Source organism: Curtobacterium sp. MCLR17_043, from assembly GCF_003224215.1.
In the GTDB taxonomy this organism is placed as follows: Bacteria; Actinomycetota; Actinomycetes; order Actinomycetales; family Microbacteriaceae; genus Curtobacterium; species Curtobacterium flaccumfaciens.
The window spans coordinates 1-111,984 of the sequence record NZ_QKLH01000004.1 but is presented as its reverse complement, the minus strand read 5'-3'; the positions used below and the strand labels follow the sequence as shown (position 1 = coordinate 111,984).

The window sequence follows — 111,984 nt, the reverse complement described above, 5'->3', positions numbered from 1 at the left end:
CGGCCTTCGCGGTGGTGGCGCTGGTCGGGACGCTCGTGGCATCGCGGTTGCCGTCGAAGACTGCTCCACAGCAGGACGCGTAGGCGGCCGTCGGTCAACGGCCCGCTTCGGCCTCGAGCGCTTCCCTGAGCCGTCGGAGCGCCGTCGGTCCGATTCCGTGCAGCCGTGCGAGTTGATCGACACCGACACGGCGGACGTCGGCGAGCGTGTGCACTCCGGCGGCCTGGAGCGCCCTCGTCGCCGGTGCTCCGATGCGCGGGAGATCGGTTCCGTCCATGTGCCAACGGTACGTGTCGGCGGTAGCGTGGCAAACGGGCGACCACGCAGGTCGGGACCGACGAGGGGGCACCATGAGGATCCTGAGCACCGTGGCACGAGGACTGGGCTGGTTGCTCACGACGGTCGCGAAGACGCTGGGCGGGATGTGGGGCGCGAAGCCGTTCACCGATTCGCACGCGGCGCAGGTCCCGCCACGTCGCGAGGACTACCGCCCCTAGGCAGCGAGACCGGGGTTCCTCGCCGTCATCGTAGGATCGTCGGGCCGCATCCAGCGGAACGACGGGGGAGCATCTGATGGAACAGCACACCGAACCGCGCACGCGACCGCGGGTCGTCACGGTCGCCGTGGCCCTCTGGTGGGCGTCCGTCATCATCAGCCTCGTGGCCGCTGCGCCCGGCATGGTCGTGTCCATGCGCGAAGCCGGCGGCGCGATCATCGGGGCGTCGCTCGGGCTCGTCCTCGTCCTCGCCTGGTCGGCACTGTTCGTGTGGCTGGCGACGCGGATGGGACGAGGCTCCGGCAACGCGCGTCTCTGGCTCGCCATCATCGCCGGGCTGGCTGCCTGCAGCGCAGTGTTCGCCATCGCCACCGACGGCGTGGACTGGAGCCTCGTCGACGCCGTCTGCGTCGTCGTCGCCGCGGTGCTCAGCTACCTGCCCAGTGCCCGTCCGTTCTTCCCGCGGGACGAACGACGCCCGCGATCAGCGGGACCCCGCACCATCGGGTGGGACCCGACGACGGGTGAGCGCATCTTCGAGACGCCTCCGTCGGGCGACCGCGCGCACTGACGCGAACCCCGAGGAACAGCCGGAGAACGTGCGTTCCCCATTGTGGGGGTACCGCGGACCGACGCCGGATGGTTCCATTCAGAGGTCGGCATCCTCCGGGTGCCGATGAGCCACGGACCGTCTTGCGTCGCAGTGAAGGTGGTCGCCGCTGGTTACGGTGACCACGAGGTGCCGTCGAGTCGATTCGGGTTCGACACGGCGGCGCCTCCCACACACCGGGGGACCGTCCGACCAGGAAGCAGCACCATGCGATCGCTCGTCTACACCAGCACCCAGACCCGTCCGATCACGGATTCCGAACTCGCCCAGATCCTGGCGGTCGGTCGCGAGAAGAACACCCGGCTCGGCGTCACCGGCATGCTCGCGCACCGCGACGACAACTGCATCGGGATCATCGAGGGCGAGGACGACGTCGTCCGCGAGCGCTTCGACCAGGTCCAGGCCGACCCGCGACACACGAACGTTCGGGTGCTGCTCGACGAGCCGATCGCCCAGCGCTCGTTCCCGGACTGGTCGATGGCGTTCCAGTCCCTCGACCCGCTGATGCACGACGTGCCGGGGTTCAGCGACCTGTTCAGCCCGGGTCGCCCGACTGATCCTGCGTTCGGGGCCTCCCGGGCTCGCGCACTCCTGGACTGGTTCCGGAAGCACCCGCTGGCACCACTGACGAACCAGAACGCCGCCGACGAGGAAGTCCCGCGCACCCGGGCGATCAACGGTGCGATCGCGGTCATCCACGACGGGGGACTGTCACGCTTCTCGCTCGAGGGCGTCGCGGCCCGGTCGGGGATGCGACCGGCCGAGATCCTCGAGCTCTTCCCCTCCGAACACGCACTGTTGGCCGCCGCGGTGATGCGGTGGACCCGCGCGGTGTCGGCACCGCTGCTGCCGCTCGCCGGTGAAAAGGGCACGGTGGCGTTCCTGCACGCGCTGCTCTCCGCGCACGCCGAGGACCCGTCCCTCATGCGCCTGATCGCCGCGACGCTCGCCATCTCGACCGACCCGTCGACGGACGGCGCCGACTACTACCGGTCCGCGTACCTGCAGTTCCGCGAGACCGTCCGCACCGCGCTGCAGGAAGACGTCCGCGCCGGCCGCGAACCGGCGACGATGGACCCGATCCGCGGGGCGCAGCAGCTGCTCGCCCTCTACGACGGCATCCGCCTGCAGGCGCTCCTGACCCCGGACACCGACGTCGTCGACGCGTTCGACCGTGCCGCCGCACGGATGCGCCGCGGCTGGTCCGAGCAGTACGAGGAGACCACCGTGTGGGACATCTCCGCGCCGGCCGTGGACTGACGCTTCAGCGAACCAACCGGACTGTCCGCGGGATGGGTCCGAACGCCGACTCGGCACCGTCGGGCGTGAAGCCGTTCCGCCGGTAGAAGGCGTGCGCCCGCGGGTTGTCCGCTGCCACCCACAGCGACGCCGGACGATCGGCGAGCACGGTGTCGAGGAGTGCCTGACCGGCGCCGGTTCCTTGCGCACGGGCCAGGACGTAGAGCGTCGTCAGCTCCTCGGGGCGGACGGCATCCGGCTCGGGGGTCGTCTGCGCCGCGGCGAAGCCCACGACCCCGGAACTGTCGAGGGCGACCCGGACGGCTCCTCGGGCGTCAGAGCTCGCGAGCGTCGACCGCCACATGTCGACCCGGCGACCCGCGTCGAACCACGGGCTCGTGTCCGGGTCGTCGACGAACCGGCCGTAGGTCTCTCGCCACGACACCGTGTGCACGTGGGCGATCGCATCCGCATCAGCGAGCGTCGCCGGCCGGATCAGCGTCGAGACATCAGCATCGTTCCCCACTCGGTCAGGGTAGCGACCGGCGTCCGGTGCTCAGAGCTGGAGGTCAAGGTCGAAGAACCCCGCACCGCCGAGGAACAGCGGCACGATGATCCCGAACAACGTCAGCGTCGCCCCGATCAGGATCGCCGCGAACGCGATGCCGTCACCCCGCTCACCGGTCAGTCGCACGTCGCGTCGAGCGATGAACCCGACGACGACACCGCCGATCGGTGCCACGAATGCAAGAACGATCGCCACCACCGCGAGCAGGCTCAGGGGCGGTACCGGCACGGCTGCCGACGCGGGGGATCCGGCGGTGCTCGGCGCGGACTGGTCAGGAGCGAGGTCGGTCACGTCGGCCAGTCTAGGGTCGGCGTGGACCGCTCCGCGCACCCCTGATCGAGGCGCAGCCGTCGCGTGGACGCGCCGGAACGGGCCTGACCCCGGGTGGCGAGCGGACGCTTCGGGCTCCGCCACGGACGGACGGGAGGCCCGGTGCCAGCTGGCACCGGGCCTCCCGTCCGTCCGTGGGGTCGCGTCTCAGACGCGCACGGCGCGTTCGTCGGGGACGCAGTGCGTCATCATCAGGCCCTCGACGTCGCGGGAGCCGTTGTGACCGAGGTTCGCCAGGCGGGCGAGTTCGTCGTCGCTGAGCGTCTGGGACTGCAGCGGGGGCAGGTCCTTGACCTCGTCGAGGGTGATGCCGAGTCCCTCGCCCACGAGACGACCCAGGTCGTCCTCGACCATGTAGCAGTGCCAGAGCATGCGCTCCTGCACCGGACGGGCCGCCTGCGAGATGAGGTCGACGAAGTTCGCGACCAGGTCGTCGCGCTCCCAGTCCTGCAGGAGCAGGTACCGCTGGCCGGCCTGGGTGTAGTCGTTCGTCCGGGGGATGCGCTTGCGGGTGAGACGCCCGACGATCTCCGGCCCCTGGTCGTCGTGGGTCGGGTACTCCGCCTCGCGCAGGCCGCCGGTGATCGACGGCTCGTAGTTGACGTGCGGGTTCTCGCCGCCGTGGTCCTGGTGGTACGCCATCTGTCCGTCGCGCTGGTTGGTCGCGACGGCGCCGTTCTTCGGGGCGTTCACCGGCAGCTGCAGGTAGTTCGGGCCGACGCGGTAGCGCTGCGTGTCCGAGTACGAGAACGTGCGGCCGACGAGCATCTTGTCGTCGGAGAAGTCCAGGCCGTCGACGAGCACGCCGGTGCCGAAGGACAGCTGCTCGTTCTCGGCGAAGTGGTTCGTGACGTTGCGGTTCAGGACCATCTTGCCGACGGGCTTCGGCGGGAACTCGTTCTCCGGCCACACCTTCGTGTCGTCGAGCGGGTCGAAGTCGAGCTCCGGGTGCTCGTGGTCGTCCATGAGCTGCACACGGAGCTCCCACTCGGGGTACTCACCACGCTCGATCGCCTCGTACAGGTCCTTCGACGCGTGCCCGAGGTCGCCGGCCTGCACCGCGGCGGCGTCGGCCTCGGTCATCGAGGACACGCCCACCGACGGGATCCAGTGGTACTTGACGAGCTTGGTGTCACCGTCCGCGTTCACCCACTTGTAGGTGTTCACGCCGAAACCCTGCTGGGTGCGGTAGTTCGCGGGGATGCCGCGCGGGCTGAACAGGTTGACGAGCATGTGCATCGACTCGGGGGTCTGCGACATGAAGTCGAAGATGCGCGCCGGCTCCTGGCGGAAGGTCACGGGGTCGGGCTTGAGGGAGTGGATCACGTCGGGGAACTTGATGGCGTCGCGGATGAAGAAGACGCCGAGGTTGTTGCCGACGAGGTCCCAGTTGCCGTCCTCGGTGTAGAACTTCACGGCGAAGCCGCGCGGGTCGCGGGCAGCTTCCGAGGAGTCACGGCCGCCGATCACGGTGGAGAACCGGATCGCCAGGTCGGTGCGCTTGCCGGGCTCCTGGAACAGCTTCGCGCGGGTGTACTGCGCGATGGGTTCGTCACCCCACGTGCCGGTGGCCTCGAAGTACCCGAAGGCGACGGCACCGCGCGCGTGCACGACCCGCTCCGGGATCCGTTCGCGGTCGAAGTGGCTGATCTTCTCGAGGAACTGGTAGTTCTCGAGCGTCGCCGGGCCACGGGCCCCGACGGTGCGCTGGTTCTGGTTGTCGTAGACGGGGTGGCCCTGGCGGTTCGTCAGGATGCGGCGGTCGTCGCCCTCGGCGGGCGGTTGGCTGGAGACGTCGGTCATGTCTCGTCCTCTCTGCGGTCGCGGTCGGCTCGGGTTCCCGACCGAGTGTGGACCGGGGCGCGGGCACGCCCTCTCAGCGGCGTCGAGGACGCGGACGAGGACCGGTCGCCGGTGCGGCCGCCGCTGACGACCCGTCAGTACTTCGCCGCTGACGGCCCGTCAGTAGGTCGCCGCTGACGGCCCGTCAGTACGAGGTGCGACCGGTGGCTGCTGCGCCGAGCACCGCGGCCGCACCGTGCGCGAGCAGGGTCCCGTCGGTGACGACGGCGACGCGGTCGAACCCGAGCGCGCGGAGCCGTTCGGCGCGGGCCAGGTCACCGGCGAAGGCGCCGGTGTGCTTGCCCGCGCGGCGGGCTGCGGCGACGATCGCGGGGAGGGGGTCCGTGGCGCTGTCGGCGTCGAGCAGCTCGCGCAGATCCACGCCGAGCCCGATCGACAGGTCGAAGGGGCCGACGAACACCGCCGAGACGCTCGGGACCGCCAGGATATGCTCGGCGGCACCGAGGCCCGCGGGTGTCTCGAGCATGACCCACACCTCGGGGTCGGCAGCTGCGGCGGATGGTGCCGCACCGCCCCAGAGTCCCGCCATCGGCCCCCAGCTCCGTCGGCCCCGCGGTGGGTAGTGCGCGGCGCGCACGGCGTGCTCGGCCTGCTCGACGGTCTCGATCATCGGGACGATCACGATGTCGGCACCGAGGTCGAGCGCACGGCCGATCGCGGCGTCCGAGCCCTCGGCGACACGAATCGCGACGGGGACCTGCGGTGCGACCGCGGCGAGTGCCGGCATCGTCGCCAGGAGCGTGGCGTCGTCGAAGGCGCCGTGCTGGGCGTCGAGGCCGAGCCAGGCGAACCCGTTCTGGGCGATCTGTGCGGTGGTCCGGGGTTCGCCGAGCGTGCACCACACGCCGTCGGCGCGGCCGTCTCCGAGTGCTGGCACCGTGGTCCTCCGTCGTTCGTCGGCGCCATCGCTCGATCGCGGCCGTGCCGGTCAGGCTACCGGGGCGCGAGCGGGCGCTCGGCACGCGATGGTGCTTGACTCAGGGCGTCGGGCGACGAAGCCGGGGAGGCTCGCATGTGTCGGTGGCTGGGGTACGTGGGACATCCGATCGAGCCGCGCGAGCTCATCTACGACACCGAGCGTTCGCTCATCGAGCAGAGTCGTTTCCACTCACCGGAGACCCCGGCTCCGAACGGTGACGGAACGGGTCTGGGGTGGTACGGACGGCGCGACCGGCCGACCCTCTTCCGGAGTGCCGCGCCCGCGTGGGGGGACGAGAACCTCCGCGAACTCGCGTCCGAGGTGTCGAGCGGGCTGTTCCTGGCGCACGTCCGGGCGGCGACCGGCACCCCGATCCAGGAGACGAACAGTCACCCGTTCCGGTACGGCAACCGCCTGTTCGTGCACAACGGCTTCATCAGGGACTTCGCCGTGGTTCGTCGGCAGCTGCTCGCCGCGGTCCGTGACGACCTGTTCCCGTGCATCCTCGGATCCACCGACTCCGAACTCATGTTCCATCTCGCACTGACCTTCGGCCTCGAGGAGGACCCGGTCGGTGGGCTGGAACGCATGGCGGGGCTCGTGGAGTCGGTCGCGAGTGCGGCCGGGATCGACGGCGCCCTGCAGATGACGATCGGGCTCACCGACGGTGAGACGTTGACGGCCGTCCGCTACGCGAGCGCGGGGACCGCGAACTCGCTCTTCATCAGTTCGGACGTCGGATCGGTCCGGCAGCTGTACCCGGAGGTGGGGCGGTTGGCGCACATGCCCGAGAACGCTCGGGTGGTCGTCTCCGAGCCGTTGGTGGCGCTCCCGGGACTCTGGCGTGAGGTGCCGGCCGGCACGGCGGTCACGATCGGCACCGATCCCGTCGAGGTGCCGTTCCGTCCCGTTCCACCCGGTTGAGAACCGCGTCGCTCACCGTGCGCGTTCTTCCGACGTGTTCTTCTTCCGGGAGTTCAGCAGCGGTGCCAGGAACCGTGCGCGCGGGTCGGCGTCCACGAGGACGCTCTTGACCACGAGCGTGCACGGGACGGCGAGGACCGAACCGATCGGACCGAGGACCCATGCCCAGAACACCAGGGACACCACCGTCGCGGACATGCTGATGCCGACGACGTCACCGACGACCTTCGCCGGGACGATCGTGGTGACGACGGAGTTCAGCACGACGTAGACGATCACGATCACGATCGCCAGCTCGGGTCCGCTGTCGAGGAGCGCGATCAACGCCGGCGGCACCAGGCCGATGACGAACCCGACGTAGGGGATGAAGTTGCACGCGGCCGCCAGCACGCCCCACAGGACGGGGTACGGGACCCGGAGCGCAGCGAGCAGGATCGCATCGAGTGCTCCGACAACCACGGCCAGTGCGGCGGTGATCGCGAAGTACCGTCGGGTGAGCCGCGCCGAATCCGTCAGGGCAGCCGCGATCGCCGGCCGCGCCCGTCGAAGGCCCGCGAGCCGCTGGTCGACCTGGGTCGCTTCGATCGACAGGAACAGGAGCAGTCCGAGGAAGAAGACGACCGTCGCGCCCATGCTGACCAGTGACGGGGCGACCGAGGCGGACCACCGCAGCAGGCGGTCCGGTGTGACGACGTCGGTGAGACTGTGGGACTGTGCGTCGGTCAGACCGGCTTCGGTCAGCACCCTGTGCGCTCGGAGGACCAGGGTCTCGAGGTCGGAGCGGTAGGCGCGGACGACCGTGGTGAGCCGCACGGCCGCGAAGGCGACGACGGCGACGAGCACCACGATCATCCCGAGCCCCGTGACGAAGGCGGCCGCGATCCCGACCGCCGCGGGGGCACCGCGTGCACCGAGCCGACGAGACAGCGGACGGGTCAGGACGACGATCACCAGGGCGAGCAGGCACGGCGCGACCAGCCACGAGAGCACCTTGACCCCGGCGACGCCCAGGACGGCGCCGGCGACGACGACGGCGAACGACGTCGTCACGGTCCGGCGTTCCCCGTGGTCGGTCATCGCCGTCGGTGCGGGGTGTCCTCGCCGCCGACGGCGATCGTCTCGTAGCGGGGCGGGAGCCAGACGAGGATCCCCTCGAAGAGCTGGGCCGCGGAGAACAGCACGAGGAACACCGCGCTCGAGGCCGTCGCGGCACCCACACCGATGACCGGGTAGGAGACCAGAGCGACGGCGATGCACACGCACAGGACCGCGGCGATGAGCGTCAGCCCCCTCGCGACCGAGAACGTGGACCCGGTGAGGATGACGGCGGCCTCGAGCACCCAGGCGATCGCGATCAGCGTGACCCAGGCGCTGAGCTGGCCGGGTGGGTGCACGACGGCGACGACACCGGCGACGAGGACGAGTGTGCCGAGCACACCGTGGATGACGCGACGGACGAGGGCCATCCCGTCTCCCACCTGCGCCCGGCCGATGCGGAGCAGGCCTGACAGCACCATGTACGAGCCGAGCAGGTGCACCTCGGCGTCGAGGGCAGCGGGTGGGCGGGTGAGGATCAGGATCGCGATGATGAACCCGGCGATCCCGGTGATCACGAGCACCGTGCCCTGCCGCGCCCGTCGCGGGGCCGGGCCGGGCCGCGCTCGGGCTCCGGCGCCGACGCGTTCCTCGCCCGTCCTCGACATCTCCGTGCCTCCCGACCGTCCGGAGCGGCGTCGCTCCTTGACGGGGTTCGTACACCGCTTCGCCTGGTCGGGTTCGCTCCCATGCGTGCGCATCGAAGGTGGACGACTCCTCAGGTTCGGGTGTATGCCTGTCCGCAACACGGACTTCGGGCGCGGTCTCGCACCGCCAGCACCACCAGCACCAGTCGGGACCTCCAGGGAAGGTCGAGCGGGCATGAGTGTCGACAGAGCGGTCGACGAGGGGGCCGGGTCCTCGGGGGCAGTCGGCAGCAGGCTCCGTGTGGCGCTCGGGGTCGTCGGGGTCGTCGGGGTCCTCACCGGGCTGGCTGCGCTGGTCCTGCCGCACGCGACGCTCTTCGCGGTCGCGTGGGTGTTCGGGACCTACCTGGTGGTGTCCGGGGCCGCGATGGTGTTCCGCGCCGCGACGACGCCATCGAGGGTGTGGTGGCGACGGCTCGGGCTGGTCGTTCTCGGGCTGCTCGTGGTCGCCGGGGGCATCGTCGCGATCGTCCTCCCACCGATCGGCGTGCGCTGGGTGGCGTTGCTCATCGGGTTCGCCTGGATCCTCGAAGGCATCGCGATGGTGTACTCGCCAGCGCAGGGGCACCGGGCCCTGACCGCGGTGCTCGCCGTCCTGAGCGTGCTGAGCGGGATCCTCGTGATCAACCTGCCCTTCCTGGGCGTCCTGCTGACCGTCGCAGCTGTGGGCAGCGTGCTCATCGTCTTCGGGGTCGTCCAGCTCACCGTGGCGTTCAACTGGGGCCGTTCCGCCTCCGCCACACCCGAAGCGACCGTCGCAGCCGACCGGTAGCCGGACGTCCGACTCCGAGCGACCCACGAGAGAGGGAAGCAGATGGCAGTGCAGGAGCAACAGGCGCCCGTGACGAGCGAGGACCGCACGCTGTCGGTGGTGGCACTCGCCGCCATGGTGGTCGGGTCGATGGTCGGGGCGGGCGTGTTCTCGCTCCCGCGCAACTTCGCGACCGGAGCCGGCGTCATCGCGACCGTCATCGCGTGGGTGGTGGCCGGCGTCGGGATGCTGATGCTCGTGTTCGTGTTCCAGGCGCTCTCGACGCACCGGCCGGACCTCGACGCCGGCATCTTCGCCTACGCGAAAGCGGGGTTCGGCAACTACCTGGGCTTCTTCTCCGCCTTCGGGTACTGGGCGAGCGCCTGCGTGGGCAACGTCACCTACTGGGTCCTGATCGGCTCGACCATCGGCTCCGTGCTGCGCGCCTTCGGCGAGGGGGACACGCTGCTGTCCGTGGCGGTCACCTCGGCCATGCTCTGGGCGTTCCACCTGTTCGTCCTGCGCGGGACGAAGAACGCCGCGGCGCTGAACACGATCGTGACCGTCGCGAAGCTCGTCCCGATCGTGCTGTTCCTGGTCGTCGGTGCGATCGTCGGTACCCACTGGGACACCTTCCGGCTGAACCTCTGGGGCGGTGCCGAACCGAGCGCGGGTGAGCTGTTCAGCCAGGTCCGTTCGACGATGCTCATCACGGTGTTCGTCTTCCTCGGCGTCGAGGGAGCCACCGTCTACTCCCGGTACGCACGTCGACGCGAGGACATCGGGCGGGCGACGCTCAGCGGGTTCCTCGGGGTCCTCGCCGTCTTCGCGCTCGTCACGCTGGTCTCGTTCGCCGCTCTGCCCGCCGCCGAGCTGCGGGGGTTGCGGCAGCCGTCGATGGCAGGCGTGTTCGGCGAGATCGTGGGTCCGTGGGGTGCTGTGCTGATCAACGTCGGACTCGTCGTCTCGGTCCTCGGCGCGTACCTGGCGTGGACCCTGATGTCGAGCGAGGTGCTGTTCCAGGCCGCACGGCAGGAGGACGCACCCCGGTTCCTGACGCGTGTAAACCGTCACGGCACGCCGTGGATGGCGCTGCTGTTCACCAGTGGCCTCATCCAGGTCTTCCTGGTGATCACGATGTTCTCCGACGATGCGCTGACGTCCATGCTCGAGCTCTGCAGCTCGCTGTCGCTGATCCCGTACTTCCTCTCCGCCCTGTACGCCGTGCAGTTCGGGATCCCACGCTGGTCGCGGCGCGCGCACGGCGGGGTCGAACCTGCCGGAGCGGTGGGCGGTCTCACCCGGAGACAGCTCGTCGCGGCCGTCGTCGCGGTCGTCTACACGGTGTTCCTCGTCGTCGCGGCCGGCCCCCAGTACCTGCTCCTGTCGTTCTTGATCTACGCACCCGCGACGATCCTCTACGTCATCGCACGTCGGGAGCGCGCACTCCGCGTGTTCACGACCGCCGAACGGGTCCTCTGCGTCCTGTCGGTGGTCGGTGCGGTCGCGGCGATCATCGGGCTCAGCACCGGCTCCATCACACTCTGAGAAGGGAACCCCCATGACCACGGAGACCACCACCACCGGCGACGAGACGTCCGCCGCCCCCGCGTTCGGCGCGTTCTCCGAGGTGGGCAGGCTGCGGAGGGTCCTGGTGTGCGAGCCGGGACTGGCACACGCGCGACTGACCCCGAGCAACAACGACGCACTGCTCTTCGACGACGTCCTGTGGGTGGAGAACGCGCAGGAGGACCACCGTTCGTTCGTCCGCGACCTCGAGGGCCAGGGCGTCGAGGTGCTGGAACTCCACCGTGTCCTCGAGGAGACCCTCGGCGTCCCGGGGGCCCGGGACTGGCTCCTCGAGCGCAAGATCACCCCCAACGAGGTCGGTCCGCTCCTCGTCGACGCGACGATGCAGCACCTCGGCGGGTACACCGACAGGGGCCTGGCCGAGGTGCTCATCGGTGGGCTGAACGTCGAGGACCTGACACCGGACGGTCGTCCGGACTACCTCCGCCTGCACGGGAACGCCTCGGCCGCGGACTACCTCATGCCGCCGCTGCCGAACATGCTCTACACCCGCGACACCACCTGCTGGATCAACGGGGTGGTGACGCTCAACCCCCTGTACTGGCCCGCTCGACACGACGAGACGCTGCTGATGAAGGCGATCTACTCCTTCCACCCGGCCTTCGCGCCGGCGCTCGACCACGTGGTGTGGGGCGACCCCGAGCGGGACTGGGGGCTTGCGACCTTCGAGGGTGGCGACGTCCTGCCGGTCGGCAACGGTGTCGTGCTGATCGGCATGAGCGAACGGACGTCACGACAGGCGATCACGCAGGTCGCCGCCGCGCTGTTCGACCGGGGCGAGGCGGAACGGGTGATCGTCGCCGGGATGCCCAAGCTCCGGGCGGCCATGCACCTCGACACCGTCCTCACCTTCGCGGACGTCGACGTCGTGACCGTCTACCGGCAGATCGTCGACCACATCAAACCGTTCACCCTGCTGCCCGGCCGCACGGGATCGGTGCACGTCGTCGAGGAGACGGAACCGTTCCTCGACGTGGTCGCTGCCGCGATGCACATCGACGGCCTCCGCGTCGTGGACACCGGCGGTGACGAGTACGCCGCGGAACGACAGCAGTGGGACAGCGCGAACAACGTCGTCGCACTCGAACCGGGTGTGGTCTACGCCTACGACCGGAACACGCTGACCAACGACCTGCTCTCCCGGGCCGGCGTCGAGGTCCGCACGATCCGGGGGGCCGAGCTCGGACGCGGACGAGGCGGTGGTCACTGCATGACGTGTCCGCTCCTGCGCGACCCGTTGCCCGCGTGAGCGCTCCACGGTCCGGACCCGAACCCGGCCGGGCCCGTTCCTGGCTCTTCTTCGGAGCGAGTGTCGTCGCCGTGCTCGCCGTCGGCACCCTCGCCGGGTGGATCGGGTCGCGGAACGAGGCGAGGACGGACGAAGCGGGGGCCGGCCGCACGACCACCGCGGCGGTCTGCAATGCCGCCGACGTCGCTCGACGGGTGCTGCCGAGCGTCGTGACCATCGAGGTCAGCTCGCCGAGCGGCGAGGGCTCGGGCAGCGGTGAGGTCATCGACCCGTCCGGGATCGTGTTGACCAACGACCACGTCATCGCGGAGGGAAGCGGTGGACGCATCACGGTGCGACTCGACGACGGGACGGAACTCCCGGCCGAGATCGTCGGTCGTGATCCGCGGACCGACCTGGCGGTCCTGCGCACCGAACCGGACCGCCGGCTGCCGGCGCTCGACTGGGGCGACTCGAACCGACTCGTCGTCGGCGAACCCGTGGTCGCACTCGGCGCTCCGCTGGGGCTGTCGGGATCGGTCACCACGGGTGTCGTCAGCGCCCTCGGGCGCAGTGTCCCGGTGCCGACGGCGGACGGCACCGGCACCACGGTGTTGACCGGTGCGATCCAGACGGACGCGTCGATCAACCCCGGCAACCGGAGGTGCACTCGTGGACTGTGACGGGCGTCTCGTCGGCATCAACACGGCGATCGCGACCGTGCCGACCACGAACGGCGAGGGCAGCGGCAGCATCGGGATCGGCTTCGCCGTCCCGGCGGCCGTGGCCAGGCAGATCACCGAGGCGCTCCGCACGGACGGCGAGGTCGCCCACCCGACCCTCGGGATGCAGACCGTGCCCGTGGTCGTCCGACAGCAGACCGGCGCCGTCGGTCCGGGTCTGCAGGTCACCGAGGTCACGGCGCGCGGAGCCGCCGACCGTGCGGGTATCGCCGTCGGGGACGTGATCACCGCCATCGAGGGCGTCGACGTCCTCCATCCGGAGACGGTCACCTTCCTGGAGGCGACCAACGCGAGCAGCGACCGGTTCGCCGTCACGTTCGTCCGGGACGGCCGAGAGGACGCCACGACCTTGACCCTCCTTGCCGCGACGACGTCGTGAAGGACGCGGTGCAGCACACGGCGCAGGACGCCCACCGAGCACATCGAGAACGAAGGACAGAACCTGATGGCAGAACGAGAACGCAACCGGATCGTCGTCGGCTACGACGGCTCCGACGCCTCCGTCGGAGCACTGGACGCCGCGATGACGATGGCGGACCGGCTCGGGGCATCGGTGGACGTCGTGACCACGTGGCGGTGGCCGACGAGCTGGAGTGCGCCGCCGGCCGGGTCCAGCTGGTCGCCGTTGCACGATGCCGAGGAGATCCGTGCGCACGCGGAGGAGCAGATCGGGCAGGAACGGCTGGACGCCGGGACGGTCACGACCCGCAGCGTCGAAGGTGGGGCCGCCCAGGTCCTGGTCGAGTCGGCGGCGGGCGCGGCCCTCCTCGTGGTCGGCAGTCGGGGTCGGGGAGGGTTCCGCGGGCTGCTCCTCGGTTCGGTGAGCACGGCCTGCATGCAGCACGCCCCCTGCCCGGTCATGATCCACCGGAACCCGACGCGGCCCGTCACCGGGTCGGGGACCGTCGTGGTCGGGGTCGACGGGTCGGAGGAGTCGTGGGAGGCGCTCCGGTTCGCGCTGACCGTGGCCAGACGCCTCGGTTCCCCCGTCCGCACCGTCACGAGCTGGGAGTGGCCGACGGCGCTGAACCGTGACGAACCCCCGTTCGACCACTGGTCACCCGACGGCGACGCGAAGGCCAAGGCGGCGAGGGCGCTCGACGTCGCGGCGGACCTGGTGGGCGATGACGTCCAGGTCACCAGCGAGACGGTCGAGGGCCCCGCGGCGGAGGTCCTCATCGAAACCGGTCGGGACGCAGCGTTCCTCGTGCTCGGCAACCGCGGGCTCGGAGGGTTCCGCGGGCTGCTCATCGGCTCGGTCAGCCAGGAGTGTGCGCAGCACGCCACCTGCCCCGTCGTCGTCCACCGAACGTGAGTCCGGACGATGCACACCGCAGTCCGCTGGGAGCAACAGGGACCGAAGTCGTGGGTGGCGCGCGACCACGGGACCAGCCTGGGGCTCGTGCTGCACGTCCGTGAACGGTTCCTGGCGTTCGACCAGGACGACCGTCCGCTCGGGAGCGCAGCGTCCCTGGCGGCGGCCCAGCAACTCGTCGCCGGTGCCGTCCGCTCGAGTGCCCCGGCTCGACGGGACACCGTCGCGGTGGTGCTGTCGGTGCTCGCGGCGCTGACCGTCGGGGGAGCAGCCGTCGTGCTCGCCGCCCGCGCCCTGATCTGAACGGTTCCGTGCAGGGTCACTCCGAGCCCACCGGACGGTGTACCCACTGCCGGAGCGCGGCCGTGACCGTGACGGGGTCCTCCCACTGCGCGAGGTGGCCGACGTCGTCGAGCACGACGACCTCGGGGTGCCCCGGCAGCGCCGTCTGCAGGTCGTACGCCTGGTGCAGGGGGATCCAGGGGTCCTGCCGCCCCCACCCGATCCGGGTCCGGCACCGCACGGAGCCCAACAGCTCGGCCACGGCCCGGGTGTCGTCGGGGGTCAGCGCGGCGATCTGGAGTGAGAACGCGACCTGCCCTTCGGGGCCGGCCCACGGCCGCGCCAGGGTCTCGAGGTCCGCCGGCGAGAAGCCCCGCGACGAGGCACCGTCGATGTACTGCCGCACCAGGGCGGCGTGCAGGTCGCCGGGGAGTCGGTCGAAGCCGTCACGGTGCTCCGCCACCAGCCGGAAGAGCGGAGACCCCCAGGGGTCGAGCACGACGGCGTCCCAGAGGAACAGGCTCGCGTACTCGGCACCGTGCAGCAGGTGCGCCCGGAGCGCCACGGCGCCGCCCACGTCGTGTGCGACCAGGTGGGGTCGATCGAGCCCCCACCGGTCGAGGAGCGCGCCGAGACGGATGGCCTGCGCTCGGAGTGTGGTGTCCACGGTCGGCCCGCGGTCCGAGTCGCCGTACCCGGGCATGTCCCAGAGGAAGACCCGGTGGTCCTGCGCGAGCGCCCGGCCGACCTCGGCCCAGACCGCCGACGACCAGGGCGTGCCGTGAGACAGGACGACGTCGCCGCGTGCCGGTCCTGCCGGCTCGAGGACCCTCGTGGCGATGGTCGTGCCGTCCACGACGACGGGGACCGGAGCGGGGAGGGGGACGGGGAGGGGCACTCGACGTGGCAGCATGGTCGCACGCTAGGACCTCAGGTCGACCTGAGGTCAAGAGGAACGGACGGGGCAGTGCTGATCGGTGCAGCAGCTCGGCGGATCGGCGTCGAGGCCCACGTGCTGCGGCACTGGCACGACACGGGGGTCGTCGTCCCCGATCGAGCGCCGTCGGGTCACCGGGAGTACTCCGAGGAACACGTCCGTCGCCTGCAGGTCGTCCGGGCCTGCCAGGGCGTCGGCATGAGCCTGGCGGAGATCCGGCTGGTGCTCCGACGGAGTGCACCCGACCGGTCCGGAGTGATCACCGAGCGTCTCCGTCAGATCCGGGCGCAGCGTGACCAGCTGGCCGACGCCGAGCGGTTCCTCGAGCACGTGATCGACTGCACCCACGACCTGCTGACACGGTGCCCGTCGTGTTCCGCCTACGCCTCCTCGGGCACGCGGCTCCGGTCGGGGCCCTCCGCACCGGTACCGTTGCGTCCGTGAACGACGACCCCGATGCCGCCATCGCCCAGCACGTCCACGACGCCTGGGACGGTTCCCTGCGCCTGGTGCACATCACGATCTCGGACGAGGACGGTGATGCCTACCCCGGGCAGGACGTCGACCGGTGGGTGATCGACGTCCGTGTCCCGATCACCGACGACGACGAGACCGAGGCGGTCTCCGTCGCCGAGGTCACCGCCTTCACGAGCCGTGCACCGGAGTCGCTCGAGGCACTGGTGCTCGGCTACCAGGTCTCCGACGTCGCCGGGTCCTTCGCGTCCGCCGTCGCCGCGCAGGACGCGACGGGGGAGACGTTCTTCTCGCTGCAGACCCACGCCGCCGAGATGCTCGGCAAGCCCGACCTGCTCGCCGTCGACCGGCTCACGGTCCGTCCCGCGTACCGGGGGCTGCCCGGACTGGTGCCGGCGATCGTCGACGCCGTCCGCCACGGACCGGCCGGCCGCACCGCATCGTGGGTGCTCACGGACCCGTCGGTGTGGGACGTGCCGTTCGGTGAGGACGACCGGTCCGCCGGCGCGTTCGTGGAGTGGGCCGACACCGCGGTGCTCACCTCGATGAACGCCGCGCCGGACGACCTGGAACACCTGTCGCTCGTGCCGCCGGCCGGTGGCATCGTGATGGGGTCCCGGGCGGACGAGGTGCACCTCGGCGACGCGATCGACCACGCGATGACGCAACCCGCGATCGCGGTGCCCTTCGACCTGCCGCCGAAGCTCCCCGCCAGCATCTGGGCCGCCGCGCCCGAGGACGTCCACGGCGTGCACCCGGACGAGACCACCGGGTCGATCACGGTCGAGACGCACGACGAACAGCTCGAGGTTGTCGGTTCGCCCGGCACCGCACCGCAGCTCGTGGGGATCTCGGCCTCGGCCGACGCCGCGACCCAGGAGTGGCTCCGCACCGTGCACCAGCGTTGGTGGCAGTACGAGCCGGACCTGCACGCCCGCATCCACGACGTCGTCGACGAGTACCTGTCCACCGGACACATCGAGTCGGCGTCGGACGAGCTCGCTGGGCACCTGCACGCACCCGACCTGCCGCCGTACCGGACGGAGTGGCCGGGCACCGGTACCGTCCTGCTCGAGGAGCTCGGCGAGGACACCGAACCCATCGTCTTCGACGCCGTGCTCGAGGACGGCACCCGGCACGAGCACATCGGCGTGGTCGTCGTGCACGAGTCCGGACACGTCCGCGCGTTCCTGCACGACGAGTGGGAGCCAGGGTTCCCGGCCGCCGAGGCCGCGGTCGCGCACCTCATCAGCCTGGGTGCCGGAGAGTTCTTCGCGGACGCCCTGCACGACGAGCTGTCAGCGGGTGTCGAGCACGCGATCCTGACGGGTGACGTCCGCGGTCACTGACCGGGCCGCCCTGGGTCGGCTCAGACCGGGCGGTAGATCGCGATCGGCGGGGTGTCGTCGTCGCCGGCGTCGTGGGCGTCGCCCGTCGCGAGCCAGGTGCGGCCCTCGTGCTCGATCGTGGTCGGCAGGTCGCCGTGCACCAGGATCCGGATCGCGGGGGCGTCGCCGTCGACCAGGTCGACGCCGTGGGCCTCGGTCCCGCCGGGATTGTCGTGCACGTAGCTCATGGTCCGATCGAACTCCGTCGACCTGACGGACGGCCCGCGCCGCGCCGGACACGCCCGGAACCTTCACCGGAACCGGTGATGCCGCCCTTCTTCGGGTAGAGTCATCTCCGCACGGCCAGGACGGCGTGTGAATGCGGATGTGGCGCAGTGGTAGCGCATCACCTTGCCAAGGTGAGGGTCGCGAGTTCGAATCTCGTCATCCGCTCAGAACAGGAAGACCGGAACCCCCGTCGCTCGGAAGAGCGGCGGGGGTTCCGTCGTTGGGGGGCGTCGCGGCACCGAAGGCGTGGGGGCCCGGCGGGCGCAGGCTTCGGGTTCCCGCGCCCACCGGGCGCGGAGGCGACCCTGCCCCCACTGGTACGCGCCGGGTGGGTGGCCCGGCGCAGTTCCGAGGATGTATCCGGAGCCGTCCCCCGTTCGGGTGGGAACCGGATCAAGGGTTGCGGGAACCCGCAAGGAACCCGCAAGAAACTCGCACGACCCGCCGCTCAAGCCTTGTGCTACTCGGTGCCGTCCGGTATGCACGCCGACATCGTGCGGGCGCCGGGCAACCCCACCCACCGCCGGGCTCCGGACTCGACGACCGTGACGAGCACCGTGTCACACCCGCGGCAGCGCGCCACCGACCCCATCGCGGTGCGGTAGACGGTGGTCTGCCCGAGCACCCCGAGCGACCCGCACCCGGCGCAGCGCAGGGCGACCACGGTCGGCTCGGGCCCCAGACTGTCGGCCAACGTCCCCGCCAGCGCGTTGCCGTCCACGACGACCATCAGTTGCCCCCGAACCGTTCGGCGCGCACGTCGCTGGTGTCGTGTCCGAGCTCGGTGAGCCAGCGCAGCACCTGCTCGACGAACGGCGTCGACCCGCACACGTAGACCAGGGCGCCCGCGTCCGGCGGGAACACCGCGGCAGCGAGCGCGTCCCGCGTCAGCCGACCGGCCGGCACGGACGAGCCTGGAGGCGCGGTGCGGCTGTACACGTGGGTCACCTCGAGCGGTGCCCGGCTCGCGAGCGCCTGGTCGAGTTCCGCACGGAAGAACACGTCGTCCGGTGTGCGGACGGCCGCGAGGAGCCGGAAGGGCGTCGGGTCGTCCGCCTCGGCGTGCGCGGTCACCATCGCGACGAGCGGCACGATGCCGGAGCCGCCGGCGATGAGCTGCACCGGACGGGCGGACTCGCCCGGCCGCCAGACGAACCAGCCGCCCAGGGGGCCGTGGACCTCGAGCGCGTCGCCGACCTCGACGGCGTCGACGAGGAACGGCGAGACCTCGCCGCCGTCCACCCGGTCGACCGCGAGCACGACGTCGGTCGCGGGGCCGGCTGACGCGATCGAGTACGAGCGCTGTGCCTGGTAGCCGTCCTCGGCGGTCAGCCGCAGGTCCAGGTGCTGCCCGGGGTCGTTGCCCGGCCAGGTCGGGACGTCCAGGACGATCCGCCGCGCGTTCGTCGTCTCGCGGCCGACGGACGCGACGGTGGCGGCGTGCCAGGCCGGCCGCCTGCGGGTGGCGGGACGAGCGACGGGGGTGATCCGTGCCTCCAGGCCGGTGTCGGGGAGCGTCACCAGTACCGCTCTTCCTTCCACGGGTCGCCGTGCAGGTTGTAGCCCGCGTTCTCCCAGAAGCCGGGCTCGTCGTCGGACTGCATGACGATGCCGCGCACCCACTTGGCGCTCTTCCAGAAGTACAGGTGGGGGACCAGCAGGCGGGCGGGCCCACCGTGCTCGGGCGTCAGGGGCTCGCCGTCGGCCTCGAACGCGATCCAGGACTTGCCGTCGAGCAGCTCGTCGAGCGGGACGTTGGTCGTGTAGCCGCCGTAGCTGTGCACCATGCAGTAGTCGAGTTCGGTCTCGACGTCCTCGAACAGGCGGTCGAGCGGGACACCCCGCCACGGCATGTCGAGCTTGCTCCAGTGCGTGACGCAGTGGATGTCGACGGTGACGTCCTCGACGCCGAGTGCGTGCACCTCGTCCCAGGTCCACTGGTGCAGGCCGGACTCGGTGCGGATCGAGAAGGCCCAGTCGGTCGGCTCGATGTCGGGCGTCGCCCCGGCGGACAGGACGGGCCAGTCGCGGACCAGGGTCTGACCGGGCGGGATGCGGGTGTCGTCGCGGTCGTCGCGGCGACCGCCGAACCCGCGGGTGAACGTGGCCATGGTCCTCCTCGGGGACGTCGGTGCGTTCCCGATCATGCCGTGTGCCGGGCGGTGCCGTGTAACGGGTTGGTAAACGTTCCACCCGTGTACTGAACGGTCGTGCGCGGCGGCGGATCCGCGCAGGCTCGCCGATCGGGCCGGACGCGGTGGTGATCCGCGCGTCAGGAGCGGGCTTGGGGGATCGGCCCGGGACCTCTATCGTTCACCGGAACGATTACAGGAGGGGTCACCCCGAATGCAGCCCATCGTCCCCGAACCCCGCAGTGCCCACGGTCCGAGCCGTCGGGCGCTCATCACCGGCGCCGCCGGTCTGGCCGGCCTCGGCCTGCTCACGCTCGCCGGATGCAGCTCCGGTGCGACCGCCGGCACCCCCACGATCCCCGAGGCCGCGGCCACCGGCGTCGCCCGTCGCGGCGGACGCCTGCGCATCGCGCGGCCCGCCGCGTCCGCCGCCGAGACCCTCGACTCCGCGAGCTCGCTGTCGGCCTACGAGTACCTCGGAGCGCTGTACAACCGGCTCGTCAAGCTCGACCAGCAGGGCACCCCGGTCCCGGACCTGGCCGAGGAGTGGTCCGCGAACGCCGACGGCACCGAGTGGACGTTCGCGCTCCGCCGGGGCGTGACCTTCCACGACGGGTCCCGGTTCACCGCCGACGACGCCATCGCGAGCATCCGGCACATCCTCGACGAGAAGACCGGCAGCCCGCAGGCCGGGGTGCTCGGCGAGGTCATGGACGCCGACTCGATGCGCGCCGTCGACCCGTACACGCTGCGCTTCTCGCTGACCAAGCCCAACGCCGAGTTCCCGTCGCTGCTCACCGCCTACCAGTGCTACATCGTGCCGGTCGACGCCATCGCCGACATCGGCCGCACCGGGATCGGGACGGGGCCGTTCCGGCTGTCGTCGTTCACCCCCGCCGGTGCCGGCAGCGTCGAGGCGTTCCCGGACCACTTCGCCGGCCGCCCGGCGCTCGACGGCATCGACTTCTACTCGATCCAGGACACCACCGCACGGGTGAACGCCCTGCTCGCCGGGCAGATCGACCTCATCTCGCAGACCAACCTGGACTTCGCCACCGCCCGGGTGGTCTCGGCGTCCGACCGCGCCACCGTCGCCCGGTCGAAGAACGCCCAGTGGTACACGATCCCGATGCTGGCCACGAGCGACGAGTTCAGCGACCCGCGGGTGCGCCAGGCGATGAAGCTCGCCTACGACCCCCGGAAGATCGTCGACACCGCACTGCAGGGCACCGGTTCGGCGGGTTGGGACAACCCCGTGCCGCCGCAGCTCGCCGCGTTCGTCGACGACCACCGCGAGTACGACCCGGACAAGGCCCGGGCGCTGCTCAAGCAGGCCGGGCGCGAGGACTTCCGCGCCGCGATCTACACGTCGAGCTACGAGTCGGTGTTCACCCCGATGGCTGTCGCCTACCGTGACGCCGTCGCCGACGCGGGCATCCGTCTGACCGTCCGCAACGCGAGTTCGGACTCGTACTACACGCAGATCTGGATGCAGAAGCCGCTCATGGTGAGCTACTGGTTCACGGGGCGGCCGATCGACCAGCTGCTCAACCAGATCTTCCGCTCGGGGTCGTCGTACAACGAGAGCGCCTGGTCGAACGAGACCTTCGACGGGCTGCTCGACGACGCCCGCGCCGAGATGGACGACGCCAAGCGGCTCAGCCTGTACCAGGACGCCCAGCGGCTCGTCGTCGAGGACGGTGCCGACATGACGCCGATGTTCGGCGACCGGCTCGTGGGGTTGTCCCGCGACGTCGTGAACTACTCGGAGTACGGCTTCGAGTTCGACTACCTGCGGATCGGACTGCGCCGATGACGACCACGAACACACCGTCGGACGTCCTCGTCCCCGTCCTCCGCCGCGTCGGCATCGCCGTGCTGACCGTGGTGCTCGCCTCGCTCTTCGTGTTCCTCGCGGTGCAGGCGCTCCCCGGTGACGTCGCCCAGCAACTGCTCGGGCAGAACGCCACCCCCGACGCCGTCAAGCAACTGCGCGAGACCCTCGGCCTCGACCAGAACGTCTGGCTCCGCTACCTGCAGTGGCTCGGCGGCGCCGTGCACGGCGACTTCGGCACCTCGCTCGTCAGCGGCGAACCGGTCGCCCCGACGCTGTTCACGGCCTTCCGGAACAGCATGCTCATCGCCGTGCCCGCGATGCTCGTCGGCGTCACGGTGTCCCTGACGCTCGGTGTCGTCGCCGGTGTCCGCCGCGGCCGTCCGAGCGACAAGGTGATCTCGATCGTCAGCCTGGTCGTGATGAGCGTGCCGGAGTTCATGGTCGCCACCGTGCTGGTGCTGCTGTTCGCGATCGGCCTGCCGGTGTTCCCCGCCGTCGTGCTGCGGGGGAGCGACGCCACCGTGGCCGAGCTGCTGCCCACCATCTGGCTGCCGATCATCGTGCTGACCCTCGCGATGGCCGCCTACATCGTGCGGACGGCCCGCTCGTCGACCATCGACGTGATGGCGTCGGAGTTCGTCACGACGGCCGAGCTCAAGGGCCTGACGATGCGCCGGGTGGTGTGGAAGCACGCGGTCCCGAGCGCCCTGCTGCCGACGCTCAACGTCGTCGCGCTCAACGTCGCGTGGCTGCTCGGCGGTGTCGTGGTGGTCGAGAACGTCTTCAACTACCCGGGGATGGGCAAGCTCATGCTCGAGTCGGTGTTCAACCGCGACCTGCCCACCATCGAGGCGATCGCCCTGCTGAGCGCCCTGATCTACGTCGTGTGCAACCTGGCCGCCGACCTCGTCGCGCTCGCACTCGACCCGAAGCTGCGGACCCGCCAGCGACGACCGCGCACCCGCAGCACCCGCAGCACCAGGAAGGCCGCAGCATGACCGCCACCGCACCCCGCCGCCGCGTCGGACGCGACGTGCTCGCCGGCGCGCTCGCGCCCCTGCGCGGGTCGACGGCGCTGAGCCTCGGCCTCGGCCTCATCGCCCTGCACGTCGTCCTCGCCCTGCTCGCACCGGTCATCGCCGGGCACGACCCGGTCGCCACGAACGCCGGCGACGTGCTCGCCGGTCCGACGTGGACCCACTGGCTCGGCACCGACCAGTACGGGCGTGACGTCCTCTCCCGCACCCTGAACGGCGGCCGGTACGCGCTGTCCGTGACCTTCCTGGCCACCACGATCGCCGTCGCGGTCGGCACCGTGCTCGGCTGCGTCACGGCCTACGCCGACAACTGGTTCGACGAGGTCGTCATGCGCGTCGTCGACGCCCTGCTCAGCGTGCCGTCGATCCTCGCGCTCCTGGTCGTCGTGACCGTCTTCGACGCCGGCCTCTGGGTCATCGTCCTCGCCGTCACGGTCGTCTACGCCCCCGCGGTGACCCGGGTCGTCCGCGGTGCCGCCCGCACCGTGATCACCCAGGACTACGTCACCGCGGCCCGCGCCCGGGGCGAGCGGCCGCTGTCGATCGTGTTCCGCGAGATCCTGCCGAACGTGCTCGACGTCGTGCTCGTCGAGTACGCGATGCGGGCCTCGTGGATCGTGCTGCTCGTCGCGTCGCTGTCCTTCCTGGGCTTCGGCGCGAACCCACCGACCCCGGACTGGGGCCTGATGGTGCAGGAGAACCGCACCGCGCTCACCGTGGTGCCGCTCGGCACCCTCGCCCCGATCGTGGCCCTCGCCACGCTGGTGATCGGACTGAACCTCGCGGCCGACGGCCTGAGCAAGTCGCTCGGCGTCGACCGCGCCAAGCAGGGAGTCAGCGCATGACCCGCACCGACACCGGCACGACGTCCGCCGCGACGGCGACCGTGCCCGACGCGATCGTCCGCGTGGACGACCTGTCCATCTCGTACGCCGCCGGCAAGCGGCGCGTCCCCGTCGTCCGGGGCGTCTCGTTCGCGATCGAGGCCGGTCGCACCCTCGGCCTGGTCGGCGAGTCCGGCAGCGGCAAGTCCACCGTCGCGCGGACGCTCCTCGCACACCTGCGCGCCGGGTCGGCGATCGACGGCGGGACGGTCCGCGTCGACGGCGCCGACGTGTTCGCCCTGTCGCCGGCCGGCCGCCGGGCGCTCCGCGGCGGCACCGCCTCGGTCGTCGCCCAGAACGCCGGACAGGCGCTCACCCCGTCGATGCGCGTCGGCGAGCAGATCCGCGAGGCCCTCCGCGCCCACGGCGAGCCCGACGGCCCCGAACGCGTCGCCGAGCTGGTCCGGCTGGTCCGGCTGCCGGACCCCGACGCGATCGTCCGCCGGTACCCGCACCAGTTGTCCGGCGGGCAGCAGCAGCGCATCGCCATCGCGATGGCCGTCGCCGCCCGGCCGCGCGTGCTCGTCCTCGACGAACCGACCACCGCCCTCGACGTCGTCACGCAGGCCGCGGTCCTCGACCTGGTCGCCGACCTGGGTCGGCAGCTCGGCATGGCCGTCCTGCTCGTCAGCCACGACCTCGGGGTGGTGTCCGCCATGGCGGACGAGATCGCCGTGATGCGCGACGGCGAGGTCGTCGAGCACGCCGCCACCGCGGCGCTCTTCGCCGCGCCGCAGCACGAGTACACGCGCGCCCTGCTGGCCGCGGTGCCGGACGGGCGGCGGCCTGGGCCCACGTCGCCGGTTCCGGATCGACGCGCCAGCGGCGAGTCGGCCGTGCCGATGGGGAGAGGGACGGATCGCGACGCCCTGGACGCGACCGCCCCCGGGACGGTCGGCTCCACGGCCACCGGCACCGTGCCTCCCGAGCGCGCAGTCCGCCCCGTGGTGACCGCGGACGACCTGGTGATCCGCTACGGCCGCGGCCTGCCGGCCGCCGTCGACGGCGTCTCGTTCACGATCGCCGCGCACGAGACGCTCGCCGTCGTCGGCGAGTCCGGCAGCGGCAAGTCGACGCTCGCGACGGCGCTGGCCGGCCTGGTACCGGCCGAGTCGGGGACGTTCACGTACGACGACGGCACGACCCGCGGCGACCTGCGCGAGCCGATCGCCGGTCGCGCGCCCGCCCTGCGGCGTGCCGTGCAGCTCGTGTTCCAGAACGCGGACACGTCGCTCAACCCGCGGCGCACCGTGGGCGCAGCCGTCGCGCGGCCGCTCCGGCTGTTCAGCGGCTCGTCCTCGCGCGAGCGCGTGGCCGCCCTGCTCACCCAGGTCGGACTCGGGCCGGAGTTCGCCGACCGCCTACCCGCGCAGCTGTCCGGTGGGCAGCGACAGCGCGTCGGGATCGCGCGCGCACTGGCGGCCGAGCCGTCGCTCGTGATCGCCGACGAGATCACCACCGCGCTCGACGTGCAGGTGCAGGCGGGGATCCTCGCGCTGCTGGCCGACCTGCAGCGCGAACGAGGGCTCGCCTGCCTGTTCATCAGCCACGACCTCGCCGTGGTGCGGGGCGTGGCGGACCGGGTCGCGGTGATGACCGGCGGCCGGATCGTCGAGATCGGACCGACCGAGCGGGTGTTCACCGGCCCGAACCACCCGTACACGTCGACGCTGCTCGCGGCGACGCTCGAACCCGGCAGCACGACCCTGCCCGACGTCGGTGACGGGGTACCGCGCTGGCGGCACGCCGACGGCTGGACCGACCACGGCGACGGACACCGCACCCGCAACTGGGAGGACGCATGACCACCGACGACGGCACCGCCGCCGCCACCTTCACCGCCATCGGCGACCCCGGCTCGCTGCCAGCGGGCGTGACGGTCCGCGACGAGTGGATCCCGATGCCCGACGGCGTGCGGCTGCACGCCCGCATCTGGGCACCGTCGGAGTCGCCGACGCAGCCGGGTGCGACCAGCGGTCCGACGCCGGTGCTGCTCGAGTACCTGCCGTACCGGCTCGACGACTGGACCGCACCGCGCGACTCGGAGCGGCACCCCTGGTACGCCCAGCACGGGTACGCCTCGGTGCGGGTCGACATCCGCGGCACCGGGTCGTCCGACGGGTTCTTCGACGACGAGTACAGCGAGCAGGAACTGCTCGACGGCGAGGCCGTGATCGCGTGGCTCGCCGAGCAGCCGTGGTCGACCGGCGCCGTCGGCATGTTCGGCATCTCGTGGGGCGGCTTCAACGCGCTGCAGCTCGCGGCCCGGGCACCCGCCGCCCTCAAGGCCATCGTGACGGTCTGCTCGACGGACGACCGGTACGACAACGACGTGCACTACGTCGGCGGCGCCGTGCTCGGCATCGACATGGCGGCCTGGGGCGCGACGATGTTCGCCTTCAACTCGCGGCCGCCCCGGCCCGAGGTCGTCGGTGCCGGGTGGATCGACCGGTGGCGGGAACGCCTCGAGGCGAACCGACCGATGACGCCGGTGTGGCTCGCGCACCAGGAGCGTGACGACTACTGGCGGCACGGCAGCGCGGCCGAGGACTACGACGGCATCCGCGCCGCGGTGCTCGCGGTCGGTGGCTGGGCGGACCCGTACCGGGACGCCGTGCTCCGGCTCGTCGACCACGTCAGCGCCCCCGTGAAGGGCATCGTCGGCCCGTGGTCGCACCAGTACCCGGACCGTGGGCTCGCGCCGGGGCCGTCGATCGGGTTCCTGCAGGAGACCCTGCGGTGGTGGGACCGCTGGCTGCGCGGGGTCGACACCGGCGTCGAGGACGACCCCGCACTGCGGGCCTGGATCAACGAGGGCGAAGCCCCCGCGCCCTACTACGCCGGACGCCGCGGTCGCTGGATCGGTGCCGAGGCGTGGCCCTCCGCCGCGACCCACGAGCGTGTCCTGCCCCTCGCCGCCCTGCGCGGCGGTGACCTCGGGCCGGTCGTCGTGCGGTCGCCGCAGCACACCGGGGTGGACGCCGGTCGGTTCTTCCCGTTCGGCAACGCCACCGACCTGCCGACGGACCAGCGCGCCGAGGACGGCCGGTCGGTCACCTTCGACCTGCCCGTCGGCAAGGCGTTCGACCTGCTCGGCAACGTGCTCGTGCGGCTGTCCGTCACGAGCGACCAGCCCCGGGCCACCCTGACCGTGCGGCTCTGCGACGTCGCGCCGGACGGCTCGTCGACGCTCGTCACGCGCGGGGTGCTGAACGCCGCGAAGCGCGACGGCATGGACCGCGACGACGTGCTCGTGCCCGGGACGCCCGCAGACCTGCCCGTGCGCCTGGTCTCGACCGGACACCGGTTCGCCGCCGGACACCGGCTGCGCATCGCGGTCTCGTCGTCGTACTGGCCGTGGGTGTGGCCGCACGGCGTCGAAGCCACCGTGACGATCGACCCGACCGCCTCGAGCGTCACCCTGCCCACCTGGACCCGGTCGACCGACGACGGGGTGGTCTTCGCCGAGCCCGAACGGTCCGAGCCCCTCGTGATCGAGCGCGTCGCGCCGGCCGACCCGCTGCCGCAGCGCACGGTCACACACGACGTCGAGACCGGGGAGTGGACGCTCGACGTCGACCCCGGGTACGGCGGCGGGCGCGTCTACCCGGACGGCCTCGTGTTCACCGAGGACGCCCGCGAGACGTACCGGATCCGCTCCGACGACCCGACCAGCGCACGGGCGAGTTCCCGCTGGGCGATCGGGCTGACGAAGCCGGAGTGGGCCGCGCGCCTCGAGACGACGTCCGAGGTCACCGCCGACGCCGACACCTTCCACGTCGTCAACACCGTGCGCGCCTGGGCACGCGACGGCGGACCCGACGAACCCGAGGTGCTCGTCACCGAGCGGACCTTCGTCGACGACGTCCCACGGACCTCGGCGTGACCGCGGCGGCACGCGTCCGGCAGCGGCCGGAGGTCCGGCGCGCGATGATCGTCGAGGCCGCCCGCGCGGTGATCGTCCGGAACGGCGTCGGCGCCACCGGACTGCGCGACATCGCGGCCGAGGCCGGCGTCTCCGTCGGCACCGTGACGTACCACTTCGGCAGCGTCGCGGAGATCCTCAACGAGGTCGTGGTGCTCGAGACGGAGCGGTTCTACGGCGCCATCGTCGCGGCGGTCGACGCCGAACCCGACGTGCTGGTGGGGTTGCGGATGCTCGTCGCCCCGCTGTTCGGCGACACCGAGCAGGTCCGGCAGCACTGGCGGATCTGGTCCGACTACTGGACCGCGGTGGTCCGGCGGCCCGAGGTCGCCGCCGAGTACGCCGAACGCATCCGCGTCTGGGAGGCCTGCCTGGTGCGGGTCATCCGGCGCGGGGTGGACGCCGGGGTGTTCGGTGGCACACGCCAGGGCAGCGACGGCGGCGACCCCGTCGACGCCGAAACCGTCGCGCTGCAGCTCGCCGCGTACAGCGACGGCGTCGCGACCCAGATCGCCCAGGGCGTCCCGGGGCTGACGAACACGGTCGCCCTGTCGTGGATGTGGCGGTTCCTGTCGCACGAACTCGGTGTGCCCGCTGTGGACATCGCCGGAATGGGTCGTTCCCCCTTGTGATGAGGTAAGGCTTCCCTTACCGTTGCCACATGGCACGGACCCGGCGACAGCCCAGCGAACGCATCCTCATCGTGGGCAGTGCCGAGGACCTCGTCGAGATCCACCGCCAGCTCGAGGAACTCCCCGAGAACGCGTACGGGCAGGTGTTCGTCGAGGTCGCCCTCGACGAGCAGATCCGCATCCTGCCGGCCCCGCCGCGCGTCACCGTGACCTGGCTGGTCCGGAGCGCCCGCAGCTCGGCCGTCGCTCCGCTGGTCTTCGCGGACCACGGCGAAGCGCTGGCACACGCCCTGACCGGGTGGGCCGCCGAGTGGTGCGTGACGGGCTGCGAGCCCCGCACCTCGGTGTGGATCGGGTGCGCGGACAGCCCGTGGATCGAGCGCGCTCGGTCCATGGTGCAGCTCGAACTCACCGACGCCGGCCAGCAGGTCCAGGTCGAGTACGGCGGGTAAGGGCAGCCTGCTCTTCCTTGCAATGTGCAAAAGACGGGGGCATGGTTGTGCCATGACCACGCAGAGCAGCACCACCACCCCGAGCACCACGTCCCCGTTCTCGACCACGCCGGAGCTCGCAGCCGGGGTCGCCCAGTTCCTCGCCCCCGTCGTCATCGACCTCGAGGCGCTCGTCGTCAACGGCAAGCAGGCCCACTGGCACGTCCGTGGCCGCAACTTCGTCGGCGTGCACGAGCTCCTCGACGAGATCGTCGAGCACGCGCAGGACTACGCGGACAAGGCTGCGGAGCGCATCGTAGCCCTCGGCCTGCCGGTCGACTCGCGCATCGCGACCGTCGCCGCGAACACCACCCTGCCGCCGCTGTCGCAGGGCTTCCAGAACTCCGACGTCACCATCACCGAGGTGATCGCCCAGATCGACGCCGCGCTGCTGCAGGTCCGCCGTGCGGTCGACGGCCTCGACGAGGTCGACCTCAACAGCCAGGACGTCGCGATCGAGATCGAGCGCGCGCTGACCAAGGACCGCTGGTTCCTGCAGGCGCACCTCGCCGCCTGAGTCGCGACCACACCTCTGACGGGAGGCCCGGTGCCAGCTGGCACCGGGCCTCCCGTCCGTCTACGGTCACGTCCCGGGCCCGCACCTCACGCGGACGGCGTGACCAGCCCGCTCTCGTAGGCCAGCACCACGGCGTGCACCCGGTCCCGCAGCTGCAGCTTCGCCAGGACGCGGCCGACGTGGGTCTTCACGGTCTGCTCGGCGATGAACAGCTCCGCCGCGATCTCGCCGTTCGACCGACCCCGCGCCATCAGCAGGAACACGTCCCGCTCCCGTTCGGTCAGCACGTCGAGCACCTCGGTCCGCGGGGCCGCCGACTGCGGACCGGCGACGAAGGCCTCGACGAGGTGCCGGGTCACCCGCGGTGCGAGCAGGGAGTCGCCGGCCGCGACGGTCCGCACGGCCTGCACGAGCTCCTCGGCGCTCGCGTCCTTGAGCAGGAACCCGCTCGCCCCGGCACGGAGCGCGTCGAACACGTAGTCGTCGATGTCGAAGGTCGTGAGCATCACCACGCGGACGGGCGACTCCGCGGGCGCCGTGGTGATCCGCCGGGTCGCCTCGATCCCGTCGAGCTCCGGCATCCGGACGTCCATCAGGATCACGTCCGGCCGGAGCCGGATCGCCATCACGACCGCCTCGGCACCGTTCGCGGCCTCGCCGACGACCTCGACGTCGTCCTGGGCCTGGAGGATCGCCCGCAGTCCGACACGGAACATCTGCTGGTCGTCGACCACCATCACCCGCGTCATCGCGTTCCCCCGTCGGCCGTTGGCTGCGACGTGGTCGCGGTGGGCCGGGTGGGCAGACTGACGGCGACGCGGAAGCCGCCGTCCGGGTCCGGTCCGTGGTCGATGGTGCCGCGGAGCGCGGCGACCCGCTCGCGCATGCCCGCCAGACCGAAGCCGCCGTCGTCCGGCGGCGCACCGGGCACGATGCCGACCGGTGGCGCCGTGTTGGCGACCTCGACCGTGAGGGCCGAGCCGTGCCTCCCGACCGTCACGACGGTGGTCGCACCGGGCGCGTGCCGGGCGACGTTGCCGAGCGCCTCCTGCACGACCCGGTACACGGTGAGCTGTGCGAGCCGGTCGACGTCGTCGAGGTCCGGGTCGAGCCCCTCGTCGAGTCGGAGCTCGACGCGGATGCCGGCCGCGCGGGTGGCCTGCACGAGCGCGTGCAGGTCGGCGAGCCGCGGCTGCGGTGCGCGCTCGGCGTCGGCGTCGCCACGCAGCGTGCCGAGCAGCTGCCGCATCTCCCGCAGGGCCGTGCGCGAGGTCTCGGCGATCGCGGCGAACTCGGTGCGGGCCTCCGGCGGCAGGTCCGCGACGCGGTACGGGGCGGACTCGGCCTGCATGTGCACGACGGACATGCTGTGGGCGACGACGTCGTGGAGCTCACGGGCGATCCGTGAGCGCTCCTCGACCGTCCGACGTCGTGCCTGCTCGAGCTCGGTGTCCCGGCGGGCGGCGGCGAGCTCCTCACGCACGCTCCGGCGCTGCCCGATCACGACCGCAGCGGCGGCCAGGACGAGGGTGTCGCCGGCGCTCACCACGAAGCTCGTCGCCCAGACGTCGACCTGCCCCCACCGGTCGGGCGTCACGCCGATGAGCAGCAGGGTGAGCAGCGTCGCCGCGACCCAGACCACCGCGGTGAGCCGCCAGGTGGTGCGGACGCCCAGCACGACGAGCAGCACGCTCAGGCCGATGATGCTCGTGACGGAGACCGGCCAGGGCCCGACGGTACCGGGTGCCGTCAGGACCCCGAGGCCGGCGAGGGCGACGAGGTGCGCGACCGACGCCGTGCGGGGGAAGAGCGGTGCGAGGCCGATGCTCGCCGACAGCACGGCGGTCACGAGCAACGCGAGCGGCACGGGGACGCCGTAGAACACCGCGGTCACGGGTGCGGCGACGGCGAACAGGGACACCACGACGACGACGAAGCCGATCTGCACGGCAGGCCGGACCCAGGCGGGTCGGGGCTTCGGGACGACGGTCACGGGCGGGCGGTCTCTCCGGTTCGGGCGAGGCAGGGTTCGGGGGCGATGGCGATGGCGATGGCGGTGGCGGGTGTGGCTGTGGTGGCTGTGGCTGCGGCTGCGGCGCGGGCTTCGCGGGATTCGCGCTTGCGGCTGATGGTACCGAGCACCCGGTCGACCGCGATCCCGAGCCCGGCGGCGACCACCATCGACACCAGGGCGGCGACGATCGGTTCGTGCAGCACGCTCGACGCGGCCAGGGCGATCCCGATCGACACCGCCGACCACGCCAGCCCCGCGATCGCGCTGATCGCGAGGAACCGGCGGTAGGACAGCCGGGTCGCGCCGGCGGTCATGTTGACCGCGACCCGGCCGACCGGGATGAAGCGACCGGTCAGGATGAGGCTGGCGGAGCGGCGCTGCATCTGCCGCTCCGCGAACGCGAAGGCCGCCGCGATCCGTGGTCGCTTCGACCGGGCCAGGCGAGCGAACCCGATCCGGCGCCCGATCCAGTACGCGATCGAGTCGCCGGCGATCGCTCCGAGGGCGGCGGCGACGAGCACCACGGCGAGGACGGGCTGTCCGGACGTCGCGGCGATCGCGGCGACCGCGACCAGGGCGGACTCGCTCGGCACCGGCGGGAAGAAGCCGTCCACCAGGCACAGGACGAAGAGGACGACGTAGACGAGCGGGCTCGCGGCCAGCTCGACGACGAGCGGGGTGATCTGGTCGAACACGGGGTGCTCCCTCCCGCCGACGGAACTCGCCGACGAGGACGACGCTACGGAGCCGACGCGCCGCGGCCATCCCGCGGCGGTCTCGACCACCCCCTACCGCGGTATGACGTTCCCGTCCGCGAAGACCACGTCGGGTGCGTCCACACGGCGGTCGACGACGGTGGTCGGGGCCTCCAGGTGCACGGCACCCGAGGGCATGATGCCCGCACCGCCGAACCGTTCCATCACCCGCCACTGCGCGACGACGTCCTCGCCGGCGTGCTCGGGCGGCAGGGTGTCCCAGAACCGGAAGCCCCCGACCTCCTCGAGCGCACGACGGTCGTACAGCGCGCAGGCACCGACCCACGCGACGCGGTAGGGCACCCACTCGCCGGGGTGCAGGTCGAGGCCGGCGGCGACGTGCGTCGGGTTCGCGGCGTTGTGCAGCGACCAACGGTCGAAGCCGGGGGTGCCGCGGCGCACCACCTCGGGCACGACGGGGCCGTCCCACCGTTCGAACACCGAGGTCTCGTGGGGGCGTCGGTCCTGCAGGTACGACAGGCCCTGCACGGCGCTGCCGACGAACCCGCAGCCCAGGGTGCGCAGCGCGTCGAGCATCCGCGCGATCGACCCCGGCTCGAGCCAGACGTCGTCGTCGAGGAACAGCACCGCGGCGGCCTCGGCGTGGTCGAGCAGGAACTGCCGGTGCTCTGCCAGGCCACGCCGTTCCGGGTGGGTGAGGAGCGTGACGGGCCGGCCCTGCGCCTCCAGGACGCGGAGCATCGCGGCGACCGCCGGCGCGCTGGCGGCGTCTCCGTCCGCGGACTGGTCGCTCAGCACGACGCGCAGGTCGACCTCGGTCTGGGCGGCGAGGCCCGCGAGCGTCGTGGCGAGCTCGGCCGGCCTGCCGACGGTCGGGATGAGCACGTCGACGTCGACCGTGCTCGTGTCCGCTGGATCGGGGGCCTTCGCCCAGGACCCGGACCAGCGGGCGGTCACGGTGCCGGGTCCGGTTCGGGCCGCGCAGCGGCTTCGCGGATCCGGCGCACGACGGCGCTGGTGGAGTGCTCGGGCACGTAGTCGACCATGACGACCTCGCCGCCGTAGCCGCGCACGACCTCGGTCTCGGTCAGCATCTCGGGGGAGTAGTCCCCGCCCTTGACGTAGACCTCGGGGCGCAGCCGTTCGATGAGCGGGATGGGGGTGTCCGTCGCGAACACCGTCACCAGGTCGACGCAGGCCAGCGCGGCGAGCACGCCGGCGCGGTCCTCGGCCGGGTTGATCGGCCGCTCCGGGCCCTTCAGCCGGCGCACCGAGTCGTCGTCGTTCAGCGCGACGACGAGCAGGTCGCCCAGGTCACGGGCCTGGCGCAGGTACGTGGTGTGCCCACGGTGCACGACGTCGAAGCAGCCGTTCGTGAAGACCACGCGTCGGCCGGCCTGCCGTGCGGCCTCAACCGCGGTGGCGAGCTCGTCGTGGTCGACGACGGTCGCCGCCGGCGCGGTCACCGAGTCGAGCAGGGCCGCGGCGGTGCAGACGGACGTGCCGGCCTCGCGGACCACGACGTCGGCTGCGGCCTGCGCGACGGCGACGGCGTCGCGCAGGGGTGCCTGCACGGCGAGGGCGACGGTCGCGGCGGCGCAGAAGGTGTCACCGGCGCCGGAGGCCTGCTGCTCCGAGGCGGGCGTCGCACGCGTGCGGAACCCCTGGTCGGAGCCGGGCTCGAGGAGCACCGTGCCGTCGCGGTCGAGCGTGACCACCGCGGCACGGGCACCGCTGCGGGCGAGCACGTCGGCGCGGGCCGCGACGACGGTGCCGACGCGGTCGGCACCGGTGCCGAGCTCCGTGCCGAGCAGTGCGGCGGTCTCACCGGCGTTCGGCGTGACGAGGTCGGGGTGCAGCGCGGCCCAGCGGGTCAGGTCGTGCGCGTCGACCACGACGGCGCCGGGGCGGTCACGGTCGAGCATCGGCACGACGTCCTCGGCGCGGACGCCCAGGCCGTAGTCGCACACGACGGCGGCATCGGCGCACCTGATGGCACGGGCCACCGAGCGGGCGAGGCGTTCGCCGTGCTCGGCGGTCGGGGTCGCGGCCAGCTCGTCGACCCGGACCACGACGCGGTCACCGCCGACCACGCGCGACTTGGTCGTGGTGCGGGCGCCGGGGATCTCGACCAGGAACGACGTGTCGACGCCGGCCGCCTCGAGCCGCTGGCGCAGGACGTCACCGGCCTCGTCGTCACCGATGAGCCCCACCATGCGGACCCGGGCGCCGAGGGCGCGGGCGTTCACGGCCGTGTTCGCCGCGCCGCCCGGCACCGCGATGGTCTCGGTGACGCGGACGACGGGGGCCGGGGCCTCGCGGGAGACCCGCTCGGCCTCGCCGACGGTCCAGCGGTCGAGGATGCAGTCACCGATGACGACGACGAGGGGTTCGCGGTCGTCGATCGTGGCGACGAGGTCACGGACCAGGCGGACGTCGGCGGTCATCGGGTGCCTCCCACGGTGTCGGCGCTGCCGGCGGTGGCGCCTGCTGCGGCTGCGGGGCCGGTGGCGGTGCTGCTGGTGGCTGCGGTGCTGCCGGCTGCTGCGGTCGACGGCTCGGCGGTGCGGCGCGGCGGTGCGGCCTCGAGGTGCACCACGGTCGTGGTCGTCATCTCGTCGAGCAGGTGCGGGCCGTACCCGAACCCGGCGCCCGAGGCACCGCGGGGCTGGGCGCTGCCGCCCGGAGCGCCACCGAACACGGCGTTCACCTTGACGGTGCCGACAGGCAGTTCGGCCGCGGCACGGAGCGCGTGCGCGGTGTCGTTCGTGAGCACCGTGGCCGCGAGGCCGTAGCGGTCGGCCGCGGCGAGCCGGAGTCCCTCCGCGAAGTCCGACACGATGCGCACCGGGGCGATCGGGCCGAAGGTCTCCTCGGTCAGCACGAGCATGTCGTCCGTGCAGTCGGTCAGGACGGTCGCCGGGTAGAAGGATCCGAGCCCGCCGGGCGTGACGCCACCGGTCCGGACCGAGGCGCCGCGGGCGATCGCGTCGTCGACGTGGTGCTGCACGAGCTCGCGCAGCCGGTCGTCCACGAGCGGCCCGAACTCGGCGGCGGGTGCGGCCGTGCGGCGCTCCGCCTCGGCGACGAGCGCGGCGACGAAGGGCTCGGCGACGTCCTCGTGCACGTACACCCGCTCGACGCTGGTGCAGATCTGGCCGGTGTTCGCGAAGGCGCCGAGTGCGACCTGTGCGGCTGCCCACTCCGGGTCGACGTCGGCGTCGACGACGACCGGGTCGTTCCCACCGTTCTCGCGGATGACGTGGGCGCGGGTGGTCGCGGCCACCTCGCTCAGGCGGTCACCGGTCGCGGTCGACCCGACGTGCGCGTAGACGTCGATGCCCTCCTGCGCCAGGAGCTGCTCGCCGGTGGTCGCGTCGCCGTCGACACCGATGAGCACGCCGTCCGGCAGGACCTCGGCGAGCAGCGCGTTGAGGCGGGCGAAGGTCGCCGGGCAGCGTTCGCTGCCCTTGTGCACCACGGTGTTGCCCGTGACGATGGCTGCGCCGAGGATCCCGCACGCCACGGCCACCGGGTCGTTCCACGGCGTCAGGGCGAGCACCACACCGCGCGGGTGCGGCACCGACCAGTCGGCGGCACCGAACTGCCCGCGCAGGGCCTCACCGCGGTGCACCGGCCCGAGCTCGGCGTACTGCACGAGCGTGCCGATCCCGGCCTCGACCCCACCGAGTGCGTCGCCGGGCACCTTGCCGGTCTCGCGGGTGTTCAGGTCCGCCAGCTCCTGCGCGTGGGCACGGAGGTGCTCGGCCGCGGCGTGCAGCAGGGCACCGCGCTCGGCCGGCGCGGTCCGGGCCCAGGCACCGGCAGCGGCACGGGAGCGAGCGACGGCGTTGCGGACGTCGTCCTCGGTCGAGCGTCGCACGGTGGACGCGATCGATCCGTTCACGGGGTCGGTCACCACGAGGTCGTCGGCGGCGGGGGGTGCGATCGTCATGGGGTCCTTCCGGAGGCGGGCGGGGCCTCACACGGTGCTCGTGCTCCGCTGTGTGCGGTCACGGCATCGCGCTTCTCGTCCATCCGGGCGCGCTGCTGGGCGTCCGGACGGGTCCGACCGGTAGACGTGGAGCTGTGCAACAGATCGGTGTGGGCGGAGAACGGTTCGACGGTGTCAGCGAGATCGCGGTGCTCCGCGGCGGGGGACTGGGCGACCTGATGTTCGCCCTGCCGGCGGTCGAGGCCCTGGCCGCCGCGTACCCCGGGGCCCGGATCACGCTGCTCGGGGCGCCGTCCGCGCGGCCGGTGCTCGAGGGCCGGAGCGAGGCCGTGCACGCCTTCGAGGAGCTCCCCGTCGTGCCCGGGGTCCGGGACTCCGGCGAGGGCGCACCGACCGAGCAGGACTTCTTCGAGCGGCTGCACGGGCGCTTCGACCTCGCGGTGCAGCTGCACGGCGGCGGCCGGAACTCGAACCCGTTCCTGCTCCGGCTCGGTGCCCGTCACACCGTGGGCACCGCCACCGAGGACGCCGAGGTCCTGGAGCGCTGGGTCCGATACGTCTACTACCAGCACGAGGTCGTCCGGGCGCTCGAGGTGGCCTCGCTCGCCGGCGCCGAACCGGTCACCCTCGACCCCCGGCTGCACGTCCCCGAGGCCACGCGGGCCGGGGTCCGGCAGCGCCTCGGGGTCCGGGGACGACTCGTCGCGATCCACCCCGGGGCCACCGACCCGCGTCGCCGCTGGAGCCCCTCGCGCTTCGCCGAGGTCGCCCGTGCCCGGCTCGCCGCCGGGGACGACGTGGTGCTCGTGGGTGACGACTCGGACGTGCCGGCGTCGTCCGCCATCGTCGCGTCGCTGTCGCCCGAGCTCCGGGAGCGCGTGCACGACCGCACCGGGTCACTGCCGCTGCGCGAACTCCCCGACGTCCTCGCCGCCGCCGACGTCATGGTCGGCGACGACTCCGGCCCCCGGCACCTCGCCGTCGCCGTGGGCACCCCGACCGTCGGGGTGTTCTGGTTCGGCAACGTGATCAACGCCGGGCCGTTCGACCGTGGTCGGCACCGCGTGCACCTGTCCTTCGTGACGCAGTGCCCGGTGTGCGGCACTGACGTCACCCAGGTCGGGTGGACCGCCGAGCGGTGCGAGCACGACCCGTCCTACGTGGACCAGGTCGAGCCGGAGGCCGTGCTCACCGACGTCGAGGACCTGCTCCGCACGACCTGACGAGCCTCGCACCGTGCGAGCTCCGGTCTCGTGCCCACGCCGTCACCCCGTGCGCGGTTGCCCGCTGCGTGCGGCGCTGCAAGCGCGCACCCAGCCGCCAACGCTGCACCAGGCAACGCGCCGCGCACCGTGCACGGAACGCGACCGGACGCCGGACGGGAGGCCCGCTGCCAGCCCGCAACGCGCCTCCCGGCCGCACCGTGCGCACGCCGTCACCCCGTGCGCGGTTGCCCGCTGCGTGCGGCGCTGCAAGCGCCAACCCAGCCGTCAACGCTGCACCAGGCGACGCACCGCGCACCGTGCAGGGAACGCGACCAGACGCCGGACGGGAGGCCCGCTGCCAGCCCGCAACGCGCCTCCCGGCCGCACCGTGCGCGCGCCGTCACCCCGTGCGCGGTTGCCCGCTGCGTGCGGCGCTGCAAGCGCACACCCAGCCGTCAACGCTGCACCAGGCGACGCACCGCGCACCGTGCACGGGAACGCGACCGGACGCCGGACGGGAGGCCCGCTGCCAGCCCGCAACGCGCCTCCCGGCCGCACCGTGCGCACGCTGTCGCCCCGTGCGCGGTGCACCGCTGCGTGCGGCGCTGGAAGCGCGCACCCAGCCGTCAACGCTGCACCAGGCGACGCACCGCGCACCGTGCACGGAACGCGACCGGACGCCGGACGGGAGGCCCGCTGCCAGCCCGCAACGCGCCTCCCGGCCGCACCGTGCGCACGCTGTCGCCCCGTGCGCGGTGCACCGCTGCGTGCGGCGCTGGAAGCGCGCACCCAGCCGTCAACGCTGCACCAGGCGACGCACCGCGCACCGTGCACGGAACGCGACCGGACGCCGGACGGGAGGCCCGCTGCCAGCCCGCAACGCGCCTCCCGGCCGCACCGTGCGCACGCTGTCGCCCCGTGCGCGGTTGCCCGCTGCGTGCGGCGCTGCAAGCGCGCACCCAGCCGTCAACGCTGCACCAGGCGACGCACCGCGCACCGTGCACGGGACCCACCACACGCGGACACACGGGAGGCGCGGTGCCAGCCGGCACCGCGCCTCCCGTGCGTCAGCGGCGAGCGGCTACGGCCAGCTCGGCTCCGTCGCCGGCATGATCGACAGCTCGCGGATCTCGCAGCCGGCCGGCTGCGACAGCGCGAAGATGATCGAGTTCGCGACGTACTCCGGCTCGATGAGCTGCGCGTCCGGGCCCGGCTTGTACTGCTCGGTCCGGTCGGCGAAGAAGTTCGTGCGCATCCCGGCGGGGATGATGTTGGTCACGCCGATGCGACCGGCGGTCTCGGCGGCCAGTGCCTGCGAGAACCCGCGGACACCGAACTTCGACGCCGAGTACGCGGTGCCGTCGCCGACGCCGCGCAGGGCGAGCGATGACGAGATCGTGACGACGCGGCCGTGCGTGGCCTCGAGGGCGGGCAGGGCGGCGCGCACGGTCGAGGCGGTGCCGATCAGGTTGACGCCGACGATCTGCTCCCACTTGCCGGACGAGATCGCGTCGATCGGGGCGGGGGTGTCGATGCCCGCGGCGGTGACGACGGCGTCGAGGCCACCGTGCCGCTCGGCGGCGTCACGGACCGCCTGCTCGACGGCGTCGGTGTCCGAGACGTCCACGGCGACGGCGTCGACGCCCTCGGGGACGGCGTCGATCCGCAGGTCGAGGACGATCGGGGTGCCGCCGGCCTCGGTGACGGCGGCGACGACGGCGGCGCCGAGTCCGGAGGCGCCGCCGGTGACGAGGACGCGGCCGATGGGGGTGGTGGGGACGGGCATGGATGTCCTTTGCGTAGTGGAGCGGGAAGTGGTCGAGCGGGTGTGGGACGGCGAGCCGACGCTCAGCCGACGCGTTCGATCGCGGCGGCGAGCCGGGTGGTCGAGCGGCCCGGGTGGAACGGCACGGTGACGACGCGGCCACCCCACTCGGCGAGGGTCGCCGTCTCGGGCAGTTCGCTCGCGGTGTAGTCGCCGCCCTTCGCCCAGACGTCCGGGCGGAAGCGGCGCAGGGCCTCGTCGGGGGTGGACTCGTCGAACACCACGACGGCGTCGACGCAGTCGAGTGCCAGGAGCAGCTCGACCCGGTCGTCCTGGGTCATGATCGGCCGGTCCGGGCCCTTCAGAGCGCGGACCGACGAGTCCGAGTTGAGGCACACGACCAGGCAGTCGCCGAGCGCACGGGCGGCCGACAGGGTGCGGGCGTGCCCGGCGTGCAGCAGGTCGAAGCAGCCTCCGGTCGCGACGACGGTGCCGCCGGCGCTCCGGACGTCGTGCACCAGGCGCATGGCGTCCCGGTCGGCCCCGGGCACGGCGAGCGGCGCGGGACCGTCGTCGGCGAAGAGCGCGGTGACGCCACCGGCGGCCAGGTACTCGGACGCGGCGACCACCCCGGCGGAGACGGCGTCGGGGACGTCCGCCCCGGACGCCAGCGCGACGGCGACGCCCGCGGCGAGCCGGTCGCCGGCACCGCAGGGGTCCCCGGCGCTGACGGACGGAGCCGGCACGAAGCGGCTGTCGCCCTGGGCGTCGGCGAGCAGCGCACCGCGGTCACCCATCGTCACCGCGACGGCACCGGCCTGCCACTGCTCGACGAGCCGGGCGGCGGCGACGGTCGCGAAGGGCACACCGTGTCCCTCGACGTCGGTGAAGCGTCGTGCCTCGGCCGCGTTCGGGGTGGCGACGGTGGTGCCGGGGACGGGGGCGGCGCCCTTAGGGTGCGGGTCCCAGACCACCGGCAGGTGCTCGGCCGCACGGGTGAGGGCGTCACGGAGTGCCGGGGCAGCGGCGACCCCGCGGCCGTAGTCGGCGACGACGATCGCGTCGACGCCGTCGAGGGCTGCGGTCATCGCGTCGGTGGCCTCGGGCACGGGCGGGGTCGCGCAGCCCTCGTCGATCCGGACGAGGGCGTGGTCGACGACGCGCACGCGGGTCTTCACGGGGGTGGGGACTCCGGATGGTCCGGCGACGATCGTGACGTCGGGGAGCAGGTCGCGGATCTCCTGGGCACGGCCGTCGTCGCTCAGGACGGTGACCAGGGTGACGTCGTGGCCGTCGCGGGCGAGCATGGTCGCGACGAGCCCGGCACCACCGGCACGGCGGTCGTCGGTGGCGACGTCCACCACGGGGACGGGGGCGTCGGGGCTCAGGCGCTCGCTCGTGCCGGACACGTCGACGTCGAGCAGGGTGTCCCCGACGACGGCGATGCGGAAGCGCGGTCCGGCGGCCCGGCCACCGGCGGCACCGGAACGCGGTGCGACTGCAGCGAGCCCGCTCATCGACGGCCCCCGCGACGCAGCGTCGGCTCCATGGCCTTGCAGAGCGCGTGCACCAGGACGAGCTGCGCCTCCTGCACGTTGGCGGACGGCCCCTCGATGCAGATCGCGTCGTCGACCAGGTCGGCGAGCGGGTTCGGTCCGGAGCCGGTCAGCGCGAGGGAGCGGGCGCCCACGGCACGTGCGGCCTCGGCGGCCCGCAGCAGGTTCGGGCTCTTGCCGCTCGTCGACAGCAGCACGAGGACGTCGCCGGCCCGGGCGTGCGCCGACACCTGCCGCGCGAACACCTGGTCGTAGCCGTAGTCGTTCCCGATGGCGGTCACGGCAGAGGTCTCGGCGTGCAGCGAGATGGCCGAGTACGCCGGTCGGTCGCCCTCGAAGCGGCCGGTGAGCTCGGACGTCAGGTGCTGCGCCTCGGCAGCCGAGCCGCCGTTGCCCGCGGCGAGCAGCCGACGCCCGGCGACGAGCCGCCCGGCGATGTCGTCCGCCCACTCGGCGATGTGGTCCCGGTGGTCGACGAGGGAGGCGATCACGGGGACCGACGCGGCGACGTGGTCGACGACGACGCGGGCGCTGTCGGTGACGGCGCGGTCCTCGATCCCGGTCTGCTGGTCGATGGTCATCGTGCGGTCCTCTCCGTCGACTGCGCGGCTCGGGTGACCCGGCCGGCGTGGGTGGTGCGCGAGCGGCCGGCGGCGGGCCCGGTTGTGCTGGCGGACGAGGTCGCGCCGGCGAGCAGGCGTTCGTAGACGCGTTCGCTGTCGGCCGCGACCTTCTGCCACGTGTAGCGGGACTCGGCGCGCTGTCGACCGGCTCGGCCGTACGCCTCGCGGCGCTCCGGGTCGTCGAGCAGTGCGCCGACGGCCTCGGCGACCGCGGTCTCGTCGCGCGGCGGCACGTGCAGGCCGGTGGCGTCCTCGACGACGGTGTCGATGAGCCCGCCGACGCTCGACGCGACCACCGGGCGGCCGCAGGCCATCGCCTCGAGCGGCACGATGCCGAACGGCTCGTACCAGGGGGCGCAGACGACGACGTCGGCGCTGCGGTAGACGGCGGGCATGTCGTGCTGCCCGAGCTGCCCGCGGAACGTCACATGGTCGCGCACGCCGAGCGACCGGGCGAGTGCGTCGAGGCGCTGGTACTCGGGGTCGTCCACCAGGTCGGCTCCGGCGACACCGGCACCGCCCACGACGACGAGCTCGACGTCACGGCCCTGTTCGACCAGTGCTGCGAGCGAGGCGATGGTCGTGCCGACGCCCTTCCGCTGCACGAGTCGTGAGGCGGTGAGCACCCGGAGCGGACGGTCGCGCTGCTCGACGGGGCCGTCCGGACGGAAGAGCGACACGTCGACGCCGCACGGCACCACGGAGATGCGGTGCAGCGGGACGCCGAGGGCCTTGAGCTCGAACGCCTCGTCCGAGCAGGTCGCGACGACCTGGTCGACGCTCCGGCCGACGGCGGGTTCGACCCACTCGCGCTCGGCCGGGCTGGTGTCCGCGGCACCCTGGTGCCGGCGCTTCACGACACCCAGGGCGTGGAAGGTCTGCACCACCGGGATCCGCACCCCACCGGTCCGGGCCTGCACCTGCGTCACCGCGTCGAGGGCGGCGTGGCCCGACATCCAGAAGTGCGCGTGCACCACGTCGGGACGGTCGAGGAACCACTCGGCGGCGAGCACCGACGCGAACGTCCCCATGAACGGGAACAGTTCGTCCTTCGGCACGGCACGCGCGGGGCCGGCGTCGACGTGCACGACGTCCACACCGGGGCGCAGGGGCACGCGGACGGGCTGCGACGCGTCGTCGCGCCGCGTGTAGACGGTCACGTGGTGGCCGCGGTCGGCCAGTGCACCGGACAGTTCGGCGACGTGGACGTTCTGCCCACCGGCGTCGACCCCGCCGAGCACGGCGAGCGGACTCGCGTGCTCGGACACCATGGCGATCTTCATCGCAGGCTCCCTTCGAGCGCGGCTCCCGCCGCACGGTTCCGTCGCGCACCGCGCGCGACGGCGTCGTCGAGCAGGTCGTCCCAGTCGGCCAGGAACCGACCGAGCGCGTGCCGTGCGAGCACGGCCTCACGCGCCACGAGCCCCCGTCGGCGCGACTCGTCCGGGTCCTCCAGCAGCAGCCTGGAGGCCCGCACCAGCTCCTCGACGTCGGTCGCGATCGCCCCGGCCTCACCCGGGACCGTGCGGGCCGCGTCCGTCGTCGCGAGCACCAGGACCGGCATGGCCATGTGCATCGACTCGATGAGCGACAGGCCGAGCGAGGTCCAGCGGTTCGGGTGCACGTAGGCCCGCCGTTGGGCCAGCGCCGCGTGCATGGGGTCGGCCTTGACATCGCCCTGCGCGACCACGCGGTCGCCGAAGCCGAGCTCCGGCAGGCGTTCGGTACCGATGCCCCAGACGTCGACCGGGGCGACCTCGGCGAAGCGGGGGAGCAGGTCGGTGCCGACGACACGGTTGCGCCGGACGGGTTCGTTGATGACGACGCCGAGGCGCTCGAGCGCACCGGTGTACAGCGGGCCGGGGTCGACGACGCCGTGCTCGACGACGGTGGTCCGGGTGGTGCCGCAGTCCCACATCAGGGCGTTCCAGTGCGTCACGTGCGCGATCGTCAGGTCGTCGCGGTCGCGCATCGGGTGCAGGCTGTTCGGCACGTCGACCCGGGGCGCGTTGTGCTCCACGAAGACGATCGGGACGTCACGGTCGCCGAGCAGACGTCGGGCTTCCTCGAGCTCCTCGGTGCGCTGCAGGACGACCACGTCGACCTCGGCCTCGGCGACGTCGGCCGGGTCGATCTCGATCGCGGAGTCCGGCCAGGCGCGCCCGCCGCGACCGAGTCCCCAGGCGTCGCGCGCCGGGGTGGTCGGGATGAGGTACTCGTGCTGGCCGCGGACGAAGGCGTCCATCCAGCCGCCGTGCACGTGCCACACGAGGATCCGCATGCAGGGCCTTCCGGTCGGTGTCGATGGGGTCGCTCCCCACCGCTGCCGGAGCAGCAGGAGAAGGAGCAGGAGAAGCAGTGGCGCACGCTACGCAGCGCCTTCTGGGCCGCCCCGCAGACTTCTCCGATCAGTCCGCGAAACGCGGTCGAGGAGCCGCTCGTGGGCCTCCAGGACGTCCGCGATGCGCACTCCGGACAGGCACGGGTGGCCGGGGACCGGGCACTCGCGAGCGCGGCTGAGCCGGCACGGTGCGTCCTGGTCGCCGAGCAGTTCGACGAGCGGGGCGTACGGCGCCCACTTCACGGCGGGGACGACCGGCGAGAACAGACTCACGATGGGCGCCCCGACGGCCGCGGCGAGGTGGGCCGGACCGGTGTTCCCGACGACGACGACCTCGGCGCCGGCGAGGACGGCCGCGAGTTCGGCGGGGCTGGTGCGGCCGCCGAGGTCGATGCCGGTGTCACCCGCCACGGCGGCGGTCAGCGCGCGTTCGCCGGGGGAGCCGGTGACGACGACGGGGACGCCGCGCTCGGCGTAGGCGGCGACGAGCGCACGGTGGTGGGACTCCGGCCACGACCGTGCCGGGACGCTGGCTCCGGGGTGGACGACCACGTAGCGGTCGAGGCCGGCCACGGGCGGGGGCGGGACGGCGTCGTGGCGCACCGCGAGCCTCCCGTCGTCGTCCGGCGGCAGCCGGAACCCGGCCGCCTCGGCGATCCGCAGCGCGCGCTCGGGCTCGGGGAGGTCCTCGGGCAGGTCCTCGCCGGGGCGCAGCCGCACGTCGAGCAGCGACCCGGGGTGGTCGACCGAGGCCCCGGAGACCCGGGGGACCCCGGCCAGGCGCAGGAGCAGCGCGAGGGGCAGGGGCGACTGGTGGAAGGACGTCAGGACGACGGCCTCGTCGGGCTGTTCCTCGGCGACCAGCGCGCGGAACTCGGCGAGCAGGGCGTCGTCGATCGGGCGTGCGGTCTCGGTGACCCACGGTGCCGCCCACACCCGCACCCGGTCGATGCCGGGCAGCAGGTCGGCGGCCGGCGCCCCCTGCGGTCCGCACAGCATCGTCACGTGCGCGGCACCGGCGGCGACCGCGCGCACCGCGGGGCCGGCGACCAGGACGTCGCCGAACGAGTCGAGCCGGGCGACGAGGACGCGCCGACCGGCGTTCACGCCCGGTCCGCCACGCTGCCGACGTGCTCGAGCACCAGGGTGACGGCCTCGTCCAGGTCCGCGGCGACGGTGTCGGCCTCGTCGATCTCCTGGGCGCGGGTGCGCGGGGTGGGCACGAGGATCCCCTGCGCGCCGGCGTTCCGGGCAGCCTGCACGTCGGCGCCGATGTCTCCGACGACGACGATCGACTCCGGCGGGATGCCGAGCCGCTCGGCGGCGTCGAGGACCATCCCGGGCCGGGGCTTCCGACAGGCACAGTCGTCACCGGCGTCGTGCGGGCAGACGCACCACACGTCGAACGGGCCGACGAGCTCGTCGACCCTGGCGTTGGTGGCGTCGACCTCTTCGCGCGTGGCCATGCCCTTCGCGATCACCGACTGGTTCGTGACGACGCCGAGCTGCAACCCGGCGGCACGCGCCCGGTCGACGGCGCGGCGGGCACCGGGGACCGGGACGACCAGGTGCGGGTCGGCGTTGTACGGGACGTCCACCACGAGGGTGTCGTCGCGGTCGAGGAGCAGGCCGCGGATGACGCGGTCCGGTGCGAGGGCCATGCTCCGTGACTACCGGTCCACGGCCGGGGACCGCCCCAGGAAGAGCCGCGGAGCGCGGTCCCGGCAGGACCGTCAGCGTGTCGGGTCTACCGTCGCGGCGGTGACCGCCCTCGAGAAGCTGCCCGAACCCGACGGACGCCCGGAACTGCTCGTCCTCCGTGCCATCAAGCTCGGCGACCTGCTCGTCGCCGTCCCCGCACTGCACGCGCTCCGCCGCGCGTTCCCCGACCACCGCATCACCCTGGCCACCACGGCGTGGTTGTCGCCGGTCGTCGAACTCGTGCCGGCGGTGGACGTCCACCTGGCCCAGCACGGTCTCGACCACCCGATCGCGGTGCCGCACGGTGCCGTCGACATCGCCGTCAACCTGCACGGCGCCGGCCCGGAGTCCTCGGACCTCGTCGCCGCGCTCGCCCCGCGCCGGGTCATCGGGCACGCCGACCCGACCCACGACTACGAGGGCCCGGAGTGGCCGGACGACGTGCACGAGCGCGACCGCTGGGCGGACCTGCTCACGTGGCACGGCATCCAGGCGGACGCCACCGAGGTGCACATCGACCGCCCCGCCGAGCCGCCGGTGGTCGCCGACGCGGCCGTCGTGCACGTGGGCGCCTTCCACGGTGCGCGGCACTGGCCGACGGACCGCTTCGCCGACGTGGTGCGCGGGCTCCGGGCGCGCGGTGCCGACGTGGTCCTGACAGGAGGCTCGGACGACGTCGTGCGCGCCCGTGCCGTCGCCGACGCGGCCGGCCTGGCGCCGGAGGCGGTCCTGGCCGGCACCCTGGACCTGCAGGCCTTCGCCGCGGTGATCGCCGCGGCGCGGCTCGTCGTCACGGTGGACACCGGCGCTGCGCACCTGGCGTCCGCGTACGGGGTGCCGTCGGTCGTGCTGTTCGGCCCGGCCCCGCCCGAGGCGTGGGGCCCGCCGTCGACCGGTCCGCACATCGTGCTCACCGACGCCTCGGTCCGTCGCGGCGACGTCTTCGCCGAGGACCCGGATCCGGCGATCCTGGCCGTGACCGCGGACGACGTGCTCGGCGCGGTGGACCGGCTCCGGGTGACCGCTCAGGCGGCCGGGCGGTAGCGTCGACCGAGAGCCACCCGGACCTGCCGGACGCTCGGAGGGAGTCCTTCGTGTTCGAAGCCGCGAACATCCGTGACTGGATCGGTCTGCCGGTCGTCGACGAGGCCGACGACAAGGTCGGCACGCTCGAGAGCATCTACTACGACACCGCCACGTCCGAGCCGGCGTTCGGTGCCCTGACCACCGGCATGGTCGGGTTCCAGAAGCTCGTCTTCGTCCCGCTGTTCGGCGCCACCGTCGCCCCGAAGCACCTGCGCGTGACGTTCCCGAAGAAGCTCGTCAAGGACGCCCCGTCGATCTCGACCGACGGGGAGCTCGACGCCGCGACCGAGCCCGAGCTGTTCCAGCACTACGGGCTGGAGTACCGCACCGGCAGCGGTGGCGAACGCCGACTCGGACGCCGCTGAGCCCGTCCCGCCCCACCGACCGACCCCACCCGACCGACCGATCCGCCGCACCCGCCCGGAGGCCGCAACTGCTCCGCACCGCCCGTACGACGCTGCTCGCCGCCCTGGCGGCGGTCGCCGTCGTCGGGCTGGTGGTGGCCGGTGTCGCGACACCGGGGCCGGTGGAACCCGCGTCGGCCGCGCCGATGTGGCCCGTCCCGCAGCCCTACCCGGTGCCGGACGACCCGACCGAATCGCTCGCCGACCTCCCGCCCGGCAGCGAGTACGTCGCCCTCGGTGACTCGTACTCCGCCGGCTACGGACTCGGCGACCGGACGCGGCTGCCCACGAGCGCGTGCGTGCAGTCGGCCCGTGACTACCCGCACCGGCTCGCGGCGCGGTTCGGCCTCGACCTGACCGACGTCACGTGCGCGGGCGCCACCAGCGAGGACGTCATGACCGGACACCAGTTCACGGGCGTCCCACCCCAGATCGAGTCGCTGTCGTCGCGCACCCGGCTCGTGACCCTGACGATCGGCGGCAACGACGCGGACCTGTTCGGCACCGCCGCGTCGTGCCTGGCGATCTCGGCCGACGGCCCGGTGTTCTCCGGACGCGACGCGCCGTCGTGCGAGAGCACGCTCGTGCAGGACGGTGAGGACCAGCTCAGCGTGAAGATCCAGTCGCGGGTCGCGCTCGGGATCGCCGACACCCTCGCAGCGGTGCAACGGGCCGCGCCGAACGCCGTCGTCGTGTTCCTCGGGTACCCGGCGATCTTCCCGGACGCCGAGCACACCCCGGCGAAGGGCTGCTTCCGCTCGGCGCTCGACCTCGGCACGCTCGCGGGGTCGTTCCCCTCGGACACCTTCCCGTTCACCGACGACGACGTGGCGTACCTGCACGGTGTGCAGGAGGAGCTCGACGCCGTGTCCGCATCCGCCGCCGACGCCGCCGGGGTGCGGTTCGTCGACGTCCTCGAACGCACCGAGTCCCACTCGGCCTGCGCCCCGGCGGACGAGCGCTACGTCGCCGGCGTCAGCCTGACCGGCTCGAGCGACCTGCGACGCATCGACCTCAAGGCCGGCGCCCTGCACCCGAACGGCCGCGGTGTCGCGTACCTCACCGACCAGATGGCCGACGCGATCCGGGAACTCGCCGGCTGACCCGTCCGGACCCCGCGCTGTCCGTGTGCGCCGCCGGAGGGACGACGCACACCGGTGCCGCCGTCTCACGGACCACGTCGTGGAGGAGTGCGCCGGACAGCACCCGCACGTGTCCCCGTCCGAGCACCACGAGCGACGCCCGCCGGGTGCGCGAGGCGATGGCGTGCCCCGGGTGTCCCTCGACGAGCAGCGGCCGGATCCGCACCGCCGGGAACCGCGCGGTCAGGTCCTCGGTGACCCGCTGCAGCAGTTCGGCGTTCCGGGCGCGCCACCGCAGGGGATCCTCGGCGAAGTCGGTGAGTCCGGTCCGGGTGAGCACGGGCATCTCCCACGCCCGGAGCAGCGTCAGTCGTCGGTGCAGCCGGACGGCCTCTGCGACGGCGATCGAGACGGCCCGTTCGTCGATGGGTTCCTCGACGGCCAGCACCACGTCGCCGTCGATCGGGTGCGGGCCCTCGGGGACGATCACGGTCGGCACGGCCGCGCGGACCGCGACCCGCGCCGGGTCGCCGCCGGCGGTCGAACCCCGTCGGCTCCGGAAGGTCCCGATCACCAGCAGATCGCCGCTTTCGGACTCCTCGACCAGAGCGGTGGCGAACGGTCCGGCGTGCCGGTGCACCTCGACGGTGACTCCGGGCAGGGCGGCACGAGCGGCCTCGGCCAGGCGGTCGGCGACCGGTCGGGGGCCCTCGATCGCCGGGTCGGCACCGATGATCCGGATCCGCTCGATCCCGCTGTCCGCGCGGGCGGCGATCCACCGCAGCGCCTCGTCGTGCGGCATCGCGGCGTCCGCGGCCAGCGTCACCGTCGTCCATCGTTCGTCCATCCCGATCGGCCTCCTCCATCGCAGGTCCTCCGGGGGCGTCACACGGCGCTCCGTGCGCCACACGGTACTCCCGGCGCGGACGTGGGGAACCGGCGGTGGAACCGGGCACGTCGGGTGGTGCGCGGCGCGTGTGTGGTGATCCGGGCCTCCCGGCCGGGTCTGCGTAGTCTCGGGACGTGGTCGTGAGCGCCGGACTGTTGCTGCACCGGACCGGTCCGTCCGGGCCCGAGGTCTTCCTCGCGCACATGGGCGGGCCGTTCTGGCGGAACCGGCCGCGTGCCTGGTCGATCCCGAAGGGGCTGGTCGAGGCGGGCGAGGAGCCGCTCGGCACCGCGCTGCGCGAGTTCGCCGAGGAGATCGGCGTGCCCGCACCGGTGACCGCCGCGGACCTGACCGACCTGGGGGAGTTCCGGCAGGCGTCGGGCAAGCGCGTGCGGGTCTTCGCGGCACGGGCGTCGGGATTCTCGGTCGACACCGTGCGGAGCAACACCGTGCGGCTCGAGCTGCCGCGCGGGTCGGGGCGGTTCGTGGAGGTGCCCGAGGTGGACGACGCACGGTGGGTCGGCCTCGACGAGGCGCGGGAGCTGGTGGTGGCCGGCCAGGTCGCGGCGCTCGACGCCCTGGTGGCGCTGGGCTGCGGTGCTGGCGGTTCCTGACGCGCCGTTCGGTTTGGTCGCGTGGTCACGAACTGTCGTCCGGCGGCCCTCCAGCCGACACTTCTCGGCCACCCGGCGACCGGCACGCGGCAGGTCGTGACCACTCGGCGGGACCTTCTTGCTCGTGTCGTGCCCCGGACACGAGCCTCGCCCGCTGGATAGTCTGAGGGGGTGTCGGGTTCTCCGGCGCCACAGCAGGGGAGTACACATGCAGCGCTGGCGCGCGGTCACGGCTGGGCTGACGGCCCTGGCGCTCGGAGCAGGACTCGCGATCGGCGGCGCGACGAGTGCGTCGGCGGAGCCGGTCGGCAACTGGGGGACCTTCACCCTCAGCGGAGCGAGCCGGGCCTACACCGGCACGATGACGCTCGCCGGGTTCCCCGAGACGACCTTCACGTCGGACTCCCGGCAGTCGACCGTCGTCAGCGGGGCATCGACCTGGCAGTCGGCGTCGACCCCGTCGGGCGCGGTCTACGGGACCAGCCGCGGCAAGACCTACATGAACCAGCGGCCGAACGTCGACTCGCCCACGACCGGCGCCTCGACGACCACCTACACGTTCGCCGAGCCGACGCCGGGTGCCCAGAGCTGGTCGTTCGTGCTCGGCGACGTCGACGCGGACCGGGCGACCATCTCGGCCACGGTCTCCGGGGGTGGCGCCGCGACCGCGGAGCAGCTCGGCTACGTGAGCTCCTACAACTCGTGCTCGGCCGCCGTCGCCGGAGGGCCGTCGTGCACCGCCGACCCCGACGGCACGACCGGGCAGGACCGGCCCACCTGGGACCCGGCCACCCGGACCCTGACGGGCAACACCGGCGCGGTCGACACCGCCGGTGCCACGGCGTGGTTCACGCCGACCGTGTCGCTCACCAGCCTGACGATCACGTACCAGCAGCGCAGCGGGTTCCCGGTGTACCAGACCTGGTTCGCCAACCGCACCGCCGCGATCACCGGCACGGCGACCCTCGACGGAGCGCCGATCCCCGGGGCGATCGTCCGCGTCACCGCTCCGCGCGGCACCGTCTACACGACGACCACCAACCCCGACGGCACCTACGCGTTCCCGCAGCTGCCGGTGATTGCGAACTACCGCGTCGAGATCACCCCGCCGAACGGTGCCGAGGGCCCTGACCAGCCCACGAGGGTCTCCCTCGCCCAGGCAGGCTCACCGGGCGGTGTGGACCAGCAGGCCGACTTCGCGTTCACGTCGCCGGAGGACACCGTGTCGGTCATCGGCACCGTGGTCGACGAGGACGGCCGACCGGTCTCGAACCTCGAGGTCGTCATCACCGATCCGGACTCCGGGGACGTCCTCGTCGACACGACGACGAACAGCGACGGCGTCTACACCGGCTCGGACCTGCCGGCGGACACCGAGCTCGACGTGTCCGTCGCCGACGAGCCACCCGTGACCATCACGACCGGCGACGTCGACGCGGCACCCGCGGTCCCCGACGAGATCGACGCCCCGGCCGCCGTCGTCGCGACGGTCGCGGGTGTGGTCTCGCTCGACGGTGCACCCGTGCCCGCCGGCGCAGTGGTCGAGCTCGTCGACGGCACGGGCATCGTGGTCGCATCGACGGAGACCGATGCCGACGGTCGCTACGTCTTCGCCACCGCGGCGGGCACGTACACCGTCCGGACCGAACGACCGGCGCCGGGGGCGACCGGGGCGACCTCGAACACCGGTGTGACGGCCGTCGCCGGCGAGCGTGCTTCGTCTGACCTGCCGTTCGCCTCCGCAGCCCCCGCAGCCGAGGTCACGACCGACCAGCCCGGCACGGTCACCGACACGAACGGCGAACCCGTTCCGGACGTCGAGGTCGTCGCGACTCCGACGGACCCGCAGTCCGGCGATCCCGTGTCGGTCGTCACGGACGACGACGGTGCGTTCGACCTGACCGGCCTGGAGCCCACGACGGAGTACGCCGTCTCGGTCGACGTCGAGGGGGCCGAGACGGCGACCGTCGTCACCCCGGAGTCCGGGGCCGCGACGCCGCTGGCGTTCGTGGTGCGGGCCGCGGCGGGTCCGGCGCCTGCTCCTGCTCCGTCGCCGTCGCCGAGTGGCTCTGCTTCGGCGGCTCCGACCAGCCCTGCTGCCGGCTCGGGCTCTGGCTCCGCGCCGGTCTCGGGCCAGGGCGACGCGGGGGACGGTGGACCGTTGGCGTACACGGGGGCGGACCTCGGGCCGGGGCTCATCGCCGCCGGGGTGCTCGTGCTGCTCGGTGCGGCGCTGCTGACCTACCGCGCGGTGCGCAACCGCCGCCGCACGGACCACCTGCAGGACTGACCGGGCTGCGGGCGCGGTGGCGGCGGTCGCGGTCGCGGTCGCACAACACGCCGCCCGCGTCCGCCGAGGGGTCACGAACCGTCGCCCGCCGACCCGTCAGGCGACAGATCGTGCGACGCCGACGCCACGCCAACGGCATGTCGTGACCACTCGGCGCCGGGCCGCACGCCCCCGCCGCGGTCGCACAACACGCCGCCCGCGTTCGCCGAGGGGTCACGAACTGTCGCCCGCCGACCCCGCAGACGACAGATCGTGCGACGCCGACGCCACGCCAACGGCATGTCGTGACCACTCGGGGGCCGGGCACCGCGCGCGTCCGCCGCAAGCGCACAACGCGCCGCCGCGGGGACGCCGAGGGGTCAGAAACCGTCGCCCGCCGACCTGTCAGACGACAGTTCGTGCGACCCCGACGCCACGCCAACGGCATGTCGCGACCACTCGGCGAACGCACCCGCGCCCGCGGCCCGGGCACCGCACCGCCTCTACCGCGTCCGCGGCCGCCGCACCGAACCCGTGACGACACCGATCGACCCCGTGACCGTCTGGATCGCCCGCCCGACGACCGGCACCGACGTGGTGACGACCGCGAGCGACGACGTGATGGCCTCGATGGACGAGGTGGACAGGTGCTCCTGCGCGTGCGAGTGCACCGGGAACCCGCGGCGCGCCAGCACGACGACCCCGAGCGCCCCGACCAGCACCGCGGCACCGGCGAACGGCAGGTACTGCAGCCCGACGATCCCGAGGGCCTGCCCGCCGAACGCCGCACCACCGGCGATGCCGATGTTCGACGCCCCGTTGACCAGCGCGCCCGCGATGTCGGGGGAGACGCCTCCGGCACGGATCGCCGCGGCCATGAAGAGCGTGCCGGTCGTGCCGTTCGCGGCCATCCAGATGCCCGCGACGACCATCGTCCCCATCAGGGAGCCGTGCACGAACGGCATCGTCGCGAAGGCCACGACCATCACGGCGACCGAGGCGATCAGCGTCTGCCGGGGCGCACGGTCGACGAACATGCCGGCGAGCCAGAGCCCGACGACACCGGTGCCACCGAGCACGAGCAGTGCCCCGCTGACCATGCCGGCGTCGAGCCCGGCGTCGATCGCGTACGGCCCGATGTAGGTGTAGACGACGTAGTGCCCGCCGAACAGGAGCATGTCGGCGATCACGACGGACAGCAGTCCGGTGCGCGCCCAGGCCTTCGGCGACCCGGTGTGCGGCGACGAGGCACCGCGGACGGCGGGGAGGAACAGCAGGGCGACGACCGCGAGTGCCGCTGCGGCGACACCGACGGAGAACACGGCCTGGCGCCAGCCGATGTGCTGCGCCACCCAGGTCGCGACGGGCACACCGAGCACGAACCCGAGCGAGCTGCCCGAGTACACGAACGCGATCGCGCGCCCGGCCAGCCGCGGTGGCACGATCCGGGTGGCGTACGCCGAGGCGACCGAGAAGAACAGTGCGTGCGCGATGCCGCCGACGACGCGTCCGGCGCAGACCACGGCGAACGACGGCGCGAGCGCGACCATCAGGTTCGACACGGTGTAGCCGACGAGCGTGGCGACGAGCACGGTCTTGCGGGGCAGCTTCGCGGTGAACGCGGTGAGCGGCAGCGCGAGGAGCGCGACGGCCGCGGCGTACACGGTGATGACGATGCCCATGGTGGCCTCGGTCACTCCGAGGTCGGCGCTCATCGTGCCGAGCAGCCCGACGGGCATGAGCTCGGTGGTGATGGCGAAGAACGTGGCCAGTCCGAGCACGGCGATGCCGACGATGGACTGGCTGGTGACGGTGATCGGCCGCGTGTGGGTCGACACGGCCGAGGTGGTGGTGTTGGTGGACACGCTGCTGACCTCCTCCGAGGCACGGTGGAGCGCGCGACGATGCCGTTCGTTCTGACGGCGGTGACCGGGAGGGTCTGCGGGGCGCGCTCGCTGGCGGATGTGGATGATGTGGGTACGACTCCACGACGAGTGCGCTCATCCAGTGTTGCACGATGGAACGACTCTCGCGAGGGCATCCAGCAAATACATCGGAGCGCTCCAACGGAACACTCAGGTACTGATCGCCCGCTCAGTACTCGTTCGTCACCCGGCCCTGGACCCCGCCGCCGCGCAGCTCGATCGTCAACGTGCCGCTCCTGGACTGCGCCGACATGGACACCGATCCGTGCAGCGCCGCCTGCCGCGGGAAACACGCCGTCGATGACTCGATGCGGTCCGCCGTCGCCACCAGGCAGATCGTCGACCGGTCGGTCCCGATGCCGGCCCAGACGTTCCAGGGCGTCTCGGCGGTCCCGCCGTCGAGCGCCCGGTTCGTGAAGACCAGTCGCGTCGTGTGGAGACTCACCGGCGCAGCGACCGGCCCCGGCAGCTGGTCGGCGTACGTCTGCGGGACGTCGAGCAGCTGTTCGAGCGTGATCGTCCCCGCTGTCGGCGTGACGCTCGGCGCTGCGACGACGTCCGGTCGCGCGGTCCCGACGAGCGTCCCGGCGGCGAACGCGACGCCCACCGCCGCGGCCGCGCCGCCCGCGATCCAGGCGCGTGGCCGCTCCGTCCACAACCACCGCCGCCACCGGGTCCGTCCGGTCGGCTCGGCCTGGAGGCCCGGCTCGTCCCCGCCGACGCCCCGCGCGTCGTCGACGTGGTCGCCCCCACCGCCGTCGGTCACCTCCGACACGTCGGCTCCAGCAGGCACGGCAGCCACGCCGGCGGGCGAGGACACGGGACCGGGCGCGGGCACCTGCGTGGGTACGGACGCGTGCCCTGGACCCGACCCCGTCGCGGACGGGACGGACGTGCGGACCGGATCCGGGCCTCCCGGCAGGGAATCCCGCGCCGTCGCGACCGCACGCGCGCGGGGTCGCCGTCCGCGTTCCAGGTCCTGCAGGGCGATCCGGGCGCGCGCCGCGTCCGCCGGGCTCGATCCTGCTCCCCAGGCGACGGCCTCGAGCCGTGCCCGTTCCGCTGCCACGTCGTCGTGGGCCATGCGCACTCCCGCTCTGCCGGTCGCGTGGACAGGTCCATCGTGGCACCGCCGAGCCGTGCGCGCGCACCCAGAACGAGGGAGTAGGCGTGGTGCATGAGCACCGACCCCATGCCGCAGCACGACGCCGACGCCGAGACCCTCGAGCCGCTGAGCCACGACACCCAGTCCGGCGAGGCCGACTACGTCGCGACCAGCCCCGGCGGTGCCGGCACGGAACGCCACGTGCCGACCGCCGACGAGGAGCAGGGCCGCGGCACCGAGTACGACCCGGTCGACCAGGGACCGCAGCAGGAGGGCCAGGGCGGCTAGCGGACCACCCGTCGCAGCACGGCGCGTTCGCCGGAGGTCCAGGCCGCACTCGTCACGACGTAGAGCGCGGCGGCGAGCGGTGCGATCGCCGCGAAGACGACCGTGACGAACGGCACGTACCGACCCACGGCGGCGGTCGCGGCGGCGCCGGGGACGCCCGGCTCCGGTGCCGGCACCGGGTTCCAGTGGGCGTTCGACCGGCGGCTGAGCTCGACGACGACCGCGAGCACCGCCAGCAGGACCAGCACCACCCAGGCGTGCACCCACAGCGGCGACGTCAGGGTGACGACGAGCGAGTGGCCGAGTGGAACCCCGACGAGCGTCGCCTCCAGCAGGGCGTTCGCGGTGCCGCCGATCGAGGCGTGCGTGAACAGGGCGTAGACGAGCGACACGACGGGTGCCTGCGCCAGGACGGGCAGGCAGCCGGCCAGCGGCGAGACCTTCTCGTCGGTGTACAGCTGCTGCATCGCCCGCTGCAGGCGCTGGGTGTCGCGGCCGTACCGCTTCCGCAGCGCCGCGAGCTGTGGTGCGAGGCGCCGGCGGTCCCGCTCCGCCCGCACCTGCAGCACGGACAGCGGGACGAGCACCAGGCGGACGGCCAGGGTGAGGAGCACGACGGCGATCGCCGCGGCGAACGAGCCGGCGACGGGGGAGAGCGCCGCGGTGAGGGCGGTGACGAGGTCCGCGCCGCCGTGCAGCAGCGGGCCGACGAGGGGCAGGGTGGACAGGTCCATGACGGTTCCGATCGGTGGTGGGTCAGCGGGGTGCGCGAGCGGCCCGGCCACCGGTCGGTGGTCAGGCCGGGGTCGCGACCCCCGGTGCCCGTGAGCGGACGTGGCCGTCCGCGTCGGGGTGGCTCCACCCGATCCGGGTGACCAGGTCGGGTACCGCCGACCGGTCCGACACGGACGCCGATCCGACCCCGAGGACGGCTGCCAGCACCGCGACGAGCAGCCGGGCGACGACGACGGTCACGGCGACCGCGGTCAGCCCGAGTGCCGCGACGGCCAGCAGGGGCAGCACCCCGGCGGCCGGGTCGCCGAGCACCAGCGCGGCGGTGGCGCGGAGCAGCAGCAGGACGGCGGTCATGGTCCGTTCAGCGTAACGCCCGCGTGCCGTCGAGGACCGGAAGGTGCGGCGGGGGAGGATCACGGCATGACCGCAGGTTCGCCGAGCACCCCAGCGACCGTCGCGCTCGAGGCGGCCGGGGTCCCGTACACGCCGCACGTGTACGAGCACCACGAGAGCGCCACCAACTTCGGAGAAGAGGCGGCCGCCGCCCTCGGGCTGCGCGAGGAGCAGGTCTTCAAGACCCTCGTCGTCTCCGTCGACGGCACCCTCGCCGTCGCGATCGTGCCGGTGGCGAACCGGCTCGACCTCAAGGCGATCGCCGCCGCGGTCGGCGGCAAGAAGGCGACGCTGGCCGATCCCGCCCTCGCCGAGAAGCGCACGGGCTACGTGGTCGGCGGGATCAGCCCGGTCGGCCAGAAGACCCGGCTCCGCACCGTGCTCGACGAGTCGGCGCTGTCGTACGCGAGCATCTTCGTGTCCGGCGGACGTCGCGGCTTCGACGTCGAGGTGGCACCGACCGACCTCGCACGGATCACCGAGGCGGTCGCCGCACCCATCGCGCGGACCTGAGTCGAGTCGCCGCAAGTTTTTTCGGCACCCGGGAATGACCCGGACCCTCCTGCGTTGCATTGAGTCGAAGGCACTCAAGTTCCCCAGGAGGTCCCTTTGCCAGAGACGTTCGGCCCGACCGGTAGCAACGACTCGTTCGACGAGTTCCTCGCCCGCCTGCTCGCGGCACAGCGCACCGGTGACCAGCAGCGCGTCCGCGCGTTCGGTCGACCGGTCGACATCACCCGGCTGCTCAGCCGCCGGACCCACGAGCTGCTCCAGCACACCGCCGAGTTCGCGGTCGCGCAGGGGCAGCGCGAGATCGACGCACTGCACATCCTGCACGTGCTCGTCCGCACCGAACCGTTCGACGCCGTCGTGCGTTCCGCCGGGGTCGATCCCCAGCGACTCGCCGAGGAGATCGAGCAGCGCCTGCCGATGGCGCACGAGCCGCTCGCCGAGCAGCCCGGCCGCCCGGCGCTGACCGGCACCGCCCAGCGCATCCTCGTCGAGGCGACGCAGGCCGCGCGGGGCTTCGGCAGCACCTACACCGACCCCGAGCACGTCTTCTTCGCGCTCGTGATGGACCAGGAGACCGTGACCGGCCAGCTGCTCGCCAGCGCCGGGATCACCCCGCAGGTCATGCAGGACTACGCCCAGCAGGCCGCGGCAGCAGCACGAGAGGGGCGCCCCATGCCAGGAACCAACGACGCCGTCGGCACCGACCAGGCGACCGACAGCGACACCCCGACGCTCGACCAGTTCGGCACCGACCTGACCGAGCGCGCCCGCGACGGACACGTCGACCCGGTGATCGGCCGCGCCGACGAGATCGAGCAGACCGTCGAGATCCTGCTCCGCCGCACCAAGAACAACCCGGTGCTGATCGGTGAACCCGGCGTCGGCAAGACCGCGATCGTCGAGGGCCTCGCCCAGCGCATCGTCGACGGTGACGTCCCCGCCCTGCTGCAGGGCAAGCGGGTCGTCGCACTCGACCTGCCCGGCATGCTCTCCGGCACCCGCTACCGCGGCGACTTCGAGGAGCGCCTCACCAAGGCGATGGACGAGATCGCGGCGCACGCCGACGAGCTCATCGTCTTCGTCGACGAGCTCCACACCGTCGTCGGCGCCGGTGGCGGCGGCGAGGGCGGCTCGATGGACGCCGGCAACATCCTCAAGCCCCGACTCGCCCGCGGCGAGCTGCACCTGGTCGGCGCGACGACACTCAACGAGTACCGCCGGATCGAGAAGGACGCCGCGCTCGAGCGCCGGTTCCAGCCCGTCACGGTGGGGGAGCCGAACGTCGAGGACGCCGTCGCGATCCTGACCGGCCTCGCCCCGCGCTACGAGGAGCACCACGGCGTCGCCTACACGCCCGAGGCACTCCGCGCCGCCGTCGAGCTCTCGCACCGCTACGTGACCGACCGACACCTGCCGGACAAGGCCATCGACCTCATCGACCAGGCCGGTGCACGCCGTCGCCTCGCCCTGTCGGGCGACGTCGACGTCGAGGCACTGCGTGCCCAGGTCGCCGACCTGACGGCCCGCAAGGACCGCGCGGTCGCCGAGGAGCACTACGAGGAAGCGTCCGACCTGCGCGACGAGATCGTCGGACTGGAGGCCCGGATCACCGCCGCCTCGTCGGCGGACGCGACCCGCGCCTCCCGTCAGGAATCCGCGGACACGTCGATCACGGAGGCCGACATCGCCGCCGTGGTGTCACGTGCCACCGGGATCCCGGTGACCCGCCTCGGCTCGGCCGACAAGACGCGGCTCGCCGCGCTCGAGTCCGAGCTGCACGACCGAGTCGTCGGCCAGGACGACGCCGTGCGGGCGATCGCCAAGGCGGTACGGCGCAGCCGGACCGGCATGGGCGACCCGCGTCGTCCGGTGGGCAGTTTCCTGTTCCTCGGCCCGACGGGTGTCGGCAAGACCGAACTCGCGAAGGCCCTGGCGTCGTCGCTGTTCGGTGACGAGTCCGCCATGCTCCGCTTCGACATGAGCGAGTTCGGCGAACGCCACACCGTCTCCCGCCTGGTCGGTGCCCCTCCCGGGTACGTCGGCTACGACGAGGCCGGCCAGCTCACCGAGCGTGTCCGCCGCAACCCGTACTCGGTGATCCTGCTCGACGAGGTCGAGAAGGCCCACCCGGACGTCTTCAACCTGCTGCTGCAGGTCCTCGACGACGGGCGGCTCACCGACGGGCAGGGGCGGACGGTCGACTTCCGGAACACGGTCGTCATCATGACGTCGAACATCGGCTCGGAGTTCCTCGCCTCCCGCTCGGGAGCGCTCGGGTTCTCCCCGGTCGGCGCGACGGACGGCTACGCCGAAGACGACCTGCGGGCCCGCGTCATGGGCAAGCTGCGCGAGGCGATGCGGCCCGAGTTCATCAATCGCATCGACGAGATCGTGCTGTTCCGCAAGCTCGACCGGTCCCAGATCGCGTCGATCGTGTCGCTGCTGCTGCAGGACACGGCGCTCCGGCTGGTCGCACAGGACATGCTCCTGTCGGTGTCCGACGCGGCGGTCGACTGGCTCGCCGAGCACGGGTACGAGCCGGAGTACGGCGCCCGCCCGCTCCGTCGGCTCATCCAGCGCGAGGTCGACGACCGCATCGCGACCCTGGTGGTCGAGGGCGGGGTCACCGCGGGTGACACCGTGCGGATCGACGTCGAGGGCGATGCCCTGACGGCGAGCGTCGCGGAGCACGCGGCGGTCTAGTCCGGTCGCACGCACAACGAGGGCCCGGTACCGATTCGGTACCGGGCCTTCGGCGTGCGCGGACCGCCGCGGTGTTGCGCTGCGCGCCGCCGCCGCGCGCCGTGCGTGCTCCGTCACACGGTGCGAGGTTGCCCGCACCGTGCAGGCCTGTGATCCCGCACCGAGCGCGCGGGCTGCCACCGGTCCGCGGACGACGCACGGTGCAGCCGGGAGGCCCGGCTCCGGTGCACGCCGGGAACTCGGCACGGGGCCTGCTCGTCGACACGAGAACACGAACCTCGCACCGTGATCAGCCTGTTCGGGAATGCAATTCCGGATGTTTTCCGGAAAAGGGGTTGCGCTCCGAATTGCGGTGCCGATAGTGTTCACTCGTCGCGAACGGTCGAACATTCGACCCGGACGACTCCGCCAGCTCGAGACCGAAAGGGGGCCGACCATGATGATCTCCGCAACCACTCCGTTCCGTGGAATCCGTGGACGCGTCGGTACCCCGTTCCGCGTCCGCTGACCCGGGGCGTCCCACTCTCCTGACACCTGTGCCTCCGGGCACCTTGCGCTGAGCCGATCAGGCTCGCGCAGCACCGGTTCGTTCATCCGCTGAGCGGCTCGACGGCACGTTGGTGCGTGCCGTCCGATCTGCGCGGACGACGCCGGAAGAATGTCGGTGGACAGTGCGACGCTCTCGGTGTCGACGAGCATTCCGCGATCGTTGTCCGAACCTTTCCGGACCATCCCGGAGTGCATTCTCACGCATTCATTTCCTACTGCCCGCAACCCGGGCGGATTCGTCCTGCCCGACACCCGGGCAGCTCTGCCGTGCCCTGAAGGGGAACACCGTGTCCACGAAGACCACCACCCGTCCACCCGATACCCGCGCGGTGCGCCGCCGGGTCTCACTCGCCGACCGCATCGCACTCCGAGTCGGGATGTCGCTCATCATCTGGAGCCGACGCACCCGCAAGGAGCGGCCCGAGGTCGACCTCGCCACGTTGGCCCGCATGGAGCGCGAACGCCAGCAGCGCGAGGCCGACTGGATCACCCAGGGCGCCGCCATGCGGATGTGGCGCTGACCCGCGGCGCTGCGGCGCTGCGGCGCCGGCGCTGTCGTCGGCGTCAAGCACGCACGCACAGTGCGTCGTTCCGAAGCCCGTGCGGACTGAACGGCTCGGTGCGAGGAAACAACCTCGCACCGAGCCACCTGCGGCAAACCGTCCGACCGAACCCGCACTGTGCCGCGATCGGTCGGCCCCGCACGAGGCGACCACCCTCGCACCGTGCGCCGACGTGTCGGACGCACCCCGGGCCTCCCGTACCGTTGGCGGGTGACCGAAACCGCAGCTGCACTCGTCGAACGCCTCACCGCCCTCGTACCGGACTTCCCGAAGCCGGGGGTGCTCTTCCGTGACGTGACGCCGGTGTTCTCCGACGCCGTCGCGTTCGGCCGCGTGTGCGAAGCACTCGCGGCTCCGTTCGCGGTCGGAGCCGGGTTCGACGCGGTCGCCGGCATCGAGGCCCGGGGCTTCGCACTGGCCGGGGGCATCGCCGCCCAGCACCAGGTCGGCGTGCTCACCGTGCGCAAGGCGGGGAAGCTCCCCGGCGAGGTCCTCAGCGAGCAGTACGCGCTGGAGTACGGCGAGGCCGAGCTCGAACTGCGCCCCGGCCAGCTGCCGGCCGGCACGCGGGTGCTCGTCGTCGACGACGTCCTGGCCACCGGGGGGACCGGCGCTGCGACCATCACGCTGCTCGAACGTGCCGGGTACCAGGCCATCGGCTTCGCCGCTCTGCTCGAGCTCGACGGCCTGAACGGGCGCGAGCGTCTCGAGCCGCGGCTGCCCGTCGCGACGCTCGGCGCCGTCCCGGCCTGAGCGCGGGCAACCGCGCGGTCGGGGCGGCATCCGTTCTCTCCACAAGCGCGTCCCCGGCGTCCGCACGCGAGCACGTCTCGCACTAGTCTTGACGCACCATTTCGATCGAGGAGTCCCATCATCGTGACCGAGTCAGTCGCACCCGCGCCCGCCGAGCTTCCCCAGGCACCCGAGCCCCGGACCGCGACGACGACCACGACCGGCACCGAGCTCTTCGACGGTGAGCGCGGCGTCGTCGCGATCCGCGTCGACGGTGTCCTGAAGGACCTCGCGGCGGACGTGCAGGCCGGCGAGACCGCCGAGGCCGTCACCCTGCAGGAGCAGGACGGGCTCGACATCCTCCGCCACTCGGCCGCCCACGTGCTGGCGCAGGCCGTGCAGCAGATCAACCCGGACGCCAAGCTCGGGATCGGGCCGCCCGTCACCGATGGCTTCTACTACGACTTCGACGTCGCCGAGCCCTTCACCCCCGAAGACCTCAAGGCGATCGAGAAGGGCATGGACCGCATCGTCAAGCAGGCCCAGCGCTTCCGTCGCGTGGTCGTCACCGACGAGCAGGCACGCGAGCTGATGGCGGGGGAGCCCTACAAGCAGGAGCTCATCGGCCTCAAGGGTGCGGCATCCGACGGTGACTCCGGCGAGAGCGTCGAGGTCGGTGCCGGCGAGCTCACCGTGTACGAGAACGTCGACCCGAAGTCGGGCGAGGTGCTCTGGCAGGACCTCTGCCGCGGCCCGCACGTCCCGCACACCCGCTGGATCGGCAACGCCGCCAAGCTCATGCGCGTCGCCGCCGCGTACTGGCGCGGCTCGGAGAAGAACCCGCAGCTGCAGCGCATCTACGGCACCGCCTGGCCCGACAAGGACCAGCTCAAGGCGTACCTGGTGCGCCTCGAGGAAGCCGCCAAGCGCGACCACCGCAAGCTCGGCGCCGAACTCGACCTGTTCTCGTTCCCCGACGAGATCGGTTCCGGCCTGGCGATCTTCCACCCGAAGGGCGGCATCATCCGCCGCGAGATGGAGGACTACTCGCGCCGTCGGCACGAGGAGAACGGCTACTCGTTCGTCTACACGCCCCACATCACCAAGGGCGACCTGTTCGAGACCTCCGGGCACCTCGGCTGGTACAAGGACGGCATGTTCCCGGCCATGCACATGGACGAGGCGAAGGACGAGGACGGCAACGTCACCCGGCAGGGCGCCGACTACTACCTCAAGCCGATGAACTGCCCGATGCACATCCTGGCGTACCGGTCGCAGCCCCGCTCCTACCGCGACCTGCCGCTCCGGATGTTCGAGTTCGGCACGGTGTACCGCAACGAGAAGTCCGGCGTCATCCACGGCCTCACCCGCGTGCGCGGCCTGACCCAGGACGACGCGCACATCTTCACCACGCAGGAGAAGATGAAGGAGGAGCTGACCACGACCCTCGCGTTCGTGCTCTCGCTCCTGCGCGACTACGGCCTCGACGACTTCTACCTCGAGCTGTCGACGAAGGACCCGGAGAAGTACGTCGGTGACGACGAGGTCTGGGACGTGGCGACGGAGACCCTGCGCCAGGTCGCCGAGGAGTCCGGTCTCGAGCTCGTGCCGGACCCGGCCGGCGCCGCGTTCTACGGCCCGAAGATCTCCGTGCAGGCCCGCGACGCCATCGGACGCACCTGGCAGATGTCGACCGTGCAGCTCGACTTCAACCTGCCCGAGCGCTTCGGCATCGACTACACCGCGGCCGACGGCTCGCGCCAGCGTCCGGTGATGATCCACCGCGCGCTGTTCGGCTCGATCGAGCGCTTCTTCGGGGTCCTCACCGAGCACTACGCAGGCGCGTTCCCGGCGTGGCTGTCGCCCGTCCAGGTCGTCGGCATCCCGGTCGCGGCCGAGTACGGCGACTACCTCGACGAGGTCATCGCGAAGCTCCGCGCCCACGGCGTCCGCGCCGAGGTCGACCACTCGGACGACCGCATGCAGAAGAAGATCCGCACGCACACCAAGGCGAAGGTGCCGTTCCAGCTCATCGCCGGTGGCGACGACCGCGATGCCGGCGCCGTCAGCTTCCGCTTCCGCGACGGCCGCCAGGACAACGCGGTGCCCGTCGACGAGGCCGTGGACCGCATCCTCACCGCGATCCGCGAGCGCACGCAGGTCTGATGGCGCAGTCGGGAGGCCCGGAGCAGGCCGGTGGGACCGGTCACGTCGACGACGTGGCCGGCCCCACCGCCGCCGCGCCCTCCGAAGGCGCGGACACCGATCCGCTGGTGATCCGCGACGCGGCCACCGGCGCAGCCGTCCCGGACGCGTTCCAGCGGCTCTGGAACCCGCACCGGATGGCCTACATCGACGCCGGCCGTGAAGGCCGGGGACGCGGGCACGACGACGACTGCCCGTTCTGCGAAGCCCCGCGGAAGTCCGACGAGGACGCCCTGATCGTGGCCCGGGGCGAGCACGCCTACGTGCTGCTCAACCTGTTCCCGTACAACAACGGGCACCTGCTCGTCTGCCCGTACCGGCACGTCCCGCTCTACGACGAGGCGACGCCTGACGAACTGCGCGAGATCGGCGAGCTGACCCAGACCGCGATGCGGGTGCTGCGCGAGGTGTCGCACTGCGACGGCTTCAACATCGGCATGAACCAGGGCGAGGTCGCCGGTGCCGGCGTGGCCGCACACCTGCACCAGCACATCGTCCCGCGGTGGCAGTCGGACGCGAACTTCTTCCCGATCATCGCCCGGACCAAGTCCATGTCGCAGTTGCTCGGCGAGACCCGTCGACTCGTCGCCGACGGGTGGCCCCGGGCGCACTAGACTGGTCGGCATCATGAGCGACAGCACCAGCACCTCCGGCACCCCTGGCACCTCGATCACCGGCTCCGACCGCGTCAAGCGCGGACTCGCCGAGATGCTCAAGGGCGGCGTGATCATGGACGTCGTCGACGCCGAGCAGGCCCGCATCGCGGAAGAAGCCGGTGCGACCGCCGTCATGGCCCTCGAGCGCGTCCCCGCCGACATCCGCGCGCAGGGCGGCGTCGCCCGCATGTCCGACCCCTCGATGATCGAGGAGATCATCGCCGCGGTGTCGATCCCCGTCATGGCAAAGGCCCGCATCGGCCACTTCGTCGAGGCGCAGGTGCTGCAGGAGCTCGGCGTCGACTACATCGACGAGTCCGAGGTGCTGTCGCCGGCCGACTACGTGAACCACATCGACAAGTGGAAGTTCACCACCCCGTTCGTCTGCGGTGCCACCAACCTGGGCGAGGCGCTCCGTCGCATCACCGAGGGCGCGGCCATGATCCGTTCCAAGGGCGAGGCCGGCACCGGTGACGTGTCCGAGGCCACCAAGCACATCCGCACCATCACCAAGGAGATCGCGGCGCTCCGCAACCTGCGTGACGACGAGCTCTACGTCGCCGCCAAGGAGCTCCAGGCCCCGATCGACGTCGTGCAGGAAGTCGCCCGCACCGGCAAGCTCCCCGTCGTCCTCTTCACCGCCGGTGGTGTCGCCACCCCGGCCGACGCCGCGATGATGATGCAGCTCGGTGCCGACGGTGTCTTCGTCGGTTCCGGCATCTTCAAGTCCGGCGACCCGGCAGCGCGTGCCGCCGCGATCGTCAAGGCGACGACCTTCCACGACGACCCCAAGGTCATCGCCGAGGTGTCCCGTGGTCTGGGCGAGGCGATGGTCGGCATCAACGTCGCCGACGTCCCCGCGCCGCACCGCCTCGCCGAGCGTGGCTGGTAGTCCGACGAGCGCCGCTCGGCCCCGCATCGGGGTCTTGGCGCTGCAGGGTGACTTCCGCGAGCACATCGCCTCGCTGACCGAACTCGGCGCCGACGTGGTGCCGCTCCGTCGCCCCGAGGAGATCGAGACCCTCGACGGCGTCGTGATCCCCGGGGGCGAGTCGAGCGTGATGGACAAGCTGTCCCGCGCGTTCGGCGTCGCCGAGCCCCTCGCCGACGCGATCCGCGGTGGCCTGCCCACCTACGGCACCTGCGCCGGCATGATCATGCTGTCGTCGCGGATCACCGAGGGCATCAGCGGTCAGCGGACCCTCGACGTGCTCGACACCACCGTGCGCCGCAACGCGTTCGGTGCGCAGAACGACTCGTTCGAGATCGACATCCCGATGCCCGACCTCGGAGAGGCCCCGGTGCACGCGGTGTTCATCCGGGCCCCTGTCGTGGAGCAGCGCGGCGACGACGTCCACGTCCTCGGCGCGCTGCCCGACGGGCAGGTCGTGGCGGTGCAGCAGGGCAACGTCATAGCCAGCGCGTTCCACCCCGAGGTCGCCGGCGAGGACCGCTTCCACCGCCGGTTCCTCGACCTGGTGCGCAGCGCCTGAGGCGTGACCGCCCACCCGCCGCACCGGCGGGACGGAAGCCGCGCCGTGCCTCCAAGCCGGTGTTCGGCCCACAGGGCCGCTAAACTGAGCGGGACTTTCCGCAAGACGCAAGGAGAACCGTGTCCGGGCATTCCAAGTGGGCAACGACCAAGCACAAGAAGGCGGTCATCGACCAGCGCCGTGCCAAGTCGTTCGCCAAGCTGATCAAGAACATCGAGGTCGCCGCGAAGATGGGCGGTGCCGACATGTCCGGCAACCCGACCCTGGTCGACGCCGTGCAGAAGGCGAAGAAGACCTCGGTCCCCAACGACAACATCGACCGCGCCGTCAAGCGCGGTGCGGGTCTCACGGGCGAGACCATCGAGTACACGACGATCATGTACGAGGGCTACGGCCCCAACGGCGTCGCGATGCTCATCGAGTGCCTCACGGACAACAAGAACCGTGCCGCGGCCGAGGTCCGGACGGCGATGTCGCGCAACGGCGGCACCATGGCTGACCCGGGCAGCGTCGCCTACAACTTCTCGCGCAAGGGCGTCATCTCGGTCACGAAGACCGACGGCCTCGACGAGGACACCGTGATGACCGCGGTGCTGGACGCCGGTGTCGAGGACGTCATCGACCAGGGCGGCGGCTTCGAGATCATCACCGAGGCGAGCGACCTGGTCGCCGCCCGCACCGCCCTGCAGGACGCCGGCATCGACTACGACTCCGCCGACGCCGAGTTCGTGCCCGGCCTCAAGGTCCCGGTCGACGCCGAGACCGCCCGCAAGGTGTTCCGCCTGATCGACGCGCTCGAGGACTCGGACGACGTGCAGAACGTCTACTCGAACTTCGACATCCCCGCGGACGTCCAGGCCGAGCTCGACGAGGACGAGGGCGAGTAACCGTGCTCCGTGTGCTCGGGGTGGACCCCGGGCTCACCCGGTGCGGCGTCGGCGTCGTCGAGGTCGCACCGAACCGGCGCGCACGGCTCGTCCACGTGACGGTCGTGCGCACCCCGCCGGACATGCCGCTCGAGCAGCGGCTGCTCCGCATCGCCGACGGCATCGCCGCCGAGATCGACGAGCACCACCCGGATGCGGTCGCCGTCGAGCGGGTGTTCGCGCAGGCGAACGTCCGCACCGTGATGGGCACCGCGCAGGCCGCCGGCCTGGCGCTGCACGCCGCGGCCGCCCGGGGCCTACCCGTCGGCCTGCACACCCCCTCCGAGGTCAAGGCCGCCGTCACCGGCTACGGCAACGCCGACAAGCGTCAGGTGCAGACCATGATCGCGCGCGTGCTCGGTCTGGACGAGGCCCCGAAGCCGGCCGACGCCGCCGACGCGCTCGCGTTGGCCGTGTGCCATGCCTGGAGGCTCGGATCACCCGACGCCGCCGGCTCGCGTGCCACGAACCTCACCCCGGCACAGCGCGCCTGGCGGGACGCCCAGGGCGGCACCGTCGACTCGCCGCTGGCCCGCGCGGCCGCCGCCGCGGCCCGCCCGCGGCGTGGCAGGTCGGCGTCGTCGGTGGGCGGCCCTAGGCTCGGAGCATGATCGCGAGTCTCCGGGGCACCTGCATCGACATCGCCGGTTCGGCCGTGGTGATCGAGGTCGGGGGAGTCGGGTACGCCGTCACCGTGACCCCCGCACACGCGCTGACGATGCGCCACGGTTCCGAGGTGTTCGTGCGGACCGCCATGATCGTGCGCGAGGACGAGCACCTGCTCTTCGGGTTCGAGTCGACCGACGCCCTGCAGGTGTTCGACCTGCTCCGCGGGGTCTCCGGCGTCGGCCCGAAGTCCGCGATGGGCGTCCTGGCCCACATGGACCCGGCGCAGATCGCGAACGCCGTCGCGAACGAGGACGACGGTGCCTTCCGCAAGGTCTCCGGCATCGGCCCGAAGACCGCCAAGCTCATCATCGTCGCGCTCTCCGGCAAGCTCGTGGCCTTCGAGCAGGCAGCCGTGGTCGCGGCCGCACGGGGGACCGCAGTGCACCCCGCCGCGGTCGACGTCGTCTCGGCGCTCATCGGCCTCGGCTGGCGCGAGGACGCGGCACAGTCCGCGGTCGACGACGCCGTCGCCAACGAGCCCGGTGCCGCCGCGATGGGCACCCAGGCCCTGCTCCGTGCCGCCCTCGGTGCACTCCGACCCGCGGCAGCCGGCCGGTGAGCGGCATCACGTCCGCCGGCGCCGAGTCGCAGGAGGAACTCGCGTTCGAAGGCGCGCTCCGTCCGCGCTCGCTCGACGAGTTCGTCGGGCAGCGCAAGGTCCGAGGGCAGCTCGACCTGCTCCTCAAGGCCGCGGGCATGCAGGAGCGCACGCCCGACCACATCCTGATGGCGGGTCCTCCCGGCCTCGGCAAGACCACGCTCGCGATGATCGTCGCGCACGAGACCGGGCGACCGCTGCGCATGTCGAGCGGCCCGGCGATCCAGCACGCCGGTGACCTCGCCGCCGTGCTGTCGTCCCTGGTCCCGGGCGAAGTGCTGTTCATCGACGAGATCCACCGCATGGCCCGCTCGGCAGAAGAGATGCTCTACCTGGCGATGGAGGACTTCCGCATCGACGTGATGGTGGGCAAGGGTGCGGGTGCCACGAGCATCCCGCTCGACCTCGCACCGTTCACGCTCGTCGGCGCCACCACCCGGGCTGGCCTGTTGCCGAACCCGCTGCGCGACCGCTTCGGCTTCACCGCCCACCTCGAGTTCTACGAGAAGGACGAGCTCGAGCAGGTCCTGATCCGTGCGGCCCACCTGCTCGAGCTCGACATCGACCGGACCGCCCTGCGCGAGATCGCCGGACGCTCCCGCGGCACCCCGCGCATCGCGAACCGCCTGCTCCGCCGGGTGCGCGACTACGCCCTCGTGCACCGCACCACCGACGGCATGGCCGCGGTCCAGGGTGCGCTCGACCTGTACGACGTCGACGAACTCGGGCTCGACCGGCTCGACCGGGCCGTGGTCGAGATCATGCTGACCCGGTTCGACGGGGGCCCGGTCGGTCTGAACACCCTCGCCGTCTCCGTCGGCGAAGAGTCCGAGACCATCGAGTCGGTCGTCGAACCGTTCCTCGTCCGCGTCGGGCTCGTGACCCGTACCCCCCGCGGGCGCATCGCGACACCGCGGGCCTGGCGACACCTCGGCCTCACCCCGGGGCAGGGCGACGGCGGGCAGCCGGGGCTCTTCGACGACCAGGACACCGACGACTGAACGCCGATCAGTCGAGTGACATGCCACGGACACCGGCGTGCCCTAGACTGCTACGGCCCGAAACCGAGCAACCAGAGAAGGCAACGCATCATGGGTCAAGAAGTCATCCTCATCGTCATCGTCGTGGCGTTCGCGGCCTTCATGTTCTACAACAGCCGCAAGCGCAAGAAGCAGCAGGCCGAACTCGTGGACAAGATGGTCCCGGGCGCCAAGGTCATGCTGTCCTTCGGCCTCTACGGCACGCTCCTCTCCGTGAACGAGGAGAAGGTCACCGCTGACGTCGAGATCGCACCGGGGACCATCGTCACCGTGCACCGCCAGACCCTGTCGCGCGTCGTCGACGACAACGCGTCCGACGTCGAGACCACCACGACCACCGAGGACGAGCCGAAGCCGGTGGCCGAGCTCAACGGTGAGCCGGTCTACGGCGAGCGTGTCGACACCGACCGCGTCGACGAGACCGACGCCACGAAGCGCAAGTCCGACGACTGACGCCCTCGGCCGCCGGGTCGTCTGACCCGGCGGCTTCCCTCTGCCGTCGCACGGTGTGCCGACGGTCCTGAACAGAAAGACGAGACGACCGGTGGCACGATCGACACCCGTCAAGAAGGCGCTGCGCTCGCTCACCTGGTTGGTGATCCTGATGGCGATCCTCGCCGGCGTGAACACCGCCGCGTCGATCCTCGCCGGCTCTTCGAAGGACGACACCGACAAGTGGTACCAGGGCGCGAGCTGGGTGCCGGAGCTGGCTCTGGACCTGCAGGGCGGCACGCAGCTGACCCTCGCGGCGCAGAACACCGAGGGCGACTCCGTCACCTCGCAGCAGCTGCAGCAGGCGGTGAACATCATCCGCCAGCGCATCGACGCCACCGGTGTCTCCGAGTCCGAGATCAACACCCAGGGCGCGAACAACATCGTCGTCTCGATCCCGGGTCGCCCCGACAAGGCCACGATCGACCGCATCGAGGCCGCAGCCAAGCTGACCTTCCGCCCGGTGCTCTTCACCGAGGCCGCATCGAGCTCGGCCGTCGGTGGCGACGGCAAGGGCACCGCGTCGCCGACGCCCTACTCGCCGCCGGCATCGCTCGCCGCGACGCCGAGCGCGAAGCCGTCGAACGCGAGCGACCTGAACTGGGTCACGCCGAAGCTGCAGGACCTTTACTCCAACTACAACTGTGCAGCACCGGACGACATCACCGCGGCACCCGATGACGAGCCCCTCGTCACCTGTGACCAGACGGGCGCGGCGAAGTTCATCCTCGGACCGGTCGAGGTCCTCGGAGCCGACGTCAGCAACGCCACCTCGGGTCTCGCCACCGACTCGCAGGGCACATCGACGGGCCAGTGGGCCGTCAACCTGACGTTCAACGGTGAGGGTTCGAAGGACTTCCGCACCGTCACGAACCGTCTCGTGTCGCTCCAGCAGCCGCAGAACCAGTTCGCGATCGTGCTCGACGGCACGGTGATCGAAGCCCCGACGACGAACTCCGCGATCACCAACGGCAAGGCGCAGATCAGCGGGAACTTCACCGCCGAGTCTGCCAAGACCCTCGCCGACCAGCTCAAGTACGGTGCGCTGCCGATCAACTTCCAGGTGCAGTCGAACGAGAACATCTCGGCGACGCTCGGCACCGCGCAGCTCATCGGTGGCCTCGTCGCCGGTCTGATCGGCCTGATCCTCGTGATCATCTACTCCGTGATCCAGTACCGCGCCCTGGCGTTCGTCACCGTGCTGTCGCTCGGGATCGCCGCCGTGCTCACGTACCTCGTGATCGCGATCATGTCGTGGCGCGTCGACTACCGCCTGTCGTTGGCCGGTGTGGCGGGTCTGATCGTCGCCATCGGCATCACGGCGGACTCGTTCATCGTCTACTTCGAGCGCATCCGTGACGAACTCCGTGACGGACGCGCCCTCGAGAGCGCGGTCGAGTCCGGCTGGAAGCGCGCGCTCCGCACGATCCTGGCCTCCGACGCGGTGAACTTCCTCGCCGCCGTCACGCTCTACGTGCTCGCAGTCGCGGACGTGAAGGGCTTCGCGTTCACGCTGCTCCTCACGACCCTCATCGACATCGTGGTGGTCGCGCTCTTCACCCACCCGATGATGCAGCTCATCGCCCGCAGCCGGTTCTTCGGCGAGGGGCACCGGTTCAGCGGTCTCGACCCGGCAGCACTCGGCGCCGTCTACCGGGGGCGCGCGCAGTTCCGCGCACCCGTCGTGGACGGCAAGCGCCAGCGCAGTGCGGGTGAGGCACAGCGCCGACAGACGATCGCGGAACGGAAGGCCCAGCAGGCCTCCGGCGACAACGGCTCGACGCCGGACGGGAAGGACGACTGATGGCCAGCTTCAGCCAGTTCGGCAGCGACCTCTACACGGGGAAGCGGTCGTACGACATCATCGGGCGCCGGAAGACCTGGTACCTCATCGCCCTCGCGATGATCCTGATCTCCCTGGTCACCCCGTGGCTCCGTGGCGGGTACCAGCTCGGCATCGAGTTCACCGGCGGCTCGGAGTTCACGATCTCCGACGTCAAGACGCTCGACCAGAACATCGCCACCGAGACCGTCGAGGACGTCGTCCCGGAGTCGATCCCGCGCGTCTCGCAGCTCGGCACGCACGGCATCCGGGTCCAGACCGGGCAGCTCACCGACCGGCAGACGACCGAGGTGCAGGACGCCCTGGCGAAGGCCTACGACGTCCCGGAGAGCCAGGTCGCCGCGACCTTCATCGGCGCGACGTGGGGTGCCGACGTGCTCGCGCAGGCCATCCGTGGTCTCGTGATCTTCCTCGCCCTCGCCGCGGTCTTCATGACGCTCTACTTCCGCACCTGGAAGATGTCGCTGTCCGCGATGGCCGCGCTGCTGCACGACCTGCTCATCACGGCCGGCGTGTACGGCATCGTCGGGCTCGAGGTCACGCCCGCGGCGGTCATCGGCTTCCTGACGATCCTCGGCTACTCGCTCTACGACACCGTGGTGGTCTTCGACAAGGTGCGTGAGAACACCGCGCAGGAGTCGATCCGGACGTTCAAGCAGTCGGTCAACCTCGCGGTCAACCAGACCCTCGTCCGATCGATCAACACCTCGGTCGTGGCACTGCTGCCGGTCGCGGCGATCCTCTTCATCGGGTCGTACGTGCTCGGCGCCGGTACCCTGCGCGACATCTCGCTCGCGCTGTTCATCGGCATCATCGTCGGCACCTACTCGACGATCTTCATCGCGTCGCCGATGTACGCGCAGCTGCGCGAGAACGAGCCGAAGATCAAGGAGTCCGACGCCAAGAAGACCGCGGCGGCCGAGAAGCGCCGACGCGAGGTCGACGCAGCAGAGGCGAACGTCTGATGCCCATCGAGATCCAGGAGATCGACGTCGCCGAGGCCCAGCGCCGCATCGACGCCGGAGCCCGCCTGTTCGACGTCCGCGAGCAGGGGGAGTGGGACGAGGTCCACGCTCCCCAGGCAACGCTCGTGCCGATGTCGGAGTTCGTGGACCGCTGGCAGGAGATCGACGGCGGCGACCAGCCGGCCATCATCGTCTGCCACTCCGGCGGCCGGTCATCGCGCATCGTCGCGGCGCTCGAGCAGTCGGGGGTCCCGGCCGTCAACCTCTCCGGCGGCATGCTCGCCTGGGAGCAGGCGGGGGCACCGGTGGAGCGCGACGCCCAGGGCGAACCGCGTCACGGGCACTGACCGGGGACGCGTAGTCTTGTCGGATCGAGCTCGGATCGAGCTCTCGGACCGAGTCCTGGGAGGCGCATCATGACGGACACCCGCGAAGAGCCGTCCGCGCCGAGCCGCCCGGGTTCCGCCCCGCGGCCCTCGAGCCCGATCGGTCCGAACACCACCGGCAACCTCGGTTCCCTCCGCTCCCTGCTGCCGCGCCTGTTCTCGCGCGCCCAACCGGCCGGCGCCGTGGACACACTGATCCGCACGGTCCGCTCGCACCACCCCAAGGCCGACGTGACGCTCATCGAGCGGGCCTACTCGGTCGCCGAGCGCGCGCACGACGGGCAGAAGCGCAAGTCCGGTGAGCCGTACATCACGCACCCCGTCGCGGTCGCGCAGATCCTGGCCGACCTCGGCATCGGCACGATCACCATCGCGGCTGCGCTCCTGCACGACACGGTGGAGGACACCGACTACCAGCTCGACCAGCTGCGGGCCGACTTCGGCGACGAGATCGCGATGCTCGTCGACGGCGTCACGAAGCTCGACAAGGTCAAGTACGGCGACAGTGCCCAGGCCGAGACCGTCCGCAAGATGGTCATCGCGATGTCGAAGGACATCCGCGTCCTCGTCATCAAGCTCGCCGACCGCCTGCACAACGCCCGCACGTGGGGCTTCGTCGAGTCGACCTCTGCCACGCGCAAGGCGAAGGAGACGCTCGAGATCTACGCGCCGCTCGCGCACCGGCTCGGCATCCAGATGATCAAGCTCGAGCTCGAGGACCTGTCGTTCGCGGTCCTGCACCCGAAGCTCTACGTCGAGATCGACAGCCTGGTCAAGGAACGCCAGCCGAAGCGCGAGCAGTTCGTCCAGAACGTCATCGGGACCCTGAAGAAGGACCTGAAGGCCGCCAAGGTCCGCGGCGACGTCATGGGCCGGCCGAAGCAGTACTACTCGATCTACCAGAAGATGATCGTGCGGGGTCGCGAGTTCGACGAGATCTACGACCTCGTCGGCATCCGCGTGCTCGTGCCGACCGTGCGCGACTGCTACGCCATGCTCGGCTCGGTGCACGCCCGCTGGACCCCGCTGCCCGGTCGCTTCAAGGACTACATCGCGACCCCCAAGTTCAACCTGTACCAGTCGCTGCACACCACGGTGCTCGGACCGCAGGGTCGTGCGGTCGAGATCCAGATCCGCACGCACGAGATGCACCAGCGCGCCGAGTTCGGTGTCGCCGCCCACTGGAAGTACAAGCAGCGTGCTGCCGGCCGTGACGCCGGTACCTCGTCGACCACGGACGACCAGGACATGGCGTGGCTCGCCCACATCACCGACTGGCAGGCCGAGACCAGCGATCCGGGCGAGTTCCTCGATTCCCTGCGCTATGAGATCGGCGCGAAGGAAACCTACGTCTTCACGCCGCAGGGCAAGGTCATCGGGCTCCCCGCCGGAGCCACCCCGGTCGACTTCGCCTACGCCGTGCACACCGAGATCGGCCACCGCACGATGGGTGCGAAGGTCAACGGCCGCCTGGTCCCGCTCGAAAGCCAGTTGTCCAGCGGCGACGTCGTCGAGATCTTCACGTCGAAGAACCCCGATTCCGGCCCCTCGCAGGACTGGTTGCAGTTCGTCCGCAGCCCCCGCGCGCGCAACAAGATCAAGCAGTGGTTCACCAAGGAGCGCCGCGAAGAGGCGATCGAGCAGGGTCGCGACGCCATCGCCCGGGCGATGCGCAAGCAGAACCTGCCGCTCCAGCGCATCATGAGCCAGGACAGCATCGCCGAGGTCGCCTCGTCGATGCGGTACGAGGACGTCTCCGCCCTGTACGCCGCCATCGGCGAGGGCCACGTCTCGACGCAGTCGGTGATCGAGAAGGTCCTCGGCAATGTCCAGACCGAGACCGAGACCGACGAACCCGAACTCGCGTTCCCGCGCCAGGTCACCAGTCGGCAGCTGCGCACGAGCGACAGCGGCGTGCTGGTCCGCGGTGCGCCCGACATCCTCGTGAAGCTCGCGAAGTGCTGCACGCCGGTGCCGGGCGACCAGATCGTGGGCTTCATCACCCGAGGCCAGGGCGTCTCGGTGCACCAGTCGTCGTGCACCAACGTGAAGTCGCTCATGAACGAACCCGACCGGATGATCGAGGTCGAGTGGGCCCCGTCGTCGAAGTCGGTGTTCCTGGTGCAGATCCAGATCGAGGCGCTCGATCGGTCGGGCCTGCTCAGCGACGTCACCCGGGTGCTGACCGACCACCACGTGAACATCCTGTCCGCGACGGTGTCGACCTCGTCCGACCGTCTCGCGCTGAGCCGGTTCGTGTTCGAGATGGGCGACACCATCCACCTCGACCGTGTACTCAACGCGGTGCGACGCATCGACGCCGTCTACGACGTCTACCGCGTCAGCGCCGGCTAGGACGGCAGCGCCCCGCGCGGCCCGTCCGCCGACCGGTCACGACTCGTCGCGCGGGCACCGTCGAGCGGTCACGAACCGTCGGCTGCGGTCCTGCCTGCCGACAGTTCGTGACCACTCGGCGGACGTGAGCGGGGTGTTGTGACCGCTCGCACGCGCCGGACCGGGAGGCCCGTGGCAGCCCCGCCCCGCGCCTCCCGTTTCTCCAGCCCGTCGACCGGTCACGACTCGTCGCGTGGGCACCGTTGACCGGTCACGAACCGTCGACTGCGGCCATGCCAACCGACGCTTCGTGACCACTCGGCGGACGTGAGCGGGGTGTTGTGACCACCTGCACCCTCACCCCGCGCGCGCGACGCCCTACCGCGCAGCACCCCCAGCCGCGCCCTGCAGCCCCCACAACCGCCGCTCGGCCTGCCGCACCATGGGGATCGTCCCGAGGGACCTCAGGCGCGCCTGCAGCTCGGCAGCCGTGACCACCCCGATCGCGAGCAGCCCGTGCACGGCCGTCGCCTCGGCCACCCCGAACGCACCGGCCGTCGGCCCCGGCGTCCGGAGCAGGTCGACCGCGGTCCGCGCCGGCAGTGTGACCCGCAGCCGCGAGCGCTCGACGGTGTCGTCGACGTCGATCCGGACCTCTCGCAGGCGCACGTCCGGCCCGACGTGGACACGGACCTGGGGCGGGATGCAGGCCTCGAGCGGCGCCGGCGGCCGGGACACCGCACCCCAGATCCACGCGGCGGTCAGGGTACAGGCGATCAGGCGCGCGTCCCGCAGGACCCAGGCGGCAGCGGCGGCGCGCAACGACGGCGTCTGCGGCTCAGCGGGGGAGGCCCAGCAGGGACCGACGGCGACCAGCTCGCCGGCCAGGACCGCCGCACGCAGCTCGGGCTCCGGCCAGTCGTCACTGGTCAGCAGTCGCGGGCGGGGCACCCGCACATCCTGCCCGACCTGCGCACGCGACCGACAGGCCTGTGGACAAGCCACGCACCGACCGGGAGGACCGTGGCGGGCCCGCACCGCGCATCCAGGCCGTCGCCGGTCACGTCCAGGGCGTGGGCCGCGTCGACGACGCGACCAGCCGACGGCCGCGCGCTGGATCGGACGCGGCCGGGCGCGACGCGCGGGCTCAGCGCAGGACGTCGGCGCGGTGCACGAGCGCCGCGGCACCGATGAGCGGACCGTCCTGGGACAACCCGGTCGGCACGATCTGCACCTTCGTGACGAACCCGAACTCGACACGCTCCGCCACGGCCTGCCGGGCGTACTCGAACAGGTCCGGGGTGACGTGCGAGAACCCGCCACCGATGGCGACGATCTCGAGGTCGACCAGGCTCGTGGCGGCGGCGATGGCCTGCCCGAGGGCACGGCCGCTCCGCTGGACCGCGGCGACGGCGATCTCGTCGCCCGCGGCGTAGGCGGCCGAGAGCTCCTCGCCGGTCGTGCCCGCGAAGCCCTGACGACGTGCCCAGGCCACGGTCTTCGGGCCGCTGGCGATCGCCTCGAGGCAACCGGTGCCGCCGCAGGCGCAGGGGTCGTCGTAGCCGCCGCACTCGACGTGGCCGATGTGGCCGGCGTTGCCCGTCGGTCCGCTGACGGTGCGACCGTGCAGGATGAGCCCGCCGCCGACGCCGGTGGAGACGATCATGCCCATGACGTGATCGTAGCCCTGGGCCGCGCCGACCCAGTGCTCGGCGAGGGTGATCGCCAGGCCGTCCATGCGGAGCGTCACCGGGACGTCGTCCGGCACGAGCGCCGCGATCCGGTCGCGCAGCGGGTGGCCACGCCAGACCGGCATGTTGAGCGGGGAGACGAGGCCGTGCTCCTCGTCGACCGGGCCGGCGGAACCGACGCCGACGCCGACGAGCGTCGCGTCGGCGGGCAGCGCGCCGAGCGCGGCCGTGACGACCTCGTCGACGGCGGCCTGCAGCTCGTCCGAGGTGCGCTGCGGCCCGGTGGGGCTGCGGAACCGGGTCGCCGGCAGCACGACGCCCTGGTCGGTGACGAGCGCGGCCTCGACCTTCGTGCCGCCGAGGTCGACGGCGAGAGCGAGGGCGGGGGACTGGGGTGCGGTGCTGGACATGCGCGCTCCGATGCGGCGGTCTGGAGGCACGGTGCGGGTCGCCGACGCGTCGTCGCGTCCGGTGGGCTCCGGCCTGGTCGTGGTGGGTCGTGCTGGGTGCGTGGGCTCAGCCCGGTGGGCTCAGCCGGGTCGGCTCAGCCCCGTGGGCTCAGTAGGACGTCGTGTCGTCGCCGAGCGCCGACGCGGCGCCCGTCTCGGCGCGGTGCGCGACCTCGTCGAGGATGCGGGCCGAGGCGCTCGTGCCGATGCGGTTCGCGCCCGCCTCGACCATCTCGAGCAGGGTGTCGAGCCCGCGGACGCCGCCGGAGGCCTTCACGCCGGTGTCGGCACCGACCGTGCGGCGCATCAGGGCGATGTGCTCGGCCGTCGCGCCACCGCCGGCGAACCCGGTCGAGGTCTTCACGAAGGCGGCGCCGGCGGTCTGTGCCGCACGCGAGGCCGCGACGATCTCGTCGTCGGTCAGGAACGCGGTCTCGAGGATCACCTTGACGACGGTGTCGCCGGCGGCGTCGACGACCGCGCGGACGTCCTGCTCGACGCGCTGCCAGTCGCCCGACTTCGCGGCGCCGATGTTCTGCACCATGTCGAGCTCGAACGCGCCGTCGGCCAGGGCCTGCAGCGACTCGGCGACCTTCGCCGCGGTGGACGTGGTGCCGTGCGGGAAGCCGATCACGGTGCCGACGCCGACGCCGGTGCCCGTGAGGCGCTCGACGGCGTGGGCGACGTCGCTCGGACGGACGCAGACGCTGAAGACGCGGTGGGCGGCGGCTTCGTCGAGCTGGGCGTCGACGTCCGCGCGGGTGAGTTCGGGCTTCAGGATCGCGTGGTCGATGAGGCCGCGGACGGCATCGACGGTGACGGGGAAGGCTGCGTTGTCCACCCGGCAAGCCTACCCGTCAGGCGTGCCGCGTAGCGTGCAGGGCATGCAGGTCCTCGTCACCGGCGCCACCGGGTACATCGGTGGTCGTCTCGTCCCTCGTCTCCTCGAAGCCGGCCACTCCGTCCGGGTGTTCGTGCGCAACCCCCGGAAGCTCCAGGACGTCCCGTGGAGCAGTGAGGTCGACGTCGCAGAGGGCGATCTCCAGGACGCCGAGGCGGTGCGCGCCGCCGTCGACGGGATCGAGGCGGTCTATTACCTGGCCCACGCGATGGGGGCCGACGGCGACTTCGAGTCGGCCGAGCGCGAGGCCGCCGAGACCATGGCGCGCGAGGCGAAGGCGGCCGGCGTCAGCCGGTTCGTCTACCTGGGCGGGCTGCACCCCGACGGCGAGCTGTCCAAGCACCTCCGCAGCCGCAAGGAGGTGGGGGAGATTCTCCTCGGCTCGGGCGTGCCGACGGTGGCGTACCAGGCCGGGGTCGTGATCGGCTCGGGCAGCACCTCGTTCGAGATGATCCGGCACCTGACCGACGTCCTGCCGTGGATGCCCGCGCCGCGCTGGGTCCGCAACCACATCCAGCCGATCGCGGTCCGCGACGTCCTGTACTACCTGGTGGCCGCGCTCGACGTCCCCGCCGACGTCAACCGCACCTTCGACATCGGCGGCCCCGACGTCCTGCGGTACGGCCAGATGCTGAACGGCTACGCGGTCGAGGCGAAGCTGCCCCAGCGCCCGATCACAGTCCTGCCGGTGCTCACCCCGCGCCTCGCCGCGCACTGGTTCAACGCCGTCACCCCGATCCCGCGCAAGCTCGCGACGCCGATCATCGAGTCGCTGCAGTTCGAGTGCGTGCAGCGCGAGCACGACATCGACGATGTCGTGCCGCAGCCCGAGGGCGGGCTCACCTCGTACCGTCGGGCCGTCCGCCTCGCGCTCAACAAGATGCGCAGCGGTCAGGTGCAGACGAGCTGGCGCAGCGCGACGCTCTCGAGCGCCTCGGCCGACCCGATGCCGAACGACCCCGACTGGGCCGGGCACACGGTCTACGTCGACGACCGGAAGCGGCACTCCAGTGCCTCCGCCGAGGACGTCTGGCGCGTCGTCGAGTCGATCGGCGGCGACAACGGCTGGTACTCGTTCCCCCTCGCCTGGGTCGCCCGCGGCTGGATGGACAAGATCGCCGGCGGCGTCGGCCTGAACCGCGGCCGGCGTGACCAGCAGCGCCTGGAGCAGGGCGACGCGCTCGACTGGTGGCGCGTCGAACGACTCGAGCGCGGCCGGTACCTGCGACTCCGAGCCGAGTTCAAGTCGCCCGGTCGTGCCTGGCTCGAGATGACCGTCACACCGAACCCCGACGGCGGCAGCGACTACCACCAGCGGGCCATCTACTTCCCGCAGGGGCTGGCCGGGCGGCTGTACTGGTACGGCATCCTGCCGTTCCACGGCATCATCTTCCCCGGTATGGTCGAGCGCATCACCGCCGCCGCCGAGCGGGAGTCCGACCACACCGGGTCCACGCAGCGCAACCGGACGCAGCAGACCGGGACCCCCGAGCCGGCGCACGAGGAGGCAGCATGACCGACGACCGCAGCCCCGTCCTCTTCCTGGGGGACAGCATCACCGAACAGGGCGACTGGGACACCTGGCTCCCCGACGAGCACACGCTGAACCAGGGCATCGGTGGCGACACGACCGACGGCGTGCTGACGCGCCTCGACGCCGTCGTCGCCGAACAGCCCGAGGTGATCGTGCTGCTCATCGGCACGAACGACTTCGGCAACCACCGCGCCAGCGCCGAGCACGTGGTCCGCAACGTCGAGACCATCCTGGTCACGCTCCGCCGCGAGCTGCCGGGCGTGCGCCTGCTGCTCGTGTCGATCCTGCCCCGGCAGGCCGAGTACGCCACGAAGATCGAGCAGGCCAACCGACACCTCCGCCAGTTCGTCGCCACGTGCCACGCGCAGTACCTCGACGCCTGGCCCGCCCTGGCCGACGGCGACCACCTGGACGCCCGCTTCACCGAGGACGGCCTGCACCTGACCGAAGACGGCTACCGCGCGCTGGTCGGCGAGCTGGTGCCGGCGCTCGAGCGCGTCCGCGACCTGCCGCCGATGTCGCGGTCGATCCAGGCGATCGACCTCGACGGCTCCGCGGACTGATGGCCGCACGCAAGGGACGGCCCCCGGTGGGGTCGTCCCAGCACGGCGTGCCCGCAGGGTCCTCGCGACCCGCAGCCGCCGCACCCGTCAACGGTGCCCGCACCACGCCGCCCTTCACCCGCCCCGCGCTGGCACCGTCGATGATCGCCGCGATCGTGCTGCTGGCCTGCGTCGCCATCGTCGACTCGTCGGGCTTCGTCTTCGCCCGCTGGGGCGTCACGGTGCTCGCGTTGATCGTGCTGGTCTTCAGCGTGCGCGGGAAGGTCTGGTGGGCCGCCCTGCTCATGGCCGCCGTCGCCGTCTGCTGGAACCCGCTCGTCACGGTGCCGATCCCCGGACAGGTGTGGGCGGCACTGCAGCTGGTGGCCGCCGCGCTGTTCATCGTGGTGGGCATCGTGGTCAAGGTGCCCCGCGAGTCGGACGGACGGTAGGATCGGCAGGTCGGGTACAGGACCCGACCGCACACCCGAAGGGCATGGATGAACGACGAGACCGAGCCGGTGACCGAGAGTCCTCTGCTGAACCCTCGACCGTCCTCCGGCGGTCTCGACCGGTCCGACGTCGTCGTCCGCAAGGGGCGACTGACCCTGATCAACGGACACCTCACGCCGCAGCAGTCGATGATCGAGGACCTGCTGTTCCTCGACGACGCACTCGCCGCGGCTGACGTCGACCACCTGCTCATCCGCGGCAACGACCAGCGCCCGGTGATCGCCCTCGACGAGCGTGACCGCCAGCGCGCCGAGAGCGCCGTGATGTCCGCGGCCGTCAACGAGCCCTTCTACGCGAAGCCCCCGGGCAAGCCGGCCGTGCTCGTGCAGGACGACGGACTCGGCTCCGTCGAAGAACCAGTGCTCCGCGTGTTCCGCCCGAGGCTCGAGCCGCTCGGACGCCTGCGCTACGGCGCCGAGACGAGCGTCCAGCTCGAGTTCTGGCGCGTCACCGACATCGAGGTCCTCGCACCCGTCGAGAACGCCCTGATGCGTCGCAGCCTGCCGATCGACGAGTTCGTCCTCGTCGACATCGAACGCTACGGCCGCACCTGGCGCACCGTCGAGCACATGTTCGACGACCACGTCTCGGACATCCGGTTCCCGATCGACATCGTCTTCTCGTGGGTCGACGGCAACGCCATCGAGTACCAGCGCGCCCGCCAGGCCGCACAGTCGAACGCCGTCCTGGGCGAGGGCGACGACGCCCCGGCCCGGTTCCGCCAGATCGACGAACTGAAGTACGCGCTCCGATCGGTGCACACCTTCGCGCCGTGGATCCGCCAGATCTACATCGCGACGGACTCCCCGGCGCCGCACTGGCTCGCCGAGCACCCGAAGGTCCGCATCGTCCGCAGCGAGGAGTTCTTCGCCGACCCCTCCGTGCTGCCGACGCACAACTCGCAGGCCGTCGAGTCGCAGCTGCACCACATCCCGGGCATCAGCGAGCACTTCATCTACTCGAACGACGACATGTTCTTCGGGCGCCTCGTCGACCCCTCGGTGTTCTACAGCCCGGGATCGGTCACGAAGTTCATCCTCGCGTCGACCCGGATCGGCCTCGGCTCCAACAACCCGGCACGCAGCGGTTTCGAGAACTCCGCCCGCGTGAACCGTCGCCTGCTGCAGCAGCGCTTCGGTGCGGTGACGACCCGGCACCTCGAGCACGCGCCGACGCCCCTGCGCGCCTCGATCATGACCGAGATGGAGCACGAGTTCGCCGACGAGTTCGCGGCCACTGCGGCCTCACGCTTCCGCGCCGCCGACAACATCTCGGTGACGAACTCGCTGTACCACTACTACTCGCTGCTCACCGGTCGGGCGATCATCCAGGAGAACGCGGCCGTCGGGTACATCGACACGACCATGGTCTCCGGACTCAAGGCCCTCGACGAGCTGCTGAAGAAGCGGAACGTGGACTTCTTCTGCCTCAACGACGGCAGCTTCCCCGAGGTCAGCGACGAAGAGCGCACGCAGCGCGTCACGGGCTTCCTGGAGCGCTACTTCCCGTTCCCTGCGCCGTGGGAGCGCCCCAGCGCTTAGGACGCGCCAGCGGCCTGCTGAGGCGCTCCGGGCGAGCCTGCGAGCCCGGCGGCGGAACCCAGCCGCGTGATTCCGGCGCACCCACACGCTCCACCGGTCACGACACCCCCCACCCCCACGCCGACCGGTCACAGCCCGTCGCCTGCGCCGCCCACAGCCGACGGAACATGACCACGCGACACAGCACCCGCGGTGAGTCGCGACCACCCCGCGGGCCGGGAGGCGCAAGTCGACCCCGCCACGGGCCTCCCGGCCGCCGGGACGACCGTCGGGCCTGCCGTCGGGACGCGCACGCCGCCGCGCGGTCACGACATCCCGTTGGCTTCCCGCCGAGCGGTCACGAACTGTTGATTGCCGAGCCGCCGGACGACGGAACGTGACCACTCGCCGCGCACTGACGGGGAGTCGTGACCGTCCGCGCCCGCACTCGGTGAGCAGACGAGGTCGGGTCCGCATGACGGACCCGACCTCTTCTGCACGCGAAGTACGCGGCGCTACCGGTGGACGGGGGAGACGGGCACCGAGTCGAGCGTGAACACCGGGATGCTCGAGGTGACCGGTGCCGGCTCGACGGCCGCGGGGATCGTCACGCCGTGTGCGGCGAGCTTCGCCTCGGTCTCGAGCGCGGAGACCGGCTGCCCGACGGTGGCGTAGTGCCCGATCGGCACCACCGAGTGGACGACGTTGTGCCCGTAGACGTGCACCAGGTTGAACGACTGCGCACCGTCTCGTCCGCGGGTGCCGCCCTGGAACTCGGTGAGGTCCTGGGTGTAGCAGGTGGCGCTGGCGACGGAAACCGGGATGCCGGCGAACACCGCACTGGTGGAGTAGTGCAGGTGCCCGGCGATGATGGCGAGGACATCACTGCCCTCGACGACCTCGGCCAGGGCCTGCTGGTCGCGGAGCTCGACGAGGACGGTGAGGTCCTGGACACTCGGCACCGGCGGGTGGTGCATCGCGAGGATGGTGCCGTGCGGCGCGGCCTCGGACAGGACCTCGGCGAGCCAGTCGAGCTGCTCGGGGGAGACCTCACCGTGGTGGTGACCCGGCACGCTCGTGTCCAGGGTGATCACGCGGAGACCGTTGACGTCGTAGACGAAGTCGACCGGGCGGTCGGTGGGCTGCAGGCCGAAGAGCTCCTGGCGGAAGGCACCGCGCTCGTCGTGGTTGCCCATGGCCCAGATGACCTGTGCACCGATGCGCTGCGCGGCCGGTTCGAGGATCTCGCGGACGCGGGCGTACGCTCCCGGCTCGCCCTTGTCGGCTACGTCGCCGGTGACGACGATCGCTTCGGGACGCGTGCCCGAGGCTTCGATGTCCGCGACGATCTGCGTGAGCCGAGCGGCGGAGTCGACAGCGCCGTACAGGTTGCGGTCCCCGGAGACGAGGTGCGTGTCGCTGAGGTGGAGGAGGAAGTGGTTCGGCCTGGGGTGTTCGGCCGTCCGGCTGTCCATCGGGGTCTCATTCCGTTGGCGGATGCGTGGTGCAACACGTTGCCACACCGTCCTGGACGAGTCCAGCACGCGAGAGTGAACCAGCCGTGAACTGGGGGCGGCGTTTCGCGGTGTGGACGAAGAAACCCCCGCCACTTGGTGACGGGGGTTGCTTCGTGCGCTACCGATCAGTGATCGCCGGGGCCGACCTGGGGAGCCTGGTGGCCACCCTCGAGGTTCGGGCCGTGGTGCGCGGCGTGTGCTGCCTCGAGTTCTGCCTTCGAGACCGGCTCGATGCGGTCTTCGAAGAAGAAGCGGGAGACGCCGGCGCGGACCTTCTGCAGACCCGTGATCTTGCCCTTGGCGTTCGGGCGGATCATCAGCGGCTTGTACTCGTTGAACTGCAGGAGCTTCCAGCGCTCGTACTCGTCGAGCTGCTCGTGCACCTCGATGTACTCGCCGTGGGGGAGTCGGACGATGCGGCCCGACTCGTAGCCGTGCAGGACGATCTCGCGGTCCTTCTTCTGGAGGGCGAGGCAGACACGCTTCGTGATCCAGAAGGCGATGAACGGACCGAGGACGGTCGTTGCCTGGATCACGTGGATCACGTGTTCGATCGACACCAGGAAGTGCGTCGCGATGATGTCCGACGAGGCTGCTGCCCAGAGGCTGGCGTAGAGCGTGATGCCAGCGGCACCGAACGCCGTGCGCGTCGGGGCGTTGCGCGGGCGGTCGAGGATGTGGTGCTCACGCTTGTCGCCCGTGACCCACGCCTCGATGAAGGGGTAGAGCAGGATCGCCAGGATGAGCAGCACCAGGACCGCGATCGGCGCCAGGATGTTGAACGACACCGTGTAGCCGAACCACACGACCTCCCAGTGCGGCGGGACCAGTCGGAGCGCGCCGTCGGCGAAGCCGATGTACCAGTCGGGCTGGGTACCGGCGGAAACCGGGGAGGGGTCGTACGGGCCGTAGTTCCAGATCGGGTTGATCGTGAACAGCGACGCGATGAGGGCCAGGATGCCCGCGACGATGAAGAAGAACCCACCGGCCTTCGCGGCGAACGCCGGGAGGATCGGGACACCGACGACGTTCTCGTTGGTCTTGCCCGGACCGGCGAACTGCGTGTGCTTGTTGATCACGACGAGCACGAGGTGGACACCGAGCACCGCGACGAGGATCGCCGGCAGCAGCAGGATGTGCAGCGTGTACAGGCGGCCGACGATGTCGGTCCCCGGGAACTCACCACCGAACAGCAGGTAGGCGATCCAGACACCGATGACCGGGACACCCTCGATCATGCCGACGATGATCCGCAGACCGTTTCCGGAGAGCAGGTCGTCCGGGAGCGAGTAGCCGGTGAAGCCCTCGGCCATGGCGAGGACCCAGAGCAGGAAGCCGAAGACCCAGTTGAGCTCACGCGGCTTGCGGAAGGCGCCGGTGAAGAACACGCGGGCCATGTGCAGCATGATCGACGCCACGAACAGCAGGGCTGCCCAGTGGTGGACCTGGCGGACGAAGAGCCCGCCGCGGATGTCGAACGAGATGTCGAGCGTGGACTGCAGCGCCGTCGACATCGCCACGCCCTTGAGCGGGACGTACGAGCCGTTGTAGACGACCTCGGTCATGGACGCCTGGAAGAAGAACGTCAGGAAGGTCCCGGAGAGCAGCACGACGACGAAGCTGTACAGCGCCACCTCGCCGAGCATGAAGCTCCAGTGGTCCGGGAAGATCTTGCGGCCGACTTCCTTGACGAGGCCCGAGATGCTGGTGCGCTCGTCGATGTAGTTGGCGACCCCGCCGATGATGCGGGATCCGCGCTCCGGCGCCGGCTTGTTCGTCGACGTGTTCGGTGCGGTGGTGGTGGTGCTGGTCATCAGCGTTCACGCTCCCAGAAGGACGGTCCGACCGGCTCGTGGAAGTCGCTCTGGGCAACCAGGTAGCCGTCGTCGTCGATCGCGATCGGAAGTTGGGGGAGGGGGCGTGCTGCCGGACCGAAGATGACCTCGCAGTTGTTCGAGACATCGAAGGTGGACTGGTGGCACGGGCACAGCAGGTGGTGCGTCTGCTGTTCGTAGAGCGCGACGGGGCAACCGACGTGGGTGCAGATCTTGGAGTACGCGACGATGCCGTCGTAGCCCCAGTTCTCGTGGCCCTTGGACGGGTTGAGGTCCTTCGGGTCGAGGCGCATGAGGAGGACGGAGGCCTTGGCCTTCTCCTCCAACATGTGCTCGGACTCGAGCATGCCCTCGGGGATGACGTGGAACACCGAACCGATGGTGACGTCGGAGGCCTTGATCGGCAGACCCGTCGGGTCCTTCGTCAGGCGCAGGCCCTGCTTCCAGAAGGTGTGGCGGAGCAGCTCGTTGGGGTCCTCGGCGGGAGCGAGGTCACGGACCAGGACGATGCCGGGGAGCGGGAACGCGGCCAGGGCACCGATCATCGAGTTGCGGATCAGCTTGCGACGGCTGAAGCCGGACTCCTTGTCGGCGAGCTGGAACGCCTCGACCGCCTTGGCGCGAGTCGCGTCGGTGCCGCGGGTGCCGTGGCGGAGCTCGGTGATCTCGCGGTCGACGACCAGGGACTTCGACCAGTAGACGGCGCCGAGGCCGAGGGCGAGGAGCGCGAGGGCGATCGACAGGCCCAGGAAGAGGTTCGCGGTGCGGACCGTCCCGAAGTCGCTCGGGTCGATCGGGAAGGCGACGTACGCCGCGATCGACAGGACGCTGCCGACGATCGACAGGTAGAAGTACGCGGCGACCTGGCGCTCGGCCAGACGCTGCTTCTTCGGGTCGACGTCGGTGCGGCGCGGGCGGTGCGGCGGCTCGCCCGGGTTCTCGAACGGGTCGACGGGGAGGACCGCGATCCCGGGGGAGGTGGTCGTGCCGTGCTTCTCGACAGCCGAGGACGAGTTCAGCGTCTCGTCGTCGTGCTCTGCCATGGTGTTCCCTTCAGTGTCGTTCGACACGGACGATCAGTTGGACTTCGCGGTCAGCCAGACGGTCATCGCGACGACCGCGCCGAGTCCGAAGATCCAGATGAACAGACCCTCGGCGACCGGCCCCAGGGAGCCGAGTGCGAAGCCACCGGGGGACTTGTTGTCCTGCACGTACTTGAGGTACGTGATGATGTCGGCCTTCTGCTCCGGCGTCAGGTTCAGGTCGTTGAAGACCGGCATGTTCTGCGGGCCGGTGAGCATGGCCTCGTAGATGTGCTTGCCGGAGACCGTCTCGAGGTTCGGGGCGTACTTGCCCTCGGTCAGCGCACCGCCGGCGCCGGCCACGTTGTGGCACATGGCGCAGTTGATGCGGAACAGCTCGGCGCCTTCGGCGGCGTCGCCGTCCTCACCGTTGGTGAGCTCGGTGGACGGGACCGACGGGCCGGGGCCGAGGGAGGCGACGTACTGCGCGAGTGCGTCGACCTGCTCGTCCGTGAACTGCGCGGGCTTCTCTTCGGCCTGCGGGCCCTGAGCGGCCATCGGCATGCGGCCGGTGCCGACCTGGAAGTCGACCGACGCGGCCCCGACACCGATCAGGGACGGGCCCTCGCTCGTGCCCTGCGCGGAGAGACCGTGGCAGGTGGCGCAGTTCGAGGCGAAGAGCTTCTCGCCCTCGTTCACCTGCGACTGGCTCGAGGCGGCGACGGTGTTCGTGCTGTCGTCGGCGTTCGCCGTGGAGCTGAACAGTGCGTACGCGCCACCGGTGGTCATGAGACCCACGACGATGAGCGACACGGTCGCCATCGGTGAACGGCGGCCCTTCTTGGACTTGGTTCTGTTGAACATGTGCTGGGGGGTGTCCAGTTCCTACTTGAGAAGGTAGATGACGGCGAAGAGGAAGATCCACACGACGTCGACGAAGTGCCAGTAGTACGACACGACGATGGCGGTGGTCGCTTCCTTGTGGCCGAAGTTCTTGGCGGCGAAACCGCGGCCGAGCGTCAGCAGGAAGGCGATGAGGCCACCGGTCACGTGGAGCCCGTGGAACCCGGTGGTCATGTAGAACGCCGAGCCGTATGCGCTGGAGGAGAGCGTCACGCCCTCGTGCCAGAGGTTGGCGTACTCGAAGATCTGGCCGCAGACGAAGATCGCACCCATCGCGTAGGTGACGAAGAACCACTCCGTCATGCCCCAGTGGCGCGGGTTCCAGCTCGTCCGGTGCACCTGGAAGCGCTCCGCGGCGAACACGGCGAACTGGCAGGCGAAGCTGGACAGCACCAGGATGATCGTGTTCACGGAGGCGAAGGGCACCTCGAGCTTCGCGGTCTCGGTCGCCCAGAGCTCAGGGGACGTGCTGCGGAGCGTGAAGTAGATCGCGAACAGGCCGGCGAAGAACATGACCTCGCTGCCCAGCCACACGATCGTCCCCACGGCCACGGCGTTCGGCCTGTTGAGGGCCGGACCGCTGGCTGATCTGGAGAGAGAGGTGCTAGTCACGTCCTCCATTATGGCCGAAACCCCCGACAGTGTTTTCGCAGGAGACTGGCGGGTCTCTCGAATTCACTACGATCGAGCCATGCCTGACGCACTTTCTTGGCCAGCAGTGATCAGCGCGCTCATGGCGCGCGAGGACCTGACGATCAGGCAATCCACATGGGCCATGGAGGAGATCGTGCACGGGCGCGCCACCCAGGCACAGATCGCAGCCTTCGCCGTGACGCTCCGCGCGAAGGGCGAGACCGTCGACGAGGTCGTCGGGTTCCGCGACGCGATCCTGGACGCCGCTGTTCCGCTCGACGTCGATCCGATGGCGCTCGACATCGTCGGCACCGGCGGCGACGTGGTCGGCACCGTGAACATCTCGACCATGGCGGCCATCGTGATCGCCGCCGCCGGGGTCCCCGTCGTCAAGCACGGCAACAAGGCAAGCTCGTCGAAGTCCGGGTCGAGCGACGTGCTCGCCGCCCTCGGACTCGATCTCACGATGGACGCCGCGCGTGTCGCGGACACCTTCCGGCGTGTCGGGCTGACCTTCGCCTTCGCCAACGCGTTCCACCCCGGTTTCGCCCACGCAGGCCCGGTCCGGCGCGAGATCGGCGTGCCGACGGTGTTCAACTTCCTCGGCCCGCTGGTCAACCCCGCACGGTGCGAGGCCAACGCCGTGGGGGTCGCCCAGCTCGACCTCGTCCCGATCATCACGGGTGTGTTCCAGACGCGCGGCGCGACGGCCCTCGTGTTCCGCGGCGACGACGGACTCGACGAGCTGACCACCACCGGGCACAGCCACATCTGGGAGGTCACCGGGGGCCGCGTGACCGAGCACGACCTCGACCCGCGGGACCTCGGCATCGCCCGGGCACACACGGAGGACCTGCTCGGCGGCGACCCCGAGCACAACGCCGGAGTCGTCCACCGGGTGCTCGCGGGGGAGACCGGACCCGTCCGCGACATCGTCCTGCTGAACGCCGCGGCCGGCCTCGTCTCGTTCCGGCTGGCCCAGGACCCGAACGAGTCCGACCGGCCGATCCTGCAGCGCTTCCGCGAGCAGCTTGTCGTCGCCGCCGAGGCGGTCGACTCCGGCGCCGGTGCGCGCAAACTGGCTGATTGGGTCGGCGCAGCCCCCGCCGCGTAGTCCACGCCGACCCCGCGCACCGTGCGCGGTGCGTCACCCGGTGCGAGCCTGACAGCCCGGTGCCGCGCCACGAGCGCGCACCCGGCAGTCACCGCTGCGCCCGGTCAACAACACCGCACCGTGCCGTGCCTGCCACCCCGTGCCGGACCGGAGGGCCGTGGCGGGCCCGCCCCGCGCCTCCAGTCCGCACCGTGCGCGGTCCGCGATCCCGTGCCACCCCAGCGCGAGCCGCACCGTGCGCGGTGCGTCACCCGGTGCGAGCCTGACGGCTCGGTGCTGCGCCACGGGCGCGCACCAGGCGGTCAGCGCTGCACCCGGTCAACAAGACCGCACCGTGCCGTGTCGCAACCGCCCGACCACCGCACCAACCGACCGGCCGACCGCGACCGACCCGCAGGAGACGCAACGCACAGGAGGCCCGGTGCCGGTTCCCGGAACCGGCACCGGGCCTCCCGTCGGTGCTTTCAGTGCACGCGGTCAGCGTGCGCGTGCTTCGTTACTGCACGTCCTCGTCGACCCAGTCGAAGGTCTTCGTGACGGCCTTCTTCCACAGGCGGAGCGTGCGCTCGCGCTCGGCGGCGTCGAGCTGGGGCTCCCAGCGCTTGTCCTCCTGCCAGTTGGCACGGAGCTCGTCGAGGTTGGCCCAGAAGCCGACCGCGAGACCAGCGGCGTAGGCCGCACCGAGCGCCGTCGTCTCCGCGACGACCGGACGGACGACCGGCACGTTGAGCATGTCGGCCTGGAACTGCATGAGCTCGCTGTTGGCGGTCATGCCGCCGTCGACCTTGAGCTCGGTCAGGTCCACACCGGAGTCGGCGTTGACCGCGTCGAGGACCTCGCGGGTCTGCAGCGCCGTCGCCTCGAGGGCGGCACGCGCGATGTGCCCCTTGTTGACGAAGCGGGTGAGGCCGACGATCGCACCGCGGGCGTCGGGACGCCAGTACGGCGCGAAGAGCCCGGAGAACGCCGGCACGAAGTACACGCCGCCGTTGTCCTCGACGGTCTTGGCCAGGGCCTCGACCTCCGGGGCGCTGCCGATCAGACCGAGGTTGTCGCGGAGCCACTGGATGAGCGAGCCCGTGACGGCGATCGAACCCTCGAGGGCGTAGTGCGTCTCCTGGTCGCCGAGCTTGTAGCCGACGGTGGTGAGCAGGCCGTTCTCGGAGCGGACGATCTCGGTACCGGTGTTGAAGATCAGGAAGTTGCCGGTGCCGTAGGTGTTCTTCGACTCACCCTGGTCGAACGCGGCCTGACCGAAGGTCGCGGCCTGCTGGTCGCCGAGGATGCCGGCGATCGGGACCTCGCGCAGCAGGCTCGAGGACTCGACGTGGCCGTAGACCTCGGAGGAGCTGACGATCTCGGGGAGCATCGACTTCGGCACGCCGAAGTCGGCGAGGATGTCGTCGCGCCACTGCAGCGTCTCGAGGTCCATGAAGAGCGTGCGGGACGCGTTCGTGACGTCGGTCTTGTGCACGCCGCCGTCGATGCCACCGGTCAGGTTCCAGAGGACCCAGGTGTCGGTGGTGCCGAAGAGCAGGTCGCCCGCCTCGGCCTTCTCACGAGCACCCTCGACGTTCTCGAGGATCCACATGATCTTGGTGCCGGCGAAGTAGGTCGCGAGCGGCAGGCCGACGATGGCCTTGTACTTGTCGGTGTCGCCGTCGGCGAGCTTGTCGACGAGCGCCTGCGTGCGGGTGTCCTGCCAGACGATCGCGTTGTAGATCGGCTTGCCGGTGGTCTTGTCCCAGACGACGGCGGTCTCGCGCTGGTTGGTGATGCCGACGGCTGCGACGTCGTGGCGCGTGATGTCGGCACGCGACAGTGCCTGACCGATCACCTCGCGGGTGTTGTCCCAGATCTCGGCGGGGTCGTGCTCGACCCACCCGGCACGCGGGAAGATCTGCTCGTGTTCCTTCTGCCCGGTCGAGATGATCGAACCGGAGTGGTCGAACACGATTGCTCGGGTCGAGGTCGTGCCCTGGTCGATGGCGACGATGTAGTCGGCCATTGGTGCTCCTTACGGGTGTGTTCGGTGCGGGTGCGTGTTCGGTCGTGCGGAACGGCCGTCCACGCCTTCGGGGTGGGGGTGGGTCAGCTGACGATGGGCAGCAGGGCGTAGGACAGCCCGGCGGCGAGGGCGCCACCGATCAGCGGTCCGACGACCGGCACCCAGGCGTAGGCCCAGTCGCTCGAGCCCTTGCCCTTGATGGGCAGGAAGGCGTGCGCGATGCGGGGGCCGAGGTCACGGGCCGGGTTGATGGCGTAGCCGGTGGGGCCACCGAGGCTGACACCGATCGCGATCACGAGGAAGGCGACGGGGATCGCACCGAGCTCCGACGGGGTCTGCCCGTTGGTGAACGCGATGACGACGAAGACCAGCACGAAGGTGCCGATGATCTCCGTGACGAGGTTCCAGCCGTACGACCGGATCGCGGGGCCGGTCGAGAAGACGCCGAGCTTGGCGGCCGCGTCGGGCTCCTCGTCGAAGTGCTGCTTGTAGGCGAGCCAGACGATGACCGCACCGATGATCGCGCCGATCAGCTGGGCGAGCCAGAACAGGAACATCTCGCCGACGGTGATGTTGCCGAGGATCGCCTGCGCGAGGCTGACCGCGGGGTTGAGCTGTCCGCCGGACTTGTAGGACACGGTGACACCGGCGAAGACCGCGAAGCCCCAGCCGATCGTGACCATCAGGAACCCGGCTCCGAAGCCCTTCGACTTCGCCAGCGACACGGCGGCGACGACGCCGCCACCCAGGATGATGAGCATCGCCGTACCGACGAGCTCGGACAGGAACTTGACGCCGATGTCGTCCATCGGTGACCTCCAGTGCGTGAGGTGGGGGTCCGGCCGTGCTGCGCCGCACTCCCCGTTGAGTGATTGAGGCCAACCATAGTGACGACGCTCACGGCCGGGCGATGAATTCGTGAGCGAAGTGCGGCATCGTGCACGAACGTGCAGGACGAGTGTCCCCTGCACGATCCCGAGCCGGTGGCGCGTCCTCGACGTACTGCACGAACGTGCATCGACAGCGGACGGCCGCTCGTGCCGTCGATGTAGATTGGGCCCACTCCGGTCGACGACGCGCGGTGTGACCGCCACGGTTCGACCCCGTACCCGTGGAGGCACCGCATGAAGAAGCTCATCAACGACCCGCAGGCCGTGGTCGAGGAGACCGTCCGGGGCTTCGCCCGGGCACACGCCAGACACGTCGTCCTGGTCGAGGACCCGATCCACCTGCACCGCGCTGACGCACCCGTCGCCGGCAAGGTCGGGATCGTCAGCGGCGGTGGCAGCGGGCACGAACCGCTGCACGCCGGCTTCGTCGGGTACGGCATGCTCGACGCCGCGGTGCCCGGCCCGGTGTTCACGAGCCCGACGCCCGACCCGATCGTCGCCGCGACGAAGGCCGTCGACGGCGGAGCGGGCGTGCTGCACATCGTGAAGAACTACACCGGCGACGTGCTCAACTTCGAGACGGCGGCAGAGCTCGCGGCGATGGACGACGTCCGCGTCGAGTCCGTCGTCGTGGACGACGACGTCGCGGTGCAGGACTCCCTGTTCACCGCCGGCCGGCGCGGTGTCGCCGGGACCGTCGTGGTGGAGAAGTGCGCCGGCGCCGCCGCCGAGCGCGGGGACGACCTGGACGCGGTCGCCGCCGTGGCCCGGCACGTCAACGACGTCACGCGGTCGATGGGGCTCGCGCTGGCGTCGGGCACCGTCCCGCACGCGGGGGAGCCGTCGTTCGTGCTGGCCGACGACGAGGTCGAGCTCGGCATCGGCATCCACGGCGAGCCCGGCCGCGAGCGGATCGCGATGGCACCGGCGGACGAGCTGGTCGACCGCGTGCTCGAACCGATCCTGACCGACCTCGACGCACCGGCCGGTTCGTCGCTGCTGCTCCTGGTGAACGGCATGGGCGGCACCCCGCTGTCCGAGCTCTACATCGCCTACCGACGCGCCGCCGAGGTCCTCTCGGACCGCGGCCACCAGGTCACGCGTAGTTTGGTCGGCGACTACGTCACGTCCCTCGAGATGCAGGGGTTCTCGCTCACCGTCACGGTGCTCGACGACGAACTCACGGCCCTCTGGGACGCCCCGGTGGAGACCCCGGCCCTGCGCTGGGGACGCTGAGCGTCCACGGCCGCTCGACCACCGGACCACGACACCGGGCCACCGGGCCCGACACACGAAGGGAACCGCATTGGCGCTCGACACCGCATGGGCCATCGACTGGGTCCGTCGCACCGCCGCGACGATCGACGAACACCGCGCCGAGCTCGTCACGCTCGACCGTGAGATCGGGGACGGCGACCACGGCGAGAACCTCGACCGCGGGTTCCGGGCCGTGCTCGAGGCCGTCGACTCCGGGTCCTTCGACACCCCGGGTGCCGTGCTCAAGACCGTCGCGACGAAGCTCATCTCGACCGTGGGCGGGGCGGCCGGCCCGCTCTTCGGCACCGCCTACCTGAAGGCGGCGCAGGCGGCCGGTGACGCGGCCGAACTCGACGCGGACACCCTGGTCGCCGTCCTCACCGCCGCCCGCGACGGTGTCGTGTCCCGCGGCAAGGCAGCGGTCGGCGACAAGACGATGGTCGACGCGTGGAGCCCGGCGGTCGACGCCGCAGCAGCGGCCGCCGGTGCCGGCGAGGACCCGAAGGCCGTGCTCACCGCAGCGGCCGACGCCGCCGCGCAGGGTGCGGCGGACACCGAGCCGCTCGTCGCCCACAAGGGCCGCGCGAGCTACCTCGGCGACCGCGCGATCGGGTACCGCGACCCCGGTGCGCAGTCGACCGCGTACATCCTGCGCGCAGCGGTGGACGCAGCGTGACCGTCGGCATCCTGGTCGTCTCGCACAGCGCGGCGATCGCGACGGGCACCGTCGAGCTCGCACGGCAGATGGCCGCGGACGTGCCGCTCGTCGCCGCGGGCGGCACGGACGACGGCGGCATCGGCACCTCGTTCGAGGCGATCACCGCCGGCATCGAGGAACTCGCCCAGGCGGACGCCGTCGTGGTCCTGTGCGACCTCGGCTCCGCCTACCTGACGACCGACACCGCGCTCGACTTCCTGGACGACGACGTCCGAGCCCGTGTCCACGTGTCGCAGGCCCCGTTGGTCGAGGGCACGGTGGCGGCTGCGGTCGTCGCCCAGACGGGCGGTGACGCCGACGCGGTCCTGGCCGCCGCGGCATCGGCCGCGGGTTCCGAGGCGGACGCGAGCACCGCCTCCCGTCCGTCCGGTGACCAGCCTGGAGGCACGGGGCCGGCCGACGGGACTGCCTCCGTCCGCGACGCGGCCGGCTCCGACCGCGTGAGCGCGTCGGTCGAGCTGGTGAACGAGACCGGGCTGCACGCCCGGCCCGCCGCGGAGTTCGTGAAGACGGCGGCGAAGTACGACGCGAGCGTGCACGTCAACGGCGTGGACGCGAAGAGCCTGCTGGCGATCATGGCCCTGGCGCTGCCGAAGGGTGCGACGGTGTCGATCGACGCGACCGGACAGGACGCGCAGGCCGCGGTCGACGCCCTGGTGGAGCTGGTCCGGTCCGGCTTCGGCGAGTGACACCGCCGCCGGACGAGTGACAGCGCCGCCGGGGGAGACCCCGGCGGCGGTGCCCGCCCCGGTCAACGGATCGAGATCGTCCCCGCCAGGTCGAGGTCCGACGGGCCGCCGGTGACCCCGGCGTCCGCGAGCAGGGTGGCACCGAACACGGCGCTCCAGAACGTGCGGGCGTCCCGGGCGACACCGCTCGGGCTCGTCCAGCCCTGGTCGGCGACGACGCGCTCCAGGTAGCGCTCGGACTGCCGGAACAGCACGGCCAGCAGCAGCCGCACGCGCTCACGCTGCGCCGGGTCGTCCCCGGCAGCGCCGAGCGCGCGGACCACGAGCGGGGTCGACGGCATCGCGAGGGCGGTGCGGGCGAGGACCTGCCGGAACGCCTCCGCCGAGCGGGCACGACGGCCGGCCGCCTGCAGTCGCGTGGTGTCGCGGAGGAACAGCGCGAACGCGGCGTCGAGCACCAGGCGGTCCTTCGAGCCGTAGTGGTGGGTGATCTGGTTCGGGTAGACACCCGCGGCCCGGGCGACCTCGCTGACGGTGACGCTCCGAGCGCCCGCGCTGAGCAGTCCGGCCGTCGCGGCGAGGATCCTCGCCCGTGTCGCCGCGCCGCGTGCCGTGCCGGAGCGGTCCACCGTGATTGCCATGTCTGAATTGTACGTGGTACAACTCAACTTGTTCAACGTACAAGAGGAGTTCCCGTGGACATCGTCATCACCGGCTTCGGCGCGGTCTCACCCTTCGGCCGCGGCGTCGCGCCGCTCTGGGACGCCCTGGTGGCCGGTCGCTCCGGCGTCCGCGCACTGCACCGCGACGGAGCGCTCTGGGAACAGGTGCCGATCCGGGTCGGGGCCGATGCCGCACTCGACGCCGAGGGGTCGCTCGGGCGGGTCCGCGCGAACCGTCTCGACCGCAGTCAGCAGCTGGCGCTCGTCGCCGCGGACGAGGCCTGGGCCGACGCCGGTGCCCCCGCGGTGGAGGGCGACCGCCTCGCCGTGGTGATCGGCACCGGGATCGGGGGAGTGGAGACACTCCTCGACGCCCACGACGTGCTCGGCGCGTCCGGTGCCCGGCGGGTCTCACCGCGCACGGTGCCGATGCTCATGGCGAACGGTGCCGCCGCGCAGATCAGCATCGCCTACGGGGCGCGGGGCGGCGCCTACACGACGGTGTCGGCATGTGCCTCCGGTGCGGAGGCCATCGCCACCGCCGCGCGGCTCATCGCCACCGGTGAGGCCGACGTCGTCATCACCGGCGGGACCGAGGCCGCGGTCACCCCGGTGACGATGGCGTCGTTCGCCCAGTCGCAGGCCCTCGCGAAGCCCGACGGCGACGACCCCACGACCCTGTCCCGTCCGTTCGACGCCGACCGCCGCGGCTTCGTCCTCGGCGAGGGCGCCGGCATCGTCGTGCTCGAGCGCGCCGACCACGCCACCGCCCGGGGGCAGCGGTCGCACGGCACGCTCGCCGGGTGGGGGATCACCTCGGACGCGCACCACATCACCGCACCGCTGGCGGACGGCGGCGAGCAGGAGCGGGCCATGCGCGCCGCGATCCGGATGGCGGGCCTCACCGGCGCCGACGTCGACCACGTGAACGCGCACGCCACCGGCACCCCGGTCGGCGACGTCGGCGAGGCGGCCGCCATCAGCCGTGCGGTGGGGACCGGAGCGCTGGTCACCGCTCCGAAGAGCGCCATCGGGCACATGTTCGGCGCTGCCGGCGCGGTCGAGGCGATCCTGACCCTGCGGGCGCTCGAGACCGGGACCGTGCCACCGACCCTGAACCTCGACCGGCTCGACCCGGCGGTGGACCTCGACGTCGTCTCCGGCACCGCCCGGACCGCGCCGCTCCGTGCCGCGTTGAACAACTCGTTCGGGTTCGGCGGTCAGAACGCGTCGCTGGTGTTCACCGCGGCGTGAGCTCCTGCAGGCCGGTGACCCGGAGCAGGTCGAGCTTCGCGGCGTCCTCGGAGCCCGGGACGACCGTGTAGACGACGATCCGCAGGTCACCGCCGGGGACGCTCAGCACGTCGCAGTCGATCTCCACCGGCCCGACGGGCGTGTGCACGACCTTGCGGCTCGCGCGGTGCTCGGCGATCCGGCCGGTCTCCCACCGGCGGGCGAACTCGGGGGACTCCCGAAGCAGCCGTTCGACCAGGTCCGCCAGGTCACGGTCCGCCGGGTAGCGCCCGTACGCCTGCCGCAGGTCGGCGGCGAGGTCGCTCGAGAACTCCTCCTGGTGCTCGTCGTCCCAGTCCACCCCGTCGCGCTCCTGCGTGAAGTGCCGCCAGACCAGGTTGCGATCGAGCCCGACGTACCGCGAGGGGTCGCCGTTCACCGCGGCCCACAACTCGTTCCAGAGCACGATGTCGTGGGTCGCCGTGAACACCGCGAGCGGCACGTCGCCGAGCCGGTCGACCAGCCGCTGCACGCCGGGCGTGATGTGCCGCGGCACGACCTGACGCGACGGCGGGGCGACGCCGGCCACCCGGCACAGGTGATCCCGTTCCTCGGACGACAGCCGGAGCGCCGTCGCGAGGGCGGCGAGCAGCTGCGGCGACGGGTTCGTCGCCCGGCCCTGCTCGAGGCGGACGACGTAGTCGACGCTCACGCCCGCCAGCGCGGCGAGCTCCTCGCGACGGAGGCCCGGGGTCCGTCTGCCGGGGCCGGCCGGCAGGCCGACCGCCTCGGGACGCACCCGGTCACGCCAGGAACGCAACACGTTCGCGAACTCGCTCATGTCCACCATCATCGCCCCGCGCCTCCAGTCCGTCCTGGTACTGCCGGTCCCACCGTCGCACCGTGCCTGGGGGAGCCGGGCCGGCGGGGGCAGGCTGGGCGCATGACAACGACACTGATCACCGGGGCCAACCGCAGCCTCGGACTCGAGACCGCACGCCGACTGCTCGAAGCCGGCCACACCGTGTACGCCGGCATGCGCGACCCGGCCAGCGGCGACGACGCCCGCGCACTCGGCGCCCACGTCGTGCAGCTGGACGTCACCGACCAGGCCAGCATCGACGCGGCGATCGCGACCGTCCCCGAGCTCGACGTCCTCGTGAACAACGCCGGGATCCTCGGCACCTCGTTCGGGGTCGACGACCTCGACGCGAGCGCCATGGCGACCGTGCTCGACACCAACGTCACCGGCATCGTCCGGGTGACCCAGGCCGCGCTGCCCCTGCTGCGACGTTCGGCGGTACCCGTCATCGTGAACGTCTCGTCGGGGGTGGGGTTCCCGCGCTGGCTGACGACGCCGGGACACGACGAGTACGGGGTGCCGGCGGTGCCGTACGCGGCGTCGAAGGCGGCCGTGATCGCGTTGACCGTGCAGTACGCGAAGAACCTGCCGGGGTTCCGGGTGAACGCGAGCGACCCGGGCTACACGGCGACGGAGTTCAACGGGTTCGGCGGGCACCAGACGATCACCGAGGGCACCGACGCCACGGTCAGGCTCGCGACGATCGGCACCGACGGGCCGACGGGGGAGTTCCACAACCGCGAGGGCCGCATCGAGTACTGAGGGGCAGCGCTGCGTGTGCGCCCGCGCCCCGTCAGTCGTGCACGTCGGCGCCGAACCCCGACCCGGGACGCATCATCCAGCCGTCCGCATCGGGCAGCGGGCGGAACCCGAACCGCTCGTACAGCCCGTGGGCATCCGCGGTGAACAGGGCGAAGCGCTTCAGGCCGAGCGGCTCGACCGCCTCGATAACGCCGCGCACGAGTGCGACCCCGACGCCGCGGCCCCGGGCGTCGGGGTCCACGAACACGTCGGCGAGCCAGCCGAACGTCACGCCGTCGGTGATCACCCGCGCGTAGCCGAGCTGCGCGCCGGTCGTCGCGTCGTACACGCCGAAGTTCCGGGAACCGGCGATGATCGCCTCCTGCGTCGCCCGGTCACGGCCGCGGGCCCAGTACGACTCCTCGCTGAGCCAGCGGTGCACGCGGTCGACGTCGAGGTCCGTGGGGTCGGCGGAGAAGCGCAGATCGGTCACGTGACGAGTCAACCGGCGGACGCGCCTGCGGCGCAACGGCCGATCGGGGTGCGGTGGACCGCTCGCGAGGTCGGGTGGTCGGGTGGTCGGGCGGCCATCGGCCTGGAGGCCCGTGGGGACCCCGGCGGACGGGTCGCCTCGGGCGGTCGGTCGCTGGTCCGCCGTCGGGCGTCCGGCATCCGCCGTCTGGCGTCCGGCGTCCGGCGTCCGGCGTCCGGCGTCTGTCAGGATGGCCGCATGCGCGCTGTCCAGTACGCCCAGTTCGGTTCCGTCCCCTCGATCGTCGACCTGCCGGAACCGGTCGCACCAGACCACGGCGTCGTCGTCCGGGTGGCTGCCACCGGCGTCTGCCGCAGTGACTGGCACGCCTGGAAGGGCCACGACGACTCCGTCCGGCTGCCGCACGTGCCCGGCCACGAGTTCGCCGGCGTCGTCGCGTCGATCGGCACGGGCGTCCAGCGCTTCGCCGTGGGTGACCGGGTGACGGCACCGTTCGTGTTCGCATGCGGGACCTGCGCCGAGTGCCTCGACGGCGCCACCCAGGTGTGCACCGCCCAGCAGCAGCCCGGGTTCGACCTGCAGGGCTCGTACGCCGACTCCCTGGTCGTCCCGCACGCCGACCTGAACCTCGTCGCGCTGCCCGACGCCGTGGACTTCGCGGTGGCGGCAGCGCTCGGCTGCCGATTCGGCACCGCGTTCCACGCCCTGCACGCCCGAGGGCGCGTCGCCGCAGGGGACTGGGTCGTGGTCTACGGCTGCGGGGGAGTCGGGCTCTCCGCGGTCATGGTCGCCGTGGCCGCCGGCGCGAACGTCGTCGCCGTCGACGTCTCCGCGGCAGCGCTCGAACGCGCCGCTGCCCTGGGCGCCGACACCGTGCTGATGGACGACGATGCCGTCACGACGGTCCGATCCCGCACGGGAGGCGGAGCGCACGTCTCGCTCGACGCCTACGGCAGCCGTGCCACCTCCGTCGCCGCCGTGGCGTCCCTGCGTCCGCGCGGCCGGCACGTGCAGGTCGGGCTGCTCCTCGACGACGAAGCCGCTCCGGCGATCCCGATGGGCCGGGTCATCGCGGACGAACTCGAACTGCTCGGCAGCCACGGCGCAGCGGTCGGGGAGTACGGCGCGATGCTCGACGCCATCGTGGCCGGACGACTGCGTCCTGAGCAAACGATCGGCCGCACGATCGGCTTCGACGACCTGCCCGACGCGCTCGTCGCGATGGACCGACCGGCAACGTCGTCGGGGATGACCGTGGCGGTGTTCTGAGGCTCGAGCGTCCCGTCAGCCCTCGGTCCGCGCGTCGGCGCCCCGGCGGATGCGGAGCACGACCGCACCGATGACGAGCACTGCCAGGATCCCGACGACCCCGAACAGGAGTGCCGGGCCGCCGTGGCCGTGCGCGTGCGTTCCGGCACCCGTGTTCGGTGCGGCTCCCGCTGCCGCTGCCGCTGCCGACGGTTCCGAGGATGATGTGGGCGCGGCCGTCGGGCTCGTCGTCGTGGGTGGAACGGTCGGAGATGCGGCCGTTTCCACCCAGAACGCGAGCTGCCCCTCGATCGGATGGCCGTCAGGAGAGACGTACCGCCAGACGAGGGTGTGCGGGCCGGGGGAGAGCGACACCGCCTTGGACATCGAGGTGCCGTCGACGGCCACCGCTCCGGAGGACTCGTCGGTCCCGCCGTCGTCCCGGACCTCGATGCGCAGACCGGCTTCGAGCCCGGCAAGCGGCGCCTCGCTGAAGGTGAGCGTCACTCGCTCAAGGTCGGCAGCCACGGTGGCGCCGTCCGCCGGATCACTCGATGTCAGTGCTGCGTGCGCCGATGCGGGTGTCGTGCCGATCAGCACGAGGAACGCGGACAGGGCGACGGCGAGCAGGACCCGGGGTGTCACGGTTCGTGAACGGCGTCGGTCATCTCGGTGATCGTGCACGCGTCCACGCTAGGGAAGTGATGTCGAGCGTCCCGTCAGCCGAGCGGGCAGGGCAGGAACGCCTGAGTCGACATAAGCCTGAGTTGACATAATATGCATTATCGGCGCCCTGGAGGAGATGCTTCGTGAGCAGAAAAGGTCGAGTCCGTACTCCGGACTCGACCTCTTCTGCTCACTGGATGACGACGGCGTCAGTCGGCGGGCTTCGTCGGGACGTCGTCGGCGTCGATCTCGAGCGCTGCCGGCTCGCCGCCCTGTTCCTCCAGGGTGTCCTGGTCGGTGTCGGGCTGCTCCGGCGACTCGCTCTGGGTGGTCTCTTCGGCTGGGTCAGGCTGGCTGTAGCTCATGCGCCGGACGGTACGCCCGCGTTCCTGAACAGCCGCAAGCTCGGCGCCCGAGACGCTTGCTGAGCAGCAATGGTCGAGTCCATCCGCTGGACTCGACCATTGCTGCTCACGATGCGGGCAGGACCCGGAGGAACGTCAGTTGTTGATCATCTGCGTCGCGACGACCGCGCCGATGATCATGAAGATGATCGCGACGATGATGGCGATGACGCTGAGGACGATGCCGGCGAGCACCATTCCACGGCCGCCAACCGCGCGACGACGCGCGATGAAGCCGAGCACCAGGCCGATGATGCCGGCGATGAGCCCGACGATCGAGAACAGGAACGCAAAGACGACGCCGACGATGCCGAGGACGAGCGAGCCGACGGCGATTCCGTTGCCGCTGTTGGTCGCGGGCGCGTTGCCGGGGTTGGACATGGTGGAGCTCCTTCTGGTCAGGACGCCGATCCAGGCCGGGTAGCCGATCGTGAGCGTCAGTCAGAACAGTAGTCCTCACACACGGCTGGCGCCCAGATTCGCCGTCCGAGCCTGTCCCCCGGCTCAGGCTCCGACGTACGCAGCCAGGTGCTGCCCGGTCAGCGTCGACCGCGCCGCCACGAGTTCAGCGGGCGTCCCCTCGAACACGATCCGTCCACCGTCGTGCCCGGCACCCGGCCCGAGGTCGATGATCCAGTCAGCGTGCGCCATGACGGCCTGGTGGTGCTCGATCACGACGACCGTCCGGCCGGCGTCGACGAGCCGGTCGAGCAGGCCGAGCAGCTGCTCGACGTCGGCCAGGTGCAGGCCCGCGGTCGGCTCGTCGAGCACCACCACGCCGCCCCGGTCACCGAGGTGCGTCGCGAGCTTGAGCCGCTGCCGCTCTCCCCCGGACAACGTTGTGAGCGGCTGTCCGATCGTCAGGTAGCCGAGCCCCACATCTGCGAGCCGGGCGAGGATCGTGTGGGCCGCCGGCAGTGCGGACTCCCCCGCCGCGAAGAACGCGAGCGCGTCGGCGACGGACATGCCGAGGACCTCGCTGATGTCCTTCCCGCCCAGGTGGTACCCGAGCACGGACTGGTCGAACCGCTTGCCGTCGCACTCGACGCAGGGGCTCGCGACGCCCGCCATCATGCCGAGGTCGGTGTACACGACACCGGCACCGTTGCACGCCGGGCAGGCGCCCTCCGAGTTGGCGCTGAACAGTGCGGGCTTGACGCCGTTTGCCTTCGCGAAGGCCTTCCGGATCGGCTCGAGCAGGCCGGTGTACGTCGCCGGGTTGCTCCGCCGTGAGCCACGGATCCCGCTCTGGTCGATGGCGACCACGTCGTCGCGCCGGGCCAGCGACCCGTGGATGAGCGTGCTCTTGCCCGAGCCGGCGACCCCCGTGACGACGGTGAGCACCCCGGTGGGGACGTCCACGTCGACGTCGTGCAGGTTGTGGGCCGAAGCGCCGCGGATCGCGATCGCCCCGTCCGGACGACGGACCTCGGACTTCACGGTGACGCGGTCGTCCAGGTGCTGACCGGTCACGGTCCCGCTGGCACGCAGCCCGTCGACGGACCCCTGGTAGCAGAGCGTCCCACCGCCGGAACCGGCACCGGGTCCGAGGTCGACGACGTGGTCGGCGATCGCGATGACCTCGGGTTTGTGCTCGACGACCAGGACGGTGTTGCCCTTGTCGCGCAGCCGGACGAGCAGCTCGTTCATCCGCTCGATGTCGTGCGGGTGCAGCCCCGTGCTCGGCTCGTCGAAGACGTACGTGACGTCACTGAGCGAGGAGCCGAGGTGCTTCACCATCTTCACGCGCTGCCCCTCTCCCCCGGACAGCGTGCCGGTCGGGCGGTCGAGCGACAGGTAGCCGAGTCCGATCTCGACGAAGGACTCGAGCAGGTCGCGGAGCCCCTCGAGCAACGGCCCGACCCCCGGGTCGTCCAGACCCCGCAGCCAGGCGACGGCGTCGGTGATCTGCATCGCGCAGACGTCGGCGATGCTGCGGCCCGCGACCTTCGACGAGCGGGCGGTGTCGTTCAACCGGGTCCCGTCGCAGGCCGGACACGTCGTGAAGGTCACCGCACGGTCGACGAACGCCCGGATGTGCGGCTGCATCGCCTCGCGGTCCTTCTGCAGGAACGAGCGGCGGACCCGGTGCACGAGCCCCTCGTAGGTCAGGTTGATGCCGGCGATCTTCTGCTTCGTCGGCTCGCGGTACAGGAAGTCCTGCCGCTCCTGCTCGGTGAAGTCGCGGATCGGGGTGTCCCGGTCGAAGTAGCCCGACTCGGCGTACAGCCGCACGTTCCACCCGTCGGTCCCGTACCCGGGGATCGTGAGCGCGCCGTCCCCGAGCGACTTCGTGTCGTCGAACAGCTGCGTCAGGTCGATGTCGTTCACCAGCCCGCGACCCTCGCAGTCGGCGCACATGCCGCCGAGCCGCGTGAACGAGACCTTCTGGGCCTTCGCGTCCGCACCCTTCTGCACCGTGATCGCTCCCCCGGCCGTCACGGTGGCGAGGTTGAACGAGAACGCGTTCGGCCCCCCGATGTGCGGCTGACCGAGTCGGCTGAACAGCACGCGCAGCATCGCGTTCGCGTCCGTGGCGGTGCCGACGGTGGAGCGCGGGTCGGCGCCGATGCGCTCCTGGTCGACGACGATCGCGGTGGTCAGGCCGTCCAGCAGGTCGACGTCCGGGCGCGCGAGCGAGGGCATGAACCCCTGCACGAACGCGCTGTAGGTCTCGTTGATCATCCGCTGCGACTCGGCGGCGACGGTGCCGAACACGAGCGAGCTCTTGCCCGAGCCGGAGACCCCGGTGAACACCGTGAGCCGCCGCTTCGGCAGGTCCACGTCGACGTCGCGCAGGTTGTTCGCGCGGGCACCGCGCACCCGGATCCGGCCGTGCCGGTCGGCAGGGTGCGCGTCGGCGCCAGTGGGGTCGTCGTCGACCGGATCGGTGTGCATGCGGGTCAGCGTACCGACGGGAGGCCCGTGGCGGGCCCGCCACGGGCCTCCCGTCCGGTCCTGGGTCGGCCGTCAGGCCGTGGTGCGGTGCTCAGGCGCCGTGCCGGCGCACCAGGTCCGGCAGCTCGGCGGGTTCGAACTCCTCGTCGGTCGCCTCGAGCTCGTCGGCGGTCCACCACCGCGAGGCGAGGATGTCGACGCGCTCGTCGTCGGTCCACTCGGCGTCGGACAGCTCGAAGCCGGGCGTGCGGACGACGTAGAACTCGGCGTGCCCGCGGTCGTGGTCGGCGAGGTCCCACTCGACCGTGAAGTCCCAGGACCACACCGGTTCGCCGGGTTCGTCGATGACGATCCCGGTCTCCTCGCGCAGTTCGCGGATCGCGGCGTCGCGGTGGGTCTCCCCCGGGTCGACCCCACCACCCGGCGTGATCCAGCGGTGGGCACCGTCCGACGAGGGCGAATTCGTGTCCATCAGGAACACGCGGCCCTCGGGGTCGAGCAGCAGGATGCGGGAGGTGCGGCGCAGGCCGGGCTTGGCGGTCACCCGCCCGACGTTAGCCGACGAAGCCGCTGACGTCGCCGACCAGCTTGGTGTGGTCGGCGGGGATCGGCTCGACGGCGGCGAGGGCGATCTCGGCCGCGAACTCGGACACGCTGTAGAGCTTGCCGACCTCCTGCCGACGACCCTCGATCGCGCCGGGGTTCAGGCGGTTCAGCAGCGTCGCGGTGATCGTGCCCTCGATCATGTCGCCGGAGACGACGACGAACTCGATGCCGGCGGCCTCGAGCTGCGGGATGAGCTCACGGAGGGCGAGTTCTCCGGCACGCTTGCTCTTGGCGACCGGGACGTACTCGTCCATCGTCTCGGCGGTCTCGACGAAGTGCGCCTGGTGGCTCGTGACGAACACCACGCGGGACCCGGCGGGCATGTGCGGCACGGCGGTCTGCAGCATGTCGACCTGGGCGTCGCGGTTCAGGCGGAGCGCGTAGTCCTCGCCGACGCCGGACTCCATGCCGCCGGAGGCGTTCAGCACGAGCAGGTCGATGCCGCCCCACTCCTGGACGACGGTGTCGACGAGGGCCTGCACGGAGGCGTGCTCGGTGAGGTCGGCGCCGACGGCCAGGGCGGAACCGCCCGCCTCGACGATCTTCTCGGCGATCTGCTCCGCGCGCTTGGCCTTGTTGCGGTAGTTCACGACGACCTTCGCACCGGCCTCGGCGAGGTACCCGACGGTGTCGGCGCCGATGCCACGGGACGAACCGGTGACGACGGCGCGCTTGTCGGTGAGGGATCCGGGGGCGAGGGGGTTGCTCACAGTCGTGTTCTCCAGGTCTGGTTCCGGCCGGTCGGGCGCACCGAGCCTACCAATCGCCTGCACGACCGTCGGACGGCCCTGATATGTTGAACGGAGTTGTACCGGCTGTCGCGACGCAGCGAGCCGCCGCGCGCGACCGAGGGAGGGAGATCGCGTGAACGGAATCGATTGGATCCAGAGCACCGTCTGGATCGGCCTGGTGTTGCTCCTGGGCGTGGTCGAGATCTTCACCCTCGACTTCATCTTCATCATGCTCGCGGCGGGTGCCGCCGGCGGGTTGATCGCCGCACTGCTCGGCGCCCCGTGGTGGCTGTCCGCCATCGTCGCCGCGGTGGCCGCACTCGTGCTGCTGTCGCTCGTCCGACCGCGACTGCTCGTCGCGCTCGGCCGCGGGGCCGACCCGCACCGCACCAACGTCGAGGGGCTCATCGGGCTCGCCGGCACGGTCGCGGTCGCCTTCACCTCCTCCAGTCCTGGTCAGGTGCGCCTGGCCAACGGCGAGACCTGGAGCGCGCGGTTCGCCGCGGGCTCCGTCGACCGCACACCGCCACTCGGCACCCCCGTGGTCGTCGAGTCGATCGAGGGGTCGACCGCGGTCGTGCGCCTCGCAGAAAGGGCCACCTCGTGACCAGCATCTCCCCGGGGACGATCGCACTGCTCGTGCTCGTCCTCGTCGTCGTCATCTTCGTGATCGTCGTCCTGGCGAAGGCGATCCGGATCGTCCCGCAGGCCACCGCGGGCGTCGTCGAACGACTCGGCAAGTACCACAAGACCCTCAACCCGGGCTTGAACCTTCTGGTGCCGTTCATCGACCGCCTGCGGCCGCTGCTCGACATGCGTGAGCAGGTCGTCTCGTTCCCGCCGCAGCCCGTGATCACCGAGGACAACCTGGTCGTCTCGATCGACACGGTCGTCTACTTCCAGGTGACCGACGCCCGTGCCGCGACGTACGAGATCGCGAACTACCTCGGCGCTGTCGAGCAGCTCACCACCACCACGCTCCGCAACGTCGTCGGTGGCCTGAACCTCGAAGAGGCCCTGACCAGCCGCGACAACATCAACGGCCAGCTCCGCGTCGTCCTCGACGAAGCCACGGGCAAGTGGGGCATCCGCGTCGGCCGAGTCGAGCTGAAGGCGATCGAGCCGCCCGTGTCCATCCAGGACGCCATGGAGCAGCAGCTCCGTGCCGAGCGCAGCCGTCGTGCCGCGATCCTGCAGGCCGAGGGCACCAAGCAGTCCCAGATCCTCGAGGCCGAGGGACAGCGGCAGGCCGCGATCCTGGCCGCCGAGGGTGACGCCAAGGCACAGGTGCTCCGTGCCGAGGGTGAAGCCCAGGCCATCGCGACCGTGTTCGAGGCCATCCACACCGGCGACCCGGACGAGAAGCTGCTGTCCTACCAGTACCTGCAGACCCTGCCCAAGATCGCCGAGGGCACCTCGAACAAGCTCTGGATGATCCCGAGCGAGTTCACCGAGGCACTGTCCGGCATCGCGAAGGGCTTCAGCGCCAGCCGCGGTGGCGGCGCCGGTCCGGTCGCCGGCGGCGCCGGTGGCACGGACTTCCTGTCCCGGATCTCGAAGCTCGCGAACGAGAGCCTGGCGAACACCGCTGCGGCGGACACCACGATGCCGCGTGCGGACGCCACCGCCGCGGACATCGTCCCCGAGTCCGACCTCGACGCGCGCCTGGCCGAGTCGAACCGCAGTGTCGATGCGCACCTCGCGGCCGCCGACGACGCGACCGCCGAGCAGGTCGGGGACACTCCGCCCACGCCGGGCGACGACGCCTCCGGTCACCGCACCAGCGACGGCTCCGGTCGGCGCTGACGGTCCCGCACCAACGAACGACGACGCCCGCCCCGGGGAACCGGGGCGGGCGTCGTCGTGTGTTCGGTGGTGTCAGGCGCCGCGTCGTGCGCGGAGGACCTGCAGGCGCTCTTCGAGGAGCTCCTCGAGTTCCTCGCGCGAGCGGCGCTCGAGCAGCATGTCCCAGTGGGTGCGGGGTGCCTTCACGTCCTCTTCGGCGACCTCGACGGGGATCCCGTCGTCGCCGAGCAGGCGGCCCTCGCGACCGGAGCGCGGCTCCGACCAGGTCTGGGGGACGTCCGCATCGGCCGAGAAGACGATGTCGAACGTCTCACCCGAATCCGTCTGGTAGACCGCGCGCTTGCGATCTGAGAGCTCGACGCCCTCTTCGCTCTGGAGACTCTGACTCCCGAGCCGCATGCCGCGGAGACTCCGATCAGCCATGTGTGTGCTCCTCTCGCTCGTCTGCCCTCCACAACACTGTCCCACGCCCCATCAATCCCGTACCGGCGCATTCACAGTCCGTTCCCAGTGGCTGGGCGCGGCGGGCCCGATCAGGAGCGGGTGCGACGGCCCCAGGGTGCGCAGGCGAGGAGCACGAGGAGCCCGCCGAGGGACAGCAGGAGCGTGATCGAGCCGGACAGGATCGACGCCGGGGTGGTGGACGTGCCGAGCGGCACGTCGGTCACCATCGACGTCGCGGTGTACTCCGGCACCCGGTCGATCGTGCGCCCGCTCGGGTCGATGACCTGCGACGCTCCGACGGTCGAGATGTTCACGAGTGAGCGCCCGGTCTCGATGGCCCGCATCCGCGCGATCTCGAGCTGCTGCAGGTTCTCGTCGGTGCCCGAGAAGTCGGCGTTGTTCGTCTGCGCGAGGATCACCTGCGCTCCCCCGCGCACCATGTCGGCGGTCAGCCCGTCGTCGACGATGTCGAAGCAGATCGAGATGCCGGCACGGATGCCCGCGACGGAGAGCACGTTCGGCTTCGTCCCCGGCGTGTAGTCGCGCTGCAGCAGACCGATCAGCGACGGTGCGAGCTTGGAGAAGAACCAGCGGTCGGGCACGTACTCGCCGAACGGCACCGGGCGCTTCTTGTCGTAGGACGACTGCCAGCCGTCCGCGGTCCACACGAACGACGTGTTGTGCAGCACCCCCGACGGGGTCTGCGTGATGGCACCCGCGACGATCGGGGCGTCGAGCGAGTCGACCACCGAGTCGAGGGCGGACGCGATGACCGGCTGCTGGCGCGGGTCGTACTCCGCACCGGCCTCGGGCCAGACGACGAGGTCCACACCCTTCGCGTCCACGTCCGTCGCCGCGACCTGCGCGGCCAGGACGTCGCCGGGCTGAGCACGGTCGAAGTAGCCCGCGGGACCGTTGCCCTGCACCGCCTCGACCCGGATCGTGCCGCTCGTCGCCGTCGGCCACCCCGGCACGGCCAGGACCGCCGCGACGAGCAGACCCGCCGTCGCCACCCGCACGGGCAGCCGGAGCGTCACGCCCGGCACGCGGGGTGCCACGAGCGCGAGCGACACCACGACCGCGACGCAGTACACGACGATGAACGTCAGCCCGAGGACGCCGACGTACGCGGCCAGGTGCGTGAACGGCCCCTGCGACTGCGACAGGCCGACCCGCCCCCAGGCGAAACCGCCGTACGGCCAGCTCCCCGAGAACCACTCGCGTCCGGTCCAGAGTGCGGCGACGATAGCCGGGAGGCCCCACACACGTCCGGCGGTCGAGGGCACCACGCGGGCGACCCAGCGGTACGCCAGGGCGATGGCGACGCTGCCGAGCGCGAAGAACGCGGCTTCGAGCAGGGCGAGTGCGAACCACGGGACCGGGCCCAGGTAGCGACCGGCCCACGAGATGGCCGGGATCCAGAACGCCGCGCCCGCGAGGTAACCGATCCACGCCGCACGCCGCGCCCGCTGCCCCATCACCGCGAGCAGCATGCAGGCGAGTGCCGGGTAGGCGAGGAACCACCACCCGGGCGACGGGAACGCGAGCGCGAAGAGGATCCCGCCGATGACGGCCAACGGCAGCGCGGTGCCCAGCGGCAACGCGGCGAACGGACCGGTCGCGACCGCCCCGCGGCCGACGCGAGCGGGCAGCCCGCGCACACTGGTCTCCGGAACCGGCACCGGGCCTCCCGTCAGACCGCCGCGTAGGCGACGATGCCGCGGCGAACCGCGTCCGTCGCCCGTCGGGCGGTCTGGGCGAGTTCGTCGTCGCCGGCGTTCCGGATCTGGTCGAGCAGGTCGATGACCTGCTTCGACCAGCGGACGAAGTCGCCGGCCGGCAGGTCGAGGGTGCGGAGGACGTCGTCGAGGGCCGAGCCCGAAGCCCAGCGGAACATGCCGACGGCCATCGCGGGGGTCGGCGGCTGCGAACCGGCCAGGCGCGCCGCACGCTCGATGTCGTCCAGGCGCGACCAGATGGTCAGTGTCTCGTCGAGCGCGGGGCGGAACGCACCTCGGGGCAGGGCGTGCTCCGTGCCGGGCGCGTCCTCGCGGCGGGGCTGGTAGATGATCGTCGCGGCCATGGCGGCGAGCTGTGCCGGGGTGAGGTCCTTCCAGACCCCCGCCTCGAGGCACTCGGCGACCAGCAGGTCGCGGTCGCCGTAGATGCGCTGCAGGCGACGGCCGCCCGCTGCCACCGTGGCTTCGCCGTTGCCGGCGTCCACCAGGTAGCCGAGCTCGAGCAGGACCTCGGTGACACGGTCGAACGTCGTGGCGACGGCGCCCGTACGGGACCGGATCTGCTGGACGAGCTTGTCGTTGGCACGCTTGAGCTTCCACCAGCGCTCGGACCAGCGGGCGTGGGCCTCGCGCTCCGGGCAGGCGTGGCAGGGGTGGCGCTGCAGCTGGCGGCGGACCGCCGTGATCGCGGCCTGGCGTTCCTGGCGGGCGCCGTGCGACGCCTCGCGGCCGCCGGGCACGTTCGTGCGCTCGAGGTCGGACAGCTCGCGGCGGAGCGCCGAGTACTCGGTGAAGTCGCCGAGGTGGCACTGCATCGCCTCGCGGTAGCCGTCGAGGGACTCCTGCTGCGAGCGGACCTTGCGGGCGAGGTCGACCACCGACCGGTCGGCCTGGAACTGGGCGAACGACGTCTCGAGGACCTCGCGCGTGCGCTGCCGGCCGAACTGGTCGATCAGGTTGACGGCCATGTTGTAGGTCGGCTTGAACGACGAGTTGAGCGGGTACGTGCGGCGGCTGGCCAGCGACGCGACGGCCTGCGGGTCGAGCCCGTCGGTCCACTGGATGACCGAGTGCCCCTCGACGTCGATGCCACGACGACCGGCACGACCGGTGAGCTGCGTGTACTCCCCCGGGGTGATCGGCACACGGGCTTCGCCGTTGAACTTCTCGAGCTTCTCGAGCACGACGGTGCGCGCCGGCATGTTCACGCCGAGCGCCAGGGTCTCGGTGGCGAACACGACCTTCAGGAGCTTGCGCTGGAAGAGGTTCTCGACGACCTCCTTGAAGGCGGGGAGCAGGCCGGCGTGGTGCGCCGCGACCCCGCGCTCGAGCCCTTCGAGCCACTCCCAGTAGCCGAGGACGGCCAGGTCTTCGTCGAGCAGGGTGCGGCAGTGGTACTCCGCCGTCTCGCGGATCTCGTTGCGCTCCTGCACCGTCGTCAGGGACAGGCCCGAGCGCAGGACGTTGCGGACGCCCTGGTCGCAGCCGTTGCGGCTGAACACGAAGAAGATCGCGGGCAGGAGCATCCGCTCGTCGAGCATGTGCGCGATCTGTTCGCGGTGCACCTTCTCGGTGCGGGGCCCGCGACGCTCGGGGTAGCCACCACGACCGCGCCGGCCGCGGTGGCCGCCGCCGTTCCGCTCGCTCCGGGAACCGCCGCCGACCATGCGGAGCAGTTCCGGGTTCACGCGGTTCGTCGCCGCGGCACCGCTCGAGTCGAACAGGTCGACCATCTTCGAACCGACCAGGACGTGCTGCTCGAGCGGCACCGGACGGTCTTCGGAGACGATGACGTCCGTGTCGCCGCGGACGGTCTGCAGCCAGTCGCCGAACTCCTCGGCGTTGGACACCGTGGCGCTGAGCGAGACCAGGCGGACCTCGGTCGGGAGGTGCAGGATGACTTCTTCCCACACGGCACCGCGGAACCGGTCGGCGAGGTAGTGCACCTCGTCGAGGACCACCCAGGCGAGGTCGTCGAGCAGGTCCGAGTCGGCGTAGATCATGTTCCGGAGCACTTCGGTCGTCATCACGACGACGCGGGCGCGGGGGTTCACGTTCGTGTCGCCGGTGAGCAGCCCGACCTCGGACTCGCCGTAGACGTCGACGAGCTCGGCGTACTTCTGGTTGCTCAGTGCCTTCATCGGAGTCGTGTAGAAGACCTTCGCCGTCGGCTGGCGCATGGCGAGCCAGATGGCGAACTCGGCCACGATGGTCTTGCCGGCTCCGGTCGGGGCGGCGACCAGGACGCTGCGGCCCTGGTCGAGCGAGTCGCACGCGGCGAACTGGAACGGGTCGAGGTCGAACCGCAGGTCCGTCCGGAACAGCTCGAGGTTGCGGGACCGGTTGCGCACCTTGGCCGCGGCGAACCGCTCGGCCGCACTCGTGCCGCTCACAGGTCGTACTCCTCGTCGAGCTTCGCCTGGCGCTTGGCCAGACGGCGGTCGTGGATCCACGCGATGAAGCAGGCCGCGACGTACAGCACGGTCATCGGGATGGCCAGCAGGAACATCGAGATGACGTCAGCACTCGGGGTGACGATGGCGCAGAAGACCAGGATGCAGAGGATCGCGACGCGCCAGCTCTTGATGATCGCGGAGGCCGACAGCACCCCGACGAAGTTCAGCAGCACGATGAAGACCGGCAGGACGAACGCGATGCCGACCGCGACGATGAGCTTGATGACGAAGTCGTAGTACGCCTTCGCATCGACGATCGAGGTGTCCTGGCTCGACACGAAGCTGCCGAGGATGCCGACCACGTGCGGCAGGATGTACCACCCGAAGTAGCACCCGGCGAAGAACAGCGGGATCGCGGTGCCGAGGAAGCCCCAGACGTACTGCCGCTCACGCCGGACGAGCGCGGGCACGATGAACGCCCAGATCTGGTAGAGCCAGACCGGGCTCGCGATAACGACGCCGATCGTGATCGCGATCTGCAGCTTGAGGTCGAACGCCCCGGTGATCATCGGGAAGTTCAGCTCGGCCGTGTGACCGCCGACCTTGGCGAGCTCGGTCACCGGTGCCCGGAGCGCATCGAGCACCCACGGGGTGAGGAACCAGCCGCCGATCGCACCGACGACGATCGCCACGACTGCGCGGAAGAGACGGTTGCGCAGCTCGATGAGGTGCTGCCCGAGCGACATGCGGCCTTCGGCGTCGGTCTTCTGGCGCCCCTGCCGCTTCGCTCGCCCGCGCGCGGTCGTCGAAGCCATGTGCTCGATCTTACGGGGTCGGGACCGACAGTCCGCCGGGGGTCGGCGCGGCCGCGTGGCGGGTGGGTGGCGAGCGAAGCGGCAGGGG

The 111,984-nt window shown here is 71.6% G+C and carries 112 protein-coding genes and 1 tRNA gene (1 of these 113 only partly in view); 60 read left to right on the top strand and 53 right to left on the bottom strand.

What is annotated here, in order from left to right:
* A protein-coding gene (locus DEJ03_RS05330; RefSeq protein WP_258370563.1) for an MFS transporter crosses the window boundary here: on the top strand, positions 1 to 83 show its 3' end. Its footprint begins 1,102 nt before the window's first position; only the last 83 of its 1,185 coding nucleotides appear in the window; its start codon lies beyond the left edge, outside the window; it ends in the stop codon at positions 81 to 83.
* Between the two features lie 11 nt (positions 84 to 94).
* Here DEJ03_RS05330 and DEJ03_RS05325 read toward each other — a convergent pair whose 3' ends face one another.
* Positions 95 to 277: a helix-hairpin-helix domain-containing protein gene (locus DEJ03_RS05325; RefSeq protein ID WP_110863796.1), complete on the bottom strand. Its 183-nt coding sequence runs from the start codon at positions 275 to 277 to the stop codon at positions 95 to 97.
* 91 nt (positions 278 to 368) lie between these two features.
* Between DEJ03_RS05325 and DEJ03_RS18210 the strand changes: the two genes are divergently transcribed.
* The 3 genes from DEJ03_RS18210 to DEJ03_RS05315 all read left to right on the top strand — a co-directional run bounded on the left by DEJ03_RS18210 (position 369) and on the right by DEJ03_RS05315 (position 2,367).
* The gene (locus DEJ03_RS18210) at positions 369 to 497 is read left to right on the top strand and encodes a hypothetical protein (protein ID WP_258370562.1); all 129 of its coding nucleotides are present in this window, start codon (positions 369 to 371) and stop codon (positions 495 to 497) included.
* A gap of 76 nt (positions 498 to 573) precedes the next feature.
* Positions 574 to 1,068, top strand: a complete 495-nt coding sequence (locus tag DEJ03_RS05320; protein WP_110863795.1) for a hypothetical protein — start codon at positions 574 to 576, stop codon at positions 1,066 to 1,068.
* A 246-nt stretch (positions 1,069 to 1,314) separates the two neighbouring features.
* Complete coding sequence (locus tag DEJ03_RS05315; protein WP_181422610.1) at positions 1,315 to 2,367, top strand: BLUF domain-containing protein; 1,053 nt, start codon at positions 1,315 to 1,317, stop codon at positions 2,365 to 2,367.
* A gap of 4 nt (positions 2,368 to 2,371) precedes the next feature.
* On the opposite strand, the gene DEJ03_RS05310 is transcribed toward DEJ03_RS05315, so the two are convergent.
* The 4 genes from DEJ03_RS05310 to DEJ03_RS05295 all read right to left on the bottom strand — a co-directional run bounded on the left by DEJ03_RS05310 (position 2,372) and on the right by DEJ03_RS05295 (position 5,984).
* Positions 2,372 to 2,872: a GNAT family N-acetyltransferase gene (locus DEJ03_RS05310; protein WP_110863793.1), complete on the bottom strand. Its 501-nt coding sequence runs from the start codon at positions 2,870 to 2,872 to the stop codon at positions 2,372 to 2,374.
* Positions 2,873 to 2,902: 30 nt separating this feature from the next.
* Positions 2,903 to 3,205, bottom strand: a complete 303-nt coding sequence (locus DEJ03_RS05305) for a DUF4190 domain-containing protein (protein WP_110863792.1) — start codon at positions 3,203 to 3,205, stop codon at positions 2,903 to 2,905.
* A gap of 186 nt (positions 3,206 to 3,391) precedes the next feature.
* Positions 3,392 to 5,047, bottom strand: a complete 1,656-nt coding sequence (locus DEJ03_RS05300; protein ID WP_110863791.1) for a catalase — start codon at positions 5,045 to 5,047, stop codon at positions 3,392 to 3,394.
* A 184-nt stretch (positions 5,048 to 5,231) separates the two neighbouring features.
* Positions 5,232 to 5,984, bottom strand: coding sequence for an HpcH/HpaI aldolase/citrate lyase family protein (locus DEJ03_RS05295; RefSeq protein WP_110863790.1), 753 nt, complete (start codon positions 5,982 to 5,984; stop codon positions 5,232 to 5,234).
* Between the two features lie 156 nt (positions 5,985 to 6,140).
* On the opposite strand from DEJ03_RS05295, the gene DEJ03_RS05290 reads away from it, so the two are divergent.
* Complete coding sequence (locus DEJ03_RS05290) at positions 6,141 to 6,950, top strand: class II glutamine amidotransferase (protein WP_258370561.1); 810 nt, start codon at positions 6,141 to 6,143, stop codon at positions 6,948 to 6,950.
* Between the two features lie 12 nt (positions 6,951 to 6,962).
* Here DEJ03_RS05290 and DEJ03_RS05285 read toward each other — a convergent pair whose 3' ends face one another.
* On the bottom strand, positions 6,963 to 8,027 hold the full coding sequence (locus DEJ03_RS05285; RefSeq protein WP_110863788.1) for an AI-2E family transporter: 1,065 nt from the start codon (positions 8,025 to 8,027) through the stop codon (positions 6,963 to 6,965).
* A complete protein-coding gene (locus DEJ03_RS17860) occupies positions 8,024 to 8,653 on the bottom strand; it encodes a DUF308 domain-containing protein (RefSeq protein ID WP_181422609.1) in 630 nt (209 codons plus the stop codon). Before DEJ03_RS17860 ends, DEJ03_RS05285 begins: the two co-directional genes overlap by 4 nt.
* Positions 8,654 to 8,867: 214 nt before the next feature.
* Here DEJ03_RS17860 and DEJ03_RS17855 point away from each other — a divergent pair, with 214 nt between their 5' ends.
* From DEJ03_RS17855 to DEJ03_RS05245, 7 genes are all read left to right on the top strand, one after another.
* Positions 8,868 to 9,464, top strand: a complete 597-nt coding sequence (locus DEJ03_RS17855; RefSeq protein ID WP_181422608.1) for an HdeD family acid-resistance protein — start codon at positions 8,868 to 8,870, stop codon at positions 9,462 to 9,464.
* 42 nt (positions 9,465 to 9,506) lie between these two features.
* A complete protein-coding gene (locus DEJ03_RS05270) occupies positions 9,507 to 10,991 on the top strand; it encodes a basic amino acid/polyamine antiporter (RefSeq protein WP_110863785.1) in 1,485 nt (494 codons plus the stop codon).
* A gap of 13 nt (positions 10,992 to 11,004) precedes the next feature.
* A complete protein-coding gene (locus tag DEJ03_RS05265) occupies positions 11,005 to 12,282 on the top strand; it encodes an arginine deiminase (protein WP_110863784.1) in 1,278 nt (425 codons plus the stop codon).
* Positions 12,279 to 12,944, top strand: a complete 666-nt coding sequence (locus tag DEJ03_RS05260; protein WP_181422607.1) for a S1C family serine protease — start codon at positions 12,279 to 12,281, stop codon at positions 12,942 to 12,944. The genes DEJ03_RS05265 and DEJ03_RS05260 overlap by 4 nt, the downstream gene beginning before the upstream one ends.
* Positions 12,934 to 13,383: a S1C family serine protease gene (locus DEJ03_RS05255; protein WP_110863782.1), complete on the top strand. Its 450-nt coding sequence runs from the start codon at positions 12,934 to 12,936 to the stop codon at positions 13,381 to 13,383. The genes DEJ03_RS05260 and DEJ03_RS05255 overlap by 11 nt, the downstream gene beginning before the upstream one ends.
* A 66-nt stretch (positions 13,384 to 13,449) precedes the next feature.
* Positions 13,450 to 14,319 (top strand): universal stress protein, encoded by an 870-nt coding sequence (locus DEJ03_RS05250; protein WP_110863781.1) that lies wholly within the window; start codon positions 13,450 to 13,452, stop codon positions 14,317 to 14,319.
* A gap of 9 nt (positions 14,320 to 14,328) precedes the next feature.
* On the top strand, positions 14,329 to 14,622 hold the full coding sequence (locus DEJ03_RS05245) for a hypothetical protein (RefSeq protein WP_110863780.1): 294 nt from the start codon (positions 14,329 to 14,331) through the stop codon (positions 14,620 to 14,622).
* Positions 14,623 to 14,638: 16 nt separating this feature from the next.
* On the opposite strand, the gene DEJ03_RS05240 is transcribed toward DEJ03_RS05245, so the two are convergent.
* Positions 14,639 to 15,514 carry an alpha/beta fold hydrolase gene (locus tag DEJ03_RS05240; RefSeq protein ID WP_110863779.1) on the bottom strand — a complete coding sequence of 292 codons (876 nt, stop codon included), beginning with the start codon at positions 15,512 to 15,514 and terminating at the stop codon, positions 14,639 to 14,641.
* Between the two features lie 54 nt (positions 15,515 to 15,568).
* On the opposite strand from DEJ03_RS05240, the gene DEJ03_RS05235 reads away from it, so the two are divergent.
* Both DEJ03_RS05235 and DEJ03_RS05230 read left to right on the top strand, forming a co-directional pair.
* A complete protein-coding gene (locus tag DEJ03_RS05235) occupies positions 15,569 to 15,982 on the top strand; it encodes a MerR family transcriptional regulator (RefSeq protein ID WP_110863778.1) in 414 nt (137 codons plus the stop codon).
* Entirely contained in the window at positions 15,979 to 17,361 is a 1,383-nt protein-coding gene (locus DEJ03_RS05230; protein ID WP_110863777.1) for a hypothetical protein, read from the top strand. The genes DEJ03_RS05235 and DEJ03_RS05230 overlap by 4 nt, the downstream gene beginning before the upstream one ends.
* Positions 17,362 to 17,381: 20 nt before the next feature.
* Here the strand turns inward: DEJ03_RS05230 and DEJ03_RS05225 are convergent, their stop codons facing one another.
* The gene (locus DEJ03_RS05225; protein WP_027465565.1) at positions 17,382 to 17,588 is read right to left on the bottom strand and encodes a hypothetical protein; all 207 of its coding nucleotides are present in this window, start codon (positions 17,586 to 17,588) and stop codon (positions 17,382 to 17,384) included.
* Between the two features lie 133 nt (positions 17,589 to 17,721).
* On the opposite strand from DEJ03_RS05225, the gene DEJ03_RS05220 reads away from it, so the two are divergent.
* Positions 17,722 to 17,793, top strand: a tRNA-Gly gene (locus DEJ03_RS05220).
* A 295-nt stretch (positions 17,794 to 18,088) separates the two neighbouring features.
* On the opposite strand, the gene DEJ03_RS05215 is transcribed toward DEJ03_RS05220, so the two are convergent.
* The 3 genes from DEJ03_RS05215 to DEJ03_RS05205 are packed head-to-tail and all read right to left on the bottom strand — an operon-like array spanning position 18,089 to position 19,739.
* Positions 18,089 to 18,358, bottom strand: a complete 270-nt coding sequence (locus DEJ03_RS05215; protein ID WP_110863776.1) for a DUF6510 family protein — start codon at positions 18,356 to 18,358, stop codon at positions 18,089 to 18,091.
* A complete protein-coding gene (locus DEJ03_RS05210; protein ID WP_110863775.1) occupies positions 18,358 to 19,149 on the bottom strand; it encodes a ferredoxin reductase in 792 nt (263 codons plus the stop codon). The genes DEJ03_RS05215 and DEJ03_RS05210 overlap by 1 nt, the downstream gene beginning before the upstream one ends.
* Complete coding sequence (locus tag DEJ03_RS05205) at positions 19,146 to 19,739, bottom strand: molybdopterin-dependent oxidoreductase (RefSeq protein WP_110863774.1); 594 nt, start codon at positions 19,737 to 19,739, stop codon at positions 19,146 to 19,148. Before DEJ03_RS05205 ends, DEJ03_RS05210 begins: the two co-directional genes overlap by 4 nt.
* 235 nt (positions 19,740 to 19,974) lie before the next feature.
* On the opposite strand from DEJ03_RS05205, the gene DEJ03_RS05200 reads away from it, so the two are divergent.
* From DEJ03_RS05200 to DEJ03_RS05165, 8 genes are read left to right on the top strand one after another with little or no spacing between them, the layout of a single operon-like run.
* On the top strand, positions 19,975 to 21,576 hold the full coding sequence (locus DEJ03_RS05200) for an ABC transporter substrate-binding protein (protein WP_110863773.1): 1,602 nt from the start codon (positions 19,975 to 19,977) through the stop codon (positions 21,574 to 21,576).
* A complete protein-coding gene (locus DEJ03_RS05195) occupies positions 21,573 to 22,595 on the top strand; it encodes an ABC transporter permease (RefSeq protein ID WP_110863772.1) in 1,023 nt (340 codons plus the stop codon). Before DEJ03_RS05200 ends, DEJ03_RS05195 begins: the two co-directional genes overlap by 4 nt.
* A complete protein-coding gene (locus DEJ03_RS05190; protein WP_110863771.1) occupies positions 22,592 to 23,479 on the top strand; it encodes an ABC transporter permease in 888 nt (295 codons plus the stop codon). The genes DEJ03_RS05195 and DEJ03_RS05190 overlap by 4 nt, the downstream gene beginning before the upstream one ends.
* Complete coding sequence (locus DEJ03_RS05185; protein WP_110863770.1) at positions 23,476 to 25,323, top strand: ABC transporter ATP-binding protein; 1,848 nt, start codon at positions 23,476 to 23,478, stop codon at positions 25,321 to 25,323. The genes DEJ03_RS05190 and DEJ03_RS05185 overlap by 4 nt, the downstream gene beginning before the upstream one ends.
* A complete protein-coding gene (locus DEJ03_RS05180) occupies positions 25,320 to 27,404 on the top strand; it encodes a CocE/NonD family hydrolase (protein WP_110863769.1) in 2,085 nt (694 codons plus the stop codon). The genes DEJ03_RS05185 and DEJ03_RS05180 overlap by 4 nt, the downstream gene beginning before the upstream one ends.
* Positions 27,401 to 28,075 carry a TetR/AcrR family transcriptional regulator gene (locus tag DEJ03_RS05175; protein WP_110863768.1) on the top strand — a complete coding sequence of 225 codons (675 nt, stop codon included), beginning with the start codon at positions 27,401 to 27,403 and terminating at the stop codon, positions 28,073 to 28,075. The genes DEJ03_RS05180 and DEJ03_RS05175 overlap by 4 nt, the downstream gene beginning before the upstream one ends.
* Positions 28,076 to 28,104: 29 nt before the next feature.
* A complete protein-coding gene (locus DEJ03_RS05170) occupies positions 28,105 to 28,527 on the top strand; it encodes an SIP domain-containing protein (protein WP_110863767.1) in 423 nt (140 codons plus the stop codon).
* A 52-nt stretch (positions 28,528 to 28,579) separates the two neighbouring features.
* On the top strand, positions 28,580 to 29,083 hold the full coding sequence (locus tag DEJ03_RS05165; protein ID WP_071244661.1) for a Dps family protein: 504 nt from the start codon (positions 28,580 to 28,582) through the stop codon (positions 29,081 to 29,083).
* Positions 29,084 to 29,169: 86 nt separating this feature from the next.
* Here DEJ03_RS05165 and DEJ03_RS05160 read toward each other — a convergent pair whose 3' ends face one another.
* The 6 genes from DEJ03_RS05160 to DEJ03_RS05135 form a co-directional block, all read right to left on the bottom strand.
* Entirely contained in the window at positions 29,170 to 29,832 is a 663-nt protein-coding gene (locus DEJ03_RS05160; protein ID WP_110863766.1) for a response regulator transcription factor, read from the bottom strand.
* Positions 29,829 to 31,076 carry a sensor histidine kinase gene (locus DEJ03_RS05155; RefSeq protein WP_146237656.1) on the bottom strand — a complete coding sequence of 416 codons (1,248 nt, stop codon included), beginning with the start codon at positions 31,074 to 31,076 and terminating at the stop codon, positions 29,829 to 29,831. Before DEJ03_RS05155 ends, DEJ03_RS05160 begins: the two co-directional genes overlap by 4 nt.
* On the bottom strand, positions 31,073 to 31,792 hold the full coding sequence (locus DEJ03_RS05150) for a DedA family protein (protein WP_110863926.1): 720 nt from the start codon (positions 31,790 to 31,792) through the stop codon (positions 31,073 to 31,075). Before DEJ03_RS05150 ends, DEJ03_RS05155 begins: the two co-directional genes overlap by 4 nt.
* A 93-nt stretch (positions 31,793 to 31,885) precedes the next feature.
* Positions 31,886 to 32,770: a glycosyltransferase family 2 protein gene (locus DEJ03_RS05145; RefSeq protein ID WP_110863764.1), complete on the bottom strand. Its 885-nt coding sequence runs from the start codon at positions 32,768 to 32,770 to the stop codon at positions 31,886 to 31,888.
* Positions 32,767 to 34,260: a D-glycero-beta-D-manno-heptose 1-phosphate adenylyltransferase gene (gene rfaE2, locus DEJ03_RS05140; RefSeq protein WP_110863763.1), complete on the bottom strand. Its 1,494-nt coding sequence runs from the start codon at positions 34,258 to 34,260 to the stop codon at positions 32,767 to 32,769. Before rfaE2 ends, DEJ03_RS05145 begins: the two co-directional genes overlap by 4 nt.
* Positions 34,257 to 35,768, bottom strand: coding sequence for an aldehyde dehydrogenase (locus DEJ03_RS05135; protein WP_110863762.1), 1,512 nt, complete (start codon positions 35,766 to 35,768; stop codon positions 34,257 to 34,259). Before DEJ03_RS05135 ends, rfaE2 begins: the two co-directional genes overlap by 4 nt.
* Positions 35,769 to 35,902: 134 nt before the next feature.
* Here DEJ03_RS05135 and DEJ03_RS05130 point away from each other — a divergent pair, with 134 nt between their 5' ends.
* Positions 35,903 to 36,991, top strand: a complete 1,089-nt coding sequence (locus DEJ03_RS05130; RefSeq protein ID WP_110863761.1) for a glycosyltransferase family 9 protein — start codon at positions 35,903 to 35,905, stop codon at positions 36,989 to 36,991.
* Positions 36,992 to 38,054: 1,063 nt separating this feature from the next.
* Here the strand turns inward: DEJ03_RS05130 and DEJ03_RS05125 are convergent.
* The 7 genes from DEJ03_RS05125 to DEJ03_RS05095 all read right to left on the bottom strand — a co-directional run bounded on the left by DEJ03_RS05125 (position 38,055) and on the right by DEJ03_RS05095 (position 44,919).
* Positions 38,055 to 38,759: an SDR family oxidoreductase gene (locus DEJ03_RS05125; RefSeq protein WP_027465581.1), complete on the bottom strand. Its 705-nt coding sequence runs from the start codon at positions 38,757 to 38,759 to the stop codon at positions 38,055 to 38,057.
* Between the two features lie 62 nt (positions 38,760 to 38,821).
* Complete coding sequence (locus DEJ03_RS05120; protein WP_258370553.1) at positions 38,822 to 40,255, bottom strand: PfkB family carbohydrate kinase; 1,434 nt, start codon at positions 40,253 to 40,255, stop codon at positions 38,822 to 38,824.
* Positions 40,252 to 40,875: an SIS domain-containing protein gene (locus DEJ03_RS05115; RefSeq protein WP_110863760.1), complete on the bottom strand. Its 624-nt coding sequence runs from the start codon at positions 40,873 to 40,875 to the stop codon at positions 40,252 to 40,254. Before DEJ03_RS05115 ends, DEJ03_RS05120 begins: the two co-directional genes overlap by 4 nt.
* Complete coding sequence (locus DEJ03_RS05110) at positions 40,872 to 42,200, bottom strand: glycosyltransferase (RefSeq protein ID WP_110863759.1); 1,329 nt, start codon at positions 42,198 to 42,200, stop codon at positions 40,872 to 40,874. Before DEJ03_RS05110 ends, DEJ03_RS05115 begins: the two co-directional genes overlap by 4 nt.
* Positions 42,197 to 43,198, bottom strand: coding sequence for a glycosyltransferase (locus DEJ03_RS05105; RefSeq protein WP_110863758.1), 1,002 nt, complete (start codon positions 43,196 to 43,198; stop codon positions 42,197 to 42,199). The genes DEJ03_RS05110 and DEJ03_RS05105 overlap by 4 nt, the downstream gene beginning before the upstream one ends.
* An 87-nt stretch (positions 43,199 to 43,285) precedes the next feature.
* A complete protein-coding gene (locus DEJ03_RS05100; protein ID WP_110863757.1) occupies positions 43,286 to 44,365 on the bottom strand; it encodes a glycosyltransferase family 9 protein in 1,080 nt (359 codons plus the stop codon).
* A complete protein-coding gene (locus DEJ03_RS05095; RefSeq protein WP_110863756.1) occupies positions 44,362 to 44,919 on the bottom strand; it encodes an HAD-IIIA family hydrolase in 558 nt (185 codons plus the stop codon). Before DEJ03_RS05095 ends, DEJ03_RS05100 begins: the two co-directional genes overlap by 4 nt.
* Before the next feature lie 100 nt (positions 44,920 to 45,019).
* Here DEJ03_RS05095 and DEJ03_RS05090 point away from each other — a divergent pair, with 100 nt between their 5' ends.
* From DEJ03_RS05090 to DEJ03_RS05080, 3 genes are all read left to right on the top strand, one after another.
* Positions 45,020 to 46,003 carry a glycosyltransferase family 9 protein gene (locus DEJ03_RS05090; protein ID WP_110863755.1) on the top strand — a complete coding sequence of 328 codons (984 nt, stop codon included), beginning with the start codon at positions 45,020 to 45,022 and terminating at the stop codon, positions 46,001 to 46,003.
* 50 nt (positions 46,004 to 46,053) lie between these two features.
* Positions 46,054 to 46,410, top strand: coding sequence for a PRC-barrel domain-containing protein (locus DEJ03_RS05085; protein WP_027465587.1), 357 nt, complete (start codon positions 46,054 to 46,056; stop codon positions 46,408 to 46,410).
* Positions 46,411 to 46,571: 161 nt separating this feature from the next.
* Positions 46,572 to 47,552, top strand: coding sequence for an SGNH/GDSL hydrolase family protein (locus DEJ03_RS05080; protein ID WP_146237655.1), 981 nt, complete (start codon positions 46,572 to 46,574; stop codon positions 47,550 to 47,552).
* Here DEJ03_RS05080 and DEJ03_RS05075 read toward each other — a convergent pair.
* Positions 47,509 to 48,378, bottom strand: a complete 870-nt coding sequence (locus DEJ03_RS05075; protein ID WP_110863753.1) for a universal stress protein — start codon at positions 48,376 to 48,378, stop codon at positions 47,509 to 47,511. The two genes, DEJ03_RS05080 and DEJ03_RS05075, sit on opposite strands and share 44 nt — an antisense overlap.
* A gap of 176 nt (positions 48,379 to 48,554) precedes the next feature.
* Here DEJ03_RS05075 and DEJ03_RS05070 point away from each other — a divergent pair, with 176 nt between their 5' ends.
* Both DEJ03_RS05070 and DEJ03_RS05065 read left to right on the top strand, forming a co-directional pair.
* Positions 48,555 to 49,034 (top strand): NUDIX domain-containing protein, encoded by a 480-nt coding sequence (locus tag DEJ03_RS05070; protein WP_110863752.1) that lies wholly within the window; start codon positions 48,555 to 48,557, stop codon positions 49,032 to 49,034.
* Between the two features lie 208 nt (positions 49,035 to 49,242).
* Complete coding sequence (locus DEJ03_RS05065; RefSeq protein ID WP_110863751.1) at positions 49,243 to 51,324, top strand: collagen binding domain-containing protein; 2,082 nt, start codon at positions 49,243 to 49,245, stop codon at positions 51,322 to 51,324.
* Positions 51,325 to 51,806: 482 nt separating this feature from the next.
* On the opposite strand, the gene DEJ03_RS05060 is transcribed toward DEJ03_RS05065, so the two are convergent.
* Together DEJ03_RS05060 and DEJ03_RS05055 are read right to left on the bottom strand one after the other, a co-directional pair.
* Positions 51,807 to 53,168, bottom strand: a complete 1,362-nt coding sequence (locus tag DEJ03_RS05060) for an MFS transporter (RefSeq protein ID WP_110863750.1) — start codon at positions 53,166 to 53,168, stop codon at positions 51,807 to 51,809.
* A 229-nt stretch (positions 53,169 to 53,397) separates the two neighbouring features.
* On the bottom strand, positions 53,398 to 54,003 hold the full coding sequence (locus DEJ03_RS05055; RefSeq protein WP_146237654.1) for a hypothetical protein: 606 nt from the start codon (positions 54,001 to 54,003) through the stop codon (positions 53,398 to 53,400).
* A gap of 402 nt (positions 54,004 to 54,405) precedes the next feature.
* On the opposite strand from DEJ03_RS05055, the gene DEJ03_RS05050 reads away from it, so the two are divergent.
* The gene (locus DEJ03_RS05050) at positions 54,406 to 54,621 is read left to right on the top strand and encodes a hypothetical protein (RefSeq protein ID WP_027465592.1); all 216 of its coding nucleotides are present in this window, start codon (positions 54,406 to 54,408) and stop codon (positions 54,619 to 54,621) included.
* On the opposite strand, the gene DEJ03_RS05045 is transcribed toward DEJ03_RS05050, so the two are convergent.
* Both DEJ03_RS05045 and DEJ03_RS05040 read right to left on the bottom strand, forming a co-directional pair.
* Positions 54,618 to 55,355 (bottom strand): membrane protein insertase YidC, encoded by a 738-nt coding sequence (locus DEJ03_RS05045; protein WP_110863748.1) that lies wholly within the window; start codon positions 55,353 to 55,355, stop codon positions 54,618 to 54,620. The genes DEJ03_RS05050 and DEJ03_RS05045 overlap by 4 nt on opposite strands.
* A 61-nt stretch (positions 55,356 to 55,416) precedes the next feature.
* Positions 55,417 to 55,710: a hypothetical protein gene (locus tag DEJ03_RS05040; RefSeq protein WP_110863747.1), complete on the bottom strand. Its 294-nt coding sequence runs from the start codon at positions 55,708 to 55,710 to the stop codon at positions 55,417 to 55,419.
* Between the two features lie 66 nt (positions 55,711 to 55,776).
* Here DEJ03_RS05040 and ybaK point away from each other — a divergent pair, with 66 nt between their 5' ends.
* The 17 genes from ybaK to DEJ03_RS04955 all read left to right on the top strand — a co-directional run bounded on the left by ybaK (position 55,777) and on the right by DEJ03_RS04955 (position 74,437).
* A complete protein-coding gene (ybaK, locus tag DEJ03_RS05035; RefSeq protein ID WP_071244681.1) occupies positions 55,777 to 56,262 on the top strand; it encodes a Cys-tRNA(Pro) deacylase in 486 nt (161 codons plus the stop codon).
* Positions 56,263 to 56,358: 96 nt separating this feature from the next.
* Positions 56,359 to 58,965 (top strand): ATP-dependent Clp protease ATP-binding subunit, encoded by a 2,607-nt coding sequence (locus DEJ03_RS05030; RefSeq protein ID WP_110863746.1) that lies wholly within the window; start codon positions 56,359 to 56,361, stop codon positions 58,963 to 58,965.
* Between the two features lie 836 nt (positions 58,966 to 59,801).
* Positions 59,802 to 60,035 carry a hypothetical protein gene (locus tag DEJ03_RS05025; protein WP_138803336.1) on the top strand — a complete coding sequence of 78 codons (234 nt, stop codon included), beginning with the start codon at positions 59,802 to 59,804 and terminating at the stop codon, positions 60,033 to 60,035.
* 252 nt (positions 60,036 to 60,287) lie between these two features.
* The gene (locus DEJ03_RS05020) at positions 60,288 to 60,830 is read left to right on the top strand and encodes an adenine phosphoribosyltransferase (RefSeq protein ID WP_017887364.1); all 543 of its coding nucleotides are present in this window, start codon (positions 60,288 to 60,290) and stop codon (positions 60,828 to 60,830) included.
* A gap of 123 nt (positions 60,831 to 60,953) precedes the next feature.
* On the top strand, positions 60,954 to 62,975 hold the full coding sequence (gene thrS / locus DEJ03_RS05015) for a threonine--tRNA ligase (RefSeq protein WP_110863745.1): 2,022 nt from the start codon (positions 60,954 to 60,956) through the stop codon (positions 62,973 to 62,975).
* On the top strand, positions 62,975 to 63,628 hold the full coding sequence (locus tag DEJ03_RS05010; protein ID WP_258370549.1) for an HIT domain-containing protein: 654 nt from the start codon (positions 62,975 to 62,977) through the stop codon (positions 63,626 to 63,628). Before thrS ends, DEJ03_RS05010 begins: the two co-directional genes overlap by 1 nt.
* Positions 63,629 to 63,641: 13 nt before the next feature.
* Positions 63,642 to 64,562, top strand: a complete 921-nt coding sequence (gene pdxS / locus DEJ03_RS05005; RefSeq protein WP_017887361.1) for a pyridoxal 5'-phosphate synthase lyase subunit PdxS — start codon at positions 63,642 to 63,644, stop codon at positions 64,560 to 64,562.
* The gene (gene pdxT, locus DEJ03_RS05000) at positions 64,552 to 65,163 is read left to right on the top strand and encodes a pyridoxal 5'-phosphate synthase glutaminase subunit PdxT (protein WP_110863744.1); all 612 of its coding nucleotides are present in this window, start codon (positions 64,552 to 64,554) and stop codon (positions 65,161 to 65,163) included. Before pdxS ends, pdxT begins: the two co-directional genes overlap by 11 nt.
* Positions 65,164 to 65,282: 119 nt before the next feature.
* Positions 65,283 to 66,050 (top strand): YebC/PmpR family DNA-binding transcriptional regulator, encoded by a 768-nt coding sequence (locus tag DEJ03_RS04995; protein WP_017887357.1) that lies wholly within the window; start codon positions 65,283 to 65,285, stop codon positions 66,048 to 66,050.
* Between the two features lie 2 nt (positions 66,051 to 66,052).
* Positions 66,053 to 66,700, top strand: a complete 648-nt coding sequence (gene ruvC / locus DEJ03_RS04990) for a crossover junction endodeoxyribonuclease RuvC (protein WP_110863743.1) — start codon at positions 66,053 to 66,055, stop codon at positions 66,698 to 66,700.
* Positions 66,697 to 67,317 (top strand): Holliday junction branch migration protein RuvA, encoded by a 621-nt coding sequence (gene ruvA / locus DEJ03_RS04985; protein WP_071403844.1) that lies wholly within the window; start codon positions 66,697 to 66,699, stop codon positions 67,315 to 67,317. Before ruvC ends, ruvA begins: the two co-directional genes overlap by 4 nt.
* Positions 67,314 to 68,357: a Holliday junction branch migration DNA helicase RuvB gene (gene ruvB / locus DEJ03_RS04980; RefSeq protein ID WP_110863742.1), complete on the top strand. Its 1,044-nt coding sequence runs from the start codon at positions 67,314 to 67,316 to the stop codon at positions 68,355 to 68,357. The genes ruvA and ruvB overlap by 4 nt, the downstream gene beginning before the upstream one ends.
* 90 nt (positions 68,358 to 68,447) lie before the next feature.
* Entirely contained in the window at positions 68,448 to 68,849 is a 402-nt protein-coding gene (gene yajC, locus DEJ03_RS04975) for a preprotein translocase subunit YajC (protein WP_051596726.1), read from the top strand.
* Positions 68,850 to 68,940: 91 nt separating this feature from the next.
* Positions 68,941 to 70,692, top strand: coding sequence for a protein translocase subunit SecD (secD, locus tag DEJ03_RS04970; protein WP_110863741.1), 1,752 nt, complete (start codon positions 68,941 to 68,943; stop codon positions 70,690 to 70,692).
* Positions 70,692 to 71,696 carry a protein translocase subunit SecF gene (secF, locus tag DEJ03_RS04965; RefSeq protein ID WP_071403841.1) on the top strand — a complete coding sequence of 335 codons (1,005 nt, stop codon included), beginning with the start codon at positions 70,692 to 70,694 and terminating at the stop codon, positions 71,694 to 71,696. The genes secD and secF overlap by 1 nt, the downstream gene beginning before the upstream one ends.
* Entirely contained in the window at positions 71,696 to 72,043 is a 348-nt protein-coding gene (locus tag DEJ03_RS04960; protein ID WP_071403840.1) for a rhodanese-like domain-containing protein, read from the top strand. Before secF ends, DEJ03_RS04960 begins: the two co-directional genes overlap by 1 nt.
* A 69-nt stretch (positions 72,044 to 72,112) precedes the next feature.
* On the top strand, positions 72,113 to 74,437 hold the full coding sequence (locus tag DEJ03_RS04955) for a bifunctional (p)ppGpp synthetase/guanosine-3',5'-bis(diphosphate) 3'-pyrophosphohydrolase (protein ID WP_228513657.1): 2,325 nt from the start codon (positions 72,113 to 72,115) through the stop codon (positions 74,435 to 74,437).
* Positions 74,438 to 74,794: 357 nt separating this feature from the next.
* Here the strand turns inward: DEJ03_RS04955 and DEJ03_RS17850 are convergent, their stop codons facing one another.
* The 3 genes from DEJ03_RS17850 to deoC form a co-directional block, all read right to left on the bottom strand.
* A complete protein-coding gene (locus DEJ03_RS17850) occupies positions 74,795 to 75,367 on the bottom strand; it encodes a type IV toxin-antitoxin system AbiEi family antitoxin (protein ID WP_181422606.1) in 573 nt (190 codons plus the stop codon).
* A 196-nt stretch (positions 75,368 to 75,563) separates the two neighbouring features.
* Positions 75,564 to 76,517, bottom strand: coding sequence for an ROK family protein (locus DEJ03_RS04945; protein WP_110863739.1), 954 nt, complete (start codon positions 76,515 to 76,517; stop codon positions 75,564 to 75,566).
* Between the two features lie 148 nt (positions 76,518 to 76,665).
* Positions 76,666 to 77,397: a deoxyribose-phosphate aldolase gene (gene deoC, locus DEJ03_RS04940; RefSeq protein ID WP_083404120.1), complete on the bottom strand. Its 732-nt coding sequence runs from the start codon at positions 77,395 to 77,397 to the stop codon at positions 76,666 to 76,668.
* Between the two features lie 43 nt (positions 77,398 to 77,440).
* On the opposite strand from deoC, the gene DEJ03_RS04935 reads away from it, so the two are divergent.
* The 4 genes from DEJ03_RS04935 to DEJ03_RS04920 are packed head-to-tail and all read left to right on the top strand — an operon-like array spanning position 77,441 to position 81,587.
* Positions 77,441 to 78,973: an SDR family oxidoreductase gene (locus DEJ03_RS04935; RefSeq protein ID WP_228513656.1), complete on the top strand. Its 1,533-nt coding sequence runs from the start codon at positions 77,441 to 77,443 to the stop codon at positions 78,971 to 78,973.
* Positions 78,970 to 79,554 carry a GDSL-type esterase/lipase family protein gene (locus DEJ03_RS04930; protein WP_071403838.1) on the top strand — a complete coding sequence of 195 codons (585 nt, stop codon included), beginning with the start codon at positions 78,970 to 78,972 and terminating at the stop codon, positions 79,552 to 79,554. Before DEJ03_RS04935 ends, DEJ03_RS04930 begins: the two co-directional genes overlap by 4 nt.
* A complete protein-coding gene (locus tag DEJ03_RS04925; RefSeq protein WP_110863737.1) occupies positions 79,554 to 79,985 on the top strand; it encodes a DUF6804 family protein in 432 nt (143 codons plus the stop codon). Before DEJ03_RS04930 ends, DEJ03_RS04925 begins: the two co-directional genes overlap by 1 nt.
* 48 nt (positions 79,986 to 80,033) lie before the next feature.
* Complete coding sequence (locus tag DEJ03_RS04920; protein WP_110863736.1) at positions 80,034 to 81,587, top strand: stealth conserved region 3 domain-containing protein; 1,554 nt, start codon at positions 80,034 to 80,036, stop codon at positions 81,585 to 81,587.
* A gap of 494 nt (positions 81,588 to 82,081) precedes the next feature.
* Here DEJ03_RS04920 and DEJ03_RS04915 read toward each other — a convergent pair whose 3' ends face one another.
* The 5 genes from DEJ03_RS04915 to DEJ03_RS04895 form a co-directional block, all read right to left on the bottom strand.
* Entirely contained in the window at positions 82,082 to 83,041 is a 960-nt protein-coding gene (locus DEJ03_RS04915) for a phosphodiesterase (protein WP_110863735.1), read from the bottom strand.
* Between the two features lie 167 nt (positions 83,042 to 83,208).
* A complete protein-coding gene (locus DEJ03_RS04910) occupies positions 83,209 to 84,897 on the bottom strand; it encodes a ubiquinol-cytochrome c reductase cytochrome b subunit (RefSeq protein WP_071403835.1) in 1,689 nt (562 codons plus the stop codon).
* Positions 84,897 to 85,961 (bottom strand): ubiquinol-cytochrome c reductase iron-sulfur subunit, encoded by a 1,065-nt coding sequence (locus DEJ03_RS04905; RefSeq protein WP_027465615.1) that lies wholly within the window; start codon positions 85,959 to 85,961, stop codon positions 84,897 to 84,899. Before DEJ03_RS04905 ends, DEJ03_RS04910 begins: the two co-directional genes overlap by 1 nt.
* Positions 85,962 to 85,994: 33 nt before the next feature.
* Positions 85,995 to 86,804: a cytochrome c gene (locus tag DEJ03_RS04900; protein WP_071403834.1), complete on the bottom strand. Its 810-nt coding sequence runs from the start codon at positions 86,802 to 86,804 to the stop codon at positions 85,995 to 85,997.
* 21 nt (positions 86,805 to 86,825) lie between these two features.
* A complete protein-coding gene (locus DEJ03_RS04895; RefSeq protein ID WP_027465617.1) occupies positions 86,826 to 87,464 on the bottom strand; it encodes a heme-copper oxidase subunit III in 639 nt (212 codons plus the stop codon).
* A gap of 70 nt (positions 87,465 to 87,534) precedes the next feature.
* Here DEJ03_RS04895 and trpD point away from each other — a divergent pair, with 70 nt between their 5' ends.
* Entirely contained in the window at positions 87,535 to 88,590 is a 1,056-nt protein-coding gene (trpD, locus tag DEJ03_RS04890) for an anthranilate phosphoribosyltransferase (RefSeq protein ID WP_110863734.1), read from the top strand.
* 496 nt (positions 88,591 to 89,086) lie between these two features.
* Here trpD and glpK read toward each other — a convergent pair whose 3' ends face one another.
* Together glpK and DEJ03_RS04880 are read right to left on the bottom strand one after the other, a co-directional pair.
* On the bottom strand, positions 89,087 to 90,598 hold the full coding sequence (glpK, locus tag DEJ03_RS04885; protein WP_071403832.1) for a glycerol kinase GlpK: 1,512 nt from the start codon (positions 90,596 to 90,598) through the stop codon (positions 89,087 to 89,089).
* Between the two features lie 83 nt (positions 90,599 to 90,681).
* A complete protein-coding gene (locus tag DEJ03_RS04880; RefSeq protein WP_084740395.1) occupies positions 90,682 to 91,407 on the bottom strand; it encodes an MIP/aquaporin family protein in 726 nt (241 codons plus the stop codon).
* A 315-nt stretch (positions 91,408 to 91,722) separates the two neighbouring features.
* Between DEJ03_RS04880 and dhaK the strand changes: the two genes are divergently transcribed.
* The 3 genes from dhaK (at position 91,723) to dhaM (ending at position 94,152) form a co-directional block, all read left to right on the top strand.
* On the top strand, positions 91,723 to 92,724 hold the full coding sequence (gene dhaK / locus DEJ03_RS04875; RefSeq protein ID WP_110863733.1) for a dihydroxyacetone kinase subunit DhaK: 1,002 nt from the start codon (positions 91,723 to 91,725) through the stop codon (positions 92,722 to 92,724).
* A 70-nt stretch (positions 92,725 to 92,794) separates the two neighbouring features.
* Positions 92,795 to 93,421, top strand: coding sequence for a dihydroxyacetone kinase subunit DhaL (dhaL, locus tag DEJ03_RS04870; protein ID WP_110863732.1), 627 nt, complete (start codon positions 92,795 to 92,797; stop codon positions 93,419 to 93,421).
* Positions 93,418 to 94,152, top strand: a complete 735-nt coding sequence (gene dhaM / locus DEJ03_RS04865) for a dihydroxyacetone kinase phosphoryl donor subunit DhaM (protein ID WP_110863731.1) — start codon at positions 93,418 to 93,420, stop codon at positions 94,150 to 94,152. Before dhaL ends, dhaM begins: the two co-directional genes overlap by 4 nt.
* Before the next feature lie 62 nt (positions 94,153 to 94,214).
* On the opposite strand, the gene DEJ03_RS04860 is transcribed toward dhaM, so the two are convergent.
* Positions 94,215 to 94,793, bottom strand: coding sequence for a TetR/AcrR family transcriptional regulator C-terminal domain-containing protein (locus DEJ03_RS04860; RefSeq protein ID WP_110863730.1), 579 nt, complete (start codon positions 94,791 to 94,793; stop codon positions 94,215 to 94,217).
* Positions 94,794 to 94,847: 54 nt separating this feature from the next.
* Here DEJ03_RS04860 and DEJ03_RS04855 point away from each other — a divergent pair, with 54 nt between their 5' ends.
* Positions 94,848 to 96,068 carry a beta-ketoacyl synthase gene (locus DEJ03_RS04855; RefSeq protein ID WP_110863729.1) on the top strand — a complete coding sequence of 407 codons (1,221 nt, stop codon included), beginning with the start codon at positions 94,848 to 94,850 and terminating at the stop codon, positions 96,066 to 96,068.
* Here the strand turns inward: DEJ03_RS04855 and DEJ03_RS04850 are convergent.
* Positions 96,055 to 96,888 carry a helix-turn-helix domain-containing protein gene (locus tag DEJ03_RS04850; RefSeq protein ID WP_175474960.1) on the bottom strand — a complete coding sequence of 278 codons (834 nt, stop codon included), beginning with the start codon at positions 96,886 to 96,888 and terminating at the stop codon, positions 96,055 to 96,057. The genes DEJ03_RS04855 and DEJ03_RS04850 overlap by 14 nt on opposite strands.
* 102 nt (positions 96,889 to 96,990) lie before the next feature.
* Here DEJ03_RS04850 and DEJ03_RS04845 point away from each other — a divergent pair, with 102 nt between their 5' ends.
* Complete coding sequence (locus tag DEJ03_RS04845; RefSeq protein WP_110863728.1) at positions 96,991 to 97,671, top strand: SDR family NAD(P)-dependent oxidoreductase; 681 nt, start codon at positions 96,991 to 96,993, stop codon at positions 97,669 to 97,671.
* A gap of 31 nt (positions 97,672 to 97,702) precedes the next feature.
* Here DEJ03_RS04845 and DEJ03_RS04840 read toward each other — a convergent pair whose 3' ends face one another.
* On the bottom strand, positions 97,703 to 98,143 hold the full coding sequence (locus tag DEJ03_RS04840) for a GNAT family N-acetyltransferase (protein WP_110863727.1): 441 nt from the start codon (positions 98,141 to 98,143) through the stop codon (positions 97,703 to 97,705).
* A gap of 237 nt (positions 98,144 to 98,380) precedes the next feature.
* Between DEJ03_RS04840 and DEJ03_RS04835 the strand changes: the two genes are divergently transcribed.
* Positions 98,381 to 99,412 carry an alcohol dehydrogenase catalytic domain-containing protein gene (locus DEJ03_RS04835; RefSeq protein WP_110863726.1) on the top strand — a complete coding sequence of 344 codons (1,032 nt, stop codon included), beginning with the start codon at positions 98,381 to 98,383 and terminating at the stop codon, positions 99,410 to 99,412.
* Positions 99,413 to 99,427: 15 nt separating this feature from the next.
* Here the strand turns inward: DEJ03_RS04835 and DEJ03_RS04830 are convergent, their stop codons facing one another.
* The 6 genes from DEJ03_RS04830 to DEJ03_RS04810 all read right to left on the bottom strand — a co-directional run bounded on the left by DEJ03_RS04830 (position 99,428) and on the right by DEJ03_RS04810 (position 104,675).
* Complete coding sequence (locus DEJ03_RS04830; protein ID WP_110863725.1) at positions 99,428 to 100,075, bottom strand: copper resistance CopC family protein; 648 nt, start codon at positions 100,073 to 100,075, stop codon at positions 99,428 to 99,430.
* A gap of 191 nt (positions 100,076 to 100,266) precedes the next feature.
* Positions 100,267 to 100,422: a hypothetical protein gene (locus DEJ03_RS17845; RefSeq protein WP_163343611.1), complete on the bottom strand. Its 156-nt coding sequence runs from the start codon at positions 100,420 to 100,422 to the stop codon at positions 100,267 to 100,269.
* A 135-nt stretch (positions 100,423 to 100,557) separates the two neighbouring features.
* Complete coding sequence (locus DEJ03_RS04825) at positions 100,558 to 100,842, bottom strand: DUF4190 domain-containing protein (RefSeq protein ID WP_110863724.1); 285 nt, start codon at positions 100,840 to 100,842, stop codon at positions 100,558 to 100,560.
* 123 nt (positions 100,843 to 100,965) lie between these two features.
* Positions 100,966 to 103,359 (bottom strand): excinuclease ABC subunit UvrA, encoded by a 2,394-nt coding sequence (locus tag DEJ03_RS04820; RefSeq protein WP_220034114.1) that lies wholly within the window; start codon positions 103,357 to 103,359, stop codon positions 100,966 to 100,968.
* A 91-nt stretch (positions 103,360 to 103,450) separates the two neighbouring features.
* A complete protein-coding gene (locus DEJ03_RS04815) occupies positions 103,451 to 103,903 on the bottom strand; it encodes an NUDIX hydrolase (protein WP_110863723.1) in 453 nt (150 codons plus the stop codon).
* Positions 103,904 to 103,913: 10 nt separating this feature from the next.
* A complete protein-coding gene (locus tag DEJ03_RS04810) occupies positions 103,914 to 104,675 on the bottom strand; it encodes an SDR family oxidoreductase (protein WP_027465633.1) in 762 nt (253 codons plus the stop codon).
* A 154-nt stretch (positions 104,676 to 104,829) separates the two neighbouring features.
* Here DEJ03_RS04810 and DEJ03_RS04805 point away from each other — a divergent pair, with 154 nt between their 5' ends.
* Both DEJ03_RS04805 and DEJ03_RS04800 read left to right on the top strand, forming a co-directional pair.
* On the top strand, positions 104,830 to 105,303 hold the full coding sequence (locus DEJ03_RS04805) for an NfeD family protein (protein WP_110863722.1): 474 nt from the start codon (positions 104,830 to 104,832) through the stop codon (positions 105,301 to 105,303).
* Positions 105,300 to 106,502 carry an SPFH domain-containing protein gene (locus tag DEJ03_RS04800; RefSeq protein ID WP_110863721.1) on the top strand — a complete coding sequence of 401 codons (1,203 nt, stop codon included), beginning with the start codon at positions 105,300 to 105,302 and terminating at the stop codon, positions 106,500 to 106,502. The genes DEJ03_RS04805 and DEJ03_RS04800 overlap by 4 nt, the downstream gene beginning before the upstream one ends.
* A gap of 72 nt (positions 106,503 to 106,574) precedes the next feature.
* Here DEJ03_RS04800 and DEJ03_RS04795 read toward each other — a convergent pair whose 3' ends face one another.
* The 4 genes from DEJ03_RS04795 to tatC form a co-directional block, all read right to left on the bottom strand.
* Positions 106,575 to 106,925 carry an RNA polymerase-binding protein RbpA gene (locus tag DEJ03_RS04795; RefSeq protein WP_027465636.1) on the bottom strand — a complete coding sequence of 117 codons (351 nt, stop codon included), beginning with the start codon at positions 106,923 to 106,925 and terminating at the stop codon, positions 106,575 to 106,577.
* Positions 106,926 to 107,035: 110 nt separating this feature from the next.
* Complete coding sequence (gene lnt, locus DEJ03_RS04790; protein WP_258370536.1) at positions 107,036 to 108,628, bottom strand: apolipoprotein N-acyltransferase; 1,593 nt, start codon at positions 108,626 to 108,628, stop codon at positions 107,036 to 107,038.
* Positions 108,629 to 108,639: 11 nt separating this feature from the next.
* Positions 108,640 to 111,078: an RNA helicase gene (locus DEJ03_RS04785; RefSeq protein ID WP_071244709.1), complete on the bottom strand. Its 2,439-nt coding sequence runs from the start codon at positions 111,076 to 111,078 to the stop codon at positions 108,640 to 108,642.
* On the bottom strand, positions 111,075 to 111,827 hold the full coding sequence (gene tatC, locus DEJ03_RS04780) for a twin-arginine translocase subunit TatC (RefSeq protein WP_110863923.1): 753 nt from the start codon (positions 111,825 to 111,827) through the stop codon (positions 111,075 to 111,077). Before tatC ends, DEJ03_RS04785 begins: the two co-directional genes overlap by 4 nt.
* Between the last annotated feature and the right edge of the window lie 157 nt (positions 111,828 to 111,984).

What these genes read in the sequence shown, in the direction of transcription:
- DEJ03_RS05325 (WP_110863796.1), bottom strand. Translation starts at nt 277, where the DNA reads ATGGACGGAACCGATCTCCCGCGCATCGGAGCACCGGCGACGAGGGCG.
- DEJ03_RS05320 (WP_110863795.1), top strand. Translation starts at nt 574, where the DNA reads ATGGAACAGCACACCGAACCGCGCACGCGACCGCGGGTCGTCACGGTC.
- DEJ03_RS05315 (WP_181422610.1), top strand. Translation starts at nt 1,315, where the DNA reads ATGCGATCGCTCGTCTACACCAGCACCCAGACCCGTCCGATCACGGAT.
- DEJ03_RS05300 (WP_110863791.1), bottom strand. Translation starts at nt 5,047, where the DNA reads ATGACCGACGTCTCCAGCCAACCGCCCGCCGAGGGCGACGACCGCCGC.
- DEJ03_RS05285 (WP_110863788.1), bottom strand. Translation starts at nt 8,027, where the DNA reads ATGACCGACCACGGGGAACGCCGGACCGTGACGACGTCGTTCGCCGTC.
- DEJ03_RS17860 (WP_181422609.1), bottom strand. Translation starts at nt 8,653, where the DNA reads ATGTCGAGGACGGGCGAGGAACGCGTCGGCGCCGGAGCCCGAGCGCGG.
- DEJ03_RS17855 (WP_181422608.1), top strand. Translation starts at nt 8,868, where the DNA reads ATGAGTGTCGACAGAGCGGTCGACGAGGGGGCCGGGTCCTCGGGGGCA.
- DEJ03_RS05270 (WP_110863785.1), top strand. Translation starts at nt 9,507, where the DNA reads ATGGCAGTGCAGGAGCAACAGGCGCCCGTGACGAGCGAGGACCGCACG.
- DEJ03_RS05265 (WP_110863784.1), top strand. Translation starts at nt 11,005, where the DNA reads ATGACCACGGAGACCACCACCACCGGCGACGAGACGTCCGCCGCCCCC.
- DEJ03_RS05250 (WP_110863781.1), top strand. Translation starts at nt 13,450, where the DNA reads ATGGCAGAACGAGAACGCAACCGGATCGTCGTCGGCTACGACGGCTCC.
- DEJ03_RS05245 (WP_110863780.1), top strand. Translation starts at nt 14,329, where the DNA reads ATGCACACCGCAGTCCGCTGGGAGCAACAGGGACCGAAGTCGTGGGTG.
- DEJ03_RS05240 (WP_110863779.1), bottom strand. Translation starts at nt 15,514, where the DNA reads ATGCTGCCACGTCGAGTGCCCCTCCCCGTCCCCCTCCCCGCTCCGGTC.
- DEJ03_RS05225 (WP_027465565.1), bottom strand. Translation starts at nt 17,588, where the DNA reads ATGAGCTACGTGCACGACAATCCCGGCGGGACCGAGGCCCACGGCGTC.
- DEJ03_RS05215 (WP_110863776.1), bottom strand. Translation starts at nt 18,358, where the DNA reads ATGGTCGTCGTGGACGGCAACGCGCTGGCGGGGACGTTGGCCGACAGT.
- DEJ03_RS05205 (WP_110863774.1), bottom strand. Translation starts at nt 19,739, where the DNA reads ATGGCCACGTTCACCCGCGGGTTCGGCGGTCGCCGCGACGACCGCGAC.
- DEJ03_RS05200 (WP_110863773.1), top strand. Translation starts at nt 19,975, where the DNA reads ATGCAGCCCATCGTCCCCGAACCCCGCAGTGCCCACGGTCCGAGCCGT.
- DEJ03_RS05195 (WP_110863772.1), top strand. Translation starts at nt 21,573, where the DNA reads ATGACGACCACGAACACACCGTCGGACGTCCTCGTCCCCGTCCTCCGC.
- DEJ03_RS05190 (WP_110863771.1), top strand. Translation starts at nt 22,592, where the DNA reads ATGACCGCCACCGCACCCCGCCGCCGCGTCGGACGCGACGTGCTCGCC.
- DEJ03_RS05185 (WP_110863770.1), top strand. Translation starts at nt 23,476, where the DNA reads ATGACCCGCACCGACACCGGCACGACGTCCGCCGCGACGGCGACCGTG.
- DEJ03_RS05180 (WP_110863769.1), top strand. Translation starts at nt 25,320, where the DNA reads ATGACCACCGACGACGGCACCGCCGCCGCCACCTTCACCGCCATCGGC.
- DEJ03_RS05170 (WP_110863767.1), top strand. Translation starts at nt 28,105, where the DNA reads ATGGCACGGACCCGGCGACAGCCCAGCGAACGCATCCTCATCGTGGGC.
- DEJ03_RS05165 (WP_071244661.1), top strand. Translation starts at nt 28,580, where the DNA reads ATGACCACGCAGAGCAGCACCACCACCCCGAGCACCACGTCCCCGTTC.
- DEJ03_RS05160 (WP_110863766.1), bottom strand. Translation starts at nt 29,832, where the DNA reads ATGACGCGGGTGATGGTGGTCGACGACCAGCAGATGTTCCGTGTCGGA.
- rfaE2 (WP_110863763.1), bottom strand. Translation starts at nt 34,260, where the DNA reads ATGACCGCCGACGTCCGCCTGGTCCGTGACCTCGTCGCCACGATCGAC.
- DEJ03_RS05135 (WP_110863762.1), bottom strand. Translation starts at nt 35,768, where the DNA reads ATGACGATCGCACCCCCCGCCGCCGACGACCTCGTGGTGACCGACCCC.
- DEJ03_RS05125 (WP_027465581.1), bottom strand. Translation starts at nt 38,759, where the DNA reads ATGCCCGTCCCCACCACCCCCATCGGCCGCGTCCTCGTCACCGGCGGC.
- DEJ03_RS05120 (WP_258370553.1), bottom strand. Translation starts at nt 40,255, where the DNA reads ATGAGCGGGCTCGCTGCAGTCGCACCGCGTTCCGGTGCCGCCGGTGGC.
- DEJ03_RS05115 (WP_110863760.1), bottom strand. Translation starts at nt 40,875, where the DNA reads ATGACCATCGACCAGCAGACCGGGATCGAGGACCGCGCCGTCACCGAC.
- DEJ03_RS05110 (WP_110863759.1), bottom strand. Translation starts at nt 42,200, where the DNA reads ATGAAGATCGCCATGGTGTCCGAGCACGCGAGTCCGCTCGCCGTGCTC.
- DEJ03_RS05105 (WP_110863758.1), bottom strand. Translation starts at nt 43,198, where the DNA reads ATGCGGATCCTCGTGTGGCACGTGCACGGCGGCTGGATGGACGCCTTC.
- DEJ03_RS05095 (WP_110863756.1), bottom strand. Translation starts at nt 44,919, where the DNA reads ATGGCCCTCGCACCGGACCGCGTCATCCGCGGCCTGCTCCTCGACCGC.
- DEJ03_RS05075 (WP_110863753.1), bottom strand. Translation starts at nt 48,378, where the DNA reads ATGGACGAACGATGGACGACGGTGACGCTGGCCGCGGACGCCGCGATG.
- DEJ03_RS05065 (WP_110863751.1), top strand. Translation starts at nt 49,243, where the DNA reads ATGCAGCGCTGGCGCGCGGTCACGGCTGGGCTGACGGCCCTGGCGCTC.
- DEJ03_RS05050 (WP_027465592.1), top strand. Translation starts at nt 54,406, where the DNA reads ATGAGCACCGACCCCATGCCGCAGCACGACGCCGACGCCGAGACCCTC.
- DEJ03_RS05045 (WP_110863748.1), bottom strand. Translation starts at nt 55,355, where the DNA reads ATGGACCTGTCCACCCTGCCCCTCGTCGGCCCGCTGCTGCACGGCGGC.
- DEJ03_RS05040 (WP_110863747.1), bottom strand. Translation starts at nt 55,710, where the DNA reads ATGACCGCCGTCCTGCTGCTGCTCCGCGCCACCGCCGCGCTGGTGCTC.
- ybaK (WP_071244681.1), top strand. Translation starts at nt 55,777, where the DNA reads ATGACCGCAGGTTCGCCGAGCACCCCAGCGACCGTCGCGCTCGAGGCG.
- DEJ03_RS05010 (WP_258370549.1), top strand. Translation starts at nt 62,975, where the DNA reads ATGGCGCAGTCGGGAGGCCCGGAGCAGGCCGGTGGGACCGGTCACGTC.
- pdxS (WP_017887361.1), top strand. Translation starts at nt 63,642, where the DNA reads ATGAGCGACAGCACCAGCACCTCCGGCACCCCTGGCACCTCGATCACC.
- ruvA (WP_071403844.1), top strand. Translation starts at nt 66,697, where the DNA reads ATGATCGCGAGTCTCCGGGGCACCTGCATCGACATCGCCGGTTCGGCC.
- yajC (WP_051596726.1), top strand. Translation starts at nt 68,448, where the DNA reads ATGGGTCAAGAAGTCATCCTCATCGTCATCGTCGTGGCGTTCGCGGCC.
- secF (WP_071403841.1), top strand. Translation starts at nt 70,692, where the DNA reads ATGGCCAGCTTCAGCCAGTTCGGCAGCGACCTCTACACGGGGAAGCGG.
- DEJ03_RS04960 (WP_071403840.1), top strand. Translation starts at nt 71,696, where the DNA reads ATGCCCATCGAGATCCAGGAGATCGACGTCGCCGAGGCCCAGCGCCGC.
- DEJ03_RS04955 (WP_228513657.1), top strand. Translation starts at nt 72,113, where the DNA reads ATGACGGACACCCGCGAAGAGCCGTCCGCGCCGAGCCGCCCGGGTTCC.
- DEJ03_RS04945 (WP_110863739.1), bottom strand. Translation starts at nt 76,517, where the DNA reads ATGTCCAGCACCGCACCCCAGTCCCCCGCCCTCGCTCTCGCCGTCGAC.
- DEJ03_RS04935 (WP_228513656.1), top strand. Translation starts at nt 77,441, where the DNA reads ATGCAGGTCCTCGTCACCGGCGCCACCGGGTACATCGGTGGTCGTCTC.
- DEJ03_RS04930 (WP_071403838.1), top strand. Translation starts at nt 78,970, where the DNA reads ATGACCGACGACCGCAGCCCCGTCCTCTTCCTGGGGGACAGCATCACC.
- DEJ03_RS04925 (WP_110863737.1), top strand. Translation starts at nt 79,554, where the DNA reads ATGGCCGCACGCAAGGGACGGCCCCCGGTGGGGTCGTCCCAGCACGGC.
- DEJ03_RS04920 (WP_110863736.1), top strand. Translation starts at nt 80,034, where the DNA reads ATGAACGACGAGACCGAGCCGGTGACCGAGAGTCCTCTGCTGAACCCT.
- DEJ03_RS04915 (WP_110863735.1), bottom strand. Translation starts at nt 83,041, where the DNA reads ATGGACAGCCGGACGGCCGAACACCCCAGGCCGAACCACTTCCTCCTC.
- DEJ03_RS04910 (WP_071403835.1), bottom strand. Translation starts at nt 84,897, where the DNA reads ATGACCAGCACCACCACCACCGCACCGAACACGTCGACGAACAAGCCG.
- DEJ03_RS04905 (WP_027465615.1), bottom strand. Translation starts at nt 85,961, where the DNA reads ATGGCAGAGCACGACGACGAGACGCTGAACTCGTCCTCGGCTGTCGAG.
- DEJ03_RS04900 (WP_071403834.1), bottom strand. Translation starts at nt 86,804, where the DNA reads ATGTTCAACAGAACCAAGTCCAAGAAGGGCCGCCGTTCACCGATGGCG.
- DEJ03_RS04895 (WP_027465617.1), bottom strand. Translation starts at nt 87,464, where the DNA reads ATGGAGGACGTGACTAGCACCTCTCTCTCCAGATCAGCCAGCGGTCCG.
- trpD (WP_110863734.1), top strand. Translation starts at nt 87,535, where the DNA reads ATGCCTGACGCACTTTCTTGGCCAGCAGTGATCAGCGCGCTCATGGCG.
- glpK (WP_071403832.1), bottom strand. Translation starts at nt 90,598, where the DNA reads ATGGCCGACTACATCGTCGCCATCGACCAGGGCACGACCTCGACCCGA.
- DEJ03_RS04880 (WP_084740395.1), bottom strand. Translation starts at nt 91,407, where the DNA reads ATGGACGACATCGGCGTCAAGTTCCTGTCCGAGCTCGTCGGTACGGCG.
- dhaK (WP_110863733.1), top strand. Translation starts at nt 91,723, where the DNA reads ATGAAGAAGCTCATCAACGACCCGCAGGCCGTGGTCGAGGAGACCGTC.
- DEJ03_RS04860 (WP_110863730.1), bottom strand. Translation starts at nt 94,793, where the DNA reads ATGGCAATCACGGTGGACCGCTCCGGCACGGCACGCGGCGCGGCGACA.
- DEJ03_RS04850 (WP_175474960.1), bottom strand. Translation starts at nt 96,888, where the DNA reads ATGAGCGAGTTCGCGAACGTGTTGCGTTCCTGGCGTGACCGGGTGCGT.
- DEJ03_RS04845 (WP_110863728.1), top strand. Translation starts at nt 96,991, where the DNA reads ATGACAACGACACTGATCACCGGGGCCAACCGCAGCCTCGGACTCGAG.
- DEJ03_RS04835 (WP_110863726.1), top strand. Translation starts at nt 98,381, where the DNA reads ATGCGCGCTGTCCAGTACGCCCAGTTCGGTTCCGTCCCCTCGATCGTC.
- DEJ03_RS17845 (WP_163343611.1), bottom strand. Translation starts at nt 100,422, where the DNA reads ATGAGCTACAGCCAGCCTGACCCAGCCGAAGAGACCACCCAGAGCGAG.
- DEJ03_RS04825 (WP_110863724.1), bottom strand. Translation starts at nt 100,842, where the DNA reads ATGTCCAACCCCGGCAACGCGCCCGCGACCAACAGCGGCAACGGAATC.
- DEJ03_RS04820 (WP_220034114.1), bottom strand. Translation starts at nt 103,359, where the DNA reads ATGCACACCGATCCGGTCGACGACGACCCCACTGGCGCCGACGCGCAC.
- DEJ03_RS04795 (WP_027465636.1), bottom strand. Translation starts at nt 106,925, where the DNA reads ATGGCTGATCGGAGTCTCCGCGGCATGCGGCTCGGGAGTCAGAGTCTC.
- tatC (WP_110863923.1), bottom strand. Translation starts at nt 111,827, where the DNA reads ATGTCGCTCGGGCAGCACCTCATCGAGCTGCGCAACCGTCTCTTCCGC.